97 protein-coding genes and 1 pseudogene (2 of these 98 cut by a window edge) are annotated in these 115,343 nt (G+C 63.0%); 40 read left to right on the top strand and 58 right to left on the bottom strand.

The window, feature by feature from the left end; all coding sequences use genetic code 11:
- Positions 1–952, bottom strand: the 5' portion of a protein-coding gene (gene cbiE / locus QWJ46_RS03335) for a precorrin-6y C5,15-methyltransferase (decarboxylating) subunit CbiE (protein WP_302749006.1). Its footprint begins 281 nt before the window's first position; 952 of the gene's 1,233 nt are visible here — the first part of the coding sequence; the start codon lies at positions 950–952; its stop codon lies beyond the left edge, outside the window.
- Here cbiE and QWJ46_RS03340 point away from each other — a divergent pair.
- Positions 951–1,721: a cobalt-precorrin-6A reductase gene (locus QWJ46_RS03340; protein WP_302749008.1), complete on the top strand. Its 771-nt coding sequence runs from the start codon at positions 951–953 to the stop codon at positions 1,719–1,721. The genes cbiE and QWJ46_RS03340 overlap by 2 nt on opposite strands.
- On the opposite strand, the gene QWJ46_RS03345 is transcribed toward QWJ46_RS03340, so the two are convergent.
- The 5 genes and pseudogenes from QWJ46_RS03345 to cobF form a co-directional block, all read right to left on the bottom strand.
- Positions 1,685–2,449: a precorrin-3B C(17)-methyltransferase gene (locus tag QWJ46_RS03345; protein ID WP_302749010.1), complete on the bottom strand. Its 765-nt coding sequence runs from the start codon at positions 2,447–2,449 to the stop codon at positions 1,685–1,687. The two genes, QWJ46_RS03340 and QWJ46_RS03345, sit on opposite strands and share 37 nt — an antisense overlap.
- Entirely contained in the window at positions 2,446–3,177 is a 732-nt protein-coding gene (locus QWJ46_RS03350; protein WP_184458530.1) for a precorrin-2 C(20)-methyltransferase, read from the bottom strand. The genes QWJ46_RS03345 and QWJ46_RS03350 overlap by 4 nt, the downstream gene beginning before the upstream one ends.
- On the bottom strand, positions 3,174–3,806 hold the full coding sequence (locus tag QWJ46_RS03355) for a precorrin-8X methylmutase (RefSeq protein ID WP_184458529.1): 633 nt from the start codon (positions 3,804–3,806) through the stop codon (positions 3,174–3,176). The genes QWJ46_RS03350 and QWJ46_RS03355 overlap by 4 nt, the downstream gene beginning before the upstream one ends.
- Before the next feature lie 21 nt (positions 3,807–3,827).
- Positions 3,828–5,177 (bottom strand): annotated as a pseudogene (cobG, locus tag QWJ46_RS03360) (precorrin-3B synthase); the annotation flags it as partial.
- 63 nt (positions 5,178–5,240) lie between these two features.
- The gene (gene cobF / locus QWJ46_RS03365) at positions 5,241–6,005 is read right to left on the bottom strand and encodes a precorrin-6A synthase (deacetylating) (RefSeq protein WP_302749011.1); all 765 of its coding nucleotides are present in this window, start codon (positions 6,003–6,005) and stop codon (positions 5,241–5,243) included.
- Between the two features lie 202 nt (positions 6,006–6,207).
- Here cobF and repA point away from each other — a divergent pair, with 202 nt between their 5' ends.
- The 4 genes from repA to QWJ46_RS03385 all read left to right on the top strand — a co-directional run bounded on the left by repA (position 6,208) and on the right by QWJ46_RS03385 (position 11,077).
- A complete protein-coding gene (gene repA, locus QWJ46_RS03370; RefSeq protein WP_302749013.1) occupies positions 6,208–7,404 on the top strand; it encodes a plasmid partitioning protein RepA in 1,197 nt (398 codons plus the stop codon).
- Positions 7,401–8,396, top strand: a complete 996-nt coding sequence (gene repB, locus QWJ46_RS03375) for a plasmid partitioning protein RepB (RefSeq protein WP_302749015.1) — start codon at positions 7,401–7,403, stop codon at positions 8,394–8,396. Before repA ends, repB begins: the two co-directional genes overlap by 4 nt.
- A gap of 154 nt (positions 8,397–8,550) precedes the next feature.
- Positions 8,551–9,768, top strand: coding sequence for a plasmid replication protein RepC (gene repC / locus QWJ46_RS03380; protein WP_302749016.1), 1,218 nt, complete (start codon positions 8,551–8,553; stop codon positions 9,766–9,768).
- A gap of 175 nt (positions 9,769–9,943) precedes the next feature.
- Positions 9,944–11,077, top strand: coding sequence for an RHE_PE00001 family protein (locus QWJ46_RS03385; protein ID WP_302749017.1), 1,134 nt, complete (start codon positions 9,944–9,946; stop codon positions 11,075–11,077).
- Between the two features lie 123 nt (positions 11,078–11,200).
- On the opposite strand, the gene QWJ46_RS03390 is transcribed toward QWJ46_RS03385, so the two are convergent.
- Genes QWJ46_RS03390 through QWJ46_RS03400 form a run of 3 tightly spaced genes read right to left on the bottom strand, consistent with a single transcriptional unit; the run spans position 11,201 to position 13,225 of the window.
- A complete protein-coding gene (locus tag QWJ46_RS03390) occupies positions 11,201–11,911 on the bottom strand; it encodes a Bax inhibitor-1/YccA family protein (RefSeq protein WP_184458521.1) in 711 nt (236 codons plus the stop codon).
- Between the two features lie 20 nt (positions 11,912–11,931).
- Positions 11,932–12,699, bottom strand: a complete 768-nt coding sequence (locus QWJ46_RS03395) for an anti-sigma factor (protein WP_184458519.1) — start codon at positions 12,697–12,699, stop codon at positions 11,932–11,934.
- The gene (locus QWJ46_RS03400) at positions 12,686–13,225 is read right to left on the bottom strand and encodes a sigma-70 family RNA polymerase sigma factor (RefSeq protein ID WP_184458517.1); all 540 of its coding nucleotides are present in this window, start codon (positions 13,223–13,225) and stop codon (positions 12,686–12,688) included. The genes QWJ46_RS03395 and QWJ46_RS03400 overlap by 14 nt, the downstream gene beginning before the upstream one ends.
- Positions 13,226–13,412: 187 nt before the next feature.
- Between QWJ46_RS03400 and QWJ46_RS03405 the strand changes: the two genes are divergently transcribed.
- Complete coding sequence (locus QWJ46_RS03405; RefSeq protein WP_302749020.1) at positions 13,413–13,697, top strand: hypothetical protein; 285 nt, start codon at positions 13,413–13,415, stop codon at positions 13,695–13,697.
- A 22-nt stretch (positions 13,698–13,719) separates the two neighbouring features.
- Here the strand turns inward: QWJ46_RS03405 and cueR are convergent, their stop codons facing one another.
- The 5 genes from cueR to QWJ46_RS03430 all read right to left on the bottom strand — a co-directional run bounded on the left by cueR (position 13,720) and on the right by QWJ46_RS03430 (position 27,006).
- Complete coding sequence (gene cueR, locus QWJ46_RS03410; protein WP_064808024.1) at positions 13,720–14,109, bottom strand: Cu(I)-responsive transcriptional regulator; 390 nt, start codon at positions 14,107–14,109, stop codon at positions 13,720–13,722.
- A 9-nt stretch (positions 14,110–14,118) separates the two neighbouring features.
- Complete coding sequence (locus tag QWJ46_RS03415; RefSeq protein WP_302749026.1) at positions 14,119–16,653, bottom strand: heavy metal translocating P-type ATPase; 2,535 nt, start codon at positions 16,651–16,653, stop codon at positions 14,119–14,121.
- A gap of 134 nt (positions 16,654–16,787) precedes the next feature.
- Entirely contained in the window at positions 16,788–19,397 is a 2,610-nt protein-coding gene (gene treY / locus QWJ46_RS03420; RefSeq protein WP_184458513.1) for a malto-oligosyltrehalose synthase, read from the bottom strand.
- A 59-nt stretch (positions 19,398–19,456) separates the two neighbouring features.
- Complete coding sequence (pbpC, locus tag QWJ46_RS03425) at positions 19,457–21,538, bottom strand: penicillin-binding protein 1C (protein ID WP_302749027.1); 2,082 nt, start codon at positions 21,536–21,538, stop codon at positions 19,457–19,459.
- Positions 21,538–27,006 (bottom strand): alpha-2-macroglobulin family protein, encoded by a 5,469-nt coding sequence (locus QWJ46_RS03430; protein WP_302749028.1) that lies wholly within the window; start codon positions 27,004–27,006, stop codon positions 21,538–21,540. The genes pbpC and QWJ46_RS03430 overlap by 1 nt, the downstream gene beginning before the upstream one ends.
- A gap of 197 nt (positions 27,007–27,203) precedes the next feature.
- On the opposite strand from QWJ46_RS03430, the gene msrA reads away from it, so the two are divergent.
- Positions 27,204–27,899 (top strand): peptide-methionine (S)-S-oxide reductase MsrA, encoded by a 696-nt coding sequence (msrA, locus tag QWJ46_RS03435; RefSeq protein WP_184458507.1) that lies wholly within the window; start codon positions 27,204–27,206, stop codon positions 27,897–27,899.
- Positions 27,900–27,948: 49 nt separating this feature from the next.
- Here msrA and QWJ46_RS03440 read toward each other — a convergent pair whose 3' ends face one another.
- On the bottom strand, positions 27,949–28,488 hold the full coding sequence (locus tag QWJ46_RS03440) for a murein L,D-transpeptidase family protein (RefSeq protein WP_184458505.1): 540 nt from the start codon (positions 28,486–28,488) through the stop codon (positions 27,949–27,951).
- Between the two features lie 282 nt (positions 28,489–28,770).
- On the opposite strand from QWJ46_RS03440, the gene QWJ46_RS03445 reads away from it, so the two are divergent.
- Positions 28,771–29,211, top strand: a complete 441-nt coding sequence (locus tag QWJ46_RS03445) for a response regulator (RefSeq protein WP_302749031.1) — start codon at positions 28,771–28,773, stop codon at positions 29,209–29,211.
- Positions 29,212–29,223: 12 nt separating this feature from the next.
- Here QWJ46_RS03445 and QWJ46_RS03450 read toward each other — a convergent pair whose 3' ends face one another.
- Positions 29,224–29,928 carry a TetR/AcrR family transcriptional regulator gene (locus QWJ46_RS03450; RefSeq protein WP_302749032.1) on the bottom strand — a complete coding sequence of 235 codons (705 nt, stop codon included), beginning with the start codon at positions 29,926–29,928 and terminating at the stop codon, positions 29,224–29,226.
- A gap of 256 nt (positions 29,929–30,184) precedes the next feature.
- Between QWJ46_RS03450 and QWJ46_RS03455 the strand changes: the two genes are divergently transcribed.
- The gene (locus QWJ46_RS03455; protein WP_302749034.1) at positions 30,185–31,384 is read left to right on the top strand and encodes a multidrug effflux MFS transporter; all 1,200 of its coding nucleotides are present in this window, start codon (positions 30,185–30,187) and stop codon (positions 31,382–31,384) included.
- 46 nt (positions 31,385–31,430) lie between these two features.
- Here QWJ46_RS03455 and QWJ46_RS03460 read toward each other — a convergent pair whose 3' ends face one another.
- The 5 genes from QWJ46_RS03460 to QWJ46_RS03480 all read right to left on the bottom strand — a co-directional run bounded on the left by QWJ46_RS03460 (position 31,431) and on the right by QWJ46_RS03480 (position 38,223).
- Positions 31,431–32,468 carry a LacI family DNA-binding transcriptional regulator gene (locus QWJ46_RS03460; protein WP_184458496.1) on the bottom strand — a complete coding sequence of 346 codons (1,038 nt, stop codon included), beginning with the start codon at positions 32,466–32,468 and terminating at the stop codon, positions 31,431–31,433.
- 101 nt (positions 32,469–32,569) lie between these two features.
- Entirely contained in the window at positions 32,570–33,610 is a 1,041-nt protein-coding gene (locus QWJ46_RS03465; protein WP_302749037.1) for a LacI family DNA-binding transcriptional regulator, read from the bottom strand.
- A 412-nt stretch (positions 33,611–34,022) separates the two neighbouring features.
- A complete protein-coding gene (locus tag QWJ46_RS03470) occupies positions 34,023–34,322 on the bottom strand; it encodes a hypothetical protein (protein ID WP_064812033.1) in 300 nt (99 codons plus the stop codon).
- Between the two features lie 107 nt (positions 34,323–34,429).
- The gene (locus QWJ46_RS03475) at positions 34,430–36,328 is read right to left on the bottom strand and encodes an ABC transporter ATP-binding protein (protein WP_302749493.1); all 1,899 of its coding nucleotides are present in this window, start codon (positions 36,326–36,328) and stop codon (positions 34,430–34,432) included.
- 86 nt (positions 36,329–36,414) lie between these two features.
- Positions 36,415–38,223, bottom strand: a complete 1,809-nt coding sequence (locus QWJ46_RS03480; protein ID WP_302749495.1) for an ABC transporter ATP-binding protein — start codon at positions 38,221–38,223, stop codon at positions 36,415–36,417.
- A gap of 274 nt (positions 38,224–38,497) precedes the next feature.
- On the opposite strand from QWJ46_RS03480, the gene QWJ46_RS03485 reads away from it, so the two are divergent.
- From QWJ46_RS03485 to QWJ46_RS03495, 3 genes are all read left to right on the top strand, one after another.
- Positions 38,498–39,115: a flavodoxin family protein gene (locus tag QWJ46_RS03485; protein WP_184455719.1), complete on the top strand. Its 618-nt coding sequence runs from the start codon at positions 38,498–38,500 to the stop codon at positions 39,113–39,115.
- A gap of 284 nt (positions 39,116–39,399) precedes the next feature.
- Positions 39,400–40,806 (top strand): FAD/NAD(P)-binding protein, encoded by a 1,407-nt coding sequence (locus QWJ46_RS03490; protein ID WP_302749039.1) that lies wholly within the window; start codon positions 39,400–39,402, stop codon positions 40,804–40,806.
- Positions 40,807–40,874: 68 nt separating this feature from the next.
- Positions 40,875–42,803, top strand: a complete 1,929-nt coding sequence (locus tag QWJ46_RS03495) for a PAS domain-containing sensor histidine kinase (protein WP_302749041.1) — start codon at positions 40,875–40,877, stop codon at positions 42,801–42,803.
- Here the strand turns inward: QWJ46_RS03495 and QWJ46_RS03500 are convergent, their stop codons facing one another.
- The 6 genes from QWJ46_RS03500 to cyoA form a co-directional block, all read right to left on the bottom strand.
- Positions 42,804–43,949 carry an acyltransferase gene (locus QWJ46_RS03500; protein WP_302749042.1) on the bottom strand — a complete coding sequence of 382 codons (1,146 nt, stop codon included), beginning with the start codon at positions 43,947–43,949 and terminating at the stop codon, positions 42,804–42,806. It lies immediately after the preceding gene.
- A gap of 132 nt (positions 43,950–44,081) precedes the next feature.
- Positions 44,082–44,840, bottom strand: coding sequence for an SURF1 family protein (locus QWJ46_RS03505; protein WP_302749496.1), 759 nt, complete (start codon positions 44,838–44,840; stop codon positions 44,082–44,084).
- A 38-nt stretch (positions 44,841–44,878) separates the two neighbouring features.
- On the bottom strand, positions 44,879–45,280 hold the full coding sequence (cyoD, locus tag QWJ46_RS03510; RefSeq protein WP_184455730.1) for a cytochrome o ubiquinol oxidase subunit IV: 402 nt from the start codon (positions 45,278–45,280) through the stop codon (positions 44,879–44,881).
- Positions 45,277–45,897, bottom strand: a complete 621-nt coding sequence (gene cyoC, locus QWJ46_RS03515; protein ID WP_302749043.1) for a cytochrome o ubiquinol oxidase subunit III — start codon at positions 45,895–45,897, stop codon at positions 45,277–45,279. Before cyoC ends, cyoD begins: the two co-directional genes overlap by 4 nt.
- A gap of 5 nt (positions 45,898–45,902) precedes the next feature.
- Positions 45,903–47,906 carry a cytochrome o ubiquinol oxidase subunit I gene (gene cyoB / locus QWJ46_RS03520; protein ID WP_302749044.1) on the bottom strand — a complete coding sequence of 668 codons (2,004 nt, stop codon included), beginning with the start codon at positions 47,904–47,906 and terminating at the stop codon, positions 45,903–45,905.
- A 42-nt stretch (positions 47,907–47,948) separates the two neighbouring features.
- Positions 47,949–49,124, bottom strand: a complete 1,176-nt coding sequence (gene cyoA, locus QWJ46_RS03525; RefSeq protein WP_302749045.1) for a ubiquinol oxidase subunit II — start codon at positions 49,122–49,124, stop codon at positions 47,949–47,951.
- A gap of 366 nt (positions 49,125–49,490) precedes the next feature.
- Here cyoA and QWJ46_RS03530 point away from each other — a divergent pair, with 366 nt between their 5' ends.
- Positions 49,491–50,822: an MFS transporter gene (locus QWJ46_RS03530; protein WP_184455737.1), complete on the top strand. Its 1,332-nt coding sequence runs from the start codon at positions 49,491–49,493 to the stop codon at positions 50,820–50,822.
- Between the two features lie 168 nt (positions 50,823–50,990).
- Here QWJ46_RS03530 and QWJ46_RS03535 read toward each other — a convergent pair whose 3' ends face one another.
- Positions 50,991–56,381 (bottom strand): DUF4347 domain-containing protein, encoded by a 5,391-nt coding sequence (locus tag QWJ46_RS03535; RefSeq protein ID WP_302749046.1) that lies wholly within the window; start codon positions 56,379–56,381, stop codon positions 50,991–50,993.
- Between the two features lie 593 nt (positions 56,382–56,974).
- On the opposite strand from QWJ46_RS03535, the gene QWJ46_RS03540 reads away from it, so the two are divergent.
- Both QWJ46_RS03540 and QWJ46_RS03545 read left to right on the top strand, forming a co-directional pair.
- The gene (locus tag QWJ46_RS03540) at positions 56,975–57,433 is read left to right on the top strand and encodes a hypothetical protein (RefSeq protein ID WP_302749047.1); all 459 of its coding nucleotides are present in this window, start codon (positions 56,975–56,977) and stop codon (positions 57,431–57,433) included.
- A complete protein-coding gene (locus QWJ46_RS03545; protein WP_302749048.1) occupies positions 57,430–57,720 on the top strand; it encodes a type II toxin-antitoxin system RelE/ParE family toxin in 291 nt (96 codons plus the stop codon). Before QWJ46_RS03540 ends, QWJ46_RS03545 begins: the two co-directional genes overlap by 4 nt.
- 6 nt (positions 57,721–57,726) lie before the next feature.
- Here the strand turns inward: QWJ46_RS03545 and QWJ46_RS03550 are convergent, their stop codons facing one another.
- From QWJ46_RS03550 to QWJ46_RS03595, 10 genes are all read right to left on the bottom strand, one after another.
- The gene (locus QWJ46_RS03550; protein ID WP_004679746.1) at positions 57,727–58,194 is read right to left on the bottom strand and encodes a cyclic nucleotide-binding domain-containing protein; all 468 of its coding nucleotides are present in this window, start codon (positions 58,192–58,194) and stop codon (positions 57,727–57,729) included.
- A gap of 97 nt (positions 58,195–58,291) precedes the next feature.
- Positions 58,292–61,006 carry an ABC transporter ATP-binding protein gene (locus QWJ46_RS03555; protein ID WP_302749049.1) on the bottom strand — a complete coding sequence of 905 codons (2,715 nt, stop codon included), beginning with the start codon at positions 61,004–61,006 and terminating at the stop codon, positions 58,292–58,294.
- Positions 61,007–61,187: 181 nt separating this feature from the next.
- Entirely contained in the window at positions 61,188–62,333 is a 1,146-nt protein-coding gene (locus QWJ46_RS03560) for a glycosyltransferase family protein (RefSeq protein WP_302749050.1), read from the bottom strand.
- A complete protein-coding gene (locus QWJ46_RS03565) occupies positions 62,330–63,577 on the bottom strand; it encodes a glycosyltransferase (protein WP_302749051.1) in 1,248 nt (415 codons plus the stop codon). Before QWJ46_RS03565 ends, QWJ46_RS03560 begins: the two co-directional genes overlap by 4 nt.
- A 9-nt stretch (positions 63,578–63,586) precedes the next feature.
- Positions 63,587–64,795, bottom strand: a complete 1,209-nt coding sequence (locus QWJ46_RS03570; RefSeq protein WP_184455749.1) for a glycosyltransferase family protein — start codon at positions 64,793–64,795, stop codon at positions 63,587–63,589.
- Between the two features lie 97 nt (positions 64,796–64,892).
- Positions 64,893–66,065 (bottom strand): ABC transporter permease, encoded by a 1,173-nt coding sequence (locus QWJ46_RS03575; RefSeq protein ID WP_184455751.1) that lies wholly within the window; start codon positions 66,063–66,065, stop codon positions 64,893–64,895.
- On the bottom strand, positions 66,065–67,063 hold the full coding sequence (locus QWJ46_RS03580; protein ID WP_302749054.1) for an ABC transporter permease: 999 nt from the start codon (positions 67,061–67,063) through the stop codon (positions 66,065–66,067). The genes QWJ46_RS03575 and QWJ46_RS03580 overlap by 1 nt, the downstream gene beginning before the upstream one ends.
- A 3-nt stretch (positions 67,064–67,066) precedes the next feature.
- On the bottom strand, positions 67,067–68,974 hold the full coding sequence (locus tag QWJ46_RS03585) for an ABC transporter substrate-binding protein (protein ID WP_302749055.1): 1,908 nt from the start codon (positions 68,972–68,974) through the stop codon (positions 67,067–67,069).
- Positions 68,974–70,863 (bottom strand): ABC transporter ATP-binding protein, encoded by a 1,890-nt coding sequence (locus QWJ46_RS03590; protein ID WP_302749056.1) that lies wholly within the window; start codon positions 70,861–70,863, stop codon positions 68,974–68,976. The genes QWJ46_RS03585 and QWJ46_RS03590 overlap by 1 nt, the downstream gene beginning before the upstream one ends.
- Positions 70,864–71,019: 156 nt before the next feature.
- Entirely contained in the window at positions 71,020–72,363 is a 1,344-nt protein-coding gene (locus QWJ46_RS03595; RefSeq protein ID WP_184455758.1) for an adenylate/guanylate cyclase domain-containing protein, read from the bottom strand.
- Between the two features lie 618 nt (positions 72,364–72,981).
- On the opposite strand from QWJ46_RS03595, the gene QWJ46_RS03600 reads away from it, so the two are divergent.
- Positions 72,982–74,319 (top strand): nucleotide sugar dehydrogenase, encoded by a 1,338-nt coding sequence (locus QWJ46_RS03600; RefSeq protein ID WP_302749057.1) that lies wholly within the window; start codon positions 72,982–72,984, stop codon positions 74,317–74,319.
- Here the strand turns inward: QWJ46_RS03600 and QWJ46_RS03605 are convergent.
- Positions 74,309–75,484: a DUF3095 domain-containing protein gene (locus tag QWJ46_RS03605; RefSeq protein WP_302749059.1), complete on the bottom strand. Its 1,176-nt coding sequence runs from the start codon at positions 75,482–75,484 to the stop codon at positions 74,309–74,311. The genes QWJ46_RS03600 and QWJ46_RS03605 overlap by 11 nt on opposite strands.
- A 124-nt stretch (positions 75,485–75,608) precedes the next feature.
- Here QWJ46_RS03605 and QWJ46_RS03610 point away from each other — a divergent pair, with 124 nt between their 5' ends.
- Positions 75,609–76,088, top strand: coding sequence for a class I SAM-dependent methyltransferase (locus QWJ46_RS03610; protein ID WP_302749061.1), 480 nt, complete (start codon positions 75,609–75,611; stop codon positions 76,086–76,088).
- A gap of 40 nt (positions 76,089–76,128) precedes the next feature.
- Positions 76,129–76,629 carry a GFA family protein gene (locus tag QWJ46_RS03615; protein WP_302749063.1) on the top strand — a complete coding sequence of 167 codons (501 nt, stop codon included), beginning with the start codon at positions 76,129–76,131 and terminating at the stop codon, positions 76,627–76,629.
- 16 nt (positions 76,630–76,645) lie between these two features.
- Here the strand turns inward: QWJ46_RS03615 and QWJ46_RS03620 are convergent, their stop codons facing one another.
- A complete protein-coding gene (locus QWJ46_RS03620) occupies positions 76,646–77,101 on the bottom strand; it encodes an Rrf2 family transcriptional regulator (protein ID WP_302749065.1) in 456 nt (151 codons plus the stop codon).
- 130 nt (positions 77,102–77,231) lie between these two features.
- Between QWJ46_RS03620 and QWJ46_RS03625 the strand changes: the two genes are divergently transcribed.
- From QWJ46_RS03625 to QWJ46_RS03660, 8 genes are all read left to right on the top strand, one after another.
- Complete coding sequence (locus QWJ46_RS03625) at positions 77,232–78,137, top strand: NAD(P)/FAD-dependent oxidoreductase (protein ID WP_302749066.1); 906 nt, start codon at positions 77,232–77,234, stop codon at positions 78,135–78,137.
- A 243-nt stretch (positions 78,138–78,380) separates the two neighbouring features.
- Positions 78,381–78,827, top strand: coding sequence for a DUF805 domain-containing protein (locus QWJ46_RS03630; protein ID WP_302749504.1), 447 nt, complete (start codon positions 78,381–78,383; stop codon positions 78,825–78,827).
- A 3-nt stretch (positions 78,828–78,830) separates the two neighbouring features.
- Complete coding sequence (locus QWJ46_RS03635) at positions 78,831–79,595, top strand: hypothetical protein (protein ID WP_302749068.1); 765 nt, start codon at positions 78,831–78,833, stop codon at positions 79,593–79,595.
- Entirely contained in the window at positions 79,588–80,862 is a 1,275-nt protein-coding gene (locus tag QWJ46_RS03640) for a hypothetical protein (RefSeq protein WP_302749069.1), read from the top strand. Before QWJ46_RS03635 ends, QWJ46_RS03640 begins: the two co-directional genes overlap by 8 nt.
- Complete coding sequence (locus QWJ46_RS03645) at positions 80,849–81,805, top strand: MoxR family ATPase (protein WP_302749070.1); 957 nt, start codon at positions 80,849–80,851, stop codon at positions 81,803–81,805. Before QWJ46_RS03640 ends, QWJ46_RS03645 begins: the two co-directional genes overlap by 14 nt.
- Entirely contained in the window at positions 81,805–83,124 is a 1,320-nt protein-coding gene (locus QWJ46_RS03650; RefSeq protein ID WP_302749072.1) for a DUF58 domain-containing protein, read from the top strand. Before QWJ46_RS03645 ends, QWJ46_RS03650 begins: the two co-directional genes overlap by 1 nt.
- On the top strand, positions 83,124–84,200 hold the full coding sequence (locus QWJ46_RS03655) for a stage II sporulation protein M (protein ID WP_302749505.1): 1,077 nt from the start codon (positions 83,124–83,126) through the stop codon (positions 84,198–84,200). The genes QWJ46_RS03650 and QWJ46_RS03655 overlap by 1 nt, the downstream gene beginning before the upstream one ends.
- The gene (locus QWJ46_RS03660; protein ID WP_302749073.1) at positions 84,197–85,096 is read left to right on the top strand and encodes an RDD family protein; all 900 of its coding nucleotides are present in this window, start codon (positions 84,197–84,199) and stop codon (positions 85,094–85,096) included. The genes QWJ46_RS03655 and QWJ46_RS03660 overlap by 4 nt, the downstream gene beginning before the upstream one ends.
- A gap of 338 nt (positions 85,097–85,434) precedes the next feature.
- On the opposite strand, the gene QWJ46_RS03665 is transcribed toward QWJ46_RS03660, so the two are convergent.
- Positions 85,435–86,313 carry an FkbM family methyltransferase gene (locus QWJ46_RS03665; protein WP_302749074.1) on the bottom strand — a complete coding sequence of 293 codons (879 nt, stop codon included), beginning with the start codon at positions 86,311–86,313 and terminating at the stop codon, positions 85,435–85,437.
- Complete coding sequence (locus QWJ46_RS03670) at positions 86,313–88,028, bottom strand: adenylate/guanylate cyclase domain-containing protein (protein ID WP_302749075.1); 1,716 nt, start codon at positions 88,026–88,028, stop codon at positions 86,313–86,315. Before QWJ46_RS03670 ends, QWJ46_RS03665 begins: the two co-directional genes overlap by 1 nt.
- A gap of 271 nt (positions 88,029–88,299) precedes the next feature.
- On the opposite strand from QWJ46_RS03670, the gene QWJ46_RS03675 reads away from it, so the two are divergent.
- Positions 88,300–89,388 (top strand): glycosyltransferase family 4 protein, encoded by a 1,089-nt coding sequence (locus tag QWJ46_RS03675; protein WP_302749076.1) that lies wholly within the window; start codon positions 88,300–88,302, stop codon positions 89,386–89,388.
- Positions 89,388–90,140, top strand: coding sequence for a polysaccharide deacetylase family protein (locus QWJ46_RS03680; RefSeq protein ID WP_302749077.1), 753 nt, complete (start codon positions 89,388–89,390; stop codon positions 90,138–90,140). Before QWJ46_RS03675 ends, QWJ46_RS03680 begins: the two co-directional genes overlap by 1 nt.
- 8 nt (positions 90,141–90,148) lie before the next feature.
- Here QWJ46_RS03680 and QWJ46_RS03685 read toward each other — a convergent pair whose 3' ends face one another.
- The 8 genes from QWJ46_RS03685 to pcaD form a co-directional block, all read right to left on the bottom strand.
- Positions 90,149–91,024, bottom strand: a complete 876-nt coding sequence (locus tag QWJ46_RS03685) for an alpha/beta fold hydrolase (protein WP_302749078.1) — start codon at positions 91,022–91,024, stop codon at positions 90,149–90,151.
- Positions 91,021–91,395 carry a GFA family protein gene (locus tag QWJ46_RS03690; protein ID WP_302749079.1) on the bottom strand — a complete coding sequence of 125 codons (375 nt, stop codon included), beginning with the start codon at positions 91,393–91,395 and terminating at the stop codon, positions 91,021–91,023. Before QWJ46_RS03690 ends, QWJ46_RS03685 begins: the two co-directional genes overlap by 4 nt.
- A 77-nt stretch (positions 91,396–91,472) precedes the next feature.
- Complete coding sequence (locus QWJ46_RS03695) at positions 91,473–92,303, bottom strand: MBL fold metallo-hydrolase (RefSeq protein ID WP_302749081.1); 831 nt, start codon at positions 92,301–92,303, stop codon at positions 91,473–91,475.
- Between the two features lie 328 nt (positions 92,304–92,631).
- Positions 92,632–93,678 (bottom strand): 3-carboxy-cis,cis-muconate cycloisomerase, encoded by a 1,047-nt coding sequence (locus QWJ46_RS03700; RefSeq protein WP_302749082.1) that lies wholly within the window; start codon positions 93,676–93,678, stop codon positions 92,632–92,634.
- A gap of 229 nt (positions 93,679–93,907) precedes the next feature.
- Positions 93,908–94,519, bottom strand: a complete 612-nt coding sequence (gene pcaG / locus QWJ46_RS03705; RefSeq protein WP_302749083.1) for a protocatechuate 3,4-dioxygenase subunit alpha — start codon at positions 94,517–94,519, stop codon at positions 93,908–93,910.
- Between the two features lie 2 nt (positions 94,520–94,521).
- On the bottom strand, positions 94,522–95,271 hold the full coding sequence (pcaH, locus tag QWJ46_RS03710) for a protocatechuate 3,4-dioxygenase subunit beta (RefSeq protein ID WP_302749085.1): 750 nt from the start codon (positions 95,269–95,271) through the stop codon (positions 94,522–94,524).
- Between the two features lie 9 nt (positions 95,272–95,280).
- The gene (gene pcaC, locus QWJ46_RS03715; protein ID WP_302749087.1) at positions 95,281–95,685 is read right to left on the bottom strand and encodes a 4-carboxymuconolactone decarboxylase; all 405 of its coding nucleotides are present in this window, start codon (positions 95,683–95,685) and stop codon (positions 95,281–95,283) included.
- Positions 95,682–96,491: a 3-oxoadipate enol-lactonase gene (gene pcaD / locus QWJ46_RS03720; RefSeq protein WP_302749088.1), complete on the bottom strand. Its 810-nt coding sequence runs from the start codon at positions 96,489–96,491 to the stop codon at positions 95,682–95,684. Before pcaD ends, pcaC begins: the two co-directional genes overlap by 4 nt.
- A gap of 306 nt (positions 96,492–96,797) precedes the next feature.
- Between pcaD and pcaQ the strand changes: the two genes are divergently transcribed.
- The 3 genes from pcaQ to QWJ46_RS03735 all read left to right on the top strand — a co-directional run bounded on the left by pcaQ (position 96,798) and on the right by QWJ46_RS03735 (position 98,993).
- The gene (pcaQ, locus tag QWJ46_RS03725) at positions 96,798–97,715 is read left to right on the top strand and encodes a pca operon transcription factor PcaQ (protein WP_302749089.1); all 918 of its coding nucleotides are present in this window, start codon (positions 96,798–96,800) and stop codon (positions 97,713–97,715) included.
- 70 nt (positions 97,716–97,785) lie between these two features.
- Positions 97,786–98,298 carry an MbcA/ParS/Xre antitoxin family protein gene (locus tag QWJ46_RS03730; protein WP_085780914.1) on the top strand — a complete coding sequence of 171 codons (513 nt, stop codon included), beginning with the start codon at positions 97,786–97,788 and terminating at the stop codon, positions 98,296–98,298.
- On the top strand, positions 98,295–98,993 hold the full coding sequence (locus QWJ46_RS03735) for an RES family NAD+ phosphorylase (RefSeq protein WP_302749091.1): 699 nt from the start codon (positions 98,295–98,297) through the stop codon (positions 98,991–98,993). The genes QWJ46_RS03730 and QWJ46_RS03735 overlap by 4 nt, the downstream gene beginning before the upstream one ends.
- Here the strand turns inward: QWJ46_RS03735 and QWJ46_RS03740 are convergent.
- Positions 98,990–99,628: an alpha/beta fold hydrolase gene (locus QWJ46_RS03740; RefSeq protein ID WP_302749092.1), complete on the bottom strand. Its 639-nt coding sequence runs from the start codon at positions 99,626–99,628 to the stop codon at positions 98,990–98,992. The genes QWJ46_RS03735 and QWJ46_RS03740 overlap by 4 nt on opposite strands.
- A 70-nt stretch (positions 99,629–99,698) precedes the next feature.
- Here QWJ46_RS03740 and QWJ46_RS03745 point away from each other — a divergent pair, with 70 nt between their 5' ends.
- Together QWJ46_RS03745 and QWJ46_RS03750 are read left to right on the top strand one after the other, a co-directional pair.
- Complete coding sequence (locus QWJ46_RS03745; RefSeq protein WP_302749094.1) at positions 99,699–99,881, top strand: hypothetical protein; 183 nt, start codon at positions 99,699–99,701, stop codon at positions 99,879–99,881.
- 470 nt (positions 99,882–100,351) lie between these two features.
- Entirely contained in the window at positions 100,352–101,053 is a 702-nt protein-coding gene (locus QWJ46_RS03750) for a DUF899 family protein (RefSeq protein ID WP_302749096.1), read from the top strand.
- Positions 101,054–101,073: 20 nt separating this feature from the next.
- Here QWJ46_RS03750 and QWJ46_RS03755 read toward each other — a convergent pair whose 3' ends face one another.
- The 6 genes from QWJ46_RS03755 to hutI form a co-directional block, all read right to left on the bottom strand.
- The gene (locus tag QWJ46_RS03755; RefSeq protein ID WP_302749097.1) at positions 101,074–101,703 is read right to left on the bottom strand and encodes a J domain-containing protein; all 630 of its coding nucleotides are present in this window, start codon (positions 101,701–101,703) and stop codon (positions 101,074–101,076) included.
- 174 nt (positions 101,704–101,877) lie between these two features.
- Complete coding sequence (locus tag QWJ46_RS03760) at positions 101,878–102,453, bottom strand: HutD family protein (protein ID WP_184455823.1); 576 nt, start codon at positions 102,451–102,453, stop codon at positions 101,878–101,880.
- A gap of 5 nt (positions 102,454–102,458) precedes the next feature.
- Positions 102,459–104,132, bottom strand: coding sequence for a urocanate hydratase (hutU, locus tag QWJ46_RS03765; RefSeq protein WP_049733013.1), 1,674 nt, complete (start codon positions 104,130–104,132; stop codon positions 102,459–102,461).
- Positions 104,133–104,156: 24 nt separating this feature from the next.
- Positions 104,157–104,960, bottom strand: coding sequence for an N-formylglutamate deformylase (gene hutG, locus QWJ46_RS03770; RefSeq protein ID WP_302749099.1), 804 nt, complete (start codon positions 104,958–104,960; stop codon positions 104,157–104,159).
- 180 nt (positions 104,961–105,140) lie between these two features.
- Positions 105,141–106,676: a histidine ammonia-lyase gene (gene hutH, locus QWJ46_RS03775; RefSeq protein ID WP_302749100.1), complete on the bottom strand. Its 1,536-nt coding sequence runs from the start codon at positions 106,674–106,676 to the stop codon at positions 105,141–105,143.
- Entirely contained in the window at positions 106,673–107,935 is a 1,263-nt protein-coding gene (hutI, locus tag QWJ46_RS03780; protein WP_302749102.1) for an imidazolonepropionase, read from the bottom strand. The genes hutH (QWJ46_RS03775) and hutI overlap by 4 nt, the downstream gene beginning before the upstream one ends.
- 121 nt (positions 107,936–108,056) lie before the next feature.
- Here hutI and QWJ46_RS03785 point away from each other — a divergent pair, with 121 nt between their 5' ends.
- Together QWJ46_RS03785 and hutC (QWJ46_RS03790) are read left to right on the top strand one after the other, a co-directional pair.
- Positions 108,057–109,403, top strand: a complete 1,347-nt coding sequence (locus QWJ46_RS03785) for a formimidoylglutamate deiminase (protein WP_302749103.1) — start codon at positions 108,057–108,059, stop codon at positions 109,401–109,403.
- Between the two features lie 60 nt (positions 109,404–109,463).
- Positions 109,464–110,186 carry a histidine utilization repressor gene (gene hutC / locus QWJ46_RS03790; protein ID WP_184455835.1) on the top strand — a complete coding sequence of 241 codons (723 nt, stop codon included), beginning with the start codon at positions 109,464–109,466 and terminating at the stop codon, positions 110,184–110,186.
- Between the two features lie 27 nt (positions 110,187–110,213).
- Here hutC (QWJ46_RS03790) and hutC (QWJ46_RS03795) read toward each other — a convergent pair whose 3' ends face one another.
- A complete protein-coding gene (hutC, locus tag QWJ46_RS03795; RefSeq protein WP_184455837.1) occupies positions 110,214–110,969 on the bottom strand; it encodes a histidine utilization repressor in 756 nt (251 codons plus the stop codon).
- Positions 110,970–111,159: 190 nt separating this feature from the next.
- Here hutC (QWJ46_RS03795) and QWJ46_RS03800 point away from each other — a divergent pair, with 190 nt between their 5' ends.
- From QWJ46_RS03800 to hutH (QWJ46_RS03820), 5 genes are all read left to right on the top strand, one after another.
- Positions 111,160–112,002: a transporter substrate-binding domain-containing protein gene (locus tag QWJ46_RS03800; RefSeq protein WP_302749107.1), complete on the top strand. Its 843-nt coding sequence runs from the start codon at positions 111,160–111,162 to the stop codon at positions 112,000–112,002.
- A 106-nt stretch (positions 112,003–112,108) separates the two neighbouring features.
- The gene (locus QWJ46_RS03805) at positions 112,109–112,834 is read left to right on the top strand and encodes an ABC transporter permease (RefSeq protein ID WP_184455842.1); all 726 of its coding nucleotides are present in this window, start codon (positions 112,109–112,111) and stop codon (positions 112,832–112,834) included.
- 10 nt (positions 112,835–112,844) lie between these two features.
- Complete coding sequence (locus QWJ46_RS03810; RefSeq protein WP_302749109.1) at positions 112,845–113,549, top strand: ABC transporter permease; 705 nt, start codon at positions 112,845–112,847, stop codon at positions 113,547–113,549.
- Between the two features lie 27 nt (positions 113,550–113,576).
- Complete coding sequence (locus QWJ46_RS03815) at positions 113,577–114,353, top strand: ABC transporter ATP-binding protein (RefSeq protein ID WP_302749110.1); 777 nt, start codon at positions 113,577–113,579, stop codon at positions 114,351–114,353.
- Positions 114,350–115,343: the 5' portion of a histidine ammonia-lyase gene (gene hutH / locus QWJ46_RS03820; protein ID WP_302749111.1), read on the top strand. The gene runs 500 nt beyond the window's last position; 994 of the gene's 1,494 nt are visible here — the first part of the coding sequence; its start codon is at positions 114,350–114,352; the stop codon falls past the right edge of the window. The genes QWJ46_RS03815 and hutH (QWJ46_RS03820) overlap by 4 nt, the downstream gene beginning before the upstream one ends.

Consider the following 115,343-nt stretch of genomic DNA (forward strand, 5'->3'; position numbering starts at 1 on the left):
GCGCCGAACCCTCGACGACGGCGAGATGCGGCACGCCGAAGTCGGATGCATTGCGGGCAATCCGCGCCGCCCGCTCCGGCGATTGCTCGACGGCGATCGTCTTCAGGCTGGGATCAGACAGCATCCATTCGATGCCGATCGATCCCGAGCCGGCGCCGACATCCCAAAGCAGTTCGCCGTGACGTGGCGCAAGCGCCGAAAGCGTCATCGCCCGGATCTCGCGTTTGGTGATCTGACCGTCATGCTCGAACAAATCATCTTCGAGACCCGCGGCAAAAGATAGGATGCGAGCCCCCTCCCCTGCCGTGATCTCGAGCGCGCAGACGTTCAGAGGGTCAATGTCAGCGAGATCGAAATGCGCCGCCACGACGCATCTCTGCCGTTCCCGCGCACCGCCCAAGGCTTCTAGCACGGTAAGTCTCGACTGACCGAAGCCGGTGGTGACAAGCAAGGCTGCGAGCGCGTCGGGTCCCTTCTCATCAGAGGTCAGAGCAATGATGCGCCGCCCGGAGTGCAGATGCGGTCGGACCAGGTCGAGCGGGCGTCCGTGCAGCGAGATCGTCGTCACGTCCTGCTGCGGCCAGCCGAGCCGGGACGCGGCAAGGCTGAAGGCCGAAGGCGCCGGAATGACACGCATCTCTTCGGCCGCGACACGGCGGCAGAGGGTTGCGCCGACGCCATAGAGAAACGGATCGCCGGAGGCGAGCACGACGACAGGCGTGCCGCGCCGTTCAAGGACGGCATCGACTGAGCGCTCGAACGGGCTCTGCCAGGCAAGTTTTTCGCCCGATATCAGCGATGCGGCAAGCGCGTGGTGCCGCGCTCCGCCGAAAACCGCGGGTGCTGTGGCGATCAGCCTCTTCGCCTCCTCGCCCAGCCCTGCTGGACCATCTTCGCCGATGCCGATAATAGTCAGCCAGCGCTTGCAGCAAGTGGGAAAGACATCAGACATGGGAAGACTTCGCATCCTGATTCTCGGCGGCACGAGCGAAGCGCGTCTGCTCGCCGAAGCGCTCGCGGCGCGTGATGATTGCGATATTCTGCTGTCGCTGGCAGGACGTACCGAGAAACCGGCCGTGCAGCCTGTTCCGGTCCGTATCGGTGGTTTCGGCGGTGCCATGGCGCTGGCCGAGTTTCTGAAAGCCGGCAGTTACGGGCTGCTGATCGACGCCACGCACCCTTTCGCTGAACGAATTTCCAAAAATGCCGCCTTCGCGGCCGAGGCCGCCGCTATCGCTGCGATCGCTCTGCGCCGTCCCGGATGGCAACGCTTGCCGGGCGATCGCTGGCGGGAAGCGCAGAGCATCCCGGCGGCCATCGCAGCGCTCGGCCAATCTCCCCGCCATGTCTTCCTGGCGACGGGCCGGCAGGGCGCTCACCACGCAGAAGTGGCGCCGCAACATCACTATCTCATCCGCAGCGTCGACCCCGTCGAACGGCCGCTTCGGCTTGCAAATGTCGAATACATCCTCGACCGCGGTCCCTTTACGCTGGAAAGCGAATGCACTTTGCTGAGGCGGCATCATATCGATGTCATCATTGCCAAGAACAGCGGCGGCACGGCCACCTATGCAAAGATCGAGGCGGCGCGCCTGCTCGGCATCGAGGTGATGATGGTGGCGCGTGCGCCGTCGCCAATCATCACATCGGTCGAAACCGTCGAGGCGGCGCTTGCGGCGATCGATCACCTCTTTCCCCCCGCCATGAAACGTGGCGTGTAGACCAGGTCCGGCTTGCCGGAGCGGGCGACGATCCGCGTTTCGGTGGAGCCGATGATGATGCAGGTCGCCATATCGGCAATCGATGCATCCGCTTGCGATAGCGGCTGCACCGCAATGCGCTCGTTTGCCCGCCCGGCCGCGCGCCCGAAAATCACCGGGGTCCTTGCCGGCAGATAGTCGCGCAGCAGCTTGAAAGCCTCGCCGAGTTGCCACGGCCGCGCCCGGCTGATCGGATTATAGAGCGCGATGACGAAGCCCGCTTTTGCCGCCAGACCCAACCGGTTTTCTATGATATTCCAAGGCTTTAAGTTATCTGATAGTGATATTGCGCAGAAATCGTGGCCAAGCGGCGCGCCGGCTCTTGCGGCCACCGCCAGCATCGCCGTGACGCCGGGCAGCACGGTAAGGTCGACGGCGCGCCACGCCGCCGGCCCATTCTCGATCGCCTCGCAGACGGCAGCGGCCATGGCGAAGACACCGGGATCGCCGCCGGAGACGATACAGACGTTGGCGCCATCCGCTGCCATGGAAAGCGCCGCCCCTGCCCTGTCGAGCTCCTCGCGATTGTCAGACGCATGCCGCAGCTGATCGGAGCGGAGCTGCAGCCGGTCGAGATAAGGTCCGTAGCCGAAGAAATCCGTCGCCGCCTCGACGGCGGCCAGCGCTTCCGGCGTCATCTGCTCGGGATTGCCGGGACCGGTGCCGATGACGAAAAGCCTGCCACTCATCGGCTGCCCTCCCAGCCCGGCACCAGCACGAGCGAGAAATAGGGCGCATCGCCGTCGCTCCTGTCGGCAAGCTTCTCCATCGCCGCATTCGCCATAGTGCCGCGCTCGACATAGACGGCGTCCGCTAGCCGGCCGGCTGCCGAAAGCGCCCGGCGGATCTTCGGCAGATTGCGGCCGACCTTCATGATGACGGCAGCTTGCGTATCGACAAGGCGCCGCGTCAGTTCGCTCTCGGCCATCGTACCGGGCAGTACGGAAAGTACGTCGTCGCCCTGGACAATCGGCATGCCGGCCAGCGACCAGCAGCCCGACATGGCGCTGATGCCGGGGATCACTTCGGTAGGGTAGTGCGTGGAAAGCCTGACATGCAGGTGCATATAGGAGCCGTAGAAGAGCGGGTCGCCTTCACTGAGAACGGCGACGGTGCGCCCGGCGTCGAGATGCCCGGCGATGTCTCTTGCAGACCGGTCGTAGAACTCGGTAATCAGGCTCTGATAGCGTTCGTCATTCTTGTCGATCTCGGTGGTGACGGGATAGTAGAGCGGCAGCAGAGTGACCCAAGGTTTCAACAACGGCTCGACGATCGCCTTGCCGTTACCGCCCCTGCCCTGCTTGGCAAAGTAAGCGATGACATCCGCGCGTTCGATGGCGCGCACGGCCTTGAGGGTCAGAAGCTCCGGGTCGCCGGGACCCGTGCCGACGCCGATGAGACGGCCTGGTGTCGTCATAGGCCCGGCCTCGCCAGCGCATTGATGGCGGCCGCCGTCATGGCGCTGCCACCGAGCCGGCCGCGCACGATGGCGAAGGGAACGCCATAGGAATTTTCCGCCAGCGCATCCTTCGATTCCGCCGCGCCGACGAACCCGACGGGCATGCCGAGGATCGCCGCCGGTTTCGGCGCGCCGTCGCGCAGGAGTTCGAGAAGATGGAAGAGCGCGGTCGGCGCGTTGCCGATCGCGACAATGCTCCCGCCGAGCCGATCGAGCCAGAGATGCATGGCGGCGGCCGAGCGTGTATTGCCGATCTCGCGTGCGCGCTCCGGCGTTGCGGGATCGCGCAACGTGCAGATCACCTCGTTCAGCGCCGGCAGCCGCGCCCGTGTGACGCCGTGCGACACCATTTCCGCATCGCAGAAAATCGGCGCGCCGGCCTTCAGCGCGTCGCGCGCGGTGCTGACGAAATCGGTGGAAAAGACGAAATGCTTCGCCGCTTCCACGAGCCCGCAGGCATGGATCATGCGAACGGCGATTTCAGCCTCGTCTTCGGTGAAAGGCGAAAGATCTGCCTCGGCGCGGATGATCGCGAAGGAACGCTCGTAGATCGCGTCGCCGCTGCGGATGTAATCGTAGTCTGGCATTCCTATTCCTGTCGCGGCGCTGGTTGCGCCAAGCCGTGTAAGGCAGGCGGCGGCCGATTCGCCAGCGCTCCTGTTGTCTTCGATGGACCGGGCGAGCCTCTCTATAGCGAAATCGATCCGACCGCCAGCGATCCGTTCATCCGGTAGATCTGAGGCAAGGCCGTTGATGACGAGGCAGAAACCATCCGCCGATCCGGTCAGCGTCAGCGCCGGCCCGGCATGGGCGCAGCCTTTCGAACAGCCGGAGAGATGGATCGTCAGAGATCCGTCGAAGAGAACGGGTGCTGCGGCAATGAGGCGGCGCGCCATGGCTCTCGTCTCGTAGAAAGCGGAGCCGCAGGCGCCGGCGCCGGCGCAGGCAGCGACATATTCGCTTTTCTCGCCGGGTTGCACGGTAAAGCCAAGGTTGCTCGCGGTGATCTGCAGAGCCGGCGCCGCATCTGCCGGAAAGCCGGTGAAGAAGAAGCCGCGGCCGGGCGCAAGCCGGATGGCTGTTGCGCCATGAGTTTTTGCGTCGTCGAGCAGGGCGGTCAGATCGGGCGCCCTCATCTGGCCGAATTCCGGCCGCACGCCAAGCACGTGTTTCCCGTTCTTCAGTCGGTGCAAGCCGGAAAGCGGCGTTTGTTCTTGATGCGACGGACGAAATCGGATGGCGTCCATAGCGGGAAACCGCGCCCGCAGAAGGGCCGGATCGATGTCCCTCGCCCGCCTGCTCTGCCCCACCGCCAGAAGATCGAGAATCTCGCCAACGGCTGATATTGCTGTCTCCATGGGGCCCTTCGCGACCGGCGTTGCCGTCTCGCCGTCGCCGTTGATCGTCACGAGCCATTGTGCGCCGGGCTGTGCGACGATACGGATGTCGGCCGAGAGCGCCGACAAACCGAATGCGCCGCCGCCGTCGATGATGAGCGAGAGTTTCGGCGCGAGCCGCGGCGAGGCGAGCAGCTCTGCGAGCTTGCTGCGCAAGGTTTTTTCCAGCGCTTCCGGATCGCCCGTTTCCTCGGGATCGATGCCGTGCAGCGGCGATATTTCGATGGCCGGCCCGTCCGGCACGGCAATCCCGGCGGCATCAATATCGGCGGTGAGACGTCTCACGGTCTCGGCCCGTAGTCCGCGGATCTGCAGGTTGCCGCGCGCGGTGATTTCCACGATGCCGTTTCCATGCTCCGCAGCCGAGCGGGCAAGCGCTGAGAATTGCGCCAGCGTCAAGGCGCCACCGGCCGGACGCAGTCGTACGAGCAACCCGTCGCCGGTCGGCATCGGTGCGGCAAGGGCCGGACAGGCGCCGCGCGGGCGTTGCTTCGCCGGCGGCCGATCATCGAGATCCGCCTCGTCTGTCCTGTCGATTGCCTTGGCGGCCTTCGTGCCCATTCTCAATCCTCTGATCATCCCTTACATGATCGCGGCCTGTGCGGCAAAACATGACGGCGGCGGCTATTCCTCGAAGTCGCGTCCCTTGCGTAAAAGATATATGTCCATGATCCAGCCGTGCCGCTGTCTCGCCTCGGTCCGCAGCGCCTGAATATCGGCCGCGATGTCTGCGAGCCGCCCCGATCGGATGATCTCGTCCTGAGTGCCGAGATAGGCGCCCCAGAAGATCTCGGCGTCGGCATCGTCGATCTTCGCAAAAGCCTGTTCGCCATCGAGCATGACGACCGTGCTGCCGCCGCGAAGTCCATCCCGCGCCAGCCGCCGCCCGGTGGTGATCTCGACCGGCTTGCCGACGAGGTTGAGCGGGATTTTGTGGCTGGCCGCCAAAGCCTGGATGCTGGTGATGCCGGGAACGACGCTGTAGTCGAATTCAATGCTGTTTGCTTGGCGCACGCGTTCGATGATGCGGATCGTGCTGTCGTAAAGACTGGGATCACCCCAGATGAGAAAGGCGCCGGTGCCGCCGTCTGGCAGCCCCGAAATCAATTCTCCATAGATATTGGCGATCTCGCCGTGCCAGGCATCGACGCTTTGTGAGTAGCTTCTGTCTGCGGTCTGCCTTTGCGGCACCTCGAATTCCGCGATCCGGACGCCTGAGCGGGTAACATAACGCTTGCAGATCTCCCGCCGGATCTCGGCGAGCTCTTCTTTGCCGGCGCCCTTGAGCGGCAGGAAGATCACCTCTGCGGCGTTCATCGCCTTGATCGCCTGTATGGTGACGTGCTCCGGATTGCCCGTGCCGATTCCGATGATATTGATATGCTTCAAGCGGATATTTCCCCGTGTGGCCAAGCGGTATTGCCGAAAAACCGGGCTGGCCGCAAGGGCGGGGCAGGGAGTTGGCCGCGGCCAACTCGCCCGCCACGGCGGCTTGACCCCTATTGTTGCCGTGAATCCCGAATCGTGTCACTTTCGATACGCTTTTTGACGCTATGTTGACAGAAAAGCGCATCGAAAAGGATTGGGTGTTTTGGACAACATTAGCGTATCGACGACAGACGTGCGGATCGAGCGGCATGCGAACCAGCTTTCGCGGCAACTGAAGCTCCTCCGCGACAAGCTGTTTCCGCCGCTTGCGCAGAAGACGCTGCGCACATTCTCTTCCGGCGAAGCCGCCCAGATGATCGGCGTTTCTGACGGGTATCTTCGTCAGCTTTCGCTGGATGGCAAGGGGCCGCAGCCGGAACTTTCCTCGAATGGTCGACGCTCCTATACGCTCGGGCAGATCAATGAATTGCGCCATTATATGGCGAATCTCAAGCCGAAGGATGCGCTGAGCTACCTCCCGTGGCGACGCCCCGGCGAAAAGCTGCAGACGGTCGCCGTCACCAATTTCAAGGGCGGTTCGGCCAAGACGACGACGACGCTCTATCTGGCGCAATATCTGGCGCTGGAGGGTTACCGGGTGCTGGCGATCGATCTCGATCCGCAGGCCTCGCTCTCCTCCATGCTGGGCGTTCAGCCGGAATTCGATCTTTCAGACGGCGATACGCTGTATGGTGCCATTCGCTACGATGCAGCTCGTAAGCCGCTGAAGGAGATCGTCCGCAAGACCTATTTCGACGGACTCGATCTGGTGCCCGGCAATCTCGAACTGATGGAGTTCGAGCATGAGACGCCGCGGGCGCTCAATGACCGCCAGAAACCGGCCGAGCTGTTTTTCCGTCGCGTCGGCGTCGCCATTGCCGAGGTCGAGGCCGATTACGACGTGGTGGTGATCGACTGCCCGCCGCAGCTCGGCTACCTCACCCTCGGTGCCGTTTGCGCCGCCACGTCGCTGCTCATCACCATCCACCCGCAGATGGTCGATGTCGCCTCCATGTCGCAGTTCCTGCTGATGACCTCGGATCTTCTCTCCGTGGTTCGCAGGGCGGGCGGCGACCTGCAGCACGACTTCATCAAATATGTCGTCACCCGCCACGAACCCTTCGATGCGCCGCAGTCGCAGATTGTTGCGCTGCTACGCAGCCTCTTCGGCGACGACGTGCTGACGGCAACCATTCTCAAATCGACGGCAATCGCGGATGCCGGCCTGACAAAACAGACGCTTTTTGAAATCGAGAAGGGGCAGGTGCGCCGCTCGACCTATGATCGGGCGCTGGAATCGGTCAACGCTGCCAATGGCGAGGTTCTTGCCGGCATTCACAAAGCCTGGGGCCGCAGATGAGCAGACGCGATCGCCTGAAAGGTCTTTTCGACGATACAGCGCAGGAGTTGGCCGCGGCCAACTACGAGGAGCCTTCTTCGCGCGGATCGGCTGGTCCGGTTCGGACAATGGCGCTGACCCTTGGCCGCATGGAGGAGGAGAGCAGGGCGATGCAGGAGGCTTTGCTCTCCGGCGAGCGCATCGTCGAACTCGATCCCGACCTGATCGATTCATCCTTCGTCCGCGATCGCCTTGCCGACCAGCCGCTCGATCGCGAGGACGAGCTGGTGCAGTCGATTGCCGACAATGGCCAGGAAGTGCCGATCCTTGTTCGGCGCCATCCCGAAGACGGCGAGCGTTACCAGATCGCCTACGGCCATCGCCGGCTGCAGGCCGTCAAGCTGCTCGGGCGTAAGGTGCAGGCGATCGTCCGTCAGCTCGACGACACCGATGTCGTCATTGCGCAGGGCATCGAGAATTCGGCGCGCCGGAACCTTTCCTATATCGAACGCGCCGTCTTTGCTCTCAATCTCGAGCTCAAGGGCTTTGAGCGTCCCGTTATCATGAAGGCGCTGTCCACTGATAAGACCGAGCTATCGAAGCTGTTGTCGGTCGCCAAGGCCATTCCGGCCGAAATCATTAGGTCGGTGGGGGACGCACCCGGTATCGGACGACGCAAGTGGATGGCGCTTGCCCAGGACTGGAATGGGACGACGGTGGCGCGGCTTGCGAAGCTCATCGCCTCGGATCGGTTCAAGGCGGAGGAGAGCGACCGCCGATTCGAGCTGTTGGTCGCCGAAGTTGCCAGGAAAGAAGCGAAGCCGGAGCCCACGGAATATGACTGGAAGCCGAAGAGCGGCGGCAAGATTGCCGGCCGAATCAAGAGCGCCGGCAATTCCTTCACGATCGCGTTGAAAACCGGCGACGCGCCGGATTTCGGCGCTTACATTTCACGCCGTCTCGATGAGCTTTACGAAGCCTATCAGGCCGGCAAGTTGCAAGCAGGAGAGTAAGCCGCAAAAGAAAAAAGCCTCCGAACGTTGCCGTCGCGGAAGCCTTTCTCATATCTGGACAATCTGAGAATCGCACTTCCTCGAATCAGTGTCAAGCATCTTCGGCATCCTTTTGGGTGGTAGATTTCTTTTGCCTTGAAAAAAGGTGAGGGACATGGAGCCTCAATATGTATCGACGCCCTTTGGGCGGCGATCGATGACGCTTGGCATGCTGGCAAGCCAGGAAAATGCCAGCAAAGTCGATCCGGACGCATCGGTCGACAAATGGAAGATCTTTCGCGCGCTCTGCGAAGCAAAGAGCATGATCGGCGTGTCCGACCGGGCGCTTGCCGTTCTCAACGCGCTGTTGACCTTCTATCCGAAGAACGAGATTGCCGAGGCCAACGGTTTCGTGGTCTTTCCGTCGAACGAGCAATTGTCACTGCGCACCCATGGCATGGCCGGCACCACGCTGCGCCGAAACCTGGCGATGCTGGTGGAGGCCGGCCTGATCATCCGGCGGGACAGTCCGAACGGAAAACGGTTTGCCCGCCGCAACGGCGAGGGCGGGCTCGGGGAGGCCTTCGGCTTCAGCCTGGCGCCACTCCTCGTGCGCGCTCGCGAGATCGAAGCCCAGGCGGCGCAGGTGCTGGCCGACAAGCTCGAATGGAAGCGCCTGAGAGAGCGGCTGAGCCTTTGCCGGCGTGACATCACCAAGCTCATCGAGATCGCGCTGGAAGAAGAAATTGCCGGCGAATGGATCGAGATGCAGCAGCATTTCAATCGCCTCTCGGCAAGCCTGCCGCGCCGTCCATCGACCGCGGAGCTCCAGAACCTGCTGACCGATCTCGAAGCCTTCCGCGAACTGATCGTCAAGACGCTGGAATCGAACACAAAAGCAAAAAAAACAGACGCCAATGACAGCCGAAACGGTCGGCACATACATAATTCAAACCCACACCCCATATCTGAACTTGAACCAAGCTTCGAACCGAAGCGGGGCGCAAAGCCGGAGGAAGAACCGCGGCCGCGGCGGGAGCCGCCGAAATCCTTCCCCCTTGCCATGGTGCTGCAGGCCTGCCCCGAGATTGTTGCCTATGGGCCGGGCGGCGGCATCGGCAGCTGGCGGGATTTGATGGCCGCCGCCGTCGTCGTCCGTTCAACCCTCGGCGTCAGCCCCAGCGCCTATCAGCAGGCCTGCGATGTCATGGGGCCGGAAAATGCTGCCACTGTGATCGCCTGCATTCTGGAACGCGGCGGCCATATCAATTCGGCGGGCGGCTACCTGCGTGATCTGACGCGGCGAGCGGAGCGCGGTGAGTTCTCGCTCGGTCCGATGTTGATGGCGTTGATGCGGGCCAATGGTCCCCCGATGGCGAGAAAAACGGGATGAACGGCCCAAAAGCTTCGCGCCAGTCGCAGCGGTTAAAGGGATTGTGGATCGGCCATCGGCCATCTTCTTCGCTTCCTTCCCGCACTTTTGTTGAAACGAACCGTTAACCATGTCATAGATGGCGGAAGAAAACTGCCCTTTTGCTTCCATTTGTGAAAAACCGCAAAGCTTAACAATGCGCTACGATATCGACGGTGTAATGCTCCAAACCCTGCTGCCATTGCTTGCCGCGGCGGAGGATGCGGTAGCGCGGCTGGACGAGCGGGTGTTGCGCTCGTCGGTTGGTGAGGGATTTGCCGAACGCAGCCACTTCTTCGATGCCGCAGGTGCGCTATGGGTCGCCGGCGAGCTCGTCCACGTCGAGGACCTCGTTCTGCACGACGCGCATATGGATAGCCGCGCTCCCAGCCACGAACTGACGATCGCCCATTCGGTGCTGCGGACGCGTCGGCGCATCTGGACCGGCGAACCGTCCTGGGCGCTCGGCGCCTCGGGGCTGGCAACGCTGACCGCGACCGCGGGGGAAGGGGAGGGCATCACTCACGAGGCCAAGAGCCAGGCGATTGCGGTCGGGGCCGACGAAGAGGGCGAGAATGAAGATGCGCCGCTCGCTGCCGAGTTGGCCGAGATCGATGCGATTCTTGCCCGCTCGCAGAAGCTCATCGACATCCATACGGGCAAAGCGCCGTCCGGCGAGGCGGCCGCAATATCTCCAGTCAAGCGCAACGATGACCCTCTCGGCCTGTTGGGCGACGAGGAATGGGATGAGGAGCAGCGGCTCGCGGAGTGGCGGGGCGTGCTGCCCTTGGCCGACAGCCTGCCGCCGGTTCTCGGCGCCGTCATCCTGTTCGAAGCCTGGGACAGGATCGAGCCTTTGCGGCGTCAGCATTGGCTCGGCGGGCTTCTGGTCGAAAGCTACCTGCGCGCCCGCGGCAAGGTCGCTTCGCATCTCTTTTCCTTTTACGGCGGGCTGAAATTGGTGCGCCACGAGCGGCGTCGGGCCCGCGACCGGGCGACGCGGCTGCAAGCTTTTCTCGAAGCGATGCAGCTGGCTGCGGCGGCCGGCCTCAAGGAAATCGATCGGTTGTCGCTGGCCCGCACGCAAATGGAGCTGCGCTTTCGCGGCCGTCGCTCGAACAGCAGCCTGCCGGAGCTTGCCGATTTCATCCTGTCGCGGCCGATGGTATCGGCAGCGATGATCGCCCGTCATCTGCGCATCACGCCGCGCGGCGCGCTGAACCTCGTCAACGAGATTGGCATTCGTGAAATCACCGGCCGCGGCCGCTATCGCGCATGGGGCATCATCTGAAATAAAAAATACGGCCGGGTCGACGTCCGGCCGTGTCTTTGAGAGTGAACGCCCGGTCTGCGATCCTGTCACAGATTGCAGACCGGACGCTCTTGCGCTTCCATTGCCCCCAGAAGCGCGATCCTATTCCCGCTCGCCGGTGAAGTTGAGCAGAAGCTGGAAGATGTTGACGAAGTTCAGGTAGAGCGAGAGCGCACCGAAGACGGCAAGCTTCTGGTTCGATTCCTGATCGTAATTTTCCGAATATTGTTCCTTGATGTTCTGGGTGTCGTAGGCAGTCAGACCGACGAAAACGACGATACCGATCACCGAAATAGCGAACTGCAGCGCGCTCGAGCCCAGGAAGATGTTGACGATGGCGGCGATGATGATGCCGAAGAGGCCCATCATCAGGAACGAGCCCATCTTCGAGAGGTCACGCTTGGTCGTGTAGCCGTAAAGGCTGATGGAGCCGAACATGGCCGCGGTGATGAAGAAGGTCTGGGCGATGCTCGTCTTGGTGAAGACCAGGAAGACGGAGGCAAGCGACAGGCCCATCACGGCGCAGAAGGCCCAGAAGGTGATCTGGGCGGTGCTCGCCGACATCGTCTGGATGCGGAAGGAGAAGAAGAAGACGAAGGCGAGCGGCGCCAGCATCACCACCCATTTCAGCGGTGAGCCGAAGATCGGTACATAAAGCGCCGGCGTCGAGCCGACGATGAAGGCAACGATGCCCGTTATGACGAGCCCAAGGCCCATATAGTTGTAGACGCGCAGCATATGCTGGCGCAGACCCTCGTCGAAGAGGGCCTGTGAGCCGGCGACGGCTCCGTATCGGGGATTGATCGGGTTCATGCTGATCTCCTCGGTTTGAACTAGTAGAGCGAACGGGCGAGTCGTTCGGCCGCCTGATCGAGATTGAGTCCGCTATCGTCGGCGATCAGCGCATAGGCGACCTCGCCGATCTGCCAATAGGCGGCTTCCGCTTTTTCGAGTGCGAGATGGCTGACCGGCCGGACCTCGAAGGCTCCCGGACGGACGGCGAAAAGCGAGAGCCGCTTTCCATCGGCCAACTTGATCGCCATCTCGACGCTCGGGCCGAATTCGGACGGGAATATCTGCACGTCGGCGATCTTCCAGTCTTTCGGCAATTCGGGCATGACGATCGCGGTGGCGGCGCGTATGTCCTCGGCGCTATAGCTGGTCGGGGTCTGCGACGGCATCGAGGCGCGCAGGGCCGCGGTCTGATAGGCGCGGACGGCATCCTCGACATAGGCGGGGGCCGGAACGGAAGCAGCCACCTCGGTCGCCGAAAAGGCGCCGAAGGAATTATGCGCCACCCAGCCGGCGGTGACCAGAATGCCGACGGCGGCGATGCGCTGCATGGACTGGAGGATGCGGCCATAGGAAAGGCCGCGTTCCAGCCGGCGAGCGGCATCGCGGGTCTCGGCACGGCCGAAGGCATTTTCGCCGGCAAGCGCCAGGCGCAGCTCACCCTTCATGCTGAGATCGGCCATAACCTTAGCGGCAATCGCTGGATTCTCCGAGAGATAGGACTCGACCTGAATACGGCGGGCGACATCGAGCTCGCCATCCACATAGGCGTCGAGATCGGCATCGATGATCGGATCAACTGCTTTCATTGCCGCTCCCTCCGATTAATTTGAGATGCGAAACGCGCGGCGTCTTCTCCTCGAATTCGCGCAGCTGCGCCCGGGCGCGGGAGATGCGCGACATCAGCGTGCCGATCGGAATACCGAGCGCATTAGCGGCTTCCTGATAGGAAAGGTCTTCGATGGCAACGAGATGCAGCGCCTCGCGCTGCTCCTCCGGCAGGTCGAAGAAGGCGTCGCGCACCTGCTGCAGGCGCACGGCATGTTCCTGGCCGGCCGGCAGCGACTGCTCGGCTTCGACAACCGCTTCGTCGTGGCGACGCGTCAGCGACCGATTCCGGCGAAGACGATCGATATGGGCATTGTGCAGGATGGAAAGCAGCCAGGTGCGCAGATTACCGCCGCTTCGGAAGCTCTTTCTCTTCTCGAAGGCGCGCACCAGAGCATCATGCACCAGATCCTCCGCCTCATCCGAGTTGCGCACCAGCGCGCGAGCGTAGCGCCTCAGCGCTGCAAGCTGTCCGATGACATCGAAGGGGCGGTCTTTGCGTTCCATGCTTGAGTATACGCAAGCGCGGCGGATTTTATTCCCGGCGGCATAAAAAAATCATGCCGGCCGGATTGCCGCCGAAGAACCGGAGGGAAATAGCACCCGCGAGCACATGTGCGCCCTAAATCGGCGATTGTTTATGACAATTACATGACAGATCATCACGCCGCTGATTTGCAGGGGAAGATAAAGAATGAAGGAAAAGAAGCGGGTCTACGAAGCTCTCGTGGACGGCGCCATGGAAGGGCTGACGGGTGAGGCACTCTATGATTTCGTCAAGGCGCGGTGCTCGAAAGCCACCAGCAAGAAGATCGTCAGGGCTTCTCTTCTCGCTCTGACCGATCCTCATCTCAGGGACCGCAATATTCTCGACGTGATCTACGCGCTTGCGATCAAGCATCATCTCGATGAAGGCGTGCTTGATGACGGCGACGAGGACGAACCCGCCGAGCAGGCTCCCTTCAGGACGTTCAGCTAGCCTTCCGGCGTTTCTAAGGCGGTCAGCGACCGTCCGAGAGCTCTTCGAGAATCGGACAGTCCGGCCGGTCGTTGCCATGGCAGGCATGCACGAGATGCTCGAGTGTGCGGCGAAGTTCCGTGAGCTCGCGGATCTTGCGGTCGATCTCCCCGAGTTTCGTCTCGGCAATGTCCCTGACATCGGCGCTCGCCCGGGCTTTGTCCTCATAAAGCGCCAGCAATTGCCGGCATTCCTCGACGGAGAAGCCGAGGCCGCGCGAACGCTGCAGAAAGCGCAGCTTGTGAACATCGGCCGCAGCATAGTCCCGATAGCCGTTTCCGCCCCTTTCGGGGCGGATCAGGCCGATATCCTCGTAGTAGCGGATGGTCTTCGAAGGCAGGCCGGACCGCTCAGATGCTTCGCCGATATTCATTGCCGTCTCCTATAATTTTGCAAAGCGCAGTCTCAGCGCATTTGATATCACCGATACGGACGAGAGGCTCATCGCCGCCGCCGCGATCATCGGCGAGAGCAGCAAGCCGAAAACGGGATAAAGGATGCCGGCAGCGACCGGCACGCCGAGCGCGTTGTAGCCGAAGGCGAAGCCGAGATTCTGGCGGATATTGCGCGTCGTCGCCTCCGCCAGCCGCCGCGCCCTGACGATCCCGTTGAGATCGCCTTTGACCAAGGTAATGCCTGCGCTTTCCATTGCAACATCGGCGCCGGTGCCCATGGCGATGCCGACATCGGCGGTCGCAAGAGCCGGGGCGTCGTTGACCCCGTCGCCGGCCATGGCGATCACGGCGCCTTTGGCGCGAAGTTCCTCGATCAGCGCCTTCTTGCCTTCCGGCAGCACGTCGGCACGGACCTCATCGATGCCGAGGCTTTTCGCCACCGCCCGCGCCGTGCGCTCGTTGTCCCCTGTCGCCATGATGATCTTCAGCCCGCTGTCGTGCAGCGCCTTGATCGCGGCCGATGTCGTCGGCTTGACCCGGTCGGCGACCGCGACGAGACCGGCAAGCTTGCCGTCGATCGTCACGAACATCACCGTCTTGCCGTCGCCGCGCAGGGCTTCGGTCTTCTCCGACAGCGCCGAAGGATCGACGCCGAGATGGGCGAGCAGCGCCGCATTGCCGAGCGCCACCTTTGTGCCGTCGGCTATGCCCTGGACTCCCCTGCCGGTCTTCGCCTCGAAGCCGCTCACCTCCACGAAGGCGGCACCGCGCTCTTCGGCGCCGGCAACGATCGCTTCGGCCAGGGGATGCTCGGAGCCGCGCTCGAGGCTCGCGGCCAGCGACAGCAGCCGGTTCTCCTCGACGCCGCCGACGGCGACGATGTCGGTGAGCACAGGCTTGCCTTCGGTCAGCGTGCCGGTTTTGTCGACGATCAGCGTGTCGACGTTGGAAAAGCGCTCCAGCGCTTCGGCGTCCTTGATCAGCACGCCTTCACCAGCGCCGCGCCCGGTCGCGATCATGATCGACATCGGTGTCGCAAGGCCGAGCGCACAGGGGCAGGCGATGATCAGAACGGCGACGGCGGCAAGCAGCGCGTTTGCCAGGCTCGGCTCCGGTCCGATGGCTGCCCAGACGACGAATGCAAGCATGGCTATGGCGACGACGGCGGGCACGAAGACGGCCGACACCCGGTCGACCGCGCCCTGAATAGGCGCTCGCGAACGCTGCGCCTTGGCGACCATGTCGACGATGCGCGACAGCACAGTGTCTGCGCCGACTTTCTCGGCCGACATCACGAGGGAGCCGTTCTTGTTGATCGTGCCGCCGGTCAGCCCGTCGCCCGTCGTCTTCTCGACGGGCAGAGGCTCGCCCGATATCATCGATTCGTCGACGGTCGACTGGCCCTCGAGGACGGAACCGTCGACCGGTACGCGCTCGCCCGGGCGCACGCGCAGCCGGTCGCCGGTCTGAATCTCCTCTACCGGCACGTCGCGCTCGCTGCCATCGGCATCGATGCGCCGCGCCGTCTTCGGCGCGAGGTCGAGCAGAGCGCGGATCGCCGAGCCGGTACGCTCGCGTGCCTTCAATTCCAGCACCTGGCCGACGAAGACCAGGGCCACGATGACGGCGGCCGCCTCGAAATAGACCGGCACGGTGGCCCCATGGCCGCGAAAGCTCATCGGGAAAAGACCGGGCGCAAGCGTAGCGACGACGCTGTAGACATAGGCGGTGCCGACGCCGAGGCCGATCAGCGTCCACATGTTCGGGCTTCGGTTGACGACAGACGCCCAGGCGCGGCGGAAGAAGGGGAGGGCGGCCCACAGCACGACCGGCGTTGCCAGCGATAGCTCAATATAGGTCGCCAGCGGTTCGCCGATCGCTTCCCGGAGCGGCAGGCCGAGCATCGGTCCCATCCCGAGCGCCAGCAGCGGCAGGGCAAGGATGGCGCTGACCCAAAGCCGCCTGACGAAATCGACAAGTTCCGGATTCGCTCCTTCGTCGGCCGGAGGAATGCCCATCGGCTCCAGCGCCATGCCGCATTTCGGGCAGTCGCCAGGCCGGTCGCTGACGACTTCCGGATGCATCGGACAGGTATAAAGCGTACCCTTCGGCGCCGGCTTTGCCGCCGGACGGGCGCCGTTGCGATAGGCCGAGGGGTCGGCCTCGAACTTTGTTTGGCAAGCGGCCGAGCAGAAGTAGAATTTTTCGCCCTCGAATTTCACGAAGTATTTTGCCGTCGAACGATCAACGGCCATGCCGCAGACGGGATCCTTCGCCGTCAGGTAATCCTGCGGCTGAGCCGCAAACTTCGTCCGGCAGCTCTCGGAGCAGAAATGATAGACATGACCCATGTGTTCGAACGAGGGTTTGCCGGCTTGCGGATCGACCGTCATGCCGCAGACGGGATCGCGGACCACCAGTTCGGCCGCCTTCTCCTGATGATCATGGCCGCAATGGCAGTGACCGTCGCCGTGGCTGTGATTGTGGTTGTGATGGTGGCCGTGTTCGTGCTTGGTATCCATGACTATCTCCTATGCCCGAAGGGCAGTTGGAGAGGCTTATCCACCTTCCAGCAACTGGAAGGTCAAGCGCTAATTTTGACGATAGCCATTTTATCGGCCGCTTCGAGTCGCGCGACGGCGGCATCGCCCGATCCTCAGATCGGGCTGATCAGCCCGAGCGGCTGGCTCCCGAGCAGTGCGGCGACCGAAATGCTGCCTCCCGGCTCGATTGTTTTTCCGGTCACGAGATCCGCCTTCAACCCGTGAAGAGGGGAGGGCACCGCGATCGCCGTGTCTTCCCAGAACTCCGGACCGGCAAAAAGCACGCCGGGATCGAGCCAGCCGAACATCAGCCGCGGGGCGACGGTGATCGCGAATTCGCTGTTGTGCACGCGGGCGAAAGCCAGCACGTGATCACGGCGGCTGCCTGTCGTCTTCAACGGCAGATAATCGCCTTTGGCGAAGAGCACCGGCTGCCGCTGGCGCAGCTGCAGCCCAATTGTAACGATGCGCTGCTTCAAGGCCGCCGCCTGAAGCTTGGCGATCGGTCCCGCTTCATCAAGCCAGGCCTTCAGCCTGGCATGATCGACCGGCCGGCGATTGTCGGGATCGACAAGACTGAAGTCGAAAACTTCCGCGCCCTGGTAAATGTCGGGAATTCCAGGCGCCATCAGCTTGAGCAATGTCTGTGACAGGCTGTTGACGTAGCCGGCCGCAATGAAGGGCTGCAGCACCCTTTCGAAATCGTCCAGAAAGGCGTCGTTGTCCGGCGACACCAGCGCCGCCGCATAGGCCGTGATCGCCTCCTCGTAGGCGTCATCCTGTTCGCTCCAGGCGCTGCGCAATTTCGCCTCGCGCACCGCCTTGATAGCGTAATCGGTAAAGCGGGCGCGAAGCTCTTCTATCTGTCCTCTGTCGAAATCCTCCGGCCAGACGCCGGCGAGCGCTTGATACAGCATCCATTCGGTATTCGGCTCGGGTGCTGCACCGTCCGGCAGATCCTTCAGCCACGGCCTATTCATGTCACGCCAACGCGCCACCGCCTGAGCAAAAACATCGGCACCCTCGCTCAGCACATAGAGCCGCGCGCGCGCATCCTCGCCGCGTTTGGTGTCGTGCGTGGCGCTTGCCGAAAGCCCATGCGGCTGCAGCCGCGCCCGCTCGGCCATGCGACGATGGAAGCCGTCCGGCCCCTCGGGCGCCTTTCCGGGTTCGCCGCCGACCTCGTTTGCGGCAAGTAGCCTGTTATAGCGGTAGAACAGCGTATCCTCTGTCGCCTTCGCCATGACCGGCCCGCTCAGCTGCTGAAAGCGGATCCGGAATTCATGCGCCGCATCCCCTTCGATCTTGCCTTCAAGAAGCTTCAGCACGTGATCCAGCGCGCGCCGGTCGTCGAGCTGCGCCATGACCTGCGATGCGGTCGCGGCAAGGACGGCCGAATCCTGCCAGCTCAGCGGACCGCCGTCGCCATAGGTGCGGTAGACGGGGAATGCGATCAGCAGCTCGCGTATGGCGGTGGCGATCTCTTCTCGGCTTATTTCGGGAAAGATGCTCGCCGCCATCGCAACCAGCCTGCCGGTCTCGCCGGCGAAATTGCGCTCGACCATCTGTCGCTTGGCAAGGCGCCGGCCCTCATCGAGATCGCCGGCCTCGCCGGCGAGGCCGCGATAGGCATCGTCCAATATCCGCAGGCCGCCGGCGTCGATGAAGAGCTCGCCGAGAGCGGCGATGAATTCATATCCGGTGGTGCCCGCGACCGGCCAGCTCTCCGGCAGGCTCTCGCCCGCCCCGAGGATCTTTTCGACGACGATGTAGGTGTCGGCCCCGACTGCTGACCTCAGCCTGTCGAGATAGGCCTTGGGTTCGGCAAGCCCGTCGACATGGTCGATGCGCAGGCCCTGCACCTTGCCATGGCGCACCAGTTCGAGCACCAGCCGATGCATGTCCTCGAACACCGAGGGATCTTCGACGCGGGTCCCGACCAGTCCGGTCACCTCGAAAAACCGGCGGTAACTCAGATGCCGCGCCGCTTCCTTCCAATGGCTCAGCCGCCAATGCTGCTCCTCATGCAGGCTTCTCACGAAATCGCGATCGGACGAGACGTCTTCGAGCTTCTCCCGAAGGAGCGCCCGATCGCCGCCCTCGAAGAGAATGTCGCGCAACGCGCGGGCGAAGTCCTCGCCTGACGTCGCAGCCGCGGCCTCCGCCATTCGCGTTGCGACCAGATCGTCGAGCCGGTTTGCGATCGCGCCGTAGCTGCCGGGTTTGACCGGCAACAGCGTCTGAAAATAGGCCAAGGCGAAGTTGCCGTGCGTCTCGTCGAGGACGAGGCGCAGTTCGCCTGAAGCCAGCGCCTCTTCGAAATCCTGGCCGAGCTGCGGCAGGGTCAGCGGTTCGCTCCAGTCGATGTCGAAATGGCTGGCATAGGCGCTCTGCGGACCGAAGGCCAGCACGTCCCGCCACCAGGCGTTCTCAGGCGAAGCGGCCATATGGTTCGGAACGATGTCGAGAACCAATCCCATGCCTGCGGAGGCGAGGCTTTCCGTCAGCCGGTCGAACCCGGCGCGGCCGCCAAGCGCCGGATCGATCTCATTGGCGTCGGTGACGTCATAGCCGTGAGTCGAGCCGCTGACGGCGGTGAAGATCGGTGAGGCGTAGAGGTGGCTGATGCCGAGCGTCTTGAGATAGGGAACGAGGTCGCAGGCACGATCGAAGGTCATGCCGTTGCGGAACTGTATCCGGTAGGTCGCTGTCGGAAGAGTCATGAGGCCGTCTGACGTTGGAGGGAGACCCTTTCCAACGGTTGTGCCCGGTCTTTGGTTCCTCAATCGATGAAAACGCCCACACTTGCGGCGCGTCCGGCTGAATCGATGACGGTCAATTTCGAATAGCCGCCGCCGTCGGGCAGCCATTGCTGGGTGCGCCGGCGCGAGAGATCGGGCAAGGGCTTGCCGTTGGCAAGCCAGCGGAAGGGCGCGCGGCCGCCCTGCAGCTTCAACAGCAGCGGCGACAGATCGCCCCCCTTTGCGCCGAGATCGATATGGGCGCCCTCGGGCGGATAGACGATCTGCGGCGCGGGCTCGCGGCCGGAGGCGACGAGCAGGCCGCTGGCATTGAGCGCAAAACGCCGCTGGCTGATCGGCAATTCGGACTGGGCGATGCGCACGGCGCCTGCGGGCGGGCGGGGCAGGGGCGTCGTTGATATGCCGGATTTGGCGAAAGCCTCGAACAGGATCGGAGCGGCGGTGCCATAGCCGGTCAGACCGGGCACGGCGCTGTTATCAGGCCGGCCGACCCAGACGCCGAGCACGTAACGGCCGTCATAGCCGACCGACCAGGCGTCGCGATAGCCGTAGCTCGTGCCGGTCTTGTAAGCGATGCCGCGCTGCGGCGCGCCGGCCGGTGGGATGACGCCGGAGAGAATATCGGCTACGTTCCAGACGGCGATCGGCTCCAACAGCGGTTCGCCGTCGATTTTGCCCGGTGTGCCGGTGACACCGTCGCCGAGCCGTGCCGGCTGGCCGCGATTGGCGAGCGCCGTATAAAGCTGCACCAGATCCTTAAGCGTGAGGCCGACGCCGCCGAGACCGATCGCCAGTCCGGGCGTCTCGTTCGGCGGCAGGGCCGGGCGCACCTCGGCGCGGCGGAAGCGCACCAGCAGCCGCGATGGCCCGACGGCGTCGAGCAGCTTGACGGCCGGCACGTTCAACGAGAGCTGCAAGGCCTCACGGACGGTGACGTCGCCCTGATAGCTCATGTCGAAATTGCGTGGCCGGTAGCCGAAGAAATCGGCCGGCCGGTCTTCGATGATCGTCTCCTGGGAGACGAGGCCCTGCTCGAAGGCGAGCCCGTAGATGAAAGGCTTCAGCGTTGAGCCCGGCGAACGATTGACGCGGGTCATGTCGATCCAGCCGGAGCGGCTGGCGTCGAAATAATCGGCCGAGCCGACCTCGCCGACGATCGCACCGGTCTGCGCATCCGCCATCACCATGGCGAGCGAAAGCTTCGGCCCGAGTTTCATCGCCGCGGCGCGCGCCACGGATTCCAGCCCCTGCTGCACCTGCTTCTTCAACGTCGACCGATGCTTGAGGACCAGAGGCTCCTTGCGCAATGCGGCTTCGCCGAGATGGGCGGCCAAGGCAGGCAATTGCAGGCGTCGCGGCGGAATGGCGACAGCTTCGGCTCGTTCCGCCTCGCCATCGCCGACGGCCTCGGCCACTGCGACGCGATCGAGCACGCGTTTGCGCGCCTCCTGCGCCGCCTTCAGATTGCGATCCGGCCGACGCCGTTCCGGCAATTGCGGCAGGCCGACCAGCAGCGCCGCCTCGGCCACCGTCAGGCGGCGCGGCTCCTTGCCGAAATAGGCAAGGCTTGCGGCGCGCACCCCCTCGAGGTTGCCGCCATAGGGCGCATGGGTGAGATAGAGATCGAGGATCTCTTCCTTCGACAACCGCCGTTCGATCTGCACGGCGCGTGCGAGCTGCAGAAGTTTTGCCGAAAACGAGCGTTCGGCGCGCGGCTCGATCAGTCGGGCCACCTGCATCGAAAGCGTCGAGGCGCCGGAGACGATGCGGCCGTTGCGGACGAACTGCAGGCTGGCACGCCCGAGCGCCCAGACATCGATGCCGACGTGATCGTAGAAACGCTGATCCTCGTAAGCAACAAGCATGCGCAGGAATTGCGGGTCGACATCGGCGACTACAGTCTTCAGCCGCCAACGGCCTTCCGGCGTCGCGAAGGCGCGCAGCAGCTGCCCATCGGCATCCAGCACCTCCGGTGAAACCACATCAGCCTTGTCGAGCGGCGGTGGAAAAGCCCGGTCGGCGGCGTCGAGCGCGAAGAGAGCCGCGCCGGCAAGCAGGATGCCGGCGGCGGAGCCGATCGCGAATTTGTGCCACAGCCTCATTATTGTGCTGCTACGACCTCCATCTTGCCGGTCGCCGTGCGGGCCGAAAGCTCCGGCCGGTACATGTCCTCGACGCTTGCGGCCGGATGGTCGTAGGTGCCGGGGGTGACGGCGCGTACGACATAGGCGACGTTGAATTCACGCTCGTCGCCCGGTGCGCGGTTGAAGGCGGCGACAAAGCGGTCGTAACGGAATTCGGTATGGGCGGCTGATATTTCGCCGATCCAGTCGAAATTCGTCATCTGGGCGCTGTCGACGAGGTTCGGATTGTCGATCTCGAAGCCGGCCGGCAGAAGGTCGGTGATGACGATGCGCGACTGCCAGTCATTGGTTTCGCGCACGTGGATGACGACCACATAGCGTTCGTTCTGCTGCGCCTCGCTGACATTGGCCTCCTCGCCGTCGAGCGTGTAATAGCTGCGCTCAATCAGGAAGCCGTCGCCGCCGGCCGGCAGCGGCACGGTGGGGGCGGCAACGGTGGTGACGACAGCCGAGACGGAGTCGTTCGTCTGGTTGGTCAGCGTCAGCGGATGATCGGCGAGCGCATCGCCGGTCATGCGCGCCATATAGGCGCCGCTATGCGCCGCGCCGTTGACATCGATCTTCAGTCCGTCATCACCGCCCTGGAGGGCGCGCGCGGCAAGCAGCATCCAAGCCTCTTCCTGGGTGCTCTTGTATTTGCTGCGGCCCCATTCCTTGGCAACGGCCTTGGCGAGATCCGGGATGACAGGCGGTACCGGCCGGCTTTCGGCGGCGAGCGCCAGGATCGCCGCACCGTCGCGCAGAATCGTGCCGTAGTCGGTGCGCGAGAGGTTGACGCGCGACACCATCGATTGCTGCGACATCTGCAGCGCGTCGATGAAAATGTTCTTCGAACGCTGGGCGTCGCCATAAAGCGCCAATGCGGCGGCGATATGCGCCTTGGCAAGCGGCGTCGGGAAGTCGTTGATCATCGTATCGGCGTAATAACGCAGATCGCTGATCGCGGCCTTCTTGTTGCGGGCAAGAACATAGATGGCATAGGCGATCTGGTCGCCCTGGCCCTTGATGTCGGTGGTGTAGGAGAGCGTGTTCTGCAGGTTTTCGAGGGCCTGCACGAAGGCCTTTTCCGGCACGTCATATTTCATTTCGCGGGCCCGCGTCAGGAAATCGGTGACGTAGGAATCGAGCCAGACGTCGCCGGAGTCCGGACCCCAGAGGCCGAAGCTGCCGGCCGAGGCCTGGTAGGAGAGCACGCGATAGATCGCATCCTGCACGCGCTTGTGCACGTCCTCGTCGTTTTCGATGCCGGCTTGCTTCGCCACTTCGGCGAAGTAGAGCAGCGGCAGCGCCCGGCTGGTGGTCTGCTCGGCGCAGCCGAAGGGATAGCGGTCGAGCGTCATCAGCAGCGCCGGAAGGTCGAAGGCCGCCGAACGGGTGACGTTGACGCTGATCGAGGCGCCGGGCAGCACGCTGTCGGCCAACAGGTTCTTGTCGACCGTCAGCTTGGCCCCCGGCTTCAGCGCCAGCACCCTGCGTTGGGTGATCGGCAGGGATGAGGGGCGCACTGGTACATCGACGGTCTGATCAAGCGAAAGGCCGGAGGCGTCGGAAAGATTGATCGAGACGCTGCCGGCGCCCGGCTGTTTGCCGATGAGCGAAAGCGTCAGTTCGGATTTCGCCCCGGCTTCGAGGCGGATCGTCTGGGCGGCCGAAGCCTGCTCGATGCCGACCGCGTCATTGCCGGTCAGCTGCAGCTTGTAATCGCCGGCCGGCGCATCGGTATTGGCGATGTCGAGGCGCAGATTGGCCTTGTCGCCAGGGGCAAGGAATTTCGGCAGACTTGCGGTCACCACCACGGGATCGCGGATGATGACGTCCTTGACGCCGTGGCCGACACCCGTCTTCGACCAGGCGACCGCCATGACGCGCGCCGTGCCGTTGAACTGCGGAATGTCGAAGGAGACCTTCGCCTTGCCCTCGGAGTCGAGCTTGACCGGTCCGGAGAAGAAGGCGACGAGCTTCTGCGTCGGCGGGCTTGCCTGCAGCGCAATCGCACCGCCGTCGCCGCCGGTCCTAAGCTTGCCGGTCGCGCCCAGCGAGCCGTCGATCAGCCTGCCATAGAGGTCGCGGATCTCGAGACCGAGCTGACGCTGGCCGAAATACCAGTCTTCCGCATTCGGCGCTTCATAGCGCGTCAGGTTGAGAATGCCGACATCGACGGCGGCAACCGTTACATAGGCATCCTCGTTGGCGCCGGCGCCCGCCACCTGCAGGCTGATATTAAGCGGTCCGCGCGGCAGCATCTTTTCCGGCGCATCGAGCTTCACATCAAGCGCGCGCTGTTCGGGGTCGACCTTCAGCCACTTGATGCCGATCGAGCGCATCGGCATGTGGCTGTCCTGCGCGTCGCCGGGGCGGAAGAGCGTTGCCGTGACATAGGCGCCGGCGCCCCAGTCCGCCGTGACCGGGATGTCGATCTCGCCGCCGGTCTCGCCGATCGTGGCGTTCTCTACGGCAACGAGCTTTTCGGTTCCGGCCGTCACCATCAGTTCGCCGCCGTAGCGCGACGTGATTTTCAGCTTGGCGGTTTCGCCGATCTTGTAGCTGTCCTTGTCGAGGGCGATTTCCAGGCCGTCCGGCGTTTCGGTCGACGTCGAGGCGACGAACCAGCCGGCGTCGAATTCGACGCTGGAGGTCGGGCCGTCGGCGTCAGGGCTTTCCACTTCGAGGCGGTAGCGGCCCCAGGTCACCGGCACGGAAATCTTGCCGCCGTCCATCGTCGCGTCGACACTGCCGTTGGAAATCTGCTCGGCGGTATAGACCGGCTCGTATTTCCAGGCCGTCCCTTCGCGATACCATTGGTATTCGCGGTTGAGGCTGTAGAATTTCCAGCGCAGGCCCTTCGTCTCCTGCTTCTGTCCGGCGGCATTGACGCCGATCACAGTGAAGTTGGCGACGGAATTCTCGGGCAGCTCGTCGGAAAATTCCGGCTTGATGCCGATCGAAGCGCGCTCGCTCTTCACCGGAAGGACAAGCGAGCGCTCGATGGCACGCCCGCCCGCTTCCTGCATGCGCATATAGACGGTGGCGTTGAGCAGCTGCGTCGTTGCCGGCAGGTCGCCGACGGTGAGGTCGGTCGAAGCTTCGCCGTTTTCGTCGAGTTCGGGCAGCCCGTCGATCGGCAGACGCGAATCCTCGCTCGCTTCCTCGTCGGCAAGCCCGAAGAAGAAACCCTTGTAGGCGGCGCTCTCACGCGTCGGCTTGACGACGACATCGCCCTCGAGCGTCAGGCCAACGGCCGGAGCGCCATAGAGATATTTGCCTGAGATGGTGATGTTCGCCGGCGTGTCCGGGCCGATCTCCTTGGCCTCGGTCTTGATCTCCATGTCGGTGCGATCGGGCACGAAATCGTCGACGAGGAAGCTCTTGCTGGCGATCGCGCTGCCCTTCGGATCGGTATAGATGTTCATCGTCCAGGTGCCGCGCATGGCGTTTTCCTGGGTGGCGAAATCGACGGAATAACCGCCGAGATTGCTGGTCTGGCTGACCATCCGGCGATCTTCGACGCCATCCGGCCGGCTGAAGATGAAGGTCAGCGGCAGGTTCTCGATGGCGTTGCCGTCGGTGTCGCGGGCAAGCGCCTGCGCATGCACCGTTTCGCCGGCGCGGTAGATGCCGCGTTCGGTAAAGGTCAGCACGTCGATCGCGCCGGGTGAGGCGCGGCCGGTAACACCGCGGTCGGAGAGATCGAAGCCGGCGCGTGTCATATCGAGGAAGACATAATCCGAGGCGCCGTTCCTGGCGGCGATGACGGCGGGCGTCAGCGCCGCCGTGCCGCGGATCAAGCCGGCGGTGAAAGTGGCGCGGCCGTTTTCGTCGGTCGTTGCCGTGCCAAGCACCTCATTGTTCTTGGCAAGCAGCTGCAATTCGACGCCTGCTATCGGCTTGGCCGAGGCGAGCGAACGGGTGAAGACGTTGAGCCCGTCGGTGCCGGCATAGGTGCTGATGCCGATATCGGAGACGAGGAACCATTGCGTCGCCTGCGAATCCCACTCCTGCGCCGGGCCGTTCGGCGCCGTCGCCGTCATCACGTAGATGCCGGGCTTGCGCTCGGGCAGCGCCTCATCGACGGGGAAGCTGGTGATGATGTCCTTGTTGAGCTCGTTGGCGATGTCGATCGAACCCTGCCACACCAGTTCGCCGCTCTGATCCTCGATGGTCTGGGCGCTGTAGCCGTCGAGCTGGGTCAGGAACTGCGAGTTGGTTAAGAGCGGCGCGATGGCGCGGTCGCCGATGCGGTAGAGCTTAAGATTGGCCGAGGTCAGGTTGACCGAGACGATCGGGATGCCGCGGCGCGCCGTCGAGGGCAGCACGAAGCTGTCACCGGTGAAACGCACCATCTGGCTGCGATCCTTGATATAGACGTCGATTGTAACAGGCGCATCGAGCGTCTCGTCGACCGATGACGGCAGGCCGGTGCGAAAGGCGATCTTGTAGGTCTGGCCGTGCGTCAGGCCCTCGACGCAGATCTGCTTATCCTTGGTCTCGACCGCCTTGGGCGCCTCGCCGTTCAGCGTCACGAAGGGCGTATAGTCGGTGGTCTTGACCAGCGCCTCGGAGAAGGTGGCGCAGGCCCGCGGCGTGGCGCTGTCGGCGTCGACCGTATGTTCGGTGATGCGGAAGCCCTGCGTCGCTTTCAGCTGCAGGTAGGCGCTCTGCACCTCGTCGGAGGCAGCCAGCGCCAGGCTCGCCTTGTAGGCGTCGAGCGCCGGGCGGTAATTGGCGTTTCGTTCGAGAGCGGTGGCCAGCACGGCGAGCGCCTCGGCGCGCTTGGCCCTGGTGCGGGTCAGCTCGTAGCCGTTCAGCGCGTCGACCACGGCCTGGCCGGTGACGCTGCTTTCCGTGCTGCCGAAGGAAATTGCGGCGCGGGCAGTTTCGAGCCAGAGGTCGGCATCGTCGGGCGTGAGCGACAGCGCGCCGTGGAAGGCGATCAGCGCGTCGGTCAGGTTGTTGGCGGTCATGTCGAGACGGGCATTGGCCGTCAGGCTGTCGGCGCCCTGGCCCTGCTGGCCATCTGTCAGGGCAAGATTGTCCTTGAAGTCGTGAGCCTGCTGAATGAGGTCGTTGCTCAGGAAGGTCAGACGCGGCGCGGCGCCGAGATCCGGCTCCTGCTTACCGGCGGTTTCGACGATCTTGCCGGCGATGGCGCCTGGAAAAGCGTTCATCGTCTTGAAATCGGATTTCAGGAAGCACCATTTCACCTTGGGATTGTAGGTGAAGGCCTTGCAGCTCTTGTCGCCGATGCAGGAGGTCTTGCACTGGTCGAGCGAGACGTTCTGCTCGGTGCGAAGATCGAAGCCGAAGAAATCGGCATCCTTGATCGTCTGGATGTCACGCTTGGTCTCCGCAGCGGCGGCTGGAAGGCCGACGGCGATTGCGGAAAAAAATGCGATTGTGGCGAAAGCAAAGAACGAGCGCACGGACATAGGTTCCCCCCGGAATGCTGGCTCAGACCGGCGGCACTCTCCTCACTCCTCACGAGATTGTCAACTCAACTTGAGCGCTGTTTCTTCTTCAAACACACGCTTTCATTGGGTTCTCACATCGGCGTGAGTGAACGTCTTGTGATTTGCCGCTTTTACAAGGATGGGCAAGGATTTGGGCGACCCTAGGAGGTAGCACAATGCCCATCTCTTCCAACCTTAACTCGCTCCTCGTCGCTGCCGTCGTCTTGCTAGGTGGGGGCATGGCGTGTGCCGCCGAGGAAGCGGTCGTCATTCCGCCGCCGGCCATTGACGAAACCGCCGGGTCCGGTACCGAGATCGCCATTTTCGCCGGGGGCTGTTTCTGGGGCGTTCAGGGCGTTTTCCAGCATGTGAAGGGCGTCGAGAGCGCCGTTTCCGGTTATGCCGGCGGCGAGGCTAAAACGGCACAGTACGAAACCGTCAGCACCGGTTCGACCGGTCACGCCGAAGCCGTCGAGGTGAGGTTCGATCCGAAGAAGGTGAGCTACGGCAGGTTGCTGCAGATCTTCTTCGCCGTGGCCCATAACCCAACGCAGTTGAATTTCCAGGGACCGGATCGCGGCACCCAGTACCGCTCGGCGCTGTTCGTCACCGCTCCCGGGCAGCGAGAGGTGGCCGAGCGCTACATCGACCAGCTCGACAAGGCGCACGTCTTCCCGAAGCCGATCGTCACCAAGGTGTCCGATGCCGCCGGCTTCTATCCCGCCGAGGCCTATCACCAGGATTTCCTGACGCGGAATCCGACCTATCCCTATATCGTCTACAACGACCTGCCGAAGATCGAGAATTTGAAGTCGCTGTTTCCCGCCGACTACCGCAGCCAGCCGGTCCTCGTCGGGAAGACCAAGGGCTGATTTGAGCCCGCTCAGTTTCGGAGGTTGATCCGGTACGGATCGCAGTTGCTCAAGGCATGATGTCGATGGGTGTGTGGTCGGGAACGCGGGCCCAAATATCGCGCATTTCCGCATCGGTGACCGCGATACAGCCATCCGTCCAGTCCCACAGTCGATGGGCCTCTCCGAGCAGGCCCCAGCCATTGGGCAGCCCGTGGATCATGATGCTGCCGCCGGGCGGATAGCCGTTCACTTCGGCCTCATGTCGCTCATTCGGATTCGGATAGGAAATGTGCAGGCTCAGATGGGCTACCGATTTCGGATTGCGCCAGTCTATTTCGTAACGCCCTTCCGGTGTTTTCTCGTCGCCTTCGCGGTGCTTGGGGCCTGCATCGGCAGCACTTCCAAGCGAAATCTGATAGGTCGAGATCGCAGCGTCGCCTCTGAAAAGGACCATGCGGCGTTCGGACTTATAAACGCGAATGAGGTCGGCGCGCTGCTCCGGCGGTGCATCCGCGGGCGGCGAGCCCGAGCCGATCCTGGCCATCACTTTGGTATAGGCGAACAGGCTGACGGCCACGATGATCAGGACGATAAGTTTGCTTCGCAACGTGATCCTCAATCGCCGAGCCCCATGGAATAATCCGATCGTATCATTGTCCGCTCTCATCCAGAAGTAGGCGGTTGAAATTCAACAAGGATTGAGCGGCGGGTTTTTGCCTGTCGGCTCCGTGTTAAGGATTTATCAACGTTAACAACAGGTTAAATGACGAAAATCGCGTTTCACCGCGGAACATATCGTCAGGTTTCCCGTTACGACAATGAGTTTCGGCAGGGCAGACTGCCGAGCGGCTCCTTCTTTCGAAGTATGTGCGTAACAAGAGGACGGATCATGGCCACCAATGTCGTGCGGCGCTGCCAACGAGATGATCTCATGAATCAGAGAGTATTGATCGTCGAAGATGAATTCCTGATCGCGCTTGATCTCGGCGCGACGGTGGAAGCGATCGGCATGCAGGTCGCAGGCCTTGCGAACAATCGCGAACAGGCGCTGCGACTGGCGCCGTCCGCCGATATCGCCTTCGTCGACGTCAATCTCGCCGATGGCCGGACCGGGCCTGAGCTCGGCAGGCGGCTGGCGGAAGAGCATGGTCTCGCCGTCGTGTTCATGACCGGCAATCCCGAGACCGTCGCCGGCGGCGTCAAGGGAGCGGTCGGCGTCGTCCAGAAGCCGGTCATGCCTTCGCTTGTCGAACAGCTGCTGAAATATCTTGCCGCGCGCCGTGTCGGCGGCTTCGCAGTCGTGCCGGCGCAGATGACGGTCTTTAGGTGATCGCAGGGGAGATCAGCCTAGTATGGCCGCGAGCTGCGGCTCTCCGCCGGCCTTTTCGGCCTTCGGGTTGCCATAGGCCTTGAGAAAGGTCCGCATGGCATTGCGCGCCGCCTTTTCCAGTTCTTCATTGGTGGGCGTGCCGCCGAACAGCGTCATCATCTGCAGGTCGGCATTGGCGAGCGCCACGAACTGCCGGGCGGCGACGTCGAAATCATCGATGACAAGCGCTTGACTGTGGGCGAGGCGCGCGAGAAGCGCGGAAAGCGCAGTGGTCAGCTTGCCCGGCCCCTGCTGACGCCAGCTTTCGAAGAGGTGCGGATATCGCTCACCCTCCGTCTGCACCAGTTTGCGCAGGAATTTTCCGTCATGATTGCAGATGCAGTTTTTGTTGAGGCGCACCGCAAACGCCGTCAGACCGTCCTCCAGATCGTCGGCGCTGTCAGGAAAGGTCGACAGCACGGAAAAGAGCATGGCGTTGGCGCGGTTCATCACGTCTTCGACGACGGCGACGAACAGCGTCTCCTTTTCCCGATAATGATTGTAGATCGTCTGGCGGGAGACACAGGCAACGGCGGCGATCTCGTCGATGCTGGCGGCTGCAAAACCCTGGCGGCAGAAAACATCGGCGGCGGCGTCGAGGATCGACATACGCTTGGCGCATTGTCCACGCTGCGTATGCCCCGCCATCCGGACTGCCGGTATCATGCTGTCTTTCATGGAGCGAAGATAAGACGTCTTGACGGTTTAGACAATGGCGTCTAATTTTACAGGCGTGTCCAAATTTATTGACACTCTTGGTTCAGCCGCTGGAGATATGAGCTCCCAACTTCGTCTTCGCGCGAACGATCATCATTGAACCCAGCGCATCGGCGCGAAAATCGGACTGATTTTCGGAGAGCACGATGCGTCGATTCCAAAGAGTGCGGAGCGACGATCCGGCGCCTCCGCTGCGCTTTTACGAAAGATCACCATTATGACGGCTTCCTTCTTTCGCATTGCCCTCATTCTCGGCCTGTTGTCGGCCATCGGTCCCTTTGCCATCGACATGTATCTGCCTGCGCTGCCCTCCATCGGCCAGGACCTGCATGCCGATAACAGCGTCACCCAGCTGACCCTGCTCGCCTTCTTCATCTCCTTTGCGCTTGCGCAGCTCGTCTACGGGCCGCTGTCGGACATGTGGGGACGCAAGCTGCCGCTCTATCTCGGCATCGGTCTTTTCGCGCTCGCCTCGATCGGCTGCGCATTTGCGACCGATATCGAAACGCTGATCGCCTTCCGTTTCGTCCAGGGCATCGGTGGTGCCGCCGGCATGGTCATTCCACGCGCCATCGTCCGCGACATGCATACCGGCGTCCAGGCTGCGCGGCTGATGTCGCTGCTGATGCTGGTCTTCTCGATCTCGCCGATCCTGGCGCCGCTGACGGGCAGCGCCGTCATCGAACTCTCCGGCTGGCGCGGCGTCTTCTGGGCCGTGACGATCGCCGCTTTGATCGGCCTCGTCCTGCTTTCCACCCAGCTCGAGGAAACCCGCCCGGCCGAGGAGCGCAACGGCAGCGGCCTCGACAGCGCCATGAAGGCCTATCGCCTGCTGCTCGCCGACCGCAATTTCCTGACGCTGACTTTCATCGGCGGTCTCGGCATTTCGAGCTTCCTCGTCTATCTCGCCAACTCGCCCTTCGTGCTGATCCAGCATTACGGGCTGACGCCGACCGAATACAGCTTCGCCTTCTCGATCAATGCCGTCTCCTTCTTCGCGGTATCGCAGGCGACGGGCTGGCTCGGGGAGCGTTTCGGCCTGGTGCGTGTCATGCGGATTGCCGTCAGCGCCTTTGCGCTGGCCATGATCGTCATGGCGGTGGTGATGGCTTCAGGCTTCAACCAGCTGCCTGTTATGGCGACCTTCCTGTTCATCGGCTACGGCTTCCTCGGCCTCGTCATTCCGACGAGCGCTGTGCTTGCCCTTGAGGATCACGGCGCGATCGCCGGCACCGCCTCGTCGTTGATGGGCACGCTGCATTTCGTGATCGCCGCCGTCGCCATGGTCATATCGAGCCTGTTCTTCGATGGCACCGCCGTTCCGATGGCCGCCGGCATCGCGCTTTGCGCCTTCTCCGCCTTCGTGCTCACCCAGGCGACGATCGGCCGCCGCACCGCCGTCGCTGCCGCCGAGTAACCGGAAACAGGCCGCACTCGGCAGAACCTCGCCCGTGTGACGGGGTTCAGCCGGTCAGCGTGAAGGCGTCGCTTTCGCCTGGAACGAGCTCCAGCGGCCAGATCCTGTTGCGGGCGCCCTGCGGATAATGATCGGCATAGGCGGGCATGGTCGCGAGCAGGGTTTCGCCGAGCTGAGCGCCGAGATCACGCAGCGACATGCGGAAGGAGGTCAGCGACGGCTGCAGGAAATGCGTGCGCGGCTCCTCGCGGAAGCCGACGACGGCAAGGTCGCGCCCCGGCACGATGCCGGCTTCCGCAAGCCGCCGGTACAGCCCGATCGCCATCAGTTCGTGGATAAGGATGATCGCGGTCGGCCGCTCTTCGATCATCAGCAATTCGTGGCCGGCCTGATAGCCGCCCTGTTCGCTCGACTTCACACGGATGATGAGGGCGGGGTCGAAAGGAATGCCGTGCCGTTTCAGCGCCTGGCGATAACTGTCGAGGAAGATATAGCCGAGATTGATATCGGAGGAGGGAGCGGCTACGGCAATCCGCCGGTGGCCCTTGGCGACGAGACGGTCGACGCCGCGTGCCGCCACACCTTCGAAATCGAGGTCCATCCAGGTATAGCTGCCGCCGGACGCACTGCGGCCGAGCGCCACGAAGGGGATGCGGGCCTTTTCCAGAAGCTCGATGCGCCGGTCGGTGCGCCGCGTCGCCGAGATGATCAGCGCGTCGACGAGGCGGCGCGCCACCATGCGCTTTAGATATTCGTGCGGATCCTCGTCGTCGGGGCAGGGCAGCATGACCAGATCGAGCTTATGGCGGGAAAAGACGCTCTGCAGCCCGTCGGTGACGCCGAGGAAGAAGTCGTCGCTGTTTTCGACCGTTTCGCGGCTGACTTCGAGCATCAGCCCGATGACGTTGGTCACGCCCTGGCGCAGGCTGCGACCCGACTGGTTGGCGACGTAACCGAGCTCCTCTGCGGCGGCGAGCACGCGCCGGCGCGTGTCTTCATTGACATCCGGCTTGCCGTTCAGCGCCCGGGACACCGTCCCGATCGAAATGTCGAGGTGCTCGGCGAGCTGGCGAATTCCTTTCATCTGCAGCGATCTTCCTCTCTGACGACGCCGCGCAAACGCGCAAAGGACGTAACGCCTCAAATGCCGGATCCTTCTTGCCACAGGACGGCGCCTGCGAAAAGCTAAGGCTTGAAGCTCTGGCGGATGACGAGTTCCGGGATGACGTGTTCGTAGCCCGGAGGCGAGTCCGGGTTTTCGAGCCGCCGCTCCATCAGATCGACGGCGCGCTGCGCCATAAAAAGCGGATCCTGGCGGAAGGTGGTCAGCTCGTAGCTCAGCCAGGAGGATTCCGGCACGTCATCGAAACCGATGACGGCGACATCCTCCGGAATGCGCAGCCGCGCTTCCAGGCGCACGACATCCATCAATCCGAAGGCGATCAGGTCGTTGGCGCAGAAGATAGCGTCCGGCTTTATTCTTTCGGAGAAGAGGGCGCGGCCGCCGGTGACGCCGCCCTGATAATCCGAATCGCCACCGCGTGCGACGACAGCGGATGCACCGAGCGACTCGGCTGCCGAAATGAAGGCGCTTTCGCGCTCGACGATCGCAGGCGTTCCCGAATTGGAGCCGATCACCGCCAGCCAACGCCTGCCGCTTTCATAGAAGACCGTCGCCGCCTTGCGCGAGGCCTCTGAATTGCCGGCGCGCACATGGTCGGCGTCGGGCTCCGAACGGCCAATGACGATGAGCGGCTGGCCGTTGCGCTGGGCGAGTTCGAGGAAACTCGCCGGCGGCGAGCCGGACAGGATGATGATCGCCTCGGCGCGGTGGCCGATCAGCATCTTCTGAGCGGCGAGCAGTTCGTTTTCCGCCTGGCCGGTGTTGATGAGGATCGGAATGCTGCCGCGTCGGATCAGGGCTTTGGCAAGAGCGGCGGCCAGATGCGCGCGAAAACCCACCTCCGGCCGTGTGGCGACGATGCCGACGAGGCGGCTCTGATTGGCAAGCACGCCACGCGCCAGATCATTGACGTGATAACCGAGTTCTTCAGCCGCCCGCAGCACCTTTTCGCGCGTTGCAGGCGCCACGCTTGCGCCTGGCGTGAAGGTGCGAGACACGGCGGAACGCGAAACGCCCGCCAGCTGCGCCACCTGTTCGGCGCTGACGAAACGCATGCGCTCTTTTTTCGGCATCTTGCCGTCGGTCACGGGGCCATCATTCATCGGCTGTCACGTATTGATTGTCTCTGACAGCCGGATGACAGGCTGCGGGATGAGCGGGATTTTTTGCGATGGTGCTCTCGCCCGCATGCCGGGTGGCGTGTCAAAAACCCCTCCCCAACCCCTCCCCACAAGGGGGAGGGGCTTACATGCCGGCCCCTGCTTTCCACTTCACCCTCGCATCCGCTTCACCCTTTGCATCCGCAGAAAGGCTGACGTCTGCGCAGTTGGCGCAGCGTGTTAGCCCCTCCCCCTTGTGGGGAGGGTTGGGGAGGGGTGCGCGGCAGGCGGATGGGGCTCATCTCTTGGAGGGATGTCGCTGATATTGAACAAAAAAACCGAGGCTGCGGGACGCAGCCTCGGCTGGAGACAAACCGGGACGATTAAAACCAACGCCGCCGCAACAATTCAGGGGCTATTCGCAGACCCGCACGGTTTCGGTATGGTAGTAGCCGTCATAGCGGTTGCGGACGTCGCGGTCCTCATACCAGCACCTCGGCGCCGGCTCGACGTAGCGAGGGCCATCGACGTAGTAGCGAGGGCCGCTGTTGGCGATCGCGCCGCCGATCAGGCCGCCCACCACACCTGCGGCAACGCCGCCGGCGATGACTCGGCCAGTATTGTTGTGGTGATGGTGGTCACGCGCTGCAGCAGGCTGGATAGCCGATCCAACAAGGGCCGTCGCGATCAACAGGCTGCTAATGATTCTCTTCATGACATTCTCCTCAGTGGCATTCGCCCCGGATAAAAGGGAAATGCGGCAGCAACGCGTTTGTTCGTTCAAACTTTGCGACAAGTGGTTAATTCAAGTCATACGCGCCATCAAGTCGCCGACTGCGCCGCCGTCGTCTCTTCCAGCATGTCCTCGGGAATATCGTCGAACGAGGCGTAGTTGAGGTTATAGAGCCGGGAATAGAGCTTGCCGTTTTTCATCAGCTGACGGTGGTCGCCGCTTTCGATGATCTCGCCGTTCTGCAGCACGATGATGCGGTCGGCTTCGCGGATCGTCGCCAGGCGATGGGCGATGACGAGGCCGGTGCGGTTTTCGAGCAGCTTCACCAGCGCCTTCTGGATCAGCATCTCGGTATAGCTGTCGATATTGGCGGTCGCCTCGTCCAGCACCAGGATCTTCGCATCCGCCACAAGGGCGCGGGCAAAGCTCAAAAGCTGGCGCTGGCCGAGCGAGAGATTGCCGCCGCGCTCGCCAAGAATGCTGTCATAGCCGTCGGGTAGGCGCATGACGAAATCATGCGCGCCGACGGCCTTGGCCGCCTCGATCACCTGCTCGCGGGTCGCTTCCAGCTTGTGATAGCGGATGTTTTCGAAGACGGTGCCGGTGAAGAGGAAGGGTTCCTGCAGCACCATGGCGATCTGCGCTCCGAGCGAATCCTGCGTCAGGTCCCGCACGTCGTGACCGCCGACCAGCACCTGGCCCTGCTGCACGTCGTAGAAGCGATGGATCAGCGACATGCAGCTCGATTTGCCCGACCCCGTCGGACCCACAAGCGCCACCGTCTCGCCGGGATTGACCTTGAAGCTCACATGTTTCAGCACCGGATGCTTCGGATTGTAGCCGAAGACGACATCCCTGAATTCGACCGAACCATCCATGTCGCGCGACAGGATCTTGGCGTCGGGTGCGTCCTTGATGTCGACGGGCACGTCGAGCACTTCGGTCAGGCGCTGACCCGACGCCATAGCGCGCTGCATCACCGAATATTGCAGCGTTAGAGAACGGATCGGGTCGAAGAAGCGCTGGATATAAAACAGGAAGGCGACGAGCACGCCGACGTCGAGCGCCTGATTGAGAACGCGGGCGCCGCCGACGACGATGACGAGCGCCATCGCGACGCCCGTCAGGCTGTCGACGATCGGCACCATCACCTGGGCATAACGCGCCGCCGTCAGATGCGTCTTGAGATTGGCATGCGCCTTGTCATCGTAGAGCGTGAAGTTGACGCCCTGCCGGTCCATGCTCTGGACGGCGCGCACGCCGTGGATCGCTTCGGCGAGCGCGCCTGCCGCAACCGAATTGGTCTCGTGCGCGGCCATGAAGGACTTGCGGGCGAGCGGCAGCCAGAACAGCCGGACGACGAAGAGCACCGGCAGCACCGAAAGCGTCAGCAGCCCCAGCTTGAAATCGAGATAGAGCATGACGAAGACGATGCCGAAGAGCAGCACGATGTCGCCGACCGACAGCACCGAGGTTTCGAGGAATTCCTGCATCGAGTTGACGTCGCCCTGCAGGCGCGACATCAGCCGCCCCACTTCGGTCTTGTCCATGAAGGAGAGCGAGACCCGCTGGAGATGCGAAAACATCGCCTTGCGGATGTCGAAGAGCACCTCTTCCGCGACATTGCCGACCAGCGTCTCCTGGGCGTAGCTTGCCGCATAGTTGATGAGGATGGCGATGGCAAAGGCGGCGATCGCCCAGATCAGCGCCGCATGATTGCCGCCCGGCGACATGCCGTGGTCGATGGCGTAGCGGATGATCAGCGGAATCAGCAATTGCATCGTGGTGAAGGTCAATACCGCGACAACAGCCCAGAGGACCTGGGTGCGGTAGGGGCGAACGAAAGCCCAGATGCGCTTGATGATGTTGCCGTCGAAGGCCTTGCCGAACATTTCCTCCTCGACGCGATGCGAACCGACGACCGCCCGCGGCGGACGGCGCCCATCCTCGCGAACGTCGGGACGCTCGGTTTCCAGTTCCTCGGCCATGCCATTCCTCCCGCGGCCATCCCGCCAGATGGCCTGCATGTTCATTGCTTGTCTTCGTCTCCTCGGTGAGGAGAAGAGGGCATCCGTTAGGCGCTCAACACCTCGTCGCCCGGCCGCACCTGCAGGTCATAGAGCGCCTTGTAGCGCCCGCCGAGCGAAAGCAGCGCCTGATGCGTGCCGCGCTCGACGATTCTTCCGTCTTCGACGAACAGGATCAGGTCGGCATGCATCAACGAGCTCAGGCGGTGGGCGACGATGATCGTCACGCGGTCGGCGGCATAGCGGCGCATGGCGCTGCGGATGCGCTGCTCGGTGGCCGCGTCGATTGCCGCCGTTGAATCGTCGAACACCATCACCGCCGGCTTCAGCATCAGCGCCCGGGCGATCGAAAGGCGTTGCCGCTGACCGCCGGAGAGCGACACGCCGCGCTCGCCGACGACGGTGCCGTAGCCGGTGGGAAGGCCGAGCACGTAATTGTGCAGCTGAGCGCTTTCGCTGGCGCGTTCGATGCGGCTTTCCTTTGCCCAGGGATCGCCATAGGCGATGTTGTTCTCGATCGTCGTCGTGAACAGAAAGGAGTCCTGCTGCACGACGGCAACCGAACGGCGCAGCGACTGCAGCGTCGCCTTGCGGATGTCCTGTCCGTCGATGGTAATCTTGCCGCCGGTCACATCGTAGAAGCGCGGGATCAGATGGGCGATGGTCGACTTGCCGCTGCCGGGCGGGCCGACAATGCCGATCGTCTGGCCTCGCCTGGCTTCGAAAGAGACGTCGTGGAGCACGGTGCGCTTTTCCGAGCCGGGATAGGCGAAGCTGACATTCTCGAAGCGCAGCACGCCCTCCGTTACATCAAGCTCCCTGGCATCCGGCGCGTCCTTGATCGAGATGTCGAGGTCGAGCAGGTTGAAGAGGCGTGTGCCGCAGGTGGAGGCGCGGGCAAAGGCATTGACCATCAGGCCGAGCTGGCGCACCGGCATCTGCAGGATGGTCATGAAGGTCAGGAACGAGGCGAGCGTGCCGACGGTGATCTCGCCCGACATTACCTTGCCGCCGCCGACCCAGAGCACCAGACCCATCGCGGCGAAGAAGGAAAAGGTCATGGCGCTGGTGTTGACGACACGGATGCCGACGCGCTGATGGGCGAGCGCCAGTGCGTTTTTCGAGGCCGCTTCGAATTTCGTCAGCTCGTGTTCCTGGGCGGCAAAGGCGCGCACGACGCGGATGCCGCCGAGATTCTCTTCCATGATTCGGGTCAGCACCGACAGCCGCTCCTGCAGGTCGAGCCAGGTGGCGCGCAGCCTGAGCTGCGTCGCCGAGGAACGCCAGCCGACGAAAGGCACGAAGGAGAGCGCCAGCAGGCCGAGCACGACATCGGTCGACAGCAGCATATAGGCGCCGATGCCGATCAGGATCGACAGCAGGATCATGCGGACCAGCGCCGTCGAAAAATACATGCGCACGCCTTCGAGATCGAGCAGGCCGACGGTGATCAGGTCGCCGGAATGCACCGTGTCATGGAAGCTGAAGGAGAGGCGCTGGATCTTTTCGTAGCAGGCCAGACGCAGCTCGTAGCCCATGTGGTGGCCGACGGATTCGCTGAAATAGTTCTGCACCATGGTGAAGAGGCCGCGCAGCACGCTGGCGCCGAGCAAGAGCAGCGCCGTGGTCAGAAGCGCGTCCTGCGCCGCCTGGCCGGCCACGCCGCCGCCCATCGCCATCTGCGTGTGGTCGACGGCCCGGCCGAGAAGCCGGGGAATCATCAGCTGGAAGGTGGAGGCGATCAGGGTGGCGCCGATCGCAAAGCCGGCCTGCCAGGGGTGGCGGAAGGCCATCACGGTGATGCGCACCAGTGTATAGAGGCCTCTGCCCCAGCCTGCCGCAGTTGCAAGCGCCATCGAAGCCGAAGGCTTCGTCGCGCGTGTTGACGCATCGCTGCTCACGGTATTTTTCCAATAGATGTGGTGTTCGGACGCTGGCCCGAAAAGACGGCAAATCCATGAAGGGATTGATAGCACCGTCATTTTTGCCGATTCCAACTGGGCGTTCAAGTCACGAATTCACCAACTGGTTATTTTTACGTGAGGCTCGCCCAGCGTCCCCGCGGGAACAATCCGCGCGCGGGTGGGTTGCAGCAGCGAACCCCGTCAGGCAACCGCTACGGAGAGACCGATGCCGCTGAAAGCCCTTGCTCTCAACGCGACGCTGAAGACCAGCGATGCCAAGGATCCGTCGTCGACCGAGCGAATGATCGCTCTCATCGACAAGGCGATGGCTGAATATGGCGTTACGACCGAAGTGCTGCGGCTTGCCGATTTCGACATCAAGCCGGGCGTCACCTCGGACGAAGGCGCCGGCGACGACTGGCCTGATATTCGTGCCAAGGTGCTTGCCGCCGATATTCTGTTGATGGCGACGCCGATCTGGCTCGGCCAGCCCTCCAGCGTCTGCAAGCGGGCGCTGGAACGGATGGACGCCTTCCTCGACGAGACGGACGATCAGGGCCGCATGGTGTCTTACGGCAGGGTCGCGGCCGTCGCCGTCGTCGGCAACGAGGACGGTGCCCACCACGTGTCGGCCGAACTCTATCAGGCGCTGAACGATGTCGGCTTCACCATTCCGGCAAATGCCGTCGCCTATTGGGTCGGAGAGGCAATGGGCTCCACCAATTTCGTCGATCTCGACAAGGTGCCGAAGGTCGTGACGAAAGCCGTCGACATGCTGGCGCGCAACACGGCGCATCTGGCGGGCCTGCTGAAGGCGAAGCAATATCCGGGCGAGGGCGGCTGAAGGCGACCGCTGGTGCGGCACACAATATCTTCAAACTGATCAATGGCTTAGAACAAGAGATAATAAAGCTCTTGCCAGGGGTGCCGTTTAGCGCTTTCATACACGACCAGTTTGATAGACTATCCCCGAGAGATCGGCCCCTCGTTTTCTTGGCGGGGTTCCGCGGTGGGGACCCCGAGCTGCGGCGTGAATGGCCGCGTGACCCTCATCAACGCGTGATCCGCTGTTTATGCGTTGAAACCTCGATCGACCCCAGGCTGCGAATGAAGCGCAAAGGAGTTGCGATGACGGTTCAGGGACTTTTTTCCGGAAGAGCCAAGGCGGCAGCGCAGATCTCGGCCGTGCCGCGCATAGCGATCGTCGGGCGCGGCTTCTCCGGAATGATGACGGCCATTGCGCTGATGAAGACGGTGCGCGCACCCTTCCACCTGCAGCTGTTCGATCCGAACTCGTCGGTGAGCGGCGGCCAGGCGCTGGCCTCGACCCGCGCCTCGACGATCCTCAATACCCGCGTGCGTGATCTCTCGGTTTCGGTCGGTGACAGCGACGATTTCAACGACTGGCTCTGTAGCAACGCCGCTTTCCGCGCCGCCGTGCCGGCCGCTATCCCCGGTTTCCGGCAGATCTTCGTACCGAAGGAAATCTTCAGCGATTACGTCTATCAGCGCTTTTCCGAAGCGCTCGCCGCCCGCCGGGACATCACCGTTCAGGTCTGCAACGATCCCGTGGTGGCGATCCGCCGGAGCCATGGCAACCGCTTCCTGCTCGAAAGCGCCAATCCGGCCAATCCGCTGTTCGATACGGTGATTCTCGCCACCGGCTACGGCCTGGGCGATCCGGATGCCGAGGAGCCGGGCGCGTCGCCGGTCAGGGCCCAGCGCCTCGTCGCGCGGCCGCATGCCGTGTTGCTCGGCAGCGGTATTCGCGTCGTCGATCAGTTGCTGCAGCTGCGCGATTCCGGCTATGCCGGCCAGGTGACGATCATTTCCCGGCGCGGTTTCCTGCCCCAGAGCCATACGCCGAATTCCGCCGACCCGGTGTTTCCGGCCGAGGCGCTGCCTGAAAACCTGCCCGAGATCGTGCGCTTTATCCGCCAGGCCTGCCGCGAGGCGGAAGAAGAGGGGCGAAGCTGGCAATCGGTGATGAACGGGCTGAGGAAACATGCCCGCTCCCTTTGGAGATCGCTGCCGGCCCGTGACAAACATCAGTTCAACCGCCATCTGCGGGCGATCTACGACAGTCACCGCAATCGTCTGCCGGAGGCCATGCACCTGCGCCTGAAATGCGAGCTTGCCGAAGGTCGCACGGTGCTGCGGCGCGGTCGTGCCGGCCGCCGGGGCCTGAGCGGCCTGTTCTTCACGCCGGCCGGCTCCTCTGTCGAAGAGGTTATCCATGCCGAGCGCATTATCGATTGCCGCTGCCAGGCGCCGGATCTGTCAGCGCCTCTGATGCAGAGCCTGTTTTCCGCCGGTCTCGCCATGCCGGACGAACTTTCGCTCGGGTTGGCGGTCAATGCGCGCGGCGAGCCTTTCCTGGAGGACGGTTCGACGGTTGCCGGGCTTTTTGCCGTCGGCCCGCTTGGGCTCGGCAGCCTGCCGGACATCGATCTCGTGCCGGAGATCGTCTCGCAGGCCTATGCCGCTGCCGAGCACATCGGTGAGCGGTTCCATCCACAGGTCAGGGCCATGTGAAAAGTGTGATATTTTCGGAACCTTCTGCCCGGTGTAGCGTTAAGAGCGCTGGTAACCGAGAGGGGCAGATGGAAGTGCTGGATCGACATGATACGTCTCTTGACGAAGAGGGGCGCTTTCGTCTTCTGGTCGATGCCATCACCGACTATGCCATCTATATGCTGAGCCCGGAAGGCATCGTCACCAGCTGGAATACCGGCGCTCAACGCTTCAAAGGCTACAAACCTTCGGAAATTCTCGGCGAGCATTTTTCCCGTTTCTACGTGGACGAGGACCGCGCCGCGGGTATCCCCGAGCGCGCGCTCGCCACGGCGGTGGAAGAGGGCCGGTACGAGGGGGAGGGCTGGCGCCGGCGCAAGGACGGCAGCCGCTTCTGGGCGCATGTGGTCATCGATCCCATCCGCCACCCCTCCGGCGAACTGGTCGGCTTTGCCAAGATCACCCGCGATCTGACCGAGCGCAGGGCCGCCGAACACGCGATCCGCCAGAGTGAGGAGCAATTTCGCCGTTTGGTCCAGGGCGTTTCGGACTATGCGATCTACATGCTCGATCCCGAGGGCAATGTCAGCAGCTGGAATTTCGGCGCCGAGCGCATCAAGGGTTACCGGCCTGATGAAATCATCGGCCGGCATTTCTCGACCTTCTATACGCCCGAGGATCGCGCGGCCGGCCTGCCGGAGAAGGCGCTCCGGGTCGCGCGCGCCGAAGGCCGGTTCGAGAGGGAGGGCTGGCGTGTCCGTAAGGATGGCAGCCGTTTCTGGGCGAGCGTCGTCGTCGACGCTATCCGCGACGAAGACGGCGAAGTACTAGGTTTCGCCAAGATCACCCGCGACATCACCGAAAAGATGGAAACGCAGCGGGCGTTGGAGCAGGCGCGCGAAGAGCTTTTCCAATCGCAGAAGATGGAGGCGATCGGCCAATTGACCGGCGGTATCGCCCATGATTTCAACAATCTGCTGATGGCGGTGCTCGGCAGTCTCGAACTCCTGAAGAAGCGCATGCCGCAGGACCGCTCGCTGACGTCGCTGGTCGACAATGCCATGCAGGGCGCCCAGCGGGGTGCTGCGTTGACGCAGCGCATGCTTGCCTTTTCCCGCCGGCAGGAGCTGCACATGGAGCCGATCGACGTCTCGGGCCTGGTGCGCGGCATGATGGAAATTCTGAGCCGCTCGCTCGGCCCCCTCACCACGATCGAGACCTCCTTCCCGGTCAGGCTGCCGACCATCCTCACCGACCCCAACCAGCTGGAGATGGCGATCCTCAATCTCGTCGTCAACGCGCGAGACGCCATGCCTTCCGGCGGCCGCATCATGCTTCGCGCATCCGAGGAAACGATAACCGCAGGCAAGGGGCCGCTCTCGGCCGGCCGCTACATCCGCATCGCGGTGATCGATGAAGGCGAGGGCATGGATACGAAGACGCTGGAGCAGGCGGTCACGCCGTTCTTCACCACTAAGGGTGTCGGCAAGGGCACCGGCCTCGGTCTTTCCATGGTGCAGGGTCTCGCAAGCCAGTCCGGCGGCCGGCTCCTCCTGAAGAGCACGCTGGGCGAAGGCACGACGGCCGAGCTATGGTTTCCGGTCGTGATTGCCGAACAGACTGCCGAAGCACCGGCCGACATGCCGCAAAAACCGGATAACCCGCAGCAGGGGCTGCGCATCGTCGCCGTCGATGACGACGGCCTGGTCCTGATGAATACGACGCTGATGCTGGAGGATCTCGGCCACACCGTTTTCGAGGCGATGGCCGGTCCGGAGGCGCTCGACATTCTGCGCAAGCAGCCGGTCGATCTGGTCATCTGCGATCACGCCATGCCGAGGATGACGGGGGCGCAGCTCGCCGAGGCGATCCGCAGCGAATGGCCAGAGATGCCGATCATTCTCGCCACGGGTTACGCCGATCTGCCCGACGGCGCCGGCGCCGCCAATCTGCCCCGCCTAGGCAAGCCCTTCTCGCAGGCGCAGTTGGCCGAAGCGATCAGCCGGATCGCTTGTTAGCTAGGCGCGAAGCTTCTCGTCGCCATTCTCCCGGATGCCCGTGCGGGCGGCTCCCTCGCCGCCCAGCAGGCGCTTTTCGGTCTCTTGCAGGTCGAGGATCGCCTGTTCGATCGTCTCAGCCGGAGTTTCCCGCGAGTCTGCGCGCCACCGATGATGCCGCCACAAGCCGACGAGCAGGCGTCGGCTCGGAACTTCTATCGTCTCGTGAATGAACCATGCTCCTGCGGCCGCAACGCCAAGCGCCACCAGAATGAGCACCGGTTCCGGCATCAGAGCCTCGAAAGCCCGGCGCACAAGGAACATGATCGGGACGTGGAAAAGATAGAGCGAAAAGCTGATCGCGCCGAAGAACCGCACGGGCGCCGCTGCCAGGACATGGGCTGCGATGGGAGGCTGTCGAGCGACGAGTGCCACGATGACGGCTGCTGCGGCCGCGCTTTGCAAGCTCCAGAATTCAGGGGAGAAACCAGGCAAGACATGCCTGTAAACGAAGAACACCGCCAGAAGGAACAGCGTGAAAGCGCCTGTGGAGGCGGATGGCCTCCACTTGTCCCAGCAGGAATGCATCGCTCCGGCAAGGGCGCCGAACAGAAAATAGGGGAGCTTGGAAAGAAGCAGTATGCCTGGCCCCGGCAGTTCAAGCAGACCATCCACCACGACCAGCACCGCCAAGCCTACGATCACACCGCTATAGCGCTGCGGGCGGCTCAAACAGAGCCAAAGGATCGGGAAGAACAGATAGAACTGAATTTCGGGTGGAATTGACCAGAAAACGCCGCTCGAGCCCAGAAGAAAGACGTGACGGAGAAATTCCGTGCCGCCGATGATCGGCTGAACGAAGTTTAGACTTTGCATGCCGGACAGCATCGCCACGAGCAGCACGGCAGCCAGATAGACCGGATAGATGCGGGCAAAGCGGCTCACCAGAAAATCCAGGACATTTTCTCTGGTCACCGGCCGCGAGCCGTAGAGATGGGCCATCAGAAAGCCGCTGAGGGCAAAGAACAGGCCAACGGCTTCGCTGCCCATAGTGATGAGATGCGAGGCTGCATTTGGAAAAACAAGGCCGATATGCGCTTGCACGACCAGAAGCGCGGCGAGACCGCGCAGACCATCGAGACTGGGGATGTAATCCGGCCGGCTCATGTGCAACTTTGAAATGTTCTGTTCAGGCAAGCAGTATCGGACATCGCTTTACAAGAGATTAATCCGGCGCGCGCAAACTACCGGTGTGCAACTGCTGCTTGCCGGTGCGCCCGAATGAAGCAAGCGACCGCTCTAGTCTCGGCGGCTTGTTACGATCTCGCCGCGAACAACAAACACCAGCAATGCCAGCACCATGACCGCCAGCCCGTACCAGGTGATCGCATAGACGAGATGGTTGTTGGGGAAATGGATGACGGTGAGGCCGCCGACGGGCAGACCGCCGGGATTGGCCGCGGCGTCGGCATCGACGAAATAGGGCGCGACCGCGCCGAGGCCGCGCTTTTGGGCGATCGCTGCGACATCGCGCGAATACCAGCGGTCGGCGGCGACGTCGTTGGATTGGAGCAGCGATCCCTTCGGCTCGGTCATCCGCAGCAGCCCGGTGATCTCGATCGGGACCGATATCTGACCGTCGCGGCGCGAGGCCGGGTCGCGCCTGTCCGTCGGCACAAAGCCGCGATTGACGAGGATCGCGGTGCCGTCAGCGAGCAGCAGCGGCGTCATCACCCAATAACCCGGGCCGAGCACGGTCGAGGCGTAGACCAGCGTTTCCTTGTCGTTGGCCAGCATTCCCTCGACGCTCACCCGGCGATACTCGTCTTTTGCGGCATTGACCTTATCCCAGTCGGCGCGTGCCGGGGCCGGCACGGCGGCTGCGTGCACGCGCTGGTCGACGCGGGCGATGAGGTCGCGCTTCCAGCCCAGGCGTTGAACCTGCCAGGTGCCGAGACCAAAGAGGATGGCGGCAAGCAGCGCCAGGCAGACGGCGAAAAGCGCGCGTTTTGCCCGGAAATGCCGTCTTTCCGATGTTTCGGTGGGGGCTTCGCTCATCCGGCTTAGGGCGGCGCTGCCGCCGCCCCTCATTGCTGTCACGGCATGTTCTTCATCATCTCCGGGCTCATCGGCATCATATTGGAGTTGAGATGATGCATGACCCAGAGCGAGCCGGAGAGCGCGATGGCGACGATGATGAGGGTGAAGATCAGCGCCATCATCGTCCAGCCGCCTTCGCTCCTGGGGTTCATGTGCAGGAAGAAGACCATATGGACGACGATCTGGATGGCGCCGAGGCCCATGACCAGCACCGCCGTCAGCGCCGGGCTGGCGACGACGCCGGACATAACAAGCCAGAAGGGAAGGGCGGTCAGGACGACGGAGAGCGCGAAGCCCGTCATGTAGCTTTTGAACGTCCCGTGGCCGGCTTGGTGACCGTGGCTGTGGCCGTGATGCGCCTCGTGGGCATCCTCATGGGTGGGTGCTTGCGAACTCATCCGAGAACTCCGAGCAGATAGACGAAGGAAAAGACGCCGATCCAGACGACGTCGAGAAAGTGCCAGAACATTGACAGGCACATCAGGCGGCGGCGGTTGGCCTCGACCAGCCCGTGCATCGACACCTGCACCATCAGCGTGATCAGCCAGATGATGCCGAAGGTGACGTGCAGCCCGTGGGTGCCGACGAGCGTGAAGAAGGAGGAGAGGAAGGCGCTGCGCGTCGGCCCGGCGCCCTCGCGGATCAGGTGGATGAACTCGTAGAGTTCCAACCCGATGAAGGCCGCGCCGAAGAGGCCGGTGACGGCAAGCCAGAACAGCGTTTCCGCCTTGGCGTTCCGCTCCATCTGCAGCATGGCGAAGCCGTAGGTGATCGAGGAGAAGAGCAGCATCGAGGTGTTGAGGGCGACGATCGGCAGATCGAAGAGATCGGCCGGCGACGGGCCGGCGGCATAGTTGCGGCCGAGCACGCCGTGCGTGGCAAACAGCACCGCGAAGATCAGGCAGTCGCTCATCAGATAGAGCCAGAAGCCGAGATTGGTGCTCCCCTCCGGATGATGGTCTTCGGTCAGATAGAATTCAGGCTTTTCGGCCGTGTCGATGGTTTGATCGCTCATGGTCATTACACCTGCTCGGCAAGCAGCGCCGTGCGCTTGCCTTCCGTTTCGGTCACCTTACCGGCGGGGATGTAGAAGTCGCGTTTGTAGTTGAAGGTATGGCCGATCGCCACCACCAGCAGTGCGACGGCGGAGAGGATCACCAGCCACCACATGTACCAGATCAGGCCGAAGGCAAGCGCGATGCTGATCGCCGACAGGATGGCGCCGGTGCCGGTATTCTTCGGCATGTGGATCGGCTTGAAGCCGCCGAGCGGGCGCTCGTAGCCGCGCCTTTTCATGTCGTACCAGCTGTCATGGTCGTGGACCACGGGCGTAAAGGCGAAGTTGTAGTCCGGTGGCGGCGAGGAGGTCGACCATTCCAGCGTCCGGGCATCCCAGGGATCGCCGCTGTCGTCGCGCAATTCCTCGCGTTTCATGAAGCTGACGACGATCTGGATCAGGAAGGCGGCGATGCCGAGTGCGATCAGTCCGACGCCGAAGGCGGCAATGATGAACCAGATCCGCAGCGACGGATCCTCGAACTGGCTCATGCGGCGGGTGACGCCCATCAGGCCGAGCACATAGAGCGGCATGAAGGCGAACCAGAAGCCGATCTGCCAGAACCAGAAGCTCATCTTGCCCCAGAAGGGGTCGAGTTTGAAGCCGAAGGCCTTCGGGAACCAGTAGTTCACGCCGGCGAACATGCCGAACAGAACGCCGCCGATGATGACGTTGTGGAAGTGGGCGATGAGGAACAGCGAATTGTGCAGCACGAAGTCGGCCGGCGGCACGGCCAGCATGACGCCGGTCATGCCGCCGATAACGAAGGTCACCATGAAGCCGACCGTCCACAGCATCGGCACCTCGTAGCGGATACGGCCGCGATACATGGTGAAGAGCCAGTTGAAGATCTTCGCTCCCGTCGGAATCGAGATGATCATCGTCGTGATGCCGAAGAAGGAGTTGACGGAAGCGCCCGAGCCCATCGTGAAGAAGTGGTGCAGCCAGACGATGTAGGACAGGATCATGATCACGCAGGTGGCGTAGACCATCGAGGCGTAGCCGAACAGGCGTTTGCCGGAGAAGGTGGCGACCACTTCCGAAAAGATGCCGAAGGCCGGCAGCACCAGGATGTAGACCTCCGGGTGACCCCAGATCCAGATGAGGTTGATGTACATCATCGGATTGCCGCCGAGGTCGTTGGTGAAGAAGTTCGTCCCGGCATAGCGGTCGAGCGACAACAGCGCGAGCGTTGCCGTCAGGATCGGGAAGGAGGCGACGATCAGCACGTTGGTGCAAAGCGCCGTCCAGGTGAAGACCGGCATCTTCATGAAGGTCATGCCGGGCGCGCGCATCTTGACGATGGTGGCGATCAGGTTGATGCCCGACAGCGTCGTTCCGACACCGGCCACCTGCAGGCCCCAGATATAATAGTCGACGCCGACGCCCGGACTGTAGGCGGCCCCCGACAGCGGCGGATAGGCGAGCCAGCCGGTCTGGGCGAATTCGCCGATGAACAGCGACAGCATGATGATGATCGCGCCGGCGGTGGTCATCCAGAAGGAAAAGTTGTTGAGGAAGGGGAAGGAGACGTCGCGCGCCCCGATCTGCAGCGGCACCACGAAGTTCATCAGGCCGGTGACGAAGGGCATCGCCACGAAGAAGATCATGATGACGCCGTGGGCGGTGAATATCTGGTCGTAATGGTGCGGCGGCAGGTAGCCCTCCGACCCGTTGAAGGCGATCGCCTGCTGGACGCGCATCAGGATCGCGTCGGAAAAGCCGCGCAGCAGCATGATGACGGCGAGGATCACATACATGATGCCGATCTTCTTGTGATCGACGCTGCAGATCCAGTCGTGCCAGAGCGGGCCCCAGAACTTGAAATAGGTGATGGCGCCAAACACGGCGAGACCGCCGATGACGACGCCGATAAAGGTCACGACCAGAATCGGCTCGTGGTAGGGAATGGCGTCGAGGGTCAACCGGCCGAAGATCAACTTCAGGAGGTCAGGATTGGAAAACATGGAACAACCCGTTCATTATGTCTTGCGACGCAAAGCGCCAGGTTAATTGTTGTTGTTGAGCTGCGCCGGCGCCGACCCGGCGCCGTTGCCCGTGCCGGGCATGGAATGGCCGTCATGTTGCATGTCCATGCCGGGCATTCCGGGCATGTCGTGCTGCATGCCGTTGCCGTCGGTGCTCTTGGGCGGCTCGACCTGCGCCGGAACGCCCGTTGCCGGCACGGTAGCCCCAGGCTCGACGACGCCTTCGCCGACATGGCGGTTGTCGTATTGCAGCTTCTCGCGGTTTTCGGCGCTTTCCTTGCCGCCGCCGCCCGTCATGTCGATGTGCATCATTTCGTTCATGCACATCTTGCCCGGCGTGGCGCACATGTTGAGGATGGCGTCGTAGAGATCGGCGTCGGCGCCGGCATAGTAGCGCACCGGCTCCTTCTCGCTCGGCTTCTCGAGCTTCAGATACGCGTCGCGGTTGAGCATCGTGCCCTGCTGCTTGACCTTGGCCACCCAGGCGTCGAAGCCTTCGCGGGTGAGGCCGTGGAACTTGAAGCGCATGTGCGAGAAGCCGGCGCCGCTGTAATTGGCGGAGAAGCCTTCATATTCGCCCTCCCGGTTGATGACGGCGTGCAGCTTCGTCTCCATGCCGGGCATGGCGTAGATCTGGCCGGCAAGGGCGGGGATGTAGAAGGAGTTCATCACCGAGGATGCGGTGATCTTGAAATTGACCGGCATGTCGACGGGCGCGGCGAGCTCGTTGACGGTGGCAATGCCGAGTTCGGGATAGAAGAACAGCCATTTCCAGTCGAGCGCCACGACCTCGACGGTCAGCGACTTGGTATCGGCCGGGATGGCGCGCTCGGCATCGAGCCGGTCGAGCGGGCGGTAGGGATCGAGCTTATGCGTGGAAATCCAGGTGACGGCGCCGAGCGCAATGATGATCGCCAGCGGTGCCGCCCAGATGACGATTTCGAGGCGGGTCGAATGATGCCATTCCGGCGCGTAAGCGGCGGCCGTGTTGGAGCGGCGGTAGCGCCAGGCGAAGAGCAGCGTCAGGAAGATCACCGGGACGATGATCAAAAGCATCAGCACCGTCGAGATGACGATGAGATCGCGCTGTTGCACGGCGATGTCGCCGGCGGGCGCCATGACCACCATGTTGCATCCTGCCAGGAAAAGCAGCGGCAAGACGGATAGAAGGCGGGAAAACTTCATGAGTTTTTGCACGTCTCTAAGCTCTTGTTGTTTCGTTTTGACCGCGACTAAAGCACTGAACCCGAGAACGACATGAGGCGGAAAGTCGCAGTGCAGCAAAGATGCCGCAGTGCGGCAGAATCGTGTTGCGCTAGCGCCTTGAAATCCTGATGAAATTAAGAAGGATTTTTTGCGCGCGCATGTCCCCTCAATATATCCGCAAGAGCCGGCCCGGCCAGCTTTGGCAGGGAAAAATCACTGCCGGGATCACGCAATTTTTCCTCAATTTAAGCCGCGATGATGAACTATTTGCATCTTACGGACTTGATAAGCCTGCGGGTTTGATCAAGATCAGGTTGAGGCGCCGTGCCGAAAGCGCCTCAACGAGGGAGGCGTTTCATGGCCACAGCATCGCATTACGGACCGTCATCGTCGTCGCTGGAACGCGACGCGCGGCGCATTCACGACGACAAGCCGGTTTCGCCGGGCAGCATCGCCATCGGCGTGGTGATCGGCCGCATGTCGGAATTCTTCGATTTCTTCGTCTATGGCCTCGCCTCGGTCCTGGTCTTTCCGCAGCTGGTCTTTCCCTTCGCACCGGACAGGCTGACGGCGACGCTCTATTCCTTCGCCATCTTCTCGCTCGCTTTCCTCGCCCGCCCCGTCGGGTCCGTCGTCTTCATGACGATCGACCGGATGTACGGGCGCGGCACCAAGCTCACGATTGCGCTCTTCCTGCTCGGCGGCTCCACGGCCTCGATCGCCTTCCTGCCGGGTTATGCGGAGATCGGCGTCTGGTCGATCGCGCTGCTGGCGCTCTTCCGTCTCGGCCAGGGCTTTGCGCTCGGCGGCGCCTGGGACGGACTGGCATCGCTGCTGGCGCTCAACGCGCCGCCCAATCACCGCGGCTGGTACGCGATGATCCCGCAGCTCGGCGCGCCGATCGGCTTTGCGCTGGCAAGCACGCTCTTCGGTTATTTCGTCGCCAACCTGTCCAGCGAAGATTTCCTCTCCTGGGGCTGGCGCTATCCCTTCTTCGTCGCCTTTGCGATCAACGTCGTGGCGCTGTTTGCGCGTCTGCGCCTGGTCATGACCAAGGAATTCGGCACGCTTCTGGAGCAGCATGAGCTGGAGGCCGCACCGATTCTCCAGGTGCTGCGCGTGCACGGCCGCGACATCCTGATCGGCGCCTTCGTGCCGCTCGCCAGTTTCGCGATGTTCCACCTGGTCACCATCTTCCCGCTCGGCTGGATGAGCCTCTACGGCAATCAGCCGATCGGCGCCTTCATGGTGGTGCAGGTGGTCGGCGCCATGGTCGGCGTCGTCGCCATCGTCGCCTCAGGGCTGATCGCCGACCGCATCGGCCGCCGCGCCCAGCTCGCCATCTGCGCCGTCATCATCGCCATCTTCAGCTTTATCGGGCCGATTCTGATCGGATCGGGCAGTAACGGCCACGACGCCTTCGTCATCATCGGCTTCGGCGTGCTCGGCCTGTCCTTCGGCCAGGCGACCGGTTCGATCTCGTCGCGCTTCGGCCGCGGCTATCGCTATACCGGCGCCGCCTTCACCTCGGACCTCGCCTGGCTGATCGGCGCCGGCTTCGCGCCGCTGGTGGCCCTCAGCCTCTCCAGCCGCTTCGGCCTGACCTTCGTCGGCTACTACCTGCTCTCCGGCGCCATCTGCACGCTGGCAGCACTCGCCTTCAGCAAGGCGCTGGAACAGCGCGAATAGGCGGAATGACGGCACGTCCGCGTTCCAGACCCGGCCCAAATCCGGACGCTGCCGCCGATCGGGATCGAGCCACGGGGCTCGATCCGCCTTCGGACCTCTGTAAACGAGCGAAGGATATGCCGCGCCGTCCTAGCGCTGGTTTGCCTCACATCCCGATGCGGGCCGCTCCTAAACTAACAAGAAGTCATTAGCAGCCAAATTGCTCTCATTGACGCCCGCAAGACGCAGTGTTGTGTCGCCGTCGATCGTGAGAAGCCAGTCCGTGCCGGTGTCCTCTCCAGCCTCGAGGATGTCGGCGAAGCTTTCGAAAGCGCTATTGGCGATGCTTATCAAATCCCCTGCGCCCGGACCTTCCTGGAAATCCACGATCATGCTGTTACCGGCCAGATTGGCGGCAAAGACGAAAGTGTCGTTGCCCAGCCCGCCATTGAGGCTGTCGTTGCCGGCGAGGCCATAGATGGTGTCATTGCCGTTGGACGTGGTGATGGTGTCGTCGCCGCTGCTGCCGGTGAAGTTCACCGCCCGGCCGAGAAGCTCGTCCGTCAGGTCGACGTCTCCGGGTCCTGCCAGGGTCAGGGATACGGTGTCCGCCTCCTGGCCCACATAGCTGACGATGGTGTCGAAGCTTTCGAACTGCGCCGCCGTCGCCTTGATGCTGGGATTGCCATAGGAGTTATAGGTCACCAGCCGCTCGACGTTGGAGATCGAGAGCGTCGAGATGTCGCCCGACTGCTGCGCCTGCAGACTGTCGAAGCCGCTGCCGCCGTCAATGACGCCGCTGGCGGCGGTAGCTCCGAACAGGGCCATAAAATCATTGCCGTCGCCGCCGCTGATCGAGATCGTGCCGCCAGCGCCGATGAGCGCCCAGCTGCCGTCATTGCCCGCACCCAGGTCGATGATGTCGTTGCCGGGGCCGCCTCCTCCGAAGAAAGCGCCCGCGGCCCCATCGATGAAGTCGTCGCCGGCGCCGCCCGACAGAACGTCGTCACCGGCGCCACCGCTGATGCCGTCATTGCCGTCGCCGCCGCTGATGGTGTCGTTGCCGGAACCGCCGCTGAGGCTGTCGTTGCCGGTACCGCCGGTGATCGTATCGTTGCCCACGCCGGTGGTAATGCTGTTACCTGCCGTAGCGTCTGCAGTCACGACGGCGCTTCTCAACCCCAGCTCATCCGAGAGATCCAGCGATCCTCCACCCGATATCCGGATGTCGACCAGGCTGGCCGCGTGCGCCGGATCATCAAAGGTCGTGATGGTGTCGAAGGCATCAAGCTGCGCTACGGTGCCAAGCACAAACTCGGCGCTCGTCGTATAGATCTCAACGTTCGATATTGCGAGGCCCGTCAGATTGCCGCCCGTCACGAAAAGCACGTCTCGGCCGCTGCCACCGTCGACGTTGCCCGTCATATTCGCTCCGGTCCACATCGCGTCGTTGCCGGCCCCGCCGGACAGCGATGCCACGGCGCCGCCGAAGTCCGACATCGTATCGTCGCCATCGCCACCATCGAGGACGTCATCACCGCTCTCGTCATAGAGAACGTCGTTACCCTCTCCGCCGATCAGAACGTCACTGCCGCCGCTTCCAAACAGCGAATCATTGCCTCCAGCTCCGAAAAGCGTGTCGTTCCCCGACCCGCCGTCTAACGTGTCGCTGCCAGCGCCGCCAGTGATCGTGTCGTTGCCTACGCCGGTGGTAATGCCGTTGCCTGCCGTGGCGTCTGCAGTCACGACGGCGCTTCTCAACCCCAGCTCATCCGACAGGTCGAGCGATCCCCCACCCGATATCCGGATGTCGACCAGGCTGGCCGCGTGCGCCGGATCATCAAAGGTCGTGATGGTGTCAAAGGCATCAAGCTGCGCCACGCTGCCAAGCACAAACTCAGCGCTCGTCGTATAGATCTCAACGTTCGATATTGCGAGGCCGGTCAGATTGCCGCCCGTCACGAAAAGCACGTCCCGGCCGCTGCCGCCGTCGACGTTGCCCGTCATGTTCGCTCCGGTCCACATCGCGTCGTCGCCGGCCCCGCCGGACAGCGATGCCACGGCGCCGCCGAAGTCCGACATCGTATCGTCGCCATCGCCGCCGTCGAGAACGTCATCACCGTTCTCGTCATAGAGAACGTCGTTACCGTCTCCGCCGATCAGAACATCACTGCCGCCGCTTCCAAACAGCGAATCATTGCCTCCAGCTCCAACAAGCGTGTCGTTCCCCGACCCGCCGTCTAACGTGTCGTTGCCGGTACCGCCGGTGATCGTGTCGTTGCCCACGCCGGTGGTAATGCCGTTGCCTGCTGTTGCGTCTGCAGTCACGACGGCGCTTCTCAACCCTAGTTCATCCGACAGGTCGAGCGATCCTCCACCCGATATTCGGATGTCGACCAGGCTGGCCGCGTGCGCCGGATCATCAAAGGTCGTGATGGTGTCAAAGGCGTCAAGCTGCGCCACGCTGCCAAGCACAAACTCAGCGCTCGTCGTATAGATCTCAACGTTCGATATTGCGAGGCCCGTCAGATTGCCGCCCGTCACGAAAAGCACGTCCCGGCCGCTGCCGCCATCGACGTTGCCCGTCATGTTCGCTCCAGTCCACATCGCGTCGTTGCCGGCCCCGCCGGACAGCGATGCCACGGCGCCGCCGAAGTCCGACATCGTATCGTCGCCATCGCCGCCGTCGAGAACGTCATCACCGTTCTCGTCATAGAGAACGTCGTTACCGTCTCCGCCGATCAGAACATCACTGCCGCCGCTTCCAAACAGCGAATCATTGCCTCCAGCTCCAACAAGCGTGTCGTTCCCCGACCCGCCGTCTAACGTGTCGTTGCCGGCGAGGCCATAAATGGTGTCGTTGCCGTTGGATGTGACGACGGTGTCGTCGCCGCTGCTGCCGGTAAAGATCACCGCCCGGCCGAGAAGCTCGTCCGTCAGGTCGACGCTTCCCGGTCCTGCCAGGGTCAGCGATACGGTGTCCGATTCCTGGCCCACATAGCTGACGATGGTGTCGAAGCTTTCGAACTGCGCCGCCGTCGCCTTGATGCTGGGATTGCCATAGGAGTTATAGGTCACCAGCCGCTCGACGTTGGAGATCGAGAGCGTCGAGATGTCGCCCGACTGCTGCGCCTGCAGGGTATCCAGCCCGTCGCCGCCGTCGATGACGCCGCTGGCGGCGGTGGCCCCGAACAGGGCCATGGAATCGTTGCCGTCGCCGCCGCTCACCGAGATCGTGCCGCCAGACGCAATCAAAGCCCAGCTCGAATCGTCGCCCGCACCCAGGTCGATGATGTCGTTGCCGGGGCCGCCTCCTCCGAAGAAAGCGCCCGCAGCCCCATCGATGAAGTCGTTACCGGCGCCGCCCGACAGAACGTCGTTGCCGGCGCCGCCGCTGATGCTGTCGTTGCCAGTGCCACCGGTGATGGTGTCCGCACCCGAGCTGCCGGTGATGCTGAAGCCTTCGGTCTGACTTGACAGGTTGATAACAACGCCAGCCAACGCAGCGGCGGCGGAAATGGCCTCGGCGCCGGAAAGCTGGCTGTCGTTGCGACCGTTCAGACCGGTGGATGTCGAAGTGAGATTGACCGTGTCGCTGCCACTGCCGAGGTTGACGGTCGTAAATCCGTTCATTTCGGTGCCGGTGAGCGTCACAGTGTCACTGCCAGAGGAACCGTTTAGAGTCTGTAGGTTGGTCAAAGTTCCGGTAGTGAAGTTGTTGGTGCCTGCCACAAAAAGTATATTGGCGCCAGCTCCGCCATTGATCGATTCCGCACCAGTGAAATCGCCGTTGTTGACGACAAATGTGTCGTCCCCGCCGCCGCCCACCATCGTATCAACCCCCGAGCCGCCGGTGATGATGTCCGCACTCGAGCCACCGGTGATGGTGTCCGCACCCGAGCTGCCGGTGATGCTGAAAGCTTCGGCCTGACTTGACAGGTTGATAACAACGCCGGCCAACGCAGCGGCGGCGGAAATGGCCTCGACGCCGGAAAGCTGGCTGTCGTTGCGGCCGTTCAGACCGGTGGATGTCGAAGTGAGATTAACCGTGTCGCTGCCACTACCGAGGTTGACCGTCGTAAATCCGTTCATCTGGGCGCCGGTGAGAGTGACAGTGTCGCTCCCCGAGGAACCGTTCAGGATCCGGAGGTTGGTCAACGTGCCGGTGGTGAAATTGTTGGTGCCTGCCACCAAAAGTATATTGGCGCCAGCTCCGCCATCGATCGATTCCGCACCTGTAAAGTCGCCGTTGTTGATGACAAATGTGTCGTCCCCGCCGCCGCCCACCAGCGTATCCACCCCCGAGCCGCCGGTGATGATGTCCGCGCTCGAGCTGCCGGTGATGGTGTCCGCGCCCGACGTACCATTTATTGCGATGATATCGTTACCGCTGGTGCCCCATGCCGAACTGCCGTTGCCACCGAATGTCCAAGCCGCCGCACTGAAGTTCGAAGCGTTTTGAATAATGACCGTCTGATTTCCGGTCGAACCACGCAAGTCGAGCGACAACGACAAGCCCGTTGCACCAAACTGATTTGCGTTGAAAGTAACAGCAGTTCCACTGCCCGAAATGGAAAGAATTTCCATGGACAGGAGACGACCTGCCGGGAGGACGGAAAAATCAGCTGTTGCCGTAACATTCAAAGTGTCGATACCGCCGCGGCCATCGAAGATGTCACTCGATTGCACCGTCCCGGCACCTATTTTGAAAGTGTCTGCCCCAGGACCTCCAATCTGGTTATCCTGGCCGGCTGTGGCGCTGAAATTCGACAAGACGCCTTGGTAGGCGGCTAGACCAGAACGAGTGAGGGGTGGTGTAGATGCCGCGTTCCCGAATTGCAGGTCAAGACACCATGAGCCCCCAAGGGATACTGCGCCAATGAAGCCAGATGCTGCGGCAACGGAGCGGTTCAAGCAGCTATGAAGGAATTCGGCGAAACGCCTACCGACATCGTTTTTGCCGGTGGCGCAGCACCATAATTGCATGCTGCCATTTTCGCCCAGCGCCGCGCTGATTTTGGCTAATGATTCGGTCGAGCCGGCAACATCGCGCTCTGAGAGGGTCCCAGACGAGAACCTGATTTGACCCGGATCGCCGTGCGCTACGACATGAACTCTGTCAAGGTGGCTGTAGGCGGACAGGTGACGTGCCATCTGGCGAATGGCAGGTTCCCCATCGGATAAAACAATAGCCTCGACTTCTGGGCGCAGACCGCCAAGGAAGGTTTCCAGGTCGTTGATGCCTTGGTCAATGAAGGCGATTTCGCGCGGCGCCTTAAGAACCTGGTTCTTCGTCGCCGTGCCGGCAATGGCCGAGTTGTCTGGCGCGCGACCGTTCGCGCGAAGCGATACAACGCTACTGAAATTCGGTGCTGGCGAGTATGACCCAGCGCTCGCGCGCACCGTAGTCATACTTGCGCGCGCAGCGTCAAGGTAGGATGTGCCGCTCGATGGCAATGACGTCAGAACAGAACCTGAAACTATCTCGTCCTGGTTCAATCCGATCAACATGATATTGGAAAGTTGATCCTTGAAACGAACTGAGGTGATTTCGTTGATCTTTAGCAATTTGTTCGGCATAGCATACCCCCTGAGGACAACAGGAAGACTTGCTCGGCGCTGACGGTAGCTCGGAGTTTGCGGCGTGCTAAGGTAATTCTTGCCCGCCAAGGCATGCGTCCACACAGTTGAGCGGCGTTAGCCACTCAAAACTCTCCTATCCGAAGTTACCCCGTGGAGTGCGTCCCCCAGCTTACTTCTAGAATATTAGAAATACATCAATCATCGCAGTAAGTCCAATAACCAGTTCGGTAGTAAACGCTATCGGAAAGACAACATACATAATCCGTTCCAGGAAAGTTCTACGATGTCATAAGCATCACATGGGCTTGCCCGTCACTGGTTGAGATTGGTAGCTACGGCAATTGAGCAGGTGGGGCGGTGGTGGGGCTCACCCAGACGGAACTGGCTTCCATGCTCGGCGAATACCAGTCGTTCGCACGGCTGGAATGTTCAACCCCGGTTAGGCTGGGGTGAGGGGCAGCCACCGGCGAACCGAACAGTCGTGGCCTTGCTCACATCCACCGTGCCGACCATAGTGCAATTTCAATTATTGAACGCATTGCAATCTATAATTAATTGCATATTATATTCGCGACCAGCGAGGATGGGCCATGACCGCAGAAACCATCGATCATTCGACCCTTTCCCGCCTTGTCGAAGCAGGGGCGGTGGACGCTGCTCATGTTGTCGGGAAAACAGGCGGCTGGTCCATTGTCATCCGCTACGGCAAGGCCGAGCGCCCGCTCGCCGCCCAACGCAGCCGGCAGGTGCGTCTGTTCAAGCGAATGGACACTCTGGTTTCCTATCTCAAGGATGTCGGCATTTCGCAGTTCGATGTCGATGCCGGTGATTACGCGCCTGAAAAGGCTTCTCGTCCCGATCGTGCGGAAGCTCTGCGTCGGACTCACGAGGCGGCGGAATACGACAAGTGGTTCCGCGAGCAGGTCGAAGAGGCGATCCGGGAAGCAGACGATCCGAACACGGTCTGGATCCCGCACGACGTCGTCAAGGAAGAGATGGCGCGCGAACGGGCGGAGCTGGTGGCGCGGCTTAAGGGCAAAGCCAAGTGAAGCTCTTCTGGCGTGCGAAAGCTGAATCAGATCGCAAGAGAGCTATTCAGTTTATCGCCGACCAGAATGTCGGCGCTGCGATAAGCCAGCTTGATGAGATCGAGCATCAGACCGATTTGCTCATCGATCAGCCGGAGATCGGCAGGCCCGGACGCATTAATGGAACGCGCGAACTGGTAATTTCACGCACATCTTTCATCGTGATCTATCGTGTTCGCCAGAAAATCAAACAAGTGGAAATTTTGCGCCTTCTGCACGGCGCTCAACAATGGCCATCGAAACGCTGAATATTCTTACTGCGCCATCTGCGGCTGTTTTGCCGCCCTCGCCGCGGTCAGTTCCGCCGTGGTGTGGTTCAGGCGGTCGGCGAGCACCCGCATGATTTCCACGGCCATCTCGGGGAAATCGCTGAGCAGCTTCAGGAAGTGCTCCTTGCTGATGCGCAATACTTCGAGCGGCGAGGTGGCGCGTACCGTCGCCGTGCGTGAGACATCGCAGAGAATGGCGATTTCGCCGACGATGGAATTGAGCTCGACGTCGGCGACCTTGATCTCGCCGGCCGGCGAGGAGACGATGATATCGGCGCTGCCGGAAAGGATGACATAGGCGGCGTCGCCGACATCGCCCTGGTGGAAGAGATCCTGACCGGCCTTGTAGGTCATGCGGTCGGAGGTGAAGGCCAAAAGCTTGAGTTTCGCTGGTGCAATCCTCGAAAAGATCGGCACCCGGCGCAGCATTTCGACTTCGTCTCTCAACAGCATGAGCGTTTCAATCCCCTGACGCAGGGTTCTTGGAACCATGCGCCTCAATTCCGGGCGTTCCCCCGGGAACGCCTACCATCGCCGCCCCAATAGAATATTACGATAACAGTTCCTTGAACATCCCGTTTTTCTCGGAAAGTTCCGGATAGTTTCCGGCTTCCGCCAGCCCGCCGCGGTCGAAGAGCAGGATCCGGTCGAACATTTCGGCCAACCGCGCATTCGAAAGCACCCAGATGATCGCCGGGCGCTCACCTTCCTTATGCAGGTCTTCGATGATGTTGCGGGTGATCTGATCCTGAACGCGCTGGTCGAGTGCCGACAGCGGCCGGTTGAAGACGAAATAATCCGAGCGCTTCAGCAGCGCGCGGGCCAGGTTCAGCTTCTGGCGCTGCACCATGGTCAGCCGCTTGCCGCCGGAGCCGACGTCGAATTCGAGGCCGATCGACAGGACATCGTCGTAAAGGTCGAGTGCGTCGAAGAGTTCGCCCATGATGGCGCGGATGCGGTCGGAGGCGTCGGCCTGCTGATAGGCGATACGGCCGAAGAGCACATTGTCCATCAGGCTTGCCGACGGGGTGAAGCGCTCGGCGTCGTAGCGCTCGATCAGCTCGGCGAGATCGGCCGGAATATGTGCATGGAACTGCTTGCGGGCGCTGACGATTTTGTCCATCAGCTCGTTGGTCAACAGGCCGAAGCGGTGGCGCGGCTCGATATAGGCGAAGCTCAGCCGGATGATGGCGGAGCGTTCCTCGGGTGTCGCGTCCTCGAAGCGGCGGCTTTGCAGCTTCTGCAGCAGCGCCTGATAGGTCGGAATGTCGTCCGCCGTCATGAAGGTCAGCTGCTGGAAGAAAGGATGATCCGGCGGCAGGTCGTGGAAGAGTTCGACGGCGTTTTCGGCGATCTCGAGGCCCATGGCGTAGAGATCGGTGCTGAGGCCCGTCTCGCGGAAGAGCTGCTGGAAATAGGGATGGGCGGCAAGCCGACGGTTGGTCATCAGCGGCCGCTTCATCGTGCCGAAGAGCAGGTTCTCACCGACAGTCGCCTGGGCGTTGTAGGCGTCGAAATCGAAAGGCACGACGATGCCGTCAAGACCTTCGTCGCGCAGCCGGTCGCGCAGCGAGGCGCGCAGCGCCACGACATGGTCGCTGACCGCCACATGCACCTCGGTATTGACGTTCGAGCGCAGCGCCAGGTCGAGGATGTCCTGCGAGATCAGCACGGCGTCGAGCACCGGTCGGATCGCTTTCAGGAGATCATCCGGTCCATTGGCGCCGGCCGCCTGGTAATCCACCCAATCGCTGTTGAGGTCGAGCGTCGGATTGCCGGCCTTCACCGCCTCGATGGAATGCCATTTATACTCCAGCGCTTCCTTCTCGTCGTAGACGGCGTCGATCATCGGCGCGTGCTTGAGGCCGTAGAGCAGGTTGCTGGCGAGCGTGCCATGGAAGAAGAAGGTGTCGGCCGAGGCATAGGAGATGCGGCGGCCGGTGATCGATTCCGGCAGCTCGAGCAGGTCGCGTCCGTCGATGGTGATGCGGCCGGAGTCGGGCCAGATCATGCGGCCGAGCGCTTCGGCGAAGGCTTCGGCGCCGCTGCCGTTCGGACCGACGATCGCAACCGTCTCATTCGGCTTGATTTCGACCGAAACGTGGTCGACGAGGCGGGCGCCGCTGTCGTCGGAGAGCGTCAGATTGGTGACGACGAGCGCGCTGGTCAGTGCGCCCACGGGCGCGGTCGCCAATTCCTGGATGCTGCTCTCGATCAAGGGCTCGACGTTGAACTGCTCGTAGACCTGCTGGTATTTCACCTGCACGTCCTGGCGCATCTGGTCCCAGTCGATCAGCTCCTTCAGCGGCCCGGGCAGATCCTTGTAGGCTGATATGACGGCGACGAGCTGGCCGATGTCGAGCCGGCCCTGCAGCGCGAGATAACCGCCGATCGCGTAGAACAGGAAGGGGGTGACCTGGGCGAGAAAGTTATTGATGAACTTCACCAGGAACTTCCACTGGTAAAGGTCGTAGCGGATCGAGAAGATGCGGCCGAGCCGCCAGGCGATATCGGCGCGTTCGAGGTTGGATGTGTCGTTGCCGTGGATCGTGCCGATGCCCTCGACGATTTCGCCGACGCGGCCGGAAAGCTCGCGCGCCGTCAGCTGCCGCTGGCGTCCGAGATCCAGCAGACGTTTGCGCATGCGGGGAATGACGACCGCCTGCACGCCGACGATGGCGGCGGCGATCATGCCGAGCCAGAAATTCTGCACGATGATGAAGGCGAGCGCGGTGATCGCCTGGCCGCCGAGCAGGGCGGGCGAGACGAAGGCGTCGCCGGTGAAGCCGCCCATCGGCTCTACCTCGTCCTTGATCATGGTGGCGATCTCGGCCGATTTCACCCGCTTGAAATGGGCCGGCGGAAACCGCAGCACCCGGTCGATCAGTTCGAAGCGGATGCGCCGCAGCATGCGTTCGCCGAGCCGGCCCTTGTAGGTGTTGATGTAGAACTTGAAGAGCCCGTTCAGCACCACCAGCGCCAGGAACACCAGGCTCAGGGCCATCAGCATCTGGAAGCGGTCGAGCTGCACGCCCTTGAAGAATTCGACATGGCCGATCAGCGGAATATCATAGGCGATATGCATGAAGGTCTGGGTTGCGCCGGGGCCTTCAAAGCCGTCGCCCTGGATCGGTCCGTTGACGATCTGCTTCGGCAGATCGAAGGACAGGAAATAGGGGATCATCGAGGCCGCGACGACAGCCAGGATCCACAGCTGCTGCAGCCGCGTGTTCTTCCAGATATAGCGGGCGAGGCTCTTTTCCATGGCTAACCGTCAGCGTGCTGGGAAATTCCGAAGGCGCGATCCGGGCGCGGGACGGGAGGAATTGTCGAGAACAGGACCATGCAGCCGGACCGCCGATATCGCAATGAAAACAAGGCGAAGGGACCGGCTGCAGAAAGGCCGATTCTCGCCCGAACTCTGCTTATATCACAGGATTTTTAAATTAGGCGAGCGATTCGGCAATCATGGATCGAATGATGGCGGCCGTCTTCTCCGCCCCGTCGAGATCGAGCGAGACCGGCCCCTGCCGAGGCGCTGCCAGCGCCTTTTCGACAGCCTCTTTCACATGGGCCGAGGTCAGCCCCTGTTCCGGCAGGATATCGGCAAGACCCAGCGCCTGCAGCCGTTCGGCGCGCACTGTCTGTTCGGTCTCGCCGCCGGCGACGAAGGGGATGAGGATCGGCCGGCACTCGGTGCGCAAGAGGTCGCCGACCGTGTTGTAGCCGGCCTGCGAGATCGAAACGGTGGCACCGCGCAAGAGCGAGGGAAAATCCTTGCGAAAGCGAACCAGCGTCACATTCGGGGCTGCATCCCGCGACAGTCTGGCAAAATCGGCTTCCGGCAGGTTGGGGCCTGAGATCAGCAGCCAGCGAAGATCGCCCGGCAGCAACGTCGCCGCCTCCTTCGCCGCGCCAATCAGCTCGGCGCCGACCGCGCCGCCGCCGGCCGATGCGATGATTTCGAAGGTTTCCGTCGGTTCGGGCGCCGGCGGCGGCGTGACGAGGCCGGTATAACGCAGCCTGTCGGCGATCTCAGGCGTCAGCGGGAAGGTATCCTCGAGCCTGACGAAGCCGGGATCGCCATGGACGAGCACGGCGTCGAAGTGATCCTTGACCAGCGCGACGGTCTCGGCATCGCGGCCGGCCTTGCGGTTTTCCTGTAGGATGTCGCGCACCGAGCTTAGGAGTTTGGGCCGCGGTTCGGCCTCTTCGATCGCTTGAAGCAGGGGCAGGAGTTCGAAGCGCATCTGCCGGCGGCCGAAGGGGAAGGCCTCGATGATGACGACATCGGGCCTTGCGGCGTGGAAGGCGTCGAGCAGCAATTGCCGGCGAGCGGCGAGGAATTCTTCGCCGGCCGGCCGGCCATCGGCATCGGCGAGGCCGGAGAAACCGGCATTGCTGGCGACGACCGCCGGCAGGGCAAAAGTCTTCACACCCTCGCCGGGAAAGCCCGGCACGGGCAGGCCGCCGGTCACGACGGTGACGTCGAAGCCGTCCTTGACCAGCGCGTTGGCGATGCGGCTGGCGCGGGCGATGTGGCCGATGCCGAGCAGGTGCTGGACGTAGAAGAAGATGCGTGGTGCCGTCATGAGGCCTTCTGCCATTCGGCCTCGAAAAGGCCGGCGAGCTGTCTGATGCTGGAGTGATAGTCGAACTCCTCGCGCACCCGCCTTTCGGCGGCGTCGCCGAGGCGCTGGCGCAGCGCCGGATCGCGGATCGCCGCCTCCAGCGCCCGGGCGAGCAGCGCCGGATCCTCCGGCGGCACGACGAGGCCGTTCTCGCCGTCCGTCAGCAGTTCCGGCACGCCGGATACTGTCGTGGAGATGCAGACGAGGCGCTGGCTCGAGGCCTCGACCAACACGTTCGGCAGGCCGTCGCGGTCGCCGTTGGCGGCGATGCGGCAGGCCAGCGCAAAGAGGTCGGCGCGGCGGTAGTGGTCGAGCACGTCTTCCTGCGCCATGGCGCCCTTCCAGACGATGCGGCCGGAGAGGCCGAGCTCGGCGGCGAGCGCCTTCAGCGTCGCAAGCTCGCCGCCGCCGCCGATATGCTCCATGCGCCAATGGAGATCGGCGGGCAGCAGTGCCAGCGCTCGCAGCAGGACGTCGTAGCCCTTCTTCTCGACGGCGCGGCCGACGCTGAGGATGAAGGCCGGATCAGCCGGGTCGTTGCCGGTTCTTTCGGAACGCGCGCCGGAAAAATGGCCGAAGCGGGCGAGATCGAGGCCGTGGTAACTCAAATGTACGGCCTCCTTGCGCAATGTCAGCATGCGCATGTGCTCGTAGCCAGTCCGGGTGCAGGTGACGGTCCAGCGGGCGCTCTTCAGCTTCTCCTTCAGTTCCCAGTCGGGCGAGGTCCATATGTCCTTGGCATGCGCCGAACAGGTCCAGGGCGTGCCCGTCAGGATGCTGGTATATTCCGTCACCGAGGCCGGCGTATGGATGAAATGGGCATGCAGCCACTCGCCCCCATCCGGCCATTCGCGCGCCAGCACCAGCGCCTGACCGAGGCGGCGGAAGCGGTTGCGGGAGAGGTCGCGCTTGAGGTCGGCGAAGAAGCGTTTGAGCAGCGCCTTGAAGCCGGTTTTACCGAAGCCGGCGACGAGGCCTTTCAGCACGCGGATCGGTTCCTCGTGCAGATATTCCGGCAGATAGACGACGCGCGCCTTGATCTCGTCATGCACGGGATGGCGCTTCTTGTCGGTCGGCCGGCGCATGGATATCAGCGTCAGGTCGAAGCCGGCCCTTTCGAGGCCGAGCAGTTCCTGGGCGATGAAGGTTTCCGAAAGGCGGGGATAGCCTTTCAGCACGACGAGGATCTTGCGGCGTGGCGGCAATTCTGTGCCCTATTCTGCGCCGACGACGGCAAGGTGGGTGGCCCGGCCGTCGAGCCACCGGCCGACGGTCTGCGAGATGTGGTCCAGCCCTTCGAGATGCATATTGCTGCCGCTTTTCGACGGCGGCAGGCGGGAGGGCAGGCGCTTCAGCGCCGCGGCCATGATGGCGGGATCAACCGATTGCTCCGGCAGCAGCATGTCGACGAGGCCGAGTTCGCTCGCCCGCTTGGCGCGCAGCAGCTGTTCCTCGCGCGGCTTGACACGGGGCACGATGAGGGCCGGCTTGTCGAAGGAGAGGATCTCGCAATAGGTGTTGTAGCCGCCCATGGCGACGACGCCGGTGGCGCCGGCGATCAGCTCTTCCATGTGGTTGTCGAATTCGATCACCTCGATATAGGGAATGGCTTCACCCTTCTGCACCAGCTTGGCGCGCTCGGCGGCCGGCATATAGGGCCCGAGCACGACCAGCGCCTTCTGCGTCAGCGTCGGGTCGGCCTCATAGGCGTTCATGACGTCGTGGACGAGATCGGAGCCGTCGCCGCCGCCGCCTGTGGTGACGAGCAGATAATTGTCCTTGCGGGCGTTGATCGAGCTCTTGCCCTTGGAGACGCTGCGCTGCAGGAATCCGACAAAATCCATCTTGCGGCGCAGGCTCGCCGGCACGTCGAGACCAACAAGCGGATCGTAGAAATCCGGGGGTCCGTAGACCCAGACGCTGTCATAGTATTGGTCGATCTTCTGCATGACGCTGTTCTTCTTCCACTCGGCCTCGAGCAGATGCGGCGCGTCCATGATTTCGCGCAGCCCCAGCACCAGCACGGTGCCGCGGGCCTTGAGATAGGCGAGCGTATCCTCGACTTCGCCCTTCAATCCCATTGGCTCCTTGTCGACAATGAAGATATCCGGCTGGAAGGTCTCGGCCGTATGGCGGATGCTCGATTCGCGCATCTTCAGCGTCTCGTGCAGATCGATATGGCTGGCGAGCGACGTATATTCGCCGTTGCGCAGCTTGATGACGCTCGGGATCTTCACGAAGTCGACGCGGGCGCGGTAATCGAAGGCGCCGGCGATCGTCGCCCCCGAAATGATCAGGATGTTGAGGCCGCGATAGTCTTCGACCAGCGCATGGGCGATGGTGCGACAGCGCCTGAGATGGCCGAGGCCGAACGTGTCGTGGCTGTACATGAGGATGCGAGCATCTTCGAGACGTCTGGCCATGGGTGTTCCCTCCGGGGTGAACAACATGAATTAGTACCCCCACCGTCCGGAGGCCAAGAGGCGGGCGCGGTGCCGGAAGGCGCCGCCGAGCTTCCCGCTATTTGTAGGGATCTGCCGCATCGCGCAAGCCGTCTCCCAGAAAGTTGAACGCCAAAATGACAAGAACAACAGGAATGATCGGAAAGAGCAGCCAGGGATAGAAGGCGATGACGCTGACGCTTTTTGCCTCGGTAAGCAGAATGCCCCAGCTGGTGATCGGCGGTCGAAGGCCGAGGCCGAGGAAGGAGAGCGCGGTCTCGCCGAGGATCATGCCGGGGATCGAAATCGTCGCCGAAGCGATGAGATGCGACATGAAGCCCGGCACCAGATGGCGGCCGATGATGCGTGGCGTGCTGGCGCCCATCAGCTGCGCGGCCTGCACGTAATCCTCCTCGCGCAGCGCGAGCAGCTTGGAGCGCACGGCCCGCGCCAGCCCGGTCCAGTCGATAATGCCGAGGATGACGGTGATGCCGAAATAAATAACGATCGGGCTCCAGGTCACCGGCATGATGGCGGCGAGCGCCATCCAGAGCGGCAGGCTCGGCAGCGATTGCAGCACCTCGATCAGGCGCTGGACGATGAGGTCGAAGACGCCGCCCCAGTAGCCGGCAAGGCCGCCGATAACGATACCGAGCACGAAGCTGATCGAAATGCCGATAAGACCGATCGTCAGCGATATCCGCGCGCCGTAGAGGATGCGCGAGAGCACGTCGCGGCCGAGCCGGTCGGTGCCGAGCAGGAACATCTGGCCGCCGATCGCCGGGCAGACCAGATGATAGTTCGAGGCGACGACACCCCAGAACTTGTAGGAATCGCCGCGGCAGAAGAAACGGATCGGCTGCACGTCGTTCGGCCTGTCGGTATAGACGCGGTGCAGCGTGTCGAGATCGAGCGTCATGCTGCGGCCGTAGACGAAGGGACCGACGAACTCGCCCTTGTCGAAGAAATGGACGCGCTGCGGCGGCGCATGGATGAAATCGACGTTGCGCGTATGCAGGCCGTAGGGCGCCAGGAACTCGACGATCAGGATCATCAGGTAGACGGCGGCGAGAAAGATGCCGGAGATCAAGGCGAGCCTGTGCTGCTTGAACTTCCACCACATCAGCTGTTTCTGCGAGGCGAGATGGATGCGCGATTGCGCCGCCGTCATGCTCTCGGTCGCATGCGGATCGAAGGGCGCGGTGGAGACGTAGTGCGGCAGCGGCGCGCCGGGTGCGGGAAGGGGCGACATTATTTGGTGCTCCTGCCTTGCAGACGAATGCGGGGATCGAGGAAGCCGAGGGCGATATCGGAGATCAGCACGCCGATGACATTGAGGAAGGCGAGGAACATCAGGAAGGAGCCGGCGAGATACATGTCCTGGCTCTGCAGCGCCTTGATCAGCATCGGCCCGGTCGTCTCCAGCGACAGGACGATGGCGACGATCTCGGCGCCCGAGATGATCGACGGCAGGATCGAGCCGATGTCGGCGATGAAGAAATTGAGCGCCATGCGCAGCGGATATTTGACCAGCGCCCGCATCGGATGCAGGCCCTTGGCGCGGGCCGTCGTCACATATTGTTTCTGCATCTCGTCGAGAAGATTGGCCCGCAGCCGCCGGATCATCCCGGCCGTGCCGGCCGTGCCGACGATGATGACGGGGATCCAGAGATGGGCGAGGATCGACTTCGCCTTTTCCCAGCTCATCGGCGCGTTGAGATATTGCTGGTCCATCAGGTGGCCGATCGACAGCCCGAACCAGACATTGGCGAAATACATGAGGATCAGCGCCAGCATGAAGTTCGGAATGGCGATGCCGAGCAGGCCGAAAAAGGTCAGCCCGTAATCGCCCCAGCTATACTGATGCGTCGCCGAATAGATGCCGATCGGAAAGGCAATCAGCCAGGTGAGCAGGATCGTGGTGAAGGAAACGAGGATCGTCAGCCACAGCCGTTCGCCGACCACGTCCGAGACCGGCAGCTGGTATTCGAAGGAATAGCCGAAATCGCCGTGCAGCATACCGCCGACCCAATAGAAGTAGCGCACGATCTCCGGCTTGTCGAAGCCGTATTGCTGGCGCATCTCCTCGATTTCCTGGAGGTTGGCGGTCTCGCCGGAGGCGCGCAGCTCGGCGATCTGGCTCTCGAAGAAATCGCCGGGCGGCAGCTCGATGATGGTGAAAACAAGCGCCGAAATGACGAAGAGCGTCGGCACCATGGCGGCGATGCGCCAGAGAATGTATCTGAGCACGCCTCAGGCCTCCTTGTACCAGAAAACATCCGGCATATAGACGCCGAGATAGGAGGTGGGATCGAAGCCGTAGAGCGCCTTCTCCGGCAGGTTCTGCAGCTTGGCGGCACGCAGGATCGGCTGCAGCGTGCTGTTGATGAGGCCGATCGAGAAGACCTGCTGCGTGTAGAGCGACAGCATTCTGTGCCAGATCGCCTGACGCTCCTCGAACTTCGCCGTCGATCCCCATTGGCCGAGCAGATCGACCAGTTCGGCCGCTTCCGGCAGGTCGGGAGCGACACCTTCCTGGCCGGCGGAGAGATAATGCATGCCCCAGAGCGGCCATTGCAGCTGATCGTCGAGCGTCGGCGCAAGACCGGACGGCGACATGTCGGCCGTCGGCACGCCGTTGTCGAGGCCGTACCAAATCGACATCATGATCGTGCCGCTCATGGCGCGGTTGCGGAAGACGTCGCGCTGCGAGGTGCGGGTATAGAGCGCAAGCCCGATGTCGGCCCAGTGATCGTGCACCAGTTCCAGCACGTCGGTATCGAGATTGCTTTCGCCGGCGGTCTCGACGGTGATCTCGGCGCGCCGCCCGTCGGGCAGCAGCCTTATGCCGTCGTCGCCGCGCCTGGTCAGGCCGAGCTCGTCGAGCAGGCGGTTGGCCTCATCGGGATCGAATTTGACGAAGGCGTCGGCATATTCCTGCTTGAAGAGCGGACTGTCGGGCAGCACGGTATCGGCGCTCGGTGTGCCCAAGCCATAGAAGGCGACCATGTTGATCTCGTGCCGGTTGATCGCCAGCGACAGCGCCCGGCGCAGCCGCACGTCGCGGAACAGGCCGCGCCACACCTCATCGGCGCAGTTGAGGTTCGGCAAGAGCGTGATGCGCGAGCCGCGCGCGACCTTCCAGAGATTGACCTTCACCGGAAAACGCTTCTCCGCCTCCTTCAGGAAGGTGTAGTCGTTGAAATCGATCCCGGTTGCCTGCAGGTCGGCCTCGCCGGCACCCGCCTTGGCGGCGATGATCGACGAGGAAGAGACGTTGAGGACGAAACGGTCGAGATAGGGAAGCTGCCTGCCGTTTTCGTCGACGCGATGGAAGAACGGGTTGCGCTCGAAGACGAACTGCTCGGCCGGCAGCGCCGTCGTATTGCGCCAGGGATCCAGCGTCGGCAGGTTCGGATTCTCGGGACGATAGGAGCGCGCCATCTTGATGTGCAGGTCCTGCCATTTCTTGACGCGGAAGGTCTGCATCATCTGTTCCATCTTCGCCTGATCCGGCTGGAACTTCTTGTGGAACTGTTTCAGATAATGCGCCGGCCCGAAGATGACGAGCGGCTGCGGGCCTGCCAAGCTCGGCAGGAACATCGGGTTGGGTTTTTCCCAGGTGTAACGTACGGTCAGCGGATCGAGCATCTCGAAGCGCGGGAGACCGCCGTGCGGACGAAGCTCGAGTGCGCCGCCGCCGGGTGTGAGCTTGTCGTTGAGGATGACGTCTTCCCACCAGTAGCGGAAATCGTCGGCCGTGAACGGCGCCCCGTCCGACCATTTATGGCCCTCGCGCAGCGTGAAGGTGAAGACCGTCTCGTCCTCGGAGCGGAAATCGGCCAGAATGTCGGGCTGGAACTGCAGGTGCTTGTCGTAGCCGATCAGGCGAGCATAGCCGTAGATCGTCATGAAGCGGATGTCGCGCTGGCTGCCGATGATGGTGCGCACCGTGCCGCCATAGGCGCCGGGCTCGAGCCCCATCTCCTTCAGGTTGAAGATGCGCGGACGGGCGGGAATGCGCTCGGCCATCGGCGGCAGGCTGCCTGATGCCAGCCGCTCCTTGAGGAATTCCGGTTCACCGGCCTGCTCGGCCCGCAGCACCGCCGGCGCGATCGCAGCACCGACGAGGCCGCCCAGAAAGGTGCGACGCGTCACCATCAGCGCAACTCCCGGATATCGGCGCCCTTGCGGGCGCGCACCAGATGGCCGTCGCCGAGATCGGCATAGGCAAGCTCGGCCGCGTCGTCATGCTCGGCGGTGAAGGTCACGCCCCAGTTCTGCTTGTCGGCGGCGCCGTTTTCCCGGAGCGCCCTGAAGTCGAGCGGCCGGTCGAGATCGGGGAAGGGGACGGCGGCGAGCAGCGATTTCGTATAGGGATGCACCGGATCGCGCAGGATGATCTCGCGCGGCGCGATCTCGACGATACGGCCCTTGCACATGACGGCGATGCGGTCGGCCATGTAATCGACGACGGCGAGATTGTGCGAGATGAATAGATAGGTCAGCCCCAGCTCTTTCTGCAGATCCTTGAGCAGGTTGAGGATCTGCGCCTGGACGGAGACATCGAGGGCCGAGACCGGCTCGTCGAGGATGACGAGTTTCGGGCCGAGCGCCAGCGCGCGGGCGATGCCGATGCGCTGGCGCTGGCCGCCGGAAAAGCTGTGCGGGTAACGGCTGAGGTAACGCTTGTCGAGGCCGATCGCGCCCATCAGCCCTTCGACCTTGCGCTTGCGCTCGGCGCTGTCGCCGCGGTCGTGGATCTCGAGCGGTTCGCTCAGAATGTTGCGCACCGTCATGCGCGGCGAAAGCGAGGAGACAGGATCCTGGAACACCATCTGGATCTTGGTGCGCAGTTCCTGCAGCTCGGCGCCCTTGACGGCGAGCACGTCGATGACTTCTTTGCCGTCGTCGAACACCACCGAGCCGCCGTCGGGGGTTATGGCGCGCATCAGGATCTTGCTGAGCGTCGTCTTGCCGCAGCCGGATTCGCCGACCAGGCCGAGACATTCGCCGCGGCGGATATCGAAGCTGACGTCGTCGACGGCACGCACGACGGTGGCTTCGTGCCTGCCGAAAAGGCTGCGCCTGCGCGTCCTGTAGGTCTTCGACAGATTAGCGACGGAAAGCAGCGTGCCCGGAGTTTCGGCCTGTAGCGGCTTCTTCTTGCCGACAAGGGTCTCGAGATTGACCGGCACGTCGCGCAGCGCCTTCAGCCGCTCGCCGGGTTTCATGTCGAAATGCGGTACGGCCGCCATCAGGGCCTTCAGATACGGATGCTGTGGATTGCGGAAGATCGCCTCGACCGGCCCCGCTTCCATGATCTCGCCGTGATAGATGACGACCACCTCGTCGGCCATGTTGGCAACGATGCCGAGATCGTGGGTAATGAGCAGCATCGCCATGCCGAGCTTGGCCTGCAGGTCACGCAGCAATTCCAGGATCTGCGCCTGGATCGTTACGTCGAGCGCCGTCGTCGGCTCGTCGGCGATCAGGAGCGCCGGCTTGCAGATCAACGCCATGGCGATCATGGCGCGCTGGCGCATGCCGCCGGACAGTTCGAACGGATACATGTCGTAGGTGCGGTGCGGATTGGAGAAGCCGACGAGGCCGAGCATTTCCTCGGTCCTTTGACGTGCTTCCTGCTTGTCGACGTCGGTATGGATCAGCAGCACCTCGCTGATCTGGTTGCCGACGGTATGCAACGGCGACAGCGAGGTCATCGGCTCCTGGAAAATCGTCGCCATGCGCTTTCCGCGCAGATCGCGCATCTCTTCACTGTCGCGCGGCAGCGACAGGATATCGGTCGTGCTGCCGTCGAGCGGATCGGTAAAGAGGATACTGCCCGACGCCCTGGCCGGATTGGGCAGGATACCCATGATGGCCTGGCTGATTACCGATTTACCGGAACCGGACTCACCGACGAGAGCGGTGACCTTGCCCGGAAGAATGCGGAGATTGGCTTCCTTTACGACACGCAGGCGGTCGCCGAAAACGGAGAAGGAGACGTCGAGATTCTCGATACGCAACAGATCGGCAGCGGACGCCATACCAACGAAATTCCCCAGTCTTCTATGTTCCCGTTAAGGCAACACTATCGTACCGCAAACGGGGTGTCTAGCTGATGACAATCAAGGGGAAATTGCCGCGTTTCATCATCTCTGTCCGGAAGAAACGGGCCGTTTTAGCGGCTGCAACCTGACGTTTTACTGGATGAATTTCTCCATACTTGTGCGCTTGACCTGTTTCTTGGCGTCGCGGTGCAGGAGAATAACCTGTTCGGCTTCGGAAAGTCCATTCTGCACGGCCTCGCGGAAATGTTCGTCGACTTGGATTTCCGGCGCCGGGGCACGCGGCTGCAGCACGGTTACTTTCTGGCGGACGCCGCGCAGCTTCTCCTCGCCGAGCGTCGTCCACTCGCCGCCGCAATAGCCGGCGAAGGCCTGGCTGGCGACGACCTCGCGGCCGTATTTCTTGGTCAGGATCTGCAGACGCTGCACCTCGTTGACCGCCGATCCGAAGGCGGAGAAGGTCAGCCGGTCCTTGAGGCCGACATTGCCGAACATGACATTGCCGACATGCAGGCCGATGCCGTAACCGATCCTGGCCAGGCCCTTTTGCTCGCGGTCGCGGTTGAGTTCGGCCACCCGCGCCTGCGCCTGGTAGACGGCCGAAAGTGCTGACTCGCAGGCGATTTTCGATGGGTCCTTGTGACGCCCGCAGGGATAGACGGCCAGAAAGCCGTCGCCGAGGAAGCTTAGGATCTCGCCGCCATTGCGGTTGAAGGGGGCTGCGATCGCGTCGAAGAACTGGTTCAGCGTATCGATATAGGCCTGCCTTCCTTCCTTTTCGGCATACATGGTGGATTCCCGCATGTCGCCCATGACCAGCGCCGCACGGATCGTTTCGCCGTCGCCGCGGCGGATCTGGCCGTTCAGCACCCGCTTGCCGGCGTCGCCGCCGAGATAGGTGGTCAGCATGTTGTTGGCGAGCTTGCCGAGCACCGCCATCTTGGCGGCAACCGCCAGATGGTTCTGCATCCGGAGCAGCGCGTCGATCATGTCGTCGGTAAAGCCGTCATGGTGGTCGGTCGACCAGGATCCCATCATACCCTGCACCGAATCGTCGCCGAAGGGCTGCACGAAGGCGAGGTAATCGGTCATCCTGTCCTTGCGCAGGTCCTCGAAAATCGGGAATTCGGCCGGCCCTTCCTGCATCAGCCGCCGGCGGATGTGCTGCAGGTTGTTGTCGAGCAGGTAATAATAGGGGCTCTGCAGGAAGCGGTCCGGCTTCTGGCCGGCGGGCATGCGGAAGCCCTCGATGGTGACGCCGCTGGCGCGCCGCCAGGTGAAGCTCAACGCATCGTAGAGCGGATGCAGCATCGAAAAGGTCAGGTGCACGCGCGCGATCGGCAGGCCGGCGGCGGCAAGTCTTTCGCAGAAGCCGCGCACGATGTTTTCGAGGTCGTCGCCGGCCAGCGAGGAATGCGTCAGCCATTCGGCGACCCGGTCCAACAGGATGGAGGACACGCTGGATTCGATCGTGCTCATTCTCGGTATGATCCTCATAAGGCACGCCATCCCCAAGAGCCAAAAATCCCCCGGCCGACGCATTTTCATGCGCAGGTCACAAGGAAATCAGGATGTACGAGCGGTAATAATTGTCAACGATCTGCCGAAAGCCCGGCAGTAGCGCCCCCCGAATGGGGGATCGGACGGGAAGTCCTTTCTCGATGGTTCAATATCCAACTCAGATAGGGATGCTGCAAATGCGAAACAATGGGAGCCGGACTCTTTTGTGCGCCGAAGTTGCAGCAAAGGCCGCCGCCGGGGCATTTCGGCCACACCTCCGACTAAGGATCTTGAGCATGAATATCCGAAAAATCGCGAGGCAAAACTCTGCCGCGTAACCCATCCCTAACCCCTCCCCACAAGGGGGAGGGGCTTAACTTGCCGTGATGCCCTATTGAAATCATCGCCGAGAAGGCTGAGCTCGAACGAGCGCAGGTCGGCGCCACGAGTGAGCCCCTCCCCCTTGTGGGGAGGGGTTGGGGAGGGGTCTTGGGACGGTACAGCCCGGGCTGATGGCTGACAGAATGAACCGGGTTTAATTCCCCGCCATCATGCATTAGATCAGCTTCCTGAATTCCCCAATTGAAAGATCCCGCCTTGGCCACTTCCACCTTCGACACGCTTCTGCAGAAGATCGAAACCCGCGCGGCGCGTGCCGGTATCATCGGGCTCGGTTATGTCGGCCTGCCGCTGGCGATTGCGGTGGCGCGCAGCGGTTTTCCGGTCACAGGCTTCGATATTGATCCCGGCAAGATGGTGGCGCTCGATGCCCGCCGCTCCTATATCGATGCCGTCAGCAACGAGGCGCTTGCCGCCGAAATCGATGCGGGGCGGTTCCAAGCGACGACGGATTTCGCCGGCCTTGCCGCATGCGATGTCATCATCATCTGCGTGCCGACGCCGCTGACCAAACATCGCGACCCAGACCTTTCCTTCGTCGAGGTGACCTCGCGCTCGATCGCTGAGCACCTGCGTCCCGGCCAGCTCGTCGCGCTGGAATCGACCACCTATCCCGGCACCACCGACGATATCGTCAAGGTCATTCTCGAAGGCACCGGGCTGAAATCCGGCGTGGATTTCTTCGTCGGTTTCTCGCCGGAGCGCGAGGATCCCGGCAACCAGCACTACCACACGGCCACCATTCCCAAGGTCGTCGCCGGCGACGGGCCTGAGGCGTTGGCCTTGATGAAGGCTTTCTACGGCGCTGCGGTGTCGACCGTCGTTCCGGTCTCCTCGAATGCGACGGCCGAGGCCGTCAAGCTCACCGAAAACATTTTCAGGTCGGTCAACATCGCCCTCGTCAACGAGCTGAAGACCGTTTACGCAGCGATGGGCATCGACGTCTGGGAAGTGATCGACGCGGCCAAGACCAAGCCCTTCGGCTACATGCCCTTCTATCCCGGCCCCGGCCTCGGCGGCCATTGCATCCCCATCGATCCCTTCTACCTCACCTGGAAATCGCGCGAATACGAGCTGCCGACCCGCTTCATTGAGCTTGCCGGCGAGATCAATTCGGCCATGCCGCGCTATGTCGTCGGCAAACTGGCCGAAGCGCTCGACGTGCGCGCCGGCAAGGCACTGAGCCGCAGCCGTGTGCTGGTGCTGGGGCTCGCCTATAAGAAGAACGTTGCCGATATAAGAGAGAGCCCGTCGCTGCGGCTGATCGAGATCATCGAGGAACGCGGCGGCCGGGCCGATTACCACGATCCCTTCGTCGCCGAGATCCCGCCGACGCGTGAACACCAAGCCCTGAAGGGCCGCAAGTCGGTGACGCTGACCCCGGAAGCGGTGGCCGGCTACGATGCCGTGCTGGTCGCGACCGACCATGACAGGATCGATTATACGATGCTCGCTGAAACTGCGGTGCTGATCATCGATACGCGCAACGTCTTCGGCCGGATCGGCCTCTCGGCCGCTCACGTCATCAAGGCGTGACGGAAACAGCCGAAAGCGATTTGCCGGTCATGCGGCTGGCGGCGACGGCATAGCCGCCGGCGGCGCCGTCAATGAAATGCATGTGGTCGCGCGAGATCGGCGTCGGCACGAAGCAGGTCATCAGCGCCGAGGACTGGCGATGAAGGCCATAGCGGCAAATGCCACTCGCCCGCGCTTCTTCCAGCAGCGTCTCGATCCGTTTCAAGCGGCCGACGTCGACATCGACCGTCATCTTCAGACCGTCGTCGAACTTGCGGAAATCGGAATTGCCGGCGACGTCGCGCTTGTAGCGACGGGCGTCGAAGCGGCCGAGCGGAATGCCGAGCCTGTAGCACCCCACGATAACGGCAAGCTGCAGGAAGATGATCAGCTTCTGCCACAGCCGTCTTCCCGCGGGCGCGGTGGCCTTGGCCTCGCGATTGATGCCCTTCAGCGAGAAGGCGAATTTCGGGCCGTCGGTCGGCACAGGGTGGCTGCCGCGGTTCTGCTCGGCGGTGATGGCGACGATGTCGTTGACGAGATCGCGGAACTCTTCGCCCGGTCGGCCTTCGCCGGGCACGGCGATGATCGAGACGATCTCGCCGTTCTCGGCCTCGATCGGGCTCCAGCGGCAGGAAAGGCCGGTGAGATCCGGCCGCGTTCCGGGGGCGGCGCGGTCGACGCCGTAACGGCCGAGTTTCATCTGTCGTTCCGCCCAGCTCGTGCCGCCGCCCCAGAACATCGCGTAGGTGACATGCGGGCTTGCGGAATAGCGCGCGACACGGACGTCGAGGCCTTCGGCGCGGGTATCGGAGACCGGCACGATGGCGATGCGCAGCATCAGGCCGAGATCCTCCTCGACCCAGACCTGCACGGCGGCGAGCGCATCCCGCGCCGCCTTCTCCAGCGAACCCGGAAGCGCGATCAGCGCGCCGTCGCCACCGAAGACGAAGGGATAGTCTCCCTTGCCGACGGCATTCAGCACCGCCGAAATGACGCTGGCGCCCGCCATGTTGACGTCCTTGTAGCGGCCGCCGGCAATCGCCTGCGTCGAACCGACGATATCGGCAAGCGCCAGCACCCATCCCTCCGGCAGTGGCCGGTAATTGCCGGCATCGGTCACGCCCTCGAAGGCGCTGAAGCGCGGCACGTTCGCAAAGAATTCTTCGTCGGTCACGGTTGTCATGTCATCGACCTTAGCACAGACCCATATCGCTGCTGCAACGCCAATTCCCATCTACGGCAATCGACTTGGCAAGGTTTCATGTGTTAGCACGCGCTCACGATTTTCATCACGGATACGGATTTCGATGAGCCGCCTCGACAGCTTCATTCGCCGGTTGACGGCCCAACGCGACATTCTGAACGCAATCACCGATCTGGTCGAGGATATCGAAGGCCCGGTGCTGGAGTTCGGCCTCGGCAACGGCCGCACCTATGATCACCTGCGCGAAAAATTCCCCGGCCGCCGCATCATCGCTTTCGACTGGGAGGTCCGCTCCTATTCGGCCTCGACGCCAGAGCCGCAAGATATGGTCACCGGCAACATCCGCGATTCCGGCCAGGCCTTTCTCGGCATCGGCGCAGCCCTTGCCCACGCCGATATCGGCACCGGCCATGACGAGATCGACGCCGTGACGCTGACCTGGCTGCCGCAGTTGATGGCCGGCGTGCTCGCCCCGAACGGTATAGCGGTCAGCGGCCTGCCGCTGGAGCATCCGGAGCTCACCGCACTGCCGCTGCCTGAGGGGATCAAGGAAGGACGGTACTTTCTCTATCGGCGGGTGTGAGGGAGAGTAAGCCGCATCCCGCGTTTGAAGGAGGAGAAAAATGAAACGCATCGAGATGGAAGTGAGCGGCGGCTGCCAGTGCGGTGCCGTGCGCTACCACGCCACCGCCATGTTCGACAATTCGCATCTCTGCCATTGCCGTATGTGCCAGAAGGCCTCGGGCAACATCTTTGCCGCGCTCGTCGCCGCGCCCGATGATGCGCTCAGCTGGACACGCGGCAAGCCGAGCGTCTGGAAGAGCTCGGAGCTTGTGGAGCGCGGCTTCTGCGCCAATTGCGGCACCCCATTGTTCTTCCACCATCTGGAAAACGGGCGCACCAACCTGATGATCGGTTCGCTTGACAATCCGCATCCCTTCGCGCCGCATGCCAATACCTGCACCGAAAACATGGTGGCATGGTTCGAGACGATCACGGACATAGAAAATACCGGTGCGACCGAAACCAACGGCGCCGACTGGGCCGCAGCGATCAAGGAGAGCAACAACCAGCACCCCGATCGCGATACCGCCTCGTGGACGGTGAAGGGACGTGACGGCTGATTTCTAGAGCTTCCGCTCACGAGGCGCAGGAATAAGCCGCAGCCGAGCGCGCCGTCAGTTTTGTCTCGAAGTCAGCCGCGATTTTCTCCAGGGTCACGCTGCCCAGCCGCCTCAAAAGCAGCGCCTCCGCCTCCTTCATCGCATCGGCCAGCGCGTTATTTACCGCCTGTTCGACCAGACATTTGGGCTGATCGTCGGCGGGGCCGATGGCAAAGAGGTGGGGTTCGCCAAGCGCGTTGTAGACGTCGAGCAGGGTGATCTCGGACAAGGGTCGCACCAGCGTCCAGCCGCCGCCATGGCCTTTTTCCGAATGCACATAGCCCTGCTGGCGAAGCCCGGCCATGGTACGGCGGACGACGACGGGATTGGTGTTCAGCATCGTTGCAATCATTTCGGAGGTCGCCGCATCCTGATGCCGATCCATGTGGATCAGCACGTGCAGCATGCGGGAAAGGCGGCTGTCGTTGCGCATGGTTCTATCCTGTCGACCGAGCGCGCCATTATCGCAGGCAGTTTGTAACAAGACAAGTGACATGAGCCTTGACCGCCTCGCTTCATGTAACTTATGATGATTCATGAGCCAATATCGAGGGAGTTACCGCATGTCCTACGAAGTCATCATCATCGGCGGCAATTTTGCCGGCCTGTCGGCAGCCATGCAGCTCACCCGGGCGCGGCGGCGGATTCTGCTCGTCGATGCGGGTGCGCCGCGAAACAGGTTTTCGCGGGCCTCGCACGGCTTTCTCGGTCAGGATGGCCACGCGCCGGCGGCAATCATGGACGAGGGGAAGAGGCAGCTTTCGCTTTATCCGAACATCACGCTGCGCGACGGCAAGGTTATCCGCGCCCGGAAGGAGGGCGAGGAATTCACGATCGCCATCGAAGGCGGCGGTGAAGAACGCGCTGCCCGTCTCATTCTCGCAACCGGCGTCAGCGACACGCTGCCCGACATCCCCGGCCTTGGCGACCGCTGGGGCCGCTCGGTGCTGCACTGCCCGTATTGCCACGGCTATGAGGTAAGCGGCGGCGAACTCGGCGTCCTCGCAAACCATCCGCATTCGGCCCATTCCGCCATGACGATCCCGGACTGGGGCGCGACCACCTTCTTCACCCAGGCACTGTTCGAGCCCGATGAAGAGCAGCTCGCACGGCTGACTGCCCGTGGGGTACGCATCGAGCGCAGCCCGATCGTGGAGCTGTTGGGCGATAGCCCGAAACTCCAGGCGGTGCGTCTCGCCGATGGCCGTATCGTGCCGCTCGACGCCATATTCGTCGCGCCGAAAACGGCGATGGCAAGCCCCATTGCCGAACAACTCGGCTGCGCCTTCGACGACGGTGCCTTCGGACTGGTCATCCGCACCGGCGAAAACAAGGAGACCAGCGTCAAGGGAGTCTTCGCCGCCGGCGATGCGGCGAGCTCGATGCACAGCGGCACGCTCGCCTCCGCCTCCGGCGTGCTCGCTGGCGTGCATTGCCATCAGTCGCTGGTGATGCAGCCGGCTGCTTAGGGCAGAAACGGCACGTTATTTCGGTTTCTCAAGCAGATCAGGGACGTTCAAGTCCACCTCGTAGTCTTCGAGTGGAAATCTCAACGCGTTAATCATCGCTATTCAAAATAGCGAGCTGATGGAACCAACTTATTGCAATTTCTGCGTTTGAATTGTAGCTGTTTCATCCAACGACCATCAAGCAAGACGATGGTGAGACCGTGGATCACGGGCTTCGGGCAAATCGAAATGGGGGCAATTCAAATGGGGTTTACTGAAGCTGTTCGGACAGTCCTGACGCAGAAATATGCAACGTTTTCCGGTAGGGCGTCCCGCTCGGAATATTGGTGGTTTTTTCTATTCTATATGTTGTTGGCTATTGCAATTGTAGTTTTAGCCTTCGTGGTCGGCTCCTTTTCCGGGCAACAGGGGGAAGTTTCATCGGGGGTCATCCTTGTTATGGTCATCGGCGGATTGTTGGCACTTGCCCTCGTTTTGCCAATCCTGTCCCTTCAGGTTCGCCGCTTTCATGATCGCAACATTTCCGGTTGGTGGTATCTCGCGCTGATCATCCTGGGGATGGTTCCATATATCGGTCCCGTTACCAGCCTCTCGATCACCATTATTTCTGTGCTGAGGGGCACGGATGGTCCGAACAGGTTCGGGCAGGATCCGCTGCGTCCCGAAGCGCGAGCAGAGGTCTTTGCCTAGAGCATGACCATCCGCAACGCCGGCCTGCTGGCGGCCCTGTTCCTGGCCGCCTCGGCTCCATTTCCGCCCGCCCGGGCGCAGGACAGCGGCAGCCAGCCCGCCGATAGTCATCAGCCTATCAGCGCCGTCGGGACAGAATATGCCTCGCAGTGCCTGCTGAATGGCCTGCGCTGCAAGCTCGTCTATGGCGATGCGTCCGATCAGGCCAAAGCGGCATCGGGTACGACATCGTCTCAAGGCAAGCCGCCGTTACGCACGCCGTCATCTTTCCCGCGGCAGCCTGTCATCAGCGGCGGCCCTCTGGCCGTTGCCGTCGTCCTCGTCGGCTTGGCAGCGGTAATCGGCCTGTGGATGCGTTTCGGAAACGGCGGAGTCCTGCTGTCGTCTGCTCCGCGCGACATCAAACAGCGTCAGGAGGCGCCGCAAAACTGGCGCACCGGCGCCGACGTGGTTGAGGAAAAGCCGAGCGATTTCCTCCAGCGGATTGCGGCTATGGCGGATCGAAGGCAGGCGCTTGTCCTGCTGCTCAGGCATTGTCTGCTCCACGCTGCCGACATCACGGACACACGGCTTTCCCGCGCCGATACGGAACGTGCCGTCTTCGCCCGCTTGCCGAAAACCATGCCCGGCCGCGACCGGCTTGCAAGCTTCCTGACGGCGGTGGAACTCGTTCATTACGGTGGCCGCACCGTTGCGGAGAACCATTTCGGCGTTCTTCTTGCGACCGGGCGCGATCTGCTTGCAGCAGGCAGAGTGGCCCATGCGTAAATCCGCCCCCGTATTAATCCTGGGGCTGGTGCTTGCGCTGGCTGCACTGGCAGTCTTTGCGGTGTCGCGGGGCAGCGATTACGACCGTTCGCCTCTTGGCCACAAGGGGCTGGAATTGTGGCTGCAGACCAAGGGTATCCCGGTCGTCCGTTCCGACCCTCATCTTGTCCAGGCGCGTTCCAAAATCTCGCTGCGCATCATTCCCCTGTCGATACGCAAAGGCGAGGCTGTCACACCTCGATCAGACGATGAGACGGACGGTCTGGAACCGGAAAACCCTGTTGTGGAGGCAGACCAATACGCCCTGCCGACGCTGATCGTTTTGCCGAAATGGCGCGGCAGCGTATCGACGGAAGGTGTCGCCGGTAAATCGGGGCTGATTGGTCTCGCCGATATCAGCAATGAACTCGACAAGATCGGCTACTCCGATTTTGGCTTTGCCCGCAGCGGGACCAGTTTTGAGGAAGCGCAGCCGCAGCTGCGACCGGGACAGCCGATCAAGATCGCCCTCTATCGGGCACAAACCTTCGAGCGGTCGAGCCTGCCGAGCGGCTGCGGGGAGGTCGTGGGCACGCCGTCGGGTGTGCTGCTTCTGCACTGCGCGGCCGATCCCACCGTCTATCTGCTGTCGGATCCCGATCTGTTGAATAATCACGGACTGGCCTTGGCCGATAACGCCGCCTTTGCCGTCTCATTGGTCCAATCTCTCCGCGGCGCCGGCGAGGCGCGGCCGATCTACCTGGATACATCGGGCGAACCTCTCGATAGCGAGGCAACGGTCGACGAGGGGCAATCCTATGAGCGCTCCACCACCGATCTGAAGCGCTTTTTCGCCTATCCCCTATCGGCCATCTGGGGAACTGTGCTGGTTGTTGCGGCGATCTGCTTCTGGCGGGGCGCCTATCGCTTCGGGCCGCCTTTGCGTGAGGTCTCCGGAAATATCGAATTGTCGAAGACCGCCGCGATCGAAGCCACGGCGCGGCTCTTGCGGCTTTCGGGCAATGATGGCCGGATGACGGGACAGTTCGTGCTGCATCTGCTCGCCGATAAGGCGCAGCTGCTCTTCGGCTCCGGCGCCGGAAATCAGGCAGGCATCGCACGGCTGTTCCAACGCCTGGCGCGTCAAGACAAGGCAGCCGCGCAGGCCTTGCACGCCGCAGCCGAGGCGCTGATCGAACGGGGACATATCATGACGCGCTCGGATCTGCATCGCAATCTCGAGACATTCAGAAAATTGCTAGGGAGCTTTGAGTTTGGAACTAGGTGAGTTTCGCGATCTTATCGCTACGGTTCGTGGTGAAATCGGCAAGGTGGTGCAAGGACAGGACGCCATTATCGATCTCGTTCTGATTTCGATCTTTGCTGGCGGGCACTGCCTTGTCGAAGGGCCTCCCGGCACGGCCAAAACCCTGCTGGCCCGCTCGGTTTCCGCGGCCATGGCGCTGGATTATCGCCGCATCCAGTTCACGCCGGACCTGATGCCGGGCGATGTGCTCGGCGTCAACCTCTTCAACTTCCAGACCAATCAATTCCACCTGACCAAGGGGCCCGTCTTTACCGACATCCTTCTGGCCGACGAGATCAATCGCGCTCCGCCGAAGACGCAGTCCGCCCTGCTGCAGGCGATGAACGAGCGGATGGTGACGATCGATGGGACCGATTATCTGCTGGGGTCGGATTTCTTCGTGCTTGCCACGCAGAATCCGATCGAGCAGCAGGGCACGTATCCCTTGCCCGAAGCACAGCTCGACCGCTTCCTGTTCAAGCTCGTCGTCGACTTCCCCGACCGCAACACCGAAATCGCCATCCTCTCCAAACACGCCAAGCAGGCGTTGAAATCGGATTTGCGCAATGCCGGCATCCGTCCGCTTGTCACCAGCGCAGCGCTTGCCGGGGGGCGGGCGCTGATCGACGCCATCCATCTGGATGAGACGACACTGACCTATGTCGTCGACCTGGTGCGTGCCACGCGCTCCGATCCCGATATTCTCTACGGCGCCTCCACACGCGCTGCCGACGCCCTTGCCTCGGCGGTCAGAGTGCGGGCGGCCTTCGAAGGCCGGGATTACGGCTTGCCGGACGATATCCAGGCATTGCTGGTGCCCGCGCTTCGCCATCGTATCGTTCTTTCGCCTTCGGCCGAAATCGATGGCCGTACCCCCGACGAGGTGCTGCGCAGCATCATGAACCGCGTGGATGCGCCTCGTTAATGCGGCCATCCCGTTACCTGATCGCGCTCATTCTGATTTTGGCCGCGGTGACGGTCTTCGTCAGCGTATGGTGGCGCGATATGGGTTATCCGCTGCTGATGCTGTGGGTTGCGCTTGCGGCATTGACGGCAGGCGATCTGGCGATGTCGGCCTCATCGGGCCGGATGACGGTGGAATTTGATCTGCCGCCGCAAGGTTTTGTCGGTCACACCGCCGTATTTGCGGTGGCGATCCGGCCGCAGAAGGACGCGGTGCCCGAGAATGTCGAGATTCGGATCGATTGTGCTCCCGAGCTTGCCGTCGGCGAAGGCAGATTGGCGCGTGCTGCGTCCGTCACCGGAGAAAGTCATTTCAGGGCCGCTGTAAATCTTCGTCTGACGCGACGGGGGCGGTATGCGATCCATGTGCTATGGCTGAAATGGCCATCGCGGCTGAGGCTGCTCGACATTATCGCGCAGATGCCGGTGGAAAGGGAGATCGCCGTCCTGCCTGACATATCGCCGGTCCTGTCGGGAGCGATAAGGACTCAGATCCTGCCGCTGGAAGCCGGCCAGAAGGATTTGCGGCTGCGCGGCGAAGGATCGGAATTCCATCAGCTGCGCGAGTTTGCCAGCGGCATGGATCCGCGCAGCATCGACTGGAAGCGATCCGCCCGGATGCGCAATCTCGTCGTGCGCGAGATGCGGGCCGAACGAAACCATCAGATCATCTTGTGCATCGATTCCGGACGGCTGATGGCCGAACAGCTCGGCGGGTTCGCTAAGCTCGATCGCGCCATCAATGCCGCCTTGGCAATGTGCTGGGGGGCGGGGCTTGCCGGCGATCTCGTGGGCTTCTACAGTTTTGATAGCCGCCCGCGCCTGTTCGTGCCGGCCTTGCCCGGAAGAGCGGCCTTTCCGCGGCTTCAGACGATGTGCGCCGAGCTGCGCTATGAAACCCAGGAGAGCAACCATACGCTCGGACTGACGCATTTGTCGGGACGCCTGAAGCGACGTTCGTTGATTGTGATATTCTCCGATTTCGTCGACAGCATCACGGCGGAGCTGATGATCGAGAACATCCAGGTCCTCGCCCGACATCATTTCATCGTCTATGTCGCCTTGCGCGATCCGATGCTCGCAAAGCTGACGGAACCGGAAGAAATCAGCTTGGACGCGGTCGCCCGCTCCGTGGCAGCGCGTCAGATCGTTCAGGAGAGGCGCACTGTCATGGAAAAGCTGGCGCGTCTCGGCGTACTCTGCCTCGACAGCACACCGGAGGCGCTGACCTCGGATCTGATTGCGCGCTACATCGAAATCAAATCCCGCGAGATGATATGATGGATCTTGGTATCGACAGCAGGACAGAGACGGGCGCGTCGGTAAACGTCGGCGCCATCCAGACCGATTTGCTGCGCTCCGCGCGCTTTCGCATGGAGCGCGAGGCGCACTGGCGTCAGCTGGACGACCTCGTGACGCGGGCGGAGAAAGGTGGCGCAGCGACGCTCGGTTATGACGATGTCCGCAATCTCGCTAGCGGTTACAGGCAGGCGATGAACTCGCTGAGCGTCGCGCGTGACATTTCCCTCGATCGCGCCCTCATCGCCTATCTGGAGAGCCTCTGCGCCCGGGCCTATCTGGTCGTCTATGCGCCGCAGGAAAGTCTAGGCGGCCTGATCACCCGCCTGCTGGTCCAGGGCATTCCTCAGGCGGCGCGCCGATCGGCATTGCCCCTGTTCATCGGTTTCCTGGCTCTCATTCTCGGGGCGGCCGCCGGATACAGGCTCTTCACCCACGACCCGAGCTGGTTCTATACCTTCGTGCCGCCCGACATGGCCGATCAGCGCACTCCGGCGGCATCGGTCGATTATCTCCGCTCCACGCTTTACGGCGACGAACGCCATGCGAGCGACAGGCTCGCGGCATTTTCCGCATTTCTCTTTTCCCACAACACCACCATCGTCGTCTTCATCTTTGCGCTCGGCGTTTTCATGTCAGTGCCGAGCTTCATTCTTACCTTTTACAATGGCCTCATGCTGGGCGCGTTTTTTGCGATGTTTTCCCGCAAGGGGCTGGGTTACGACATCTTCGCCTGGCTTTCGATTCACGGCGTGACCGAGCTTGCAGCAATCGCCATTGCCTGTGCTGGCGGAGCAAGGCTCGGCCTTGCCGTTCTCGTTCCGGGTATGCGAACGCGCAGGGAAGCCTTGCGCCACCAGGCGCATGATGCCGTCAAACTCGCGATCCTCGCGGCTCTGATGCTTATCGTGGCAGCCTTCATCGAAGGGGTTCTTCGTCAGACGATCCAGGATCCGATATGGCGCCTCGGCATCGGCTGGGGGATGGGTGTCTTCTGGGTGAGCTGGCTGCTGTTCAGCGGACGCGAAAGCAAGATTTCGCGGGGGCCGAAGCGATGAATCGGCCAGTGACGGACGGCAGGCGCACCGAACAGTTCATCCCGCCGGAAGGAGTGCCGATCAATTTCGCGATCGCCTCGCTGGCGAGCCGCTTCGGCGCGCAATTCCTCGACATCCTCTTTACGGCGCTCATCATCTTCATTTGCGCGGCCGTTATCATCTTCACGGGGTTTTTGCCGGTGAGCGCCGATCTGATGCTCGCCGCCTTGCTCGGCTTTCTCTTGCGCACCCCCTATTACATCCTGTCCGAGCTCATCTGGAACGGCCGTACGCTTGGCAAGAGAATTACCGGCATCCGGGTCGTCAACATGGACGGGCGGCGGCTCACCCCGCACCAGGTGACCGCACGCAACCTGATGAAGGAGGTCGAGATCTTCGGCCCGATGGGCCTTCTGGCGGGCATGGAAACCCAGGGGGCTTGGGAGAACGCTCTGGCAGGCCTCTGGCTTCTGGTGGTGGTGGTCGTTCCGCTGGCCAACCGACGCCGGCAACGGCTCGGCGATATCATTGCCGGCACGCTGGTCGTCGACACGCCGCGCTCCGTGCTGCTCGCGGACCTGGCTTTGTCCGCACCCGCCGCCGCATCGTCGCAGCCGGCCTTCGATTTCCAGTCGCAACATCTCGATGTCTACGGCAAATATGAGCTGCAGACGCTGGAGGATGTGCTTCGCGACTCGGTGAAGACGTCAGACCATAAAGAGATCATACAGATCGTGCGAACCATTACTCGAAAGATCCGGTATGAAGACATCGTAAAGCCCGGCCAGGAGCTGCTTTTCCTCAATGACTTCTACCGCGCCCAGCGGGAGCATCTGGAGAGCCTGAAGCTCTTTGGGACGCTGCGTGAGAACAAGTATCATGAGCATACGCGGACAGAGGCGAAGAGACTTGTGTGAGGCGGTGAAGTGAGTTCGGAAATTCGCCGCGTTGTACCGGCGTTGGAGACACGCTGAGAAGGCTATATCCCCGAAACCCGTCGCTCCGATATGGCGTACCGTGCAGCCCCCTCATCCGCCCTGCCGGGCACCTTCTCCCCGCTGGGTAGAAGGGGAGTTGCGGCACCGGCCCATTCTTGCCGCTGCCGTTTGTGATGGAGGAAAGCAGTGCGGCGGTTCCCTTCTCCCCAGCGGGGGTCCGAAGGACGGGCGAGACCCGCGGCTCGCCCCCGTGCATGCCGGCAGGCAGATGAGGGGGCCGCACGGCACGGCCAACGATCAGTTTTCAGGGCGTAAGCCTACGGCAAAAACAGCACATTGTACTGATCGAACTCGTCAGGCAGATCCCGCACCTTCATCTCCACCTCGCGATCCTCGAACAGCACGACACAATCTTCGTAAAATCCTGACAGCATCGCTATGAACGCCTTCGTTCCCTCGCGCCCGTAGAACAGCGGCGTGAACTCCATGTGGAGCGGCACGCGGCGGGAAAGCAGCGGCTGCATCGAGCGGCAGGCGACCGGCTCGTAGCCTTCGATATCCATCCAGACGAGGCCGATTGCGGCCGGGTCGATGGAAAGACCGGCGAGGATGTCGGAGACCGGCTTCACCGGCACGCTGATCTTCCGATCGGTCGGGCTCTGGCGGATGGCGCTGCTCTTGCCGTGATTGTTGAGGTTGAGGAAAAAGTCGATCTCGCCTGCGTGTTCGCCGGCTGCGCAATTGACGAGGCGGACCTTCTCCTCCAGCCGGTTCTGGCGGATGTTCAGTTCAAGCAGCGGGAAATTGCGCGGATCGGGCTCGACGCTGACGATGCGGGCGTAGGTGCCGCTCAGGGCGAAATAGACGGTCTGTGTACCGATATTGCCGCCAATCTCGAGCAGCGTCGTATCCTTTCGGAGCAGGCCGCGCTCGCGCAATATGACGATCAGCCGGTCGACGGCGTCGCGCTCGAAATGGCCCTTCCGGAAGACCTTGCGGCCGATATAGTCGGAAGGCGAGAAGGTCATCAGATGATCACCGGCATCGACCGTCATCGAGACGACGCGCGGGCCGATATTCTCGATCAGCAGGCGACGGCCGAGACGGGTGTCGAAGAAGCGCGAGGCGGCTCTATTGCGCGCCTTGCGCAGCCGGCGGCTCCAATATTTGGCGGTGAGCCAGGACTTGCCGTGCATCAGGCTTTTCCTTCGAGCGGTTCTGCCGCTTTCTCTCTCGGAACGACATAAACTTTCAAGGGCAGGGCGCGGCCGCGCACGCTGATTTCACGGCTTTCGATGCCGGCAAGATCGGCGGCCGCAAGTCTGGCCACAGGCTCGGAGAAGACGATCGCCGCGTCGAACTCCTTGGCCGCACTTTCCAGCCGGCTCGCGACATTCACCGTATCGCCGATCGCGGTCATGCTGCGCACCCGGCCATATCCCATCGTGCCGACGACCGCCGGACCGGTGTGGATGCCGATGGCGATCCGCAGCGGCAGCGTCAGCTCTTCGGCCAACTCGGCGGCGAGTTTCTCGATCCCCGCGACGATCGCCGCCGCCGCGTCGAGCGCCTGGCGGCAGGCTTCCTCCGGCGCGGCATTGAGGCCGAAGAGCGCCATCGCGCCGTCGCCGATGAATTTGTCGAGCCGGCCGCCCGCCTGCTCCACCGCCTTGCCGATGATGGCGAAATAGCGGTTCAGCAGGAAGACGACGTCGAAAGGAAGGCGCGTTTCAGTCAGCGTGGTGAAGTGGCGGATATCGACGAAGAGCACGACGATTTCACGCTCGCGGCCGGGGCTCGTCTCCTGACTATTGGCGGGAAGAGCCGCCTCGACGGCCGGCACGAGAAGGGGCGCGACCGCGACGTCGGCATCCGGCCGAAGCTGGCAGGCGAGGCGGACGTCTGGGCCGGCATTGATGCGTTTCAGTGTTGTCTGTTCCAGCTTGTCGGGCGGCGGCAGCTTCTGGTAATCCCCAAGGATCTGCACTCGGCAGGTGGAGCACTGGCCCCTGCCGCCGCAGACCGAATAATGCGGCAGGCCGCCGAGCCGGCTTGCTTCCAACACCGTGAACCCACGCGGCACGCGGATCACTTCGCCGCCCGGATAATGCACGGCGACCTGATCGAGACGCTCCTTCAGCCTGCGCTGCGTGCGGGCAGCAACGACGATGATCAGCGAGGCCGAAAAGGCGCCGTAGAGTCCGGCGCGGACCATGGCGATGTGGCTGCGAATCGCGGGGTCGGAGACATAATGGGAATTCACCGTCGTCGCATAAGGCTCGATCGAGGTCAGTTGATAGGCGGGGTCGGCCAGTGTGCGGCCCATTTCGACGAAGCCGAGCAGCGACAGCACCGGCACGAGGATCGCCAGCGCCAGCAACAGCGGTGCGAAACCGCCGTACCAGGGGCGGTAACGCAGCCAGTAATGGATGCCGATGCAGCCGTGGATCCACACCGCGATCAGGCCGAGTGCCTGGCGCACGCCCGTCGCCGGCGTCCGCAGCCACAACATGCCGACGATCGTCTCGTAATTGTCGATATAGCCGTAGAGTTCATGAGCGATGCGGGTGCCGATGACGTGATCGATGAGAAGCAGCGGGATCAGCAGGCCGAGCACCATCTGGGTTGCTTCCCCCTTGGGCATGACCAGGCTGCGCCTGATGTAGATGGCGCGCAGCACCAGGGTCACATGGACGAGGACCGATCCATAGAACAGGACGGTGCCGACGGGATTGCGCCAGAGGGCCAGGAAAAGATGGCGCGCCTTGTCGGCTGCGGCGATCGAAACGAGTCCGAGCGCATGGTTCGACAAATGCAAGAGGACGAAGACGAAAATGACCAGCCCCGAACCGAGCCTTGCCCTTCTGATCGAGCGTTCCGAAAAAATCCCCGTGGCCGAGACCGTCGTCATTCATTCCCTGCTTGTCGATGCAACCGCAGGCCCATAGAGATGGGGAAAGAGGCGGAATTGCTTCCATTGCGATCACATTGCATATGCTTATGCGCAAGTTTTCGGGAAGGCGGCAATAACGGATTTCTTGCCGCCGGCTACGATGGCGCAAACCATGGGCGGGCTGAATGCGACCTCCTCATCCATCTAGCTGATTTGGTTGTGAATTCGGATAATCTATGATCGCCCGTGGAAACCGATTGAAAACAGTGTGTCTATGCGAGGGATGCGCATGCGGGTCGCCTTCTATGCGCCGATGAAATCGCCGAACCATCCGGTGCCTTCGGGCGACCGGCTGATGGCGCGGCTGCTGATCCGGGCATTGCAGCTTGCCGGGCATCAGGTCGAGGTCGTCTCCGAATTCCGCACCCATGCCGCGACGCCCGAGGCGGCAGCGGTGCTCGAACCCGCGATCTCAGCCGAATTGGCGCGGTTGCGGGCGAAATGGCAAGAAGAGCCTCGGCCGGATCTCTGGTTCTGCTACCACCCCTATTACAAATCGCCCGATCCCTTCGGGCCGGTGATCTCAGCCGAATTCGCCATTCCCTATGTCACCGCCGAGGCCTCCTATGCGGCAAAACGCGACCGGACCGGCTGGGCGGCCCGGCAGAAACGCGTGGGCGAGGCGGTCATGCAGGCGGCGGTCAATATCTGCTTCACCGAGCGCGACCGGGCCGGGCTTTCGGCCGCCTTTCCGCAGGCGCGGCTTGCGGCTCTCAAGCCGTTCATCGACCCAGTACTGTTCGAGGCGGTGCGGCCGGCACCCGATCCCAGCCGGCTGATGACCGTCGCGATGATGCGAGCCGCCGACAAGATGGAAAGCTACGCGATGCTTGCGAAAGCATTGCGGCTGATCGAAAAGCGGCCATGGACCCTTGCGGTCATCGGCGATGGACCGATGCGCCGAGAGGTGGAGGCGCTGTTTGTCGGCTTTCCCGGCCGCATCGAATGGCTGGGGGAACAAGGTGAGGCTGAGATCGCCGGCCTGCTCGCGCGTGGCGGCATCTATGTCTGGCCCGGCTGCGGCGAGGCCTATGGCCTTGCCTATCTCGAGGCGCAGGCCGCGAGCCTGCCTGTCGTGGCGCAGCAGACGGCGGGCGTGCCCGCCGTGGTCGAGGTCGGGGTCACCGGCCTGCTGACGCCGGAGGGCGATGTCGCCGCCTATGCCGGGGCCATCGCGGCCCTGCTCGGCAACGGGCAGAAGCGCGACGCGATGGGACAGGCGGCGCGGCGCTTCGTGCTCGAGGAGCGCTCGCTTGCGACGGCTGCCCGCGCCCTGGACGAGATTTTGCGCCACAGCGCAGGAACAGGAGTGAGGTGATGAGCGAAGGGATGAGCTGGGAACCGCTGCGCCGCGAGCTCGACCGCTGGCGCGCCGCCGGCCGCGTGGCGCGGCTCTGGCTGCGCGACGACGATGCCGTCGAGCCGACGCCCGATCTGGAGCAGCTGCTGGCGCTGACCGGCGGGAACGGGATTCCGCTGACCCTTGCCGTTATTCCTGCGCTGACCGGCGAGGCATTGGCCGCGCGCCTGGCGGAGGAGGCGGGCGTTGCTGTCGCTGTGCATGGCTGGTCGCACACCAATCACGCCGGGCAGGAGCGCAAGAAACAGGAACTCGGCGGCGAACGGGCGGCCGAGGTGGTGCTCGGCGAGCTGCGTGCAGGATGGCAGCGCTTGAAGCGGCTGCATCCCGCCCGCTTCGTGCCGGTGCTGGTGCCGCCGTGGAACCGGATCGACGCCACGCTGATCCCGGCATTGCCTGAACTCGGCTTTGCGGCGCTCTCGGTTTACGGGCGGGCAAGAGAGGGCGGGCCGATCCCGCTTCTCAACACCCATATCGACATTATCGACTGGCACGGCACGCGCGGCGGCCGCAGCGCGGAGGAACTGGTGGCCGAATTGGTTGCGGAACTCCGCGACCGGTTTGCCGGCAACGACGAGCCGATCGGCGTGCTCACCCATCATCTGGTGCATGATGATGCGGCTTGGGATTTCCTGGCGGCTTTGTTTGCGGCGACGGCTCGTCACCCTGCCGTCGCTTGGTCGTCGGCGCCAGAACTCCTGCAAGATTAGGCTATCGATCAGCCGGCGTGAACACGCCCGAGGAAATCCCGCATGAGCGCTGCGACTTCATCCAGATGCGTCTCGAGCAGCCAATGCCCGCCGTCGAGCAGATGCAGTTCGGCGTCCGGCAGATCGCGGAGATAGGCGCGTGCCGACTTTTCCGGCATATAGCGGTCGTTCGGCCCCCAGACGATCAAGGTCGGCGGGCGGTACTCTCTGAGATATTTCCGATGCTCGGGAAACCAGGCGCGGTTCTCCTTCAATCCGGCGATCAGGTCGATGGCGATTTCCTTGCGCCGCGGGGTGATCAGCGACCAGTGCAGCCGCCAGAGATCCGGCGGGATTGTGCCGGCCAGAGGCGGCGGCAGGTCGTTGAGGAATTCCTCCCGGAACGTTTCCTCGCTGATTGCTTGCGCCAGCGCCCTCCTCATCTCCGCGCGCGGCAGCGCCCACGTCGCTTCGATATCGGCATATTTCGGCCCGAGCGCATCCTCATAGGGAATATCGCCATTCTGGATGATCAGCGCCGTTATGCGGCTGGGGTTTCTGATTGCCAGCCGCGCTCCGATCGGTGAGCCGAAATCGTGAAGGTAAATGGCGAAGCGGTCGACATCGAGCGCGCCGATAAAAGCCTCCAGCCAGGCGGCATGGCCATCGAAGCTGTAATCGAAATCGTCGGGCGTGCCGCTATAGCCCGCGCCGGGGAAATCCGGGGCGATCAGGCGCCAGCGGTCGGCAAGGCGCGGCATGAGATTGCGAAACTCGTAAGACGAGCAGGGATAGCCGTGTGGCAGCAACAGGACCGGTGCGTCCGGCGGGCCGGCCTCGCGGTAAAAGGTCTCGATGCCTGCGATCGTAACGAACCTGTGCCGGACGAGCGTGGCGAGGCTCACGTCCGGTCCTCCTCATACTGCTCGGCGCCCTCCACGGGTCGCAGCCACATTTCGCGGCGTTTGATCCACAGTTCATAGCGCGGCACCAGCGGCGTTGGCGCCTGCGAGAGGATGCCGAGCTTGATCTCCGCCTCCTGGTCATCGGCGGAAAACAGACGCGAACCGCAGCCGGTGCAGAAGCGTCGGCCGTGGAATTCGCCGGTTTCACCGGAATGTTCGAACTGGCCGGCGGGCCAGACTCCGTAAAAGGTGAAGGCCGAACCGCTTTCCTTTCGGCAGTCGGTGCAGTGACAAATGCCGACGCGCAGCGGTTCGCCACGAACAGAAAGCTGCACCTGGCCGCAAAGGCATTGTCCGGAGAGCACGGTCATGATTGATTCCCCGTTTCATCGATCTTGCGCTGCCGGGGAAACGGTCGGACCCGGCATCTGTTCCGTCAGGAAAGGCGCTAAATCACCACGGTCTGATTGTCGCGGGCGGCGAAGGCGCCGGGGAAAGCGGCCTCAGCCTGCGCTTCCATCTCGGCCAGCTGTTCGTCTGTGCGAGAGGGCGCGTGGTGGAACAGGGCGAAGCGTTTGGCGCCCGCCATTTTGGCCAGCTCGGTGCCGTGCTCCCACGTCGAATGGCCGAAGCCCTTGAAGCGCTGCATTTCGTCTTCATTGTAGGTGCAATCGTAGACGACGAGATCGGCACCCTGCATCATCTCCAGCGAGACCGGATCATAGCTGCCGGGAATATGCTCGATATCGTAGATGAGAGCGATCGAACGGCCCTGCCATTCGATGCGGTAGCCGATGGCGCCGCCTGGATGGTTCAGCGTGAACGTCCTGATCTCGATACCCTGATGCGGGGTCAGAATCTGGCCGGCATGGAAATCGCGGAAGTTCATCGTTGCCTGACAGATGTCGGTCTTGACCGGAAACCAGGGCGGACTGATGAACTGCTCGACCATTTCCCTTGTGCTCATCTTGCCGTCGAGATGGCCGGACCAGATGTTGACGTTGATCGACGGATAATAGATCGCCTTGAAGAAGGGCAGGCCGATGATGTGGTCGTAGTGGCAGTGGCTGAAGAACAGATCGACGTCACTGACGCCGTCGGCGAGCAGCGATAGCCCTGCCTCGCGCAGGCCCGAACCTGCGTCGAAAAGCAACCGATGTTTTCCGCAGCGAATCTCGATGCAGGAAGTGTTACCGCCGTAGCGATCGAACTCGGGGCCCGATACGGGAATACTGCCGCGGACGCCCCAAAATTTTATCTGAAACAGTTCTGTCGTCATCGTTTTTCAAACCGGCCTTCCCGCATCGCCATCGTAATCATAGTTTATCCCGATGCGAAGCAGCAGAATTCCACGAGTTTGCCTGCGCCCCCTTTCGTTCTCCTAACCGGTAGCGGCAGAAGAAGTATATTCTCCTAAGCAATCGGCTTTCGCTTCGGAAAGCAACCCAGTATGGTTGGTTTTCGGTAAATGGGCTGTTCGGGCGGGGCGTTTTCCGCAAGTCATGCCTATTAGATGGTTGCACGCGATCGAAAAAGCAAATCGCCCCGCTCTCGCGCTCGAACCGCTGCCGCACGGCTTTGCCACAGCGCTGGCCGCAGCTGCAGTTTCAGGCCGTCCCAAGCCGCTTGATATTTCCGATCAGATCTCCGGCGAGCCGCAAGCTGGCGGCGGTCGCCATCGTCATCTGAGGTAGCAGCAGCCATTCGAGCGTCCAGGCCGCTCCCGAGCGTTCCTGTTCGTGGACGAGGGACTGGTGGATGCCGGAAAGCGCCGTGGCGTTGAAGCGGGCGAGCGAGACCAGAACTTCGGCGGCAACCGGATTCTGCTTGTGCGCCATCGCCGAGGAGGTGCCGCCGCCTGAGATTTCGATCTCGCCGCCGATCTCGGCGAGCAGCGCGATATCCTGCCCCATCTTGCCGAGGCTGCCGGAGATCGAGGCGAACAGGCCGGCGATATCGGCGATCGGCAGGCGCGCGCTCTGCCATTGCCTGATATCGGAGAGGCCGAGCTCCTGGGCGAGCGAAGCACGGACGGTCACAGCCTGTGGGCCAAGCTTGTCGAGCGTCCCGGCAGCACCGCCGAACTGGACGGAAAAACTCTGCTCGGTCAGGCGGTCGCGATAGGTCGCGAGCGGCGCGCGCCAGACGTTGAGACGGTCGGAGACGCTGATCGCGATCGCCGCCTGCATGCGGGTATGGCCCATCAGCCGGTTGCCGCCGAACTGGCGGTCGAGCCCGTCGAGCGCTACGAGGACGGCGGAAAGCCGGCCGGCAAACAGGAAGACCACCGCCTTCAGTCGGATCATCAGGCTGGTGTCGATGACGTCCTGGCTGGTGGCGCCGAGATGCAGGTTTTTGCCCGCTTCCTCGCCGACCTCAGCGCGCAACTGCTTGACGAGATCGGGGACGACGACCCCGTCTTTCGCCGTTGCCGCGCGCAGGCTGGCGAGATCCGGAGAAAAGCCGGCGCAGGCTTCGGCAATCTTCCTTGCGGCTTCGCCGGGAATGAGGCCGTGCGCGGCTTCGGCCCTGGCGAGCGCCGCCTCGAAGGAGAGCATGGCGCGAATATCGGCTTCGGCGGAAAAATAGGGCGCGATTTCGTCGTCACCGACAAGGCCGGAGAGGAAGGGGTGGTCGAAGGGCGATGCGGTCATGGTTTGCTCGTTTGTGGTGGTGGCGCCCTCATCCGGCTGCCGCCACCCCGGGGTCGAGCCACTGGTCTCGACCCGTCCTTCGGACCCCCGAGGGGAGAAGGGAAAGAGGCGGCGTCGGCGCCGTATGGGCAGGTTCTCTCGCGTGGCACTGTTCCCCAATCCCCTCGGGGAGAGGGCAGGGTGAAGGGGCTGCTTGCGCGGAATTCTCCGACAAGCAGCCGGCACACCCTCAAATATCCAGAAACACCGTCTCCTTCGGCCCCTGCAGATGGATGTCGAAACGGCAGGTTGCGCCGTCACGGTTGGCGATCATGGTTGCGACGCGTTCGCGATGTTCGATGCGGGCAAGCAGCGGATCGCCGGCGTTGGCCTCCGTCTCCTCCGGAAAATACATCCGCGTATGCAGGCCGATATTGATGCCGCGGGCGACGATCCAGAAGGTGATGTGCGGCGCCTGCCTGCGGCCGTCCTTGAAGGGGACCCGCCCGGGCTTGATGGTCTCGAAGCTGTAGACGCCGTCCTCGGCGCGGGTCGGGCAGCGGCCCCAGCCGGCGAAGTTCGGGTCGGCGGCGCCGCGCATTTCCGACGGGCTGTTGTAAAGGCCGGCGCTGTCGGCCTGCCAGATCTCGACGACGGCATCGCGCACCAGCGCGCCGGCGCCGTCGAAGATGCGGCCGGTGACGGTGATGCGTTCGCCGAGCGTCTTGTCGTTGAGCATCACTGTGCCGAGATCGCTGTCATAGACGCCCACTATGTCGCAGAAATTCGGCGTCAGGCCGATATGCACATAGGGACCGGCGGTCTGCGACGGGGTTTCCTTGAGATAGCCGAACTGCTGCATGGTCAGTTGCCCTCCAGCCTGTTTTCGAACATCGTCGAGCGGCGGCCGCGCAGCACGATATCGAATTTATAGGCGCGTGAATCCATCGGAATGGTGTTGCCCCAGTCGAGCGGCGCGATCAGCTGCTCGATCGCCGCCTTATCGGGGATCGTGCCGACGATCGGACATTTCCAGATCATCGGATCGCCCTCGAAATACATCTGGGTGATCAGCCGCTGGGCAAAGCCGTGGCCGAAGATCGAGAAGTGGATATGGGCGGGGCGCCAGTCGTTGACGCCGTTCGGCCAGGGATAGGCGCCCGGCCGCACGGTGCGGAAATGGTAGCGGCCCTCCTCATCGGTGATGGCGCGGCCGCAGCCGCCGAAATTCGGATCGATCGCTGCGAGATAGGTTTCCTTCTTGTGGCGATAGCGGCCGCCGGCATTGGCCTGCCAGAATTCGACCAGCGCGCCGGCAACCGGCTTTGCCCGCTCGTCGAGCACACGGCCGTGGACGATGATGCGCTCGCCGATGGCGCTTTCGCCGGGGCGCGCATAGTTCAGGATCAGGTCGTTGTCGAGTTCGCCGATTAGCGAATGGCCGAAGACCGGACCTGTCGTCTCTGAGATCGTGCCGTCGAGCGACAGCAGCGCCCGCTGCGGCGCGCGCAGCACCGAGGTTTTGTAGCCTGGGGTCAGCGCCGGCGCGTGCCAGGCGCGGTCGCGGGCGAAGAAGGCGCCGGTCTCCGGCTTGCTGTTTGCTCGTTCGGACATTTCTCCCCCTCAGGCCGCCTTCTCGGCGTCCATCTGTGCAAAGGCCTGTTTGGCAATCTTAATGGCGTGATTGGCGGCGGGAACGCCGGCATAAATCGCCACATGTAACAGCGCCTCGCAGATATCCTCGCGCGTCGCACCCGTATTGGCCGTAGCGCGCACATGCATGGCGACCTCCTCATCCTGGCCGAGTGCGGCCAGCAGGGCGATCGTGATGATCGAGCGCTCGCGCTTGGTCAGCGCTGGGCGCGACCAGACATGACCCCAGGCGGCTTCGGTGATCAGCTCCTGGAACGGGCGGTCGAAGCGGGTCTCGGCGGCTGCGGCACGGTCGACATGGGCGTCGCCGAGCACGGCGCGGCGGGTCGCCATGCCTTGCCGGTAGCGTTCGGAGGGGGACGCGGTCTCGTTCATGGGCTGCTTTCTCCAGGCGAAATCAATGTGAGGAAGGCGCGGATGATCGCCGTCAACGCCTCCGGCTGCTCGACACAGGGAATATGGGCGCAGTCGCGGATGACCTCGTAACGGGCGCCGGGGATCAGCCGCGCCGTGGAGAGCACGAGATCGGGCGGGGTCGAGCCGTCTTGGTCGCCGACGATGCCGATTGTCGGCACAGCGATCGACTTCGCGGCCTCGGTGAAATCCGAGTCGCGGATCGCCTCACAGGCGGCGAGGTAACCCTCCACGGGCTGGCGCGTCAGCATGTTGCAATAGCCGGAATAGGCGGTGTTTTCGGGCCGTCGGAAGGCCGGCGTGAACCAGCGCTCCATGATGGCGTCGACGATGCTGCCGATGCCATCTTTCTTGACGGCGGCAATGCGGGCGTTCCAGCTCTCTGCCGTGCCGATCTTGTGGGCGGTGTCGCAAAGGATGAGGGCGCCGACGAGATCCGGCCGGTGCTGAACGAGCGACTGAGCGATGAGGCCGCCAACCGAGAGGCCACAGATGACGGCATCCTTGACCGAGAGCAGGTCGAGCAGGCCGGCAAGATCGGTCGCATGATCCTCGATCGACGAGGGGAGCTGGCCGACGTCGGAAAGGCCGTGGCCGCGCTTGTCGTACAGCACGATGGCGTAATCGCCGGCAAGCCGTACCACGACATCGCGCCAGATGCGGAAATCCGTCCCGAGCGAATTGATGAAGACGATCACCGGCCGGTCGGCGGGCGCGCCGATGACCTGATAATGGATCGTCACGTCATTTATGCGGGCGAATTGCACGTTACTCTCCTCGCTCTTTGGGTCGCCATGGTCGGTCGTGAGTCCCAGCTGCCCGCTTCGCGCCAATGACTGCCCCTCACCCTAACCCTCTCCCCGTAAACGGGGCGAGGGGACGTGCCCGACGCAACGTTGAGAGGGAGGACGCCGGCGCGGCATGTCCCTTCTCCCCGCGAGCGGGGAGAAGGTGGCGGCAGCCGGATGAGGGGCTGGCTCACCTGGTGTTCCAACCGCAAAATTGAATGGTTGATCCGGTTAAGTAAAATGATATTTTACGGATTTTCGATAACTCTGGAGTTATGGAAACCGATGATCGACAGCCGCGTCAAGTTTCGCCATCTGCAGACCTTCGTCGAGGTGGCGCGGCAGAAGAGTGTGATGAGGGCTGCGGAACTGCTGCATGTCAGCCAGCCGGCGGTGACGAAGACGATCCGCGAACTGGAGGAGGTGCTGGGTGTTGCCGTCTTCGAGCGCGACGGCCGCGGCATCAAGATCACCCGTTACGGCGAGGTTTTCTTGAGGCATGCAGGCGCCGCGCTGACGGCGCTGCGCCAGGGTCTCGATTCCGTCTCGCAGGAGCAGTTCGCCGATGCGCCGCCGATCCGGATCGGCGCCCTGCCGACGGTGTCGTCGCGCGTCATGCCGCGGGCGATGGAACTCTTCCTCCAGGAAAATACCCGTAGCCGGGTGAAGATCGTCACCGGCGAAAACGCCGTGCTCTTGGAGCAGCTTCGCGTCGGCGATCTCGACCTCGTGGTTGGCCGCCTGGCCGGAGCTGAGAAGATGGCGGGCTTTTCCTTCGAACATCTCTATTCCGAGCAGGTGGTGTTTGCTGTGCGTTCCGGCCATCCGCTGCTCGATGGCCGGCAATCGCCCTTTGCCGGTTTCGCCGACTACACGGTGCTGATGCCGACGCGCGGCTCGATCATCCGGCCGGTCGTCGAAAATTTCCTCATCGCCAACGGTATTTCCAGCCTGCCGAACCAGATCGAGACGGTGTCGGACTCCTTCGGCCGCGCCTTCTTGAGGGCAAGCGATGCGATCTGGATCATTTCCAACGGCGTGGTGGCAGGCGATGTCGCCGATGGGCGGCTGGCGCTTCTGCCGATCGACACCGGCGAAACCAAGGGGCCGGTCGGGCTGACGATGCGCGCCGATGCGGTGCCATCGCTGCCGCAATCGATCCTGATGCAGACGATCCGCGAGGCGGCCGGAGAGCTATCCTGAATTCCCACTTCCAATTAACTTGCCGGATGCCCAGATTTGGACTAAATCTAGTTCAAGACAGGAGAATGCTATGCAGCAGGCGAGACACAGGGAGCAGGAGCCGGAACGGCTGGAAACGCAGCGGTTTGCGCCGGCCAATCGAAGACGGCTGAGCCCGCCGGCCTTGCGGACCTTCCTGGCGATCGCCGATCTCTGGGGGCTCACTGAAGAACAGCGCCTCCTCGTGCTCGGTTATCCCTCCCGCTCGACCTATCACAGCTGGGCCAAGCAGGCGCGTGAGCACGGCGCCTTCACCCTCGATGTCGATACGCTGACCCGGATCTCCGCCGTGCTCGGCATCCACCAGGCGCTCGGCGTGCTGTTTGCCGACGAACGCGCCGGAATCGACTGGCTGCGAACGCCGCATCAGGCGCCTGTCTTCGGCGGCCACCCGCCGCTCGATATCGTCACAAGCGGCACCCAGGACGGGCTGATAACTGTGCGCCGGTTTCTCGACGGCGCGCGCGGCGGGCTCTATATGCCGCCGAACCGGCTCGACGAGGCATTCACGCCCTACGAAGACGCGGACATCGTCTTCCGGTGAGCGACCGTTTCGCCGAGGCGCCGCGACCGTCCTACCGGCTGATCCCGTCGCAATTTCCGCCGATCGGTCTCTTCGATACTGTGGCGAGGGCGGCCGATCTCGAAGCCGTCATGGAACTTGTGGGATGGACCAATGACCGGCTCGTGGCCGACCGCATTCGGCGGCTTCCCGAGAACGAATGGGTCTACGGCACGCCCAATGCCAGCATCGTGATGGCGGCATTCCTGCATGTCGCACCCGGCGGCATGCGGTTCAATGGCCCCGATCTCGGCGCCTGGTATGCGGCCGACAATCTGAAGACAGCCGCCGCCGAGGTCGGTCATCATCTCCGCCGCGAGGCTGTGGCGCGTGGGGTGGCGACGATGGCGCGCACCTATCGCAGCTATACCGCCACCCTGATCGGCGACTATCTCGACATTCGCGGCGAACAGACGCTGCGGCCCGATATCTATGACGGCACGAGCCACGCTGCATCGCAGGTGCTCGGCGAAGAGGTGCGCTCGAGTGGCGGCGCCGGCATTCTCTATGACAGCGTGCGGCTGAGAGGCGGGGTGAACGTCGCGGCGCACCGGCCGAGGAATATCCGCGACGTGGTGCAGGCCGATCATTTCGAAATCACCGTTTTCGCCGCCGACCGGCGCATCCATGTGAGGAAGCTTTCCACCCGACGGCGGCGGCCGAAAGCCGGTACCTAAACGGGCAGGCGTTCGGCCCATGCCTTTGCCGTCTTCGCCATCGTCGCAAGGTGGTCGGCGGCGGAGAAGCCGGAGATTTTCTTGCGCGGCTTCAGGTCGTGATCGCCGTCCTCGAGCCAGAGGATCTCGGTCCGCTCGGAGAGATCGTATCCCGGCACCTCGTCCTTTGTCCCGAACTCGTCGCGCGTACCCTGGCAGATCAGCGCGGGTGTCGCGAGCCTTTTGAGATGGCCGGTGCGCAGCTTCTCCGGCTGGCCGGGTGGATGGAAGGGATAGCCGAGGCAGAGCAGCCCGGCGATCTTTCCCCTGTCGTAGAGACTGTCGGCGACCATGCTCGCAACCCGTCCGCCCATCGACTTGCCGCCGATGATGAGAGGGCCGCCGGCCTCGAGCGCGGCGATCGCCGCCTCATATTCGGGATTGAGCGTGTCGGCGCGCGGCGGCGGCTTTCGGACTCCGGTGCGGCGGGCGGCCATATAGGCGAATTCGAACCTGGCGACGCGAAAGCCGACGCCGGCAAGCGCGTCGGCCGCCGCTGTCATCGACGCCGAATCCATCGGCGCGCCGGCGCCATGGGCAAGAAGGATGGTGACGCGCGCATCCTGCGGCCCCTGCAGCAAAAACCTCTCGGGCATCGGCAATCCTCCATCCGCCGCCGGAACCATGTCGGCAGCCCGGACTTCTTCCCTGGAAAGGAGACAGACAATGTCGACGAATGATGAAAACGTAAAGCCCGAGCAGCGCCGCCCCAAGGACGTCAATGCCGTTCCCGGCAAGCCGGAACCCGGCGACGCCGAATCGATGGCGCCGCCGACCGTGCAGCCGGCTGGGGAGGGCGACAAAAGCGAGCGGCCGGTGGTCAATCCCGTGACCGGCGCCGCCCTTTAGCGGCCGCTCGCTAAAGATGTTGCAAAAACACCTTGAAACGGCGAATGCAAGCGTCCATATAGCGGCCCTGCCTGAAAAATGGATGCGCCCGGTATCGACGTCGTCGAGCTGTTCGCTGTCCGACAGGATAAGGGCGCTCCCCGCAAGGGTCGAGCGCCCTTTTTGCTCTTCAGGCATCCGGACGTTCGAGCAGTTTTGTGTGGCGAGCGTGCATAACCCCACCAAGATCTATATAGCATTTCGGAATCCCGAAATAGGTTGAGGCTTTGAAATCCTTGACTATTTCTCCGCGGCCATCCCGCGCAAACCGGCTCGAATTTCGGAATCCCGAAGCGGGGAATTTCGGGATTCCGAAGCGGGATATTTTTCGTTGCCCTGTCGATTTTCGCATGTTCCGATCGTCATTCTAACGATGTGCTGCATATTGCCTTGAGGTCGGCACATCATCAGGCAATGACAGGAGGATTGTCATGGATAACAGTCAGCTGGCACCAGCCGCCGTACTCGCGGCCAAGAATGGCGTTCGTTTCCCGAATGAGAGCAAGGAATATCGCAGAGCCCGCGACGCGCTGCTCGCGGAAGAGATCGAATTGCGCCGGCACATCGAGCGCGTCGCGAGACAGCGCCGGGCGCTGCCGCCGGGCGGCGAGGTGAAGAAGGATTATCGCTTCGAAGGCGCCGACGGGCCGATCTCGCTCACCGAGCTCTTTGCCGACAAGGAGACGCTGATCGTCTACAGCTATATGTTCGGGCCGGAGCGCGAGCGTCCATGCCCGATGTGCACCTCGCTGCTGTCGGCCTGGGATGGCGAGGTGCCCGACATCCAGCAGCGCGCCGCCCTTGCGGTCGTTGCCCGCTCGCCGATCGGAAAGCTGCTTGCCTTCAAGAAAGAACGCGGCTGGCATCACCTGCCGCTCTATTCCGACACGACCGGCGATTACAGCCGCGACTACCACGCCATCGGCAAAGGCGGCGGTGATGACCCTGCCTACAACGTCTTCACCCGGCGCGACGGCACCATCCGCCACTTCTGGAGCCAGGAAATGGGCGACGTCACCTCCGATCCCGGCGAGGACCCGCGCGGCGCACCCGACCTCATGCCGCTCTGGACACTGATCGACACGACGCCGGAAGGCCGGGCGCCGGACTGGTATCCAAAGCTGTCTTACTAACGGCTTTATCGCCTGCTGCGTCAGCCGGTGGAGCGGTTTCTGGAGGTCTCGATCCATTCGAGGTTGGTGACCGAGGCCTCCGGCAGCAGCGATGGATCGATGTCGTAGACGTAGCCGCTCAGCATGTCGGCGGCGCGTTCGGTTGCCTTGATCTTTGCCTCGGTTTCCGCGACCGCCTTGGCGATCGCTTCGATGCGGGCGCGGAACATGTGGGCGAGCACATCGCGGCCGGACTGTTTTTCGAGCCGCTCCAGATGCAGGGCGACGCGCGAGGCGTGGCGCTCCAGCTCGCTCTTGCTGAACCGCGCCTTACGCAGTTCCTCCGACAGGCTGTCCTGCATGACGGCGACGGGATCGAAACTTCCGGGCGCGCGCTCGTCGAGTACAGCGTCGGTGACCAGTTTCTCGATAATCACAAGCGCCTGCAGCTCGGCGGCATCGGCGAATTCGACGTCATAGCCTGTGTCGTCGAACACCTTGCGGCGGACCGGGTCGAGAAGCAGCGCATAGGCTTTCTGCAGATTGTCGAAGGCCTGCGAATCGCCGCCGGAATCCGGATGAGCAACCTTCGCCAGGCGCCGATAGGCAGCCTTCAGCTGGGCCTCGTCCGCATCGCGTTCAACACCGAGAATATCGTAGGGATCCGTCACGCCTGCTCCATTGCTACCCGGCACGTCCAGGCAGTCTAGGTCTTCTTCTGCATCAGCAAGGCGAAGTTTAGACCAAAAGCAGGAATGACGTCCATGGCCGGAAATCGCAATCGTCGCTGCGAAAGCCTGAGCCATTTTTCGATTGTTGAATTTTTTCAAGCCGTTGTACGAAGATCAGGGCGTGGTGATCGAGACGAGGTAACATCTGGCCTCGCCGTCGATTTCCAGTGCGGTTCCAGCCGCATCCGCAATCAGCAGCGCATCGCCGGCCGCAAGCGTGCCGCTCTCGCCGTCCCGCCGGAATGACAATGCGCCGCGATGGCAGAGCAGCAGGCATGTCGACGACGTCAGCGGCATGGACGTGCCGCCATCGATGTCGATGCGGATCAGCGTGTGGGCAAGGCCCGCGCGGCGCGTCATGACGTTGAGATCGGTGATCGCGCCGTCCTGGAGCCTGGCGGCCACCGGGATATCCGCCGGGAAGGGCAAGGGATCGCTTGCCGTTGTCAGCAGCGCCGGTGCCCGGCCTTCAATGTCGAGCACCATGCCGTTGCCGTCGAGAATCACAAGCGTCCGGTCGATGCCGGGGAAGATCGAAAACGGGCCGTTGGTTGCGACCGTCGCCATGCTGACGCGCCAGTCGAAGCCGGCAAGGCCGGCATCGTCGGGCGAAACGGCGATCTCCACCGTTTCGCCGCCGCCGTTTTTCCACGGCATGCGTTTGTAATCGCCGGCGCGCAGGATCCTCACGAGGCTCAGTTCCCGAGAATGCCGGGCAGGCGCAGGCCCTTGTCCCGGGCGCAGTCGAGGGCGATGTCGTAGCCGGCGTCGGCGTGGCGCATGACGCCGGTCGCCGGATCGTTCCAGAGCACACGCTCGAGGCGCTTTGCCGCATCATCGGTGCCATCGGCGCAGATGACGACGCCGGAGTGCTGGGAGAAGCCCATGCCGACGCCGCCGCCATGGTGCAGCGATACCCAGGTGGCGCCCGAGGCGGTGTTGAGCAGGGCATTCAGCAGCGGCCAGTCGGAAACGGCGTCGGAGCCGTCCTTCATCGCTTCGGTTTCGCGGTTCGGGGAGGCGACGGAACCGGAGTCGAGATGATCGCGGCCGATGACGATCGGGGCGGAAAGCTCGCCATTCCTGACCATTTCATTGAAGGCCAGTGCCAGGCGGTGACGGTCGCCGAGGCCGACCCAGCAGATGCGCGCCGGCAGGCCCTGGAAGGCGATGCGCTCCCTGGCCATGTCGAGCCAGTTGTGCAGGTGGGTATTGCCGGGGGTCAGCTCCCGCACCTTGGCATCGGTCTTGTAGATATCCTCCGGATCGCCGGAGAGGGCCGCCCAGCGGAAGGGGCCGATGCCGCGGCAGAACAGCGGTCTTATATAGGCGGGCACGAAACCGGGGAAGGCGAAGGCGTTTTCGAGGCCTTCTTCCTTGGCGACCTGGCGGATGTTGTTGCCGTAGTCGAGCGTCGGAATGCCGGCATTCCAGAAGGCGATCATCGCCTCGACATGTTCGCGCATCGAGGCGCGGGCGGCTTTTTCGACTGCCTTCGGATCGCTCTCGCGCTTGGCCTTCCACTCGGCCATCGTCCAGCCCTTCGGCAGGTAGCCGTTGATTGGATCATGCGCCGAGGTCTGGTCGGTGACCATATCGGGGCGGATGCCGCGACGAACCATCTCCGGCAGGATTTCGGCGGCATTGCCGAGCAGGCCGACCGATTTGGCCTCGCCAGCCTTGGTCCAGCGGTCGATCATCTCGAGCGCTTCATCGAGCGTTTCGGCCTTGGCGTCGAGATAGCGGGTGCGCAGGCGGAAATCGATGGAGTCGGGATTGCATTCGACGGCGAGGCAGCAGGCGCCGGCCATGACGGCGGCGAGCGGCTGGGCGCCGCCCATGCCGCCGAGGCCGCCGGTCAGGATCCATTTGCCCTTGAGATTGCCGCCGTAATGCTGGCGGCCGGCCTCGACGAAGGTCTCGTAAGTGCCCTGGACGATGCCCTGCGTGCCGATATAGATCCACGAGCCGGCCGTCATCTGGCCGTACATGGCAAGGCCCTTCTTATCCAACTCGTTGAAATGATCCCAGGTCGCCCAATGCGGCACCAGATTGGAGTTGGCGATCAGCACGCGCGGCGCATCCTTGTGGGTGCGGAAGACGCCGACCGGCTTGCCGGATTGCACAAGCAGGGTTTCCTCTTCCGTCAGCGTCTTCAGCGTCGCGACGATGCGGTCGAAATCCTCCCAGGTGCGCGCGGCGCGCCCGATGCCGCCATAAACGACGAGCTCGTTCGGATTTTCGGCGACGTCGGGATCGAGATTATTCATCAGCATGCGCAGCGGCGCTTCGGTCATCCAGCTCTTGGCATTGAGATCGTTGCCGCGGGGCGCGCGGATTTCGCGAATGTTATGGCGTGGATTGGTCATGACGGTTCCCCTGTCGAGTGAGCTTTATCGTTTCAGGCCGGGTGCGATCTGTTCGAGGCGCACCAGAATGTTTTTGAGATGGGCGCGAAGCCGGTCCGCCTTGGCGCTGTCATAGGCAAAGGGCGGCGTCTCGGTCTGCAGATGGGTCGATTGCGCGAGCTCCATCTGGATCGCGTGCACGCCGGTCTCGGGCCGGCCGTAATGGCGGGTCGTCCAGCCGCCCTTGAAGCGGCCGTTGAGCACGCTGTCGTAACCTTCGGCGGCTTCGACGACGGTCAGCGTCGCCTGCTCGATGGCGCCGTCGCAGGTCTTGCCCATATCGGTGCCGATATTGAAATCTGGCAGCTTGCCTTCGAACAGGAAAGGAATATGCGAGCGGATCGAGTGGCAATCATAGAGGATTGCGACGCCGTGGAGCCCTCTCACACGCTCGATCTCGGCGGCCAGCGCGGCATGATAGGGCGCATGAAAATCCCTGAGCCGCGCTGCGACATCGGCCTCGTCAGGCGCCTGCCCATCCTTCCAGATCGGCTTGCCGTCGAAGTCGGTTTCCGGAACGAGGCCGGTGGTGTTCTGGCCGGGATAGAGGCTGACGCCAGCCGGATCGCGGTTGGCGTCGATCACGTAGCGATGGAAGGTGGCGCGCACGGTGGTGACGTCATCGAGCAGCCCGTCATAGAGGTGGTGGATGTGCCAGTCGGTATCCGCGAGGATCCGGCCATTGTCGTTGAGACGGTCGGCGATGTCAGGCGGCACGTCGGTGCCGGTGTGGGGGAAGCCGAGGATGATCGGCGAGGTGCCCTGGCGGATTTCGTATGGTGCGGTCATCAAAACCCCTCCCCAACCCCTCCCCACAAGGGGGAGGGGCTAAGCTGTGGCACCGCCTCGCAAACCAACGCGCCGGCTGCATGATCTGCGATGGAGGGTGAACGCGGCGAGGGCCGCACGGTAAGCCCCTCCCCCTTGTGGGGAGGGGTTGGGGAGGGGACTTTCTCCTTCGCCATCATCTCAACCCTCCAAAACCGGCAAAATGCCATTCGAAACCGAGCCATTCAGCGCCCCCGTCGCCACCAGTGCGGCGGCGGCGGCGAGATCCCCGGCCATGTAGCGGTCACTATCGAGGCTCGGCACCTTGGCGCGGATCGCAGCGATTGCTTTCAAAAGCTCCGGGCTCGTCGACAGCGGTGCGCGTAGTTCGACGCCCTGGGCAGCGGTCAGCGCCTCGATGCCGATGATGGCGAACAGGTTTTCGGTCATGCCGAGCAGACGGCGGGCGCCATGGCAGGCCATGGAGACATGGTCTTCCTGGTTGGCCGAGGTCGGCGTTGAATCGACCGACGCCGGGTGCGACATCTGCTTGTTTTCTGACATCAGCGCCGCCGAGGTGACCTCGGCAATCATCAGGCCGGAATTCAGGCCCGGCTTCTTGGCGAGGAAGGCCGGCAGGCCGTAGGAGAGGGTGGGGTCGACCAGCAGCGCGATGCGGCGCTGCGAGATGGCGCCGATTTCGCAGACGGCGAGCGCGATCTGGTCGGCGGCGAAGGCGACGGGTTCGGCGTGGAAATTGCCGCCCGAGACGACGGAATTGTCCGAGAGCACCAGCGGATTGTCGGTGACCGCATTGGCCTCGATTTCGAGTGTGCGGGCGACCGAGCGCAAGAGATCGAGGCAGGCGCCGTCGACCTGCGGCTGGCAGCGGATGCAATAGGGATCCTGCACGCGCTCGTCGCCCTCGATATGGCTTTGGCGGATGACGGAGTTTTCGAGCAGGCCGCGAAGGGCGGCCGCGGTATCGATCTGCCCCTTATGACCACGCAGCGTATGGATATCGGCATGGAAGGGCGCAGACGAACCCATGGCCGCGTCGGTCGACATTGCGCCGGTGATCAAGGCGGATTGGGCAGCACGATGGGCGCGGAAGAGGCCGGCGAGCGCCAGTGCCGTCGAGGCCTGGGTGCCGTTGATCAGCGCCAGGCCTTCCTTGGCGGCGAGCACGACCGGTTTCAGTCCGGCGCGTTCGAGGGCTTCGGCGCCGGAAAGACGTTCGCCGGCGAAAAAGGCTTCAGCCTCGCCCATCATCACCGCCGCCATATGGGCGAGCGGCGCAAGATCGCCGGAGGCGCCGACCGAGCCCTTTTCCGGGATCAGCGGGATGACGCCCCTTTCCAGCATGCCCTCGATCAGCCGCACCAGTTCCAGCCGCACGCCGGAGGCGCCGCGGCCGAGCGAGACCAGCTTCAGCGCCATGATCAGCCGTACGATATTGTCGGGTAGGGGCGCGCCGACGCCGCAGCAATGCGACAGTATGAGATTGCGCTGCAGGGTAGCGACATCGGCGCTGTCGATCTTGATTGAGGCGAGTTTGCCGAAACCGGTATTGATGCCATAGACCGGGGCGTTGCCGGCGGCGATCTCGGCGATGCGGGCGGCGGCCTTGTTTATGCCGGCATCGAAGGCGGGATCGAGCCTTGCCGGCTCGCCAATCCAGTAAATGGTCTCGAGGTCGTTGAGCGAGACGGAGCCCGGGTGGAGGGTGATGGTCATCGGCCGTTCCTTTCGCCCTTGAAGACGCGTGCATGAAGTGGGTTGAAGCCGATGCGGTAGACGAGCTCGGCGAGGTTTTCGACATTCCAGACGGCGAGATCGGCCGACTTGCCGGGCTCGATCGTTCCGGTCTCGGCGATGAGGCCGAGAGCGCGGGCGCCTTCGCGGGTGGCGCCGGCGATGCATTCCTCGACGGTGAGGCCGAAAAGCGTCGCCGACATGTTCATGGTCAGCAGCATCGAGGTCAGCGGCGAGGTGCCGGGATTGCAGTCTGTCGCGATCGCGATTTGCACGCCCGCCCGGCGCAGCGCCTCGACCGGCGGCTTCTGCTTCTCATGGATGGCGTAGAAGGCACCGGGCAGGAGCACGGCGACAGTGCCGGCAGCCGCCATCGCGGCAACGCCATCTTCGTCGAGATATTCGAGATGGTCGGCCGAAAGCGCGCCGTATGAGGCAGCAAGCTTGGCGCCGCCGAGATTGGAGAGCTGTTCGGCATGCAGCTTGACCGGCAGGCCGAGCGCCTTCGCCTTGTCGAAGACGCGGGCGATCTCGGCCGGGGAAAAGGCGATGCCCTCGCAGAAGCCGTCGACAGCATCGGCGAGGCCGAGATTATACATGTCGTCGAGGCCGGGCAGCACGACATCGTCGAGATAGTCGCCGTTGCGGCCCTTGTATTCGACAGGGGTCGCATGCGCGCCGAGATAGCTGGTGGCGACGCGCACCGGTCTGATATGACCGAGCAGCCGGGCGCTCTGCAGCATCTTCACTTCGCCGGCCCGATTCAGCCCGTAGCCGGACTTCACTTCGATCGTGGTGACACCTTCGGCAAGCAGCGTATCGAGCCGCGGCAGCGCCTCGGCGACGAGGTCTTCGACCGACAGCGCATTGGTGGCCTTCACCGAGGAGACGATGCCGCCGCCGGCGCGGGCGATTTCTTCGTAGGTGGCGCCGGCAAGGCGCATCTCGAATTCGCGGGCGCGATTGCCGCCGTGAACGATATGGGTGTGGCAGTCGACGAGACCGGGGGTGACCCAGCGGCCTTCGAGGTCGACGATTTCGGATTGCTCGATGGCGGATGCCGGCAATTCGCTTTCGGCGCCGGCAAAGGCAATACGGCCCCCTTCAGTCAGCACGGCGCCTTTTTCGACGATGCCGAGACCCGCTCTGTCCGGCGCCAGCGTCGCCAGCCGCGCATTGCGCCACAGCACCGGCCGGATGTCGGCGGATGGGGTACCTCCAGAAAAATTGTTCCCGCTCATCAGCTTTGCGCCTTTCCTTATGCCGAAACATGTATATACATAATCAGCAGGTGACAAGAGAAATTTTGCGCGCTTTTCTGGAAAAGAAAGATCGGCGGCGCGGCAGGAGGAGAAGAAGGTCATGACCATACTTCACACAGAGACGGCGCTGACGCCGCAAGGCTGGCGGAAGAACGTGCGGCTGACGCTCGAGGCCGGGCGCATCGCCCGGGTCGAGTCCGACGTTGCCGCCGCGCCAGGCGATGAGCGCCATGCTCTGATCGTCCCGGCCATGGGCAACCTCCACAGCCATGCTTTCCAACGGGCGATGGCCGGTCTTGCCGAAGTGCGTGGGCCCGCCAATGACAGCTTCTGGAGCTGGCGCACTGTTATGTACAAGTTTGCCCTGGCGATGACGCCCGATCATGTCGAGGCGGTCGCGGCCAAGCTCTATTCGGAGATGCTGGAAGCCGGCTTTTCCCGTGTCGGCGAATTCCATTATCTCCACCATGACAAGGACGGCGGCGCCTATGCCAATATCGCCGAGCTTGCCGAGCGTATCGGCGCGGCGAGCGACACGACCGGCATCGGCCTGACGCTGCTGCCGGTCTTCTATGCCCATTCCGGCTTCGGCGGTGCCGCGCCGATCGAAGGCCAGCGGCGCTTCATCAATTCGCTGGAAAGCTTCGAAGAGCTGATGGAGGGATGCCGTGTAGTGACCGGCCGGCTCGACGGCGCCGAACTCGGGCTGGCGCCGCACAGCCTGCGCGCCGCCACCCCCGAGGAGTTGGCGAAGCTTGTGCCGATGGCGGGCGACGGCCCCATCCACATCCATGTCGCCGAGCAGGTGAAGGAGGTCGAGGACTGCATCGCCTGGTCGGGCGCAAGACCGGTGGAGTGGCTGCTCGATCATATGCCTGTGGATGAGCGCTGGTGCCTGATCCATGCGACGCACATGACCGGAGACGAGACGCGGCGGATGGCGAAGAGCGGGGCGGTTGCCGGCCTCTGCCCGATCACCGAAGCCAATCTCGGCGACGGCGCCTTTGCCGCGCCGCTCTTCCTCGGAGAGGGCGGCCGTTATGGCATCGGTTCGGATTCAAACGTGCTGATCTCCGTGCCGGAGGAACTGCGCCAGCTCGAATATTCGCAGCGACTGGCGCTGCGCGCCCGCAATGTGGTGGCAGCGCCCGGCGGTTCGACGGCGCTTTCGCTGTTCACCCACGCCCTTGCCGGCGGCGGTGCCGCGCTGAAAGCGCCGGCCGGTATCGTCGAGGGCTATCACGCCGATCTCGTTTCGCTCGATACGTCTGCCGTTCCCTATCTCTCGGGCGACCAGATCCTCGACCATTGGCTGTTTGCCGGCGGCGTTTCCGTCGATTGCGTCTGGGCGCGCGGCCGCAAGCAGGTGGAAGGCGGCCGCCATCGCGAGCGCGACGCCATCGACCGGCGGTTCCTCGCCGCAATGGGCGAGTTGCTGGCTGCCTGATAAAGCGCTTTTCCTTCCAAGGCATTCGATCTAGATCGGGAGATCAATCGGAACGTGGCGATGAACCAAAGCAGGGATCTGACCTTGCACCAGCGCATCCTGGGCGAGATCGAGGGCCGTATCGTCTCGGGCGAATGGCCACCGGGGCATCGTATTCCCTTCGAGGTCGATCTCGCCACGCAGTATGACTGCTCGCGCATGACGGTGAACAAGGTGCTGACCCAGCTCGCCAAGGCCGGGCTCATCGAGCGCCGCAAGAAATCCGGCAGCTTCGTCACCCAGCCCCAGGCGCAATCGGCCGTGCTCGAAATCCACGACATCAAGGCCGAGGTGCAGTCGCTGAATCTGCCCTATTCCTATGCGCTTTCGAAGAAGGCGAGCCGCAAGGCGAAGGCGGAAGACAGAAGCCGGCTGGAACTGCCCGTAGCGTCTTCGGTCGTCGAGGTGGTCTGCATCCACAATGCCGGGGCGCAGCCCTTCTGCCTGGAGGAGCGGCTGATCAGCCTTGCGACCGTGCCTGAGGCCGCCGATGCCGATTTTCTGGCGGTGGCGCCGGGGCCGTGGCTGCTCAACCAGGTGCCGTGGAGCACGGCTGAACACCGGATCCACGCGGTCTCCGCCAGTGCTGAGGTGGCCGCGGCGCTCGACATCGCCCGCAACACCGCCTGCCTGGTGGTCGAACGCCGCACCTGGAGCGGCGCCGGTCCGGTGACCCATGTCCGCTTCACCTATCCGGGCGATCGCCACGCGCTGGTGGCGCGGTTCACGCCGGCATCGCAATAGGTTCCATATACAAGATGGCAGGTGTTTTTACTCTTCGAACATCTTGCCGCTGCGCGCTTCGAGCCGATAGCGATAGCCGGGATAGACGAGACGTGCGGTCGAGACCACCTGCTTTGCCGACCATGTGCGCCGGCGGATCGTCAGGCACGGCTCGGTCTTGAGGATGGTGAGCAGCTTGCATTCCCACGCCTGCGGCATCGCCGCCTCGACGACGTGCTCGGAGCCGCTGAGCGGGGCGGCCGCCGTCAGATAGGCGTTCGGCGTCAGCGTCGTGAAGTCCTGCTTGAGATAGTCGGGGGCGGCTTCCGGATGGACGAAACGGTCTTCGATCTGCACCGGCACGCCGTTTTCGCTGTGCACGATCAGCGAGTGGAACACCGCCGCCCCGATATCAAGTTCCAAGGCGTCGGCGATCTCGGGAGAGGCCGTTTCCTGGGCGAGAACGACGACGGACGCCTCGTGGACATGGCCGCGTTCGGCGATCTCCTCGGCGATGTTGCGCACCTCGAACAGCGCCGAATAACCCTTGCGCTCGGCGACGAACGAGCCGACGCCCTGGATGCGGACGAGTTCGCCTTCATTGGCGAGTTCGCGCAGCGCCCGGTTGGCGGTCATCTTGCTGACGCCGAGCTCGACGACCAGTTCATTTTCCGATGGCACGCGGTATTTCGGCGGCCATTCGCCGCTGTGGATGCGGTCGAGGATCACCTGCTTGACGCCGGCATAAAGCGGCGTGCTGTCATTTCCCGCCAGATCGCGCTTCATCTCCCCGGAACGCTTCATTGCCTATTCCTTTTGCACGGATACAATTCGCCACATAAAACGACTTTCCTCTTGCATAACACAAAATATCTCATATGGTACCATATACAACCTCCCGAACGGTCCTCGATGAAAAAAGGACAGAACGGGCAAGCCGGCGGAGATCGGCGGTGCCGCAAGGTCTGTTTCAACTCCAGAGGAGAATTCATCGATGAAATTAAGCGCAATTCTTTTTTGCGGCGTCGCCGCCTTTTCCGCTTTCGCAGCTCCCGCCTTTTCCAAGGACTGGACGAAGGCGACCATCACGCTTGAGGGCGCTTATGCGCCGTGGAATCTCACCAATGCCGATGGCACGCTCGGCGGCTTCGAGCCCGAGCTTGCCAAGGTGCTCTGCGAACGCGCCAAGATCGAATGCACGCTGGTTGCCTCCGACTGGGACGGCATGATCCCGGCTCTCAATGCCGGCAAGTTCGACGTCATCATGGATGCGCTGTCGATCACCGACGAGCGCAAGCAGGTGATCGATTTCACCATTCCCTATGCCGCCACCCCTGCCGCCTTTGCGACCGCCAAGGACAGCCCGCTGGCGAAGGCCGCCGGCACCGGCGCCACGATCAAGATGACGCCCGGCCAGACCGGCGTGAAGGAAATCGAAGCGCTGAAGACCGCCTTCAAGGGCAAGACGATCGGCATCCAGGCAGCGACCGTCTACGCCAAGTTCGTCTATGACAATTTCGGCGACATTGCCGAGATCCGCGAATACAAGACTGGCGCCGACCGCGACCTCGACCTGCAGAACGGCCGCATCGACCTCGGCTTCGACGACGCCGTCTATTTCGCCAATGCCTTCCAGGCCGCCAACGGCGCGCTCGATTTCACCGGCCCGGAGATCGTCGGTTCGATCTGGGGCGAGGGCGAAGGCCTCGGCGTCCGCAAGGCCGATACCGACCTGCGCGACAAGTTCAACGTGGCGATCAAATCGGCGCTTGCCGATGGCACGGTCAAGAGCCTTTCGATGAAGTGGTTCAAGGTCGACGTCAGCCCGCAGCAATAAGCCTTTCGGCCTTTTGGCCGCAGGCGCCGGTCTCCGGCTTCAATGCCGGAGACCGCGTGTTATTCTTGAATTCACAAAACACTGCCACGGACGGGGAACGGACGATATGGCAAGCTTGGAACTGCTCGGCTTCGGCTCGACCGGATGGGGCGCGCTGCTCATTCTCGCCGCCTTGATGACGCTGGCCGTCACGGCGACGGCGCTGGCGATCGGCGCGGTGCTCGGCGCGATCGTCGCGGCGGCAAAGCTCTCCGGCAACTCTTTCCTCGTCGCCCTCGGCAATGTCTATACGACCGTGTTTCGCGGCGTGCCGGAACTGCTGATCATCTATCTCATCTATTTCGGCGGCTCCTCGGCCGTCACCTCGATCGGCAAGGCGATGGGCTATGAGGGTTTCCTCGGCCTGCCGTCTTTTGCCGCCGGCGCGCTTGCCGTCGGCATCATTTCCGGCGCCTATCAGGCGGAAGTGTTCCGCGGCGCCTTCCTCGCCATTTCCAAGGGGGAGCTCGAGGCGGCCTCGGCGATCGGCATGCATCGCGGCCTGCGCTTTCGCCGCATTATCATGCCGCAGGTGCTGCGGCTGGCCATTCCCGGCCTCGGCAACGTCTGGCAGCTCAGCCTCAAGGATTCGGCGCTGATCTCCGTCACCGGCCTGGCCGAGCTGATGCGCACCAGCCAGGTGGCGGCGGGCTCGACGCGGCAGTATTTCCTGTTCTTCATCGCCGGCGGCTGCCTCTACCTGATCCTGACCAGCCTTTCGGACCGCATCTTCAACGGCGCCGAACGCCGCGCCAACCGCAGCATGCCGGCCTCGGCCATGGGCCAGGCGTAAGGGGGCGACGATGGATTTCACCTTCTTCGCTTCGACCATGGTCACCCTGCTCAAGGCCGTGCCGACGACGCTGATCCTGTTCTCGCTGTCGATCTTCTTCGGCGGCCTGCTGGCGCTCGTCATCGTCTGGATGCGGGTCAGCGGCAACCGCCTGCTGTCGGGCTTTGCCAAGGGCTATATCTTCGTCTTCCGCGGCTCGCCGCTCTTGATCCAGATGTTCCTGGTCTTCTACGGCCTCGGCCAGTTCGGCGTCATACGCTATTCCTTCCTCTGGCCGTTCCTGCGTGAGCCGATGGTCTGCGCCATCCTTTCTTTGGCGCTCTGCACGGCCGGCTACACGGCGGAGATCTTCCGCGGCGGCATCCGCGCCGTCTCGCCGAAGGAGATCGAGGCGGCGCGCTCGATCGGCATGTCCGGCTTCCTGCTGGTGCGCCGGATCCTGGCGCCGATCGCCTTCCGTCACGCGCTGCCGGCCTATTCCACCGAGATCGTGCTGATGATGAAGTCGACGGCGCTCGCAAGCCTCGTCACCGTCTGGGAGGTGACCGGTGTCGCCCAGCGGCTGATCTCGCAGACCTACCGCACGATGGAAGTCTTCCTCTGTGCGGCGATCATCTATCTCGTGCTGAACTTCATCATCCTGCAGGGCATGGCCCTGCTTGAATATTCGCTGTCCCGACACCGCCGCGCGGCCCCGCAGCCGTTGAAGGCATAGGCAGTTTTTGACCTGATTGGAGCAATCATGCCAGGCGTTACCCGACTTTCGGTCCGCAATATCCGCAAGAGCTTCGGCACGCACGAGGTCTTGCGCGGCATTTCCCTCGATGCGGAAGACGGCGATGTGATTTCGCTGCTCGGCGCCTCCGGCTCCGGCAAATCGACCTTTCTGCGCTGCATCAACATGCTGGAAACCGCCAGCGACGGCGAGATCTGGGTCGATGGTGAGCACATCGAAATGATTCACAAGAACGGCAAGACAAAGCCGGCGAGCCAGAAGCAGGTCGATCATATCCGCTCCGAACTCGGCATGGTTTTCCAGTCCTTCAATCTCTGGTCTCATATGACCATCCTGCAGAATGTCATCGAAGGGCCTATCCATGTCCTGAAGCGGCCGCGCGCCGAATGCATCGCCGAGGCCGAGGCGCTGCTCGAAAAGGTCGGCATCGCAGACAAGCGCCATGCCTATCCCGCCCATCTCTCCGGCGGCCAGCAGCAGCGCGCCGCAATCGCCCGCGCTTTGGCGATGAGGCCGAAGGTCATGCTGTTCGACGAGCCGACCTCGGCGCTCGATCCGGAACTCGTCGGTGAAGTCCTGCGCGTCATGCGCGCTCTTGCCGAGGAGGGCATGACCATGCTCGTCGTCACCCATGAGATGAGCTTTGCCCGCAACGTCTCGAACCGCGTCGTCTTCATGCGCGAGGGGCTGATCGAAAGCAGCGGCAAGCCGGAGGAGATGTTCACCGGCGGCGCCACGCCCGCCTTCCGCCAGTTCATCGGCCACTTCGGAACCGGCCAATGACCGTTACTATCGATCAAGTGCTGACCTGGCGCGACGTCGCGCGCGTCGGGGCAGGGGAGGCGCTTGCGCTGTCGCCCGCCGCCTGGGCGCGGGTCGAAGAGGCAAGCCGTATCGTTGCGCGCATCGTCGAGACGGGCGTGCGCGCCTACGGCGTCAACACCGGCGTCGGGGCACTGGCCGATACGGTGGTCGACCGCCCCTCGCAGAGCCTGTTGTCGCGCAGCATCGTGCTCAGCCACGCCTGCGGCGTCGGCCCTTTGCTTGATGCCCGCGCGGTTCGGGCCATCATCGCCGCTCAGATTGCCAATTTCGCTCATGGCCATTCCGGCGTGCGGCGCGAGATCGTTGCGCATCTCACAGCACTGCTGGCGCATGATTGCATTCCCGAGGTGCCGTCGAAAGGCTCGGCGGGTTACCTCACCCATAACGCCCATACCGCGCTCGTCCTGATCGGCGAAGGCAGCGCCATGCTGGGCGGAGAACGCATGAGCGGCCGCGAAGCACTTGCCGCGATCGGCCTCGAACCGCTGGTACTCGGCGCCAAGGAAGGTTTGAGCCTCGTCAACGGCACGGCCTGCGCCACCGGTTTGACCGCCACCGCACTTTTGCGCGCCGAACGGCTGCTCGACTGGGCCGATGCCATCGCAGCGCTGACGCTGGAAGCGGCAGGCTGCCAGATCGCCGCCTTCGACGAGGCGGTGCTGGCGCTGCGCCCATCGGCGGGAATTGAAAAGGTGGGAGCGTCCCTCCGTGCCCGCCTTCGCGGCAGCGGCCTTGTCGCCTCCGCCTTCGGCCGGCGCACCCAGGATGCGCTCAGCCTTCGGTCGGTCCCGCATGCCCATGGCGCGGCCCGCGACGTCTTCGACAATTCCGCCCGCATCGCCGATCAGGAACTTGCCTCGGTGACGGACAATCCGGCTGTTTCAGGCACGCCGGAGCAGCCGATCGTCTCCTCCGAGGCGCATGCCGTTGCCCCGGCGCTCGGGCAGG

The organism is Rhizobium sp. CBN3 (assembly GCF_030518245.1).
Lineage (GTDB): Bacteria > Pseudomonadota > Alphaproteobacteria > Rhizobiales > Rhizobiaceae > Rhizobium > Rhizobium aethiopicum_A.

What these genes read in the sequence shown, in the direction of transcription:
- repB (WP_302749015.1), top strand. Translation starts at nt 7,401, where the DNA reads ATGAGCAGACGCGATCGCCTGAAAGGTCTTTTCGACGATACAGCGCAG.
- QWJ46_RS03445 (WP_302749031.1), top strand. Translation starts at nt 28,771, where the DNA reads ATGGCCACCAATGTCGTGCGGCGCTGCCAACGAGATGATCTCATGAAT.
- QWJ46_RS03625 (WP_302749066.1), top strand. Translation starts at nt 77,232, where the DNA reads ATGTCCTACGAAGTCATCATCATCGGCGGCAATTTTGCCGGCCTGTCG.
- QWJ46_RS03745 (WP_302749094.1), top strand. Translation starts at nt 99,699, where the DNA reads ATGTCGACGAATGATGAAAACGTAAAGCCCGAGCAGCGCCGCCCCAAG.
- QWJ46_RS03810 (WP_302749109.1), top strand. Translation starts at nt 112,845, where the DNA reads ATGGATTTCACCTTCTTCGCTTCGACCATGGTCACCCTGCTCAAGGCC.
- QWJ46_RS03700 (WP_302749082.1), bottom strand. Translation starts at nt 93,678, where the DNA reads ATGACCGCATCGCCCTTCGACCACCCCTTCCTCTCCGGCCTTGTCGGT.
- QWJ46_RS03390 (WP_184458521.1), bottom strand. Translation starts at nt 11,911, where the DNA reads ATGAACCCGATCAATCCCCGATACGGAGCCGTCGCCGGCTCACAGGCC.
- QWJ46_RS03475 (WP_302749493.1), bottom strand. Translation starts at nt 36,328, where the DNA reads ATGGCCGAGGAACTGGAAACCGAGCGTCCCGACGTTCGCGAGGATGGG.
- pcaQ (WP_302749089.1), top strand. Translation starts at nt 96,798, where the DNA reads ATGATCGACAGCCGCGTCAAGTTTCGCCATCTGCAGACCTTCGTCGAG.
- QWJ46_RS03340 (WP_302749008.1), top strand. Translation starts at nt 951, where the DNA reads ATGGGAAGACTTCGCATCCTGATTCTCGGCGGCACGAGCGAAGCGCGT.
- cyoC (WP_302749043.1), bottom strand. Translation starts at nt 45,897, where the DNA reads ATGAGCGATCAAACCATCGACACGGCCGAAAAGCCTGAATTCTATCTG.
- QWJ46_RS03485 (WP_184455719.1), top strand. Translation starts at nt 38,498, where the DNA reads ATGCCGCTGAAAGCCCTTGCTCTCAACGCGACGCTGAAGACCAGCGAT.
- hutI (WP_302749102.1), bottom strand. Translation starts at nt 107,935, where the DNA reads ATGAGCGGGAACAATTTTTCTGGAGGTACCCCATCCGCCGACATCCGG.
- QWJ46_RS03730 (WP_085780914.1), top strand. Translation starts at nt 97,786, where the DNA reads ATGCAGCAGGCGAGACACAGGGAGCAGGAGCCGGAACGGCTGGAAACG.
- cueR (WP_064808024.1), bottom strand. Translation starts at nt 14,109, where the DNA reads ATGAATATCGGCGAAGCATCTGAGCGGTCCGGCCTGCCTTCGAAGACC.
- QWJ46_RS03555 (WP_302749049.1), bottom strand. Translation starts at nt 61,006, where the DNA reads ATGGAAAAGAGCCTCGCCCGCTATATCTGGAAGAACACGCGGCTGCAG.
- QWJ46_RS03480 (WP_302749495.1), bottom strand. Translation starts at nt 38,223, where the DNA reads ATGGCGCTTGCAACTGCGGCAGGCTGGGGCAGAGGCCTCTATACACTG.
- hutH (WP_302749100.1), bottom strand. Translation starts at nt 106,676, where the DNA reads ATGACCATCACCCTCCACCCGGGCTCCGTCTCGCTCAACGACCTCGAG.
- hutU (WP_049733013.1), bottom strand. Translation starts at nt 104,132, where the DNA reads ATGACCAATCCACGCCATAACATTCGCGAAATCCGCGCGCCCCGCGGC.
- QWJ46_RS03540 (WP_302749047.1), top strand. Translation starts at nt 56,975, where the DNA reads ATGACCGCAGAAACCATCGATCATTCGACCCTTTCCCGCCTTGTCGAA.
- pcaC (WP_302749087.1), bottom strand. Translation starts at nt 95,685, where the DNA reads ATGAACGAGACCGCGTCCCCCTCCGAACGCTACCGGCAAGGCATGGCG.
- QWJ46_RS03800 (WP_302749107.1), top strand. Translation starts at nt 111,160, where the DNA reads ATGAAATTAAGCGCAATTCTTTTTTGCGGCGTCGCCGCCTTTTCCGCT.
- QWJ46_RS03400 (WP_184458517.1), bottom strand. Translation starts at nt 13,225, where the DNA reads ATGGAACGCAAAGACCGCCCCTTCGATGTCATCGGACAGCTTGCAGCG.
- repC (WP_302749016.1), top strand. Translation starts at nt 8,551, where the DNA reads ATGGAGCCTCAATATGTATCGACGCCCTTTGGGCGGCGATCGATGACG.
- QWJ46_RS03500 (WP_302749042.1), bottom strand. Translation starts at nt 43,949, where the DNA reads ATGAGCCGGCCGGATTACATCCCCAGTCTCGATGGTCTGCGCGGTCTC.
- QWJ46_RS03620 (WP_302749065.1), bottom strand. Translation starts at nt 77,101, where the DNA reads ATGCGCAACGACAGCCGCCTTTCCCGCATGCTGCACGTGCTGATCCAC.
- cyoB (WP_302749044.1), bottom strand. Translation starts at nt 47,906, where the DNA reads ATGTTTTCCAATCCTGACCTCCTGAAGTTGATCTTCGGCCGGTTGACC.
- QWJ46_RS03450 (WP_302749032.1), bottom strand. Translation starts at nt 29,928, where the DNA reads ATGAAAGACAGCATGATACCGGCAGTCCGGATGGCGGGGCATACGCAG.
- hutC (WP_184455835.1), top strand. Translation starts at nt 109,464, where the DNA reads ATGAACCAAAGCAGGGATCTGACCTTGCACCAGCGCATCCTGGGCGAG.
- QWJ46_RS03560 (WP_302749050.1), bottom strand. Translation starts at nt 62,333, where the DNA reads ATGACGGCACCACGCATCTTCTTCTACGTCCAGCACCTGCTCGGCATC.
- QWJ46_RS03495 (WP_302749041.1), top strand. Translation starts at nt 40,875, where the DNA reads ATGGAAGTGCTGGATCGACATGATACGTCTCTTGACGAAGAGGGGCGC.
- QWJ46_RS03660 (WP_302749073.1), top strand. Translation starts at nt 84,197, where the DNA reads ATGAATCGGCCAGTGACGGACGGCAGGCGCACCGAACAGTTCATCCCG.
- QWJ46_RS03530 (WP_184455737.1), top strand. Translation starts at nt 49,491, where the DNA reads ATGGCCACAGCATCGCATTACGGACCGTCATCGTCGTCGCTGGAACGC.
- QWJ46_RS03750 (WP_302749096.1), top strand. Translation starts at nt 100,352, where the DNA reads ATGGATAACAGTCAGCTGGCACCAGCCGCCGTACTCGCGGCCAAGAAT.
- QWJ46_RS03805 (WP_184455842.1), top strand. Translation starts at nt 112,109, where the DNA reads ATGGCAAGCTTGGAACTGCTCGGCTTCGGCTCGACCGGATGGGGCGCG.
- QWJ46_RS03570 (WP_184455749.1), bottom strand. Translation starts at nt 64,795, where the DNA reads ATGGCCAGACGTCTCGAAGATGCTCGCATCCTCATGTACAGCCACGAC.
- QWJ46_RS03740 (WP_302749092.1), bottom strand. Translation starts at nt 99,628, where the DNA reads ATGCCCGAGAGGTTTTTGCTGCAGGGGCCGCAGGATGCGCGCGTCACC.
- QWJ46_RS03395 (WP_184458519.1), bottom strand. Translation starts at nt 12,699, where the DNA reads ATGAAAGCAGTTGATCCGATCATCGATGCCGATCTCGACGCCTATGTG.
- QWJ46_RS03675 (WP_302749076.1), top strand. Translation starts at nt 88,300, where the DNA reads ATGCGGGTCGCCTTCTATGCGCCGATGAAATCGCCGAACCATCCGGTG.
- QWJ46_RS03350 (WP_184458530.1), bottom strand. Translation starts at nt 3,177, where the DNA reads ATGACGACACCAGGCCGTCTCATCGGCGTCGGCACGGGTCCCGGCGAC.
- QWJ46_RS03470 (WP_064812033.1), bottom strand. Translation starts at nt 34,322, where the DNA reads ATGAAGAGAATCATTAGCAGCCTGTTGATCGCGACGGCCCTTGTTGGA.
- QWJ46_RS03655 (WP_302749505.1), top strand. Translation starts at nt 83,124, where the DNA reads ATGGATCTTGGTATCGACAGCAGGACAGAGACGGGCGCGTCGGTAAAC.
- QWJ46_RS03345 (WP_302749010.1), bottom strand. Translation starts at nt 2,449, where the DNA reads ATGAGTGGCAGGCTTTTCGTCATCGGCACCGGTCCCGGCAATCCCGAG.
- pcaH (WP_302749085.1), bottom strand. Translation starts at nt 95,271, where the DNA reads ATGTCCGAACGAGCAAACAGCAAGCCGGAGACCGGCGCCTTCTTCGCC.
- QWJ46_RS03635 (WP_302749068.1), top strand. Translation starts at nt 78,831, where the DNA reads ATGACCATCCGCAACGCCGGCCTGCTGGCGGCCCTGTTCCTGGCCGCC.
- QWJ46_RS03535 (WP_302749046.1), bottom strand. Translation starts at nt 56,381, where the DNA reads ATGCCGAACAAATTGCTAAAGATCAACGAAATCACCTCAGTTCGTTTC.
- QWJ46_RS03630 (WP_302749504.1), top strand. Translation starts at nt 78,381, where the DNA reads ATGGGGTTTACTGAAGCTGTTCGGACAGTCCTGACGCAGAAATATGCA.
- QWJ46_RS03815 (WP_302749110.1), top strand. Translation starts at nt 113,577, where the DNA reads ATGCCAGGCGTTACCCGACTTTCGGTCCGCAATATCCGCAAGAGCTTC.
- QWJ46_RS03455 (WP_302749034.1), top strand. Translation starts at nt 30,185, where the DNA reads ATGACGGCTTCCTTCTTTCGCATTGCCCTCATTCTCGGCCTGTTGTCG.
- QWJ46_RS03550 (WP_004679746.1), bottom strand. Translation starts at nt 58,194, where the DNA reads ATGCTGTTGAGAGACGAAGTCGAAATGCTGCGCCGGGTGCCGATCTTT.
- hutC (WP_184455837.1), bottom strand. Translation starts at nt 110,969, where the DNA reads ATGAAGCGTTCCGGGGAGATGAAGCGCGATCTGGCGGGAAATGACAGC.
- QWJ46_RS03650 (WP_302749072.1), top strand. Translation starts at nt 81,805, where the DNA reads ATGCGGCCATCCCGTTACCTGATCGCGCTCATTCTGATTTTGGCCGCG.
- QWJ46_RS03460 (WP_184458496.1), bottom strand. Translation starts at nt 32,468, where the DNA reads ATGAAAGGAATTCGCCAGCTCGCCGAGCACCTCGACATTTCGATCGGG.
- QWJ46_RS03610 (WP_302749061.1), top strand. Translation starts at nt 75,609, where the DNA reads ATGAGCCGCCTCGACAGCTTCATTCGCCGGTTGACGGCCCAACGCGAC.
- QWJ46_RS03665 (WP_302749074.1), bottom strand. Translation starts at nt 86,313, where the DNA reads ATGCACGGCAAGTCCTGGCTCACCGCCAAATATTGGAGCCGCCGGCTG.
- QWJ46_RS03690 (WP_302749079.1), bottom strand. Translation starts at nt 91,395, where the DNA reads ATGACCGTGCTCTCCGGACAATGCCTTTGCGGCCAGGTGCAGCTTTCT.
- QWJ46_RS03680 (WP_302749077.1), top strand. Translation starts at nt 89,388, where the DNA reads ATGAGCGAAGGGATGAGCTGGGAACCGCTGCGCCGCGAGCTCGACCGC.
- QWJ46_RS03585 (WP_302749055.1), bottom strand. Translation starts at nt 68,974, where the DNA reads ATGGTGACGCGTCGCACCTTTCTGGGCGGCCTCGTCGGTGCTGCGATC.
- QWJ46_RS03385 (WP_302749017.1), top strand. Translation starts at nt 9,944, where the DNA reads ATGCGCTACGATATCGACGGTGTAATGCTCCAAACCCTGCTGCCATTG.
- QWJ46_RS03415 (WP_302749026.1), bottom strand. Translation starts at nt 16,653, where the DNA reads ATGGATACCAAGCACGAACACGGCCACCATCACAACCACAATCACAGC.
- QWJ46_RS03405 (WP_302749020.1), top strand. Translation starts at nt 13,413, where the DNA reads ATGAAGGAAAAGAAGCGGGTCTACGAAGCTCTCGTGGACGGCGCCATG.
- QWJ46_RS03695 (WP_302749081.1), bottom strand. Translation starts at nt 92,303, where the DNA reads ATGACGACAGAACTGTTTCAGATAAAATTTTGGGGCGTCCGCGGCAGT.
- QWJ46_RS03605 (WP_302749059.1), bottom strand. Translation starts at nt 75,484, where the DNA reads ATGACAACCGTGACCGACGAAGAATTCTTTGCGAACGTGCCGCGCTTC.
- QWJ46_RS03785 (WP_302749103.1), top strand. Translation starts at nt 108,057, where the DNA reads ATGACCATACTTCACACAGAGACGGCGCTGACGCCGCAAGGCTGGCGG.
- QWJ46_RS03465 (WP_302749037.1), bottom strand. Translation starts at nt 33,610, where the DNA reads ATGAATGATGGCCCCGTGACCGACGGCAAGATGCCGAAAAAAGAGCGC.
- pbpC (WP_302749027.1), bottom strand. Translation starts at nt 21,538, where the DNA reads ATGAGGCTGTGGCACAAATTCGCGATCGGCTCCGCCGCCGGCATCCTG.
- treY (WP_184458513.1), bottom strand. Translation starts at nt 19,397, where the DNA reads ATGACTCTTCCGACAGCGACCTACCGGATACAGTTCCGCAACGGCATG.
- QWJ46_RS03430 (WP_302749028.1), bottom strand. Translation starts at nt 27,006, where the DNA reads ATGTCCGTGCGCTCGTTCTTTGCTTTCGCCACAATCGCATTTTTTTCC.
- QWJ46_RS03615 (WP_302749063.1), top strand. Translation starts at nt 76,129, where the DNA reads ATGAAACGCATCGAGATGGAAGTGAGCGGCGGCTGCCAGTGCGGTGCC.
- QWJ46_RS03670 (WP_302749075.1), bottom strand. Translation starts at nt 88,028, where the DNA reads ATGACGACGGTCTCGGCCACGGGGATTTTTTCGGAACGCTCGATCAGA.
- msrA (WP_184458507.1), top strand. Translation starts at nt 27,204, where the DNA reads ATGCCCATCTCTTCCAACCTTAACTCGCTCCTCGTCGCTGCCGTCGTC.
- QWJ46_RS03490 (WP_302749039.1), top strand. Translation starts at nt 39,400, where the DNA reads ATGACGGTTCAGGGACTTTTTTCCGGAAGAGCCAAGGCGGCAGCGCAG.
- QWJ46_RS03590 (WP_302749056.1), bottom strand. Translation starts at nt 70,863, where the DNA reads ATGGCGTCCGCTGCCGATCTGTTGCGTATCGAGAATCTCGACGTCTCC.
- QWJ46_RS03640 (WP_302749069.1), top strand. Translation starts at nt 79,588, where the DNA reads ATGCGTAAATCCGCCCCCGTATTAATCCTGGGGCTGGTGCTTGCGCTG.
- pcaG (WP_302749083.1), bottom strand. Translation starts at nt 94,519, where the DNA reads ATGCAGCAGTTCGGCTATCTCAAGGAAACCCCGTCGCAGACCGCCGGT.
- QWJ46_RS03505 (WP_302749496.1), bottom strand. Translation starts at nt 44,840, where the DNA reads ATGAGCGAAGCCCCCACCGAAACATCGGAAAGACGGCATTTCCGGGCA.
- hutG (WP_302749099.1), bottom strand. Translation starts at nt 104,960, where the DNA reads ATGACCGCACCATACGAAATCCGCCAGGGCACCTCGCCGATCATCCTC.
- QWJ46_RS03575 (WP_184455751.1), bottom strand. Translation starts at nt 66,065, where the DNA reads ATGTCGCCCCTTCCCGCACCCGGCGCGCCGCTGCCGCACTACGTCTCC.
- cyoD (WP_184455730.1), bottom strand. Translation starts at nt 45,280, where the DNA reads ATGAGTTCGCAAGCACCCACCCATGAGGATGCCCACGAGGCGCATCAC.
- QWJ46_RS03355 (WP_184458529.1), bottom strand. Translation starts at nt 3,806, where the DNA reads ATGCCAGACTACGATTACATCCGCAGCGGCGACGCGATCTACGAGCGT.
- QWJ46_RS03595 (WP_184455758.1), bottom strand. Translation starts at nt 72,363, where the DNA reads ATGAGCACGATCGAATCCAGCGTGTCCTCCATCCTGTTGGACCGGGTC.